General features: G+C 59.2%; 85 protein-coding genes and 4 pseudogenes (1 of these 89 only partly in view). 47 read left to right on the top strand and 42 right to left on the bottom strand.

Annotated elements, in window-relative coordinates:
• Positions 1–332: phage infection protein (locus tag ACRC4F_RS23750; RefSeq protein ID WP_438661549.1), on the top strand; the 332-nt coding region annotated here is incomplete at its 5' end.
• 74 nt (positions 333–406) lie between these two features.
• On the opposite strand, the gene ACRC4F_RS23745 is transcribed toward ACRC4F_RS23750, so the two are convergent.
• Genes ACRC4F_RS23745 through ACRC4F_RS23725 form a run of 5 tightly spaced genes read right to left on the bottom strand, consistent with a single transcriptional unit; the run spans position 407 to position 4,706 of the window.
• Entirely contained in the window at positions 407–1,333 is a 927-nt protein-coding gene (locus ACRC4F_RS23745) for an amino acid ABC transporter permease (RefSeq protein WP_438661548.1), read from the bottom strand.
• Positions 1,330–1,962, bottom strand: coding sequence for an amino acid ABC transporter permease (locus ACRC4F_RS23740; RefSeq protein WP_438661547.1), 633 nt, complete (start codon positions 1,960–1,962; stop codon positions 1,330–1,332). The genes ACRC4F_RS23745 and ACRC4F_RS23740 overlap by 4 nt, the downstream gene beginning before the upstream one ends.
• Before the next feature lie 23 nt (positions 1,963–1,985).
• Positions 1,986–2,828, bottom strand: coding sequence for a glutamate ABC transporter substrate-binding protein (locus tag ACRC4F_RS23735; protein ID WP_438661546.1), 843 nt, complete (start codon positions 2,826–2,828; stop codon positions 1,986–1,988).
• Positions 2,829–2,867: 39 nt separating this feature from the next.
• Positions 2,868–3,632 (bottom strand): amino acid ABC transporter ATP-binding protein, encoded by a 765-nt coding sequence (locus ACRC4F_RS23730; protein ID WP_438661545.1) that lies wholly within the window; start codon positions 3,630–3,632, stop codon positions 2,868–2,870.
• A 51-nt stretch (positions 3,633–3,683) separates the two neighbouring features.
• Positions 3,684–4,706: an asparaginase gene (locus ACRC4F_RS23725; protein WP_438661544.1), complete on the bottom strand. Its 1,023-nt coding sequence runs from the start codon at positions 4,704–4,706 to the stop codon at positions 3,684–3,686.
• Between the two features lie 184 nt (positions 4,707–4,890).
• On the opposite strand from ACRC4F_RS23725, the gene ACRC4F_RS23720 reads away from it, so the two are divergent.
• The 9 genes and pseudogenes from ACRC4F_RS23720 to ACRC4F_RS23680 all read left to right on the top strand — a co-directional run bounded on the left by ACRC4F_RS23720 (position 4,891) and on the right by ACRC4F_RS23680 (position 16,948).
• Positions 4,891–5,856, top strand: a complete 966-nt coding sequence (locus ACRC4F_RS23720) for a LysR family transcriptional regulator (RefSeq protein WP_438661543.1) — start codon at positions 4,891–4,893, stop codon at positions 5,854–5,856.
• An 87-nt stretch (positions 5,857–5,943) separates the two neighbouring features.
• Positions 5,944–6,399 carry a glycine zipper 2TM domain-containing protein gene (locus ACRC4F_RS23715; RefSeq protein WP_438661542.1) on the top strand — a complete coding sequence of 152 codons (456 nt, stop codon included), beginning with the start codon at positions 5,944–5,946 and terminating at the stop codon, positions 6,397–6,399.
• A 682-nt stretch (positions 6,400–7,081) separates the two neighbouring features.
• Positions 7,082–7,321: pseudogene (locus tag ACRC4F_RS23710) on the top strand (non-hydrolyzing UDP-N-acetylglucosamine 2-epimerase); the annotation flags it as partial.
• 253 nt (positions 7,322–7,574) lie between these two features.
• Complete coding sequence (locus tag ACRC4F_RS23705) at positions 7,575–9,788, top strand: hypothetical protein (RefSeq protein WP_438661541.1); 2,214 nt, start codon at positions 7,575–7,577, stop codon at positions 9,786–9,788.
• 12 nt (positions 9,789–9,800) lie between these two features.
• On the top strand, positions 9,801–11,915 hold the full coding sequence (locus ACRC4F_RS23700) for a glycosyl transferase family protein (protein WP_438661540.1): 2,115 nt from the start codon (positions 9,801–9,803) through the stop codon (positions 11,913–11,915).
• Positions 11,912–14,455, top strand: a complete 2,544-nt coding sequence (locus tag ACRC4F_RS23695; RefSeq protein ID WP_438661539.1) for an NfrA family protein — start codon at positions 11,912–11,914, stop codon at positions 14,453–14,455. The genes ACRC4F_RS23700 and ACRC4F_RS23695 overlap by 4 nt, the downstream gene beginning before the upstream one ends.
• 8 nt (positions 14,456–14,463) lie before the next feature.
• The gene (locus ACRC4F_RS23690; RefSeq protein WP_438661538.1) at positions 14,464–15,117 is read left to right on the top strand and encodes an alginate O-acetyltransferase AlgF; all 654 of its coding nucleotides are present in this window, start codon (positions 14,464–14,466) and stop codon (positions 15,115–15,117) included.
• A complete protein-coding gene (locus ACRC4F_RS23685) occupies positions 15,114–16,088 on the top strand; it encodes an alginate O-acetyltransferase AlgX-related protein (RefSeq protein WP_438661537.1) in 975 nt (324 codons plus the stop codon). Before ACRC4F_RS23690 ends, ACRC4F_RS23685 begins: the two co-directional genes overlap by 4 nt.
• On the top strand, positions 16,085–16,948 hold the full coding sequence (locus ACRC4F_RS23680; protein WP_438661536.1) for a hypothetical protein: 864 nt from the start codon (positions 16,085–16,087) through the stop codon (positions 16,946–16,948). Before ACRC4F_RS23685 ends, ACRC4F_RS23680 begins: the two co-directional genes overlap by 4 nt.
• A 23-nt stretch (positions 16,949–16,971) precedes the next feature.
• On the opposite strand, the gene ACRC4F_RS23675 is transcribed toward ACRC4F_RS23680, so the two are convergent.
• Positions 16,972–17,661: a TetR/AcrR family transcriptional regulator gene (locus ACRC4F_RS23675; protein ID WP_438661535.1), complete on the bottom strand. Its 690-nt coding sequence runs from the start codon at positions 17,659–17,661 to the stop codon at positions 16,972–16,974.
• A gap of 143 nt (positions 17,662–17,804) precedes the next feature.
• On the opposite strand from ACRC4F_RS23675, the gene ACRC4F_RS23670 reads away from it, so the two are divergent.
• Positions 17,805–18,230 carry a hypothetical protein gene (locus ACRC4F_RS23670; protein WP_438661534.1) on the top strand — a complete coding sequence of 142 codons (426 nt, stop codon included), beginning with the start codon at positions 17,805–17,807 and terminating at the stop codon, positions 18,228–18,230.
• A 96-nt stretch (positions 18,231–18,326) separates the two neighbouring features.
• On the opposite strand, the gene ACRC4F_RS23665 is transcribed toward ACRC4F_RS23670, so the two are convergent.
• Positions 18,327–19,754 (bottom strand): sensor domain-containing diguanylate cyclase, encoded by a 1,428-nt coding sequence (locus tag ACRC4F_RS23665; protein ID WP_438661533.1) that lies wholly within the window; start codon positions 19,752–19,754, stop codon positions 18,327–18,329.
• A 189-nt stretch (positions 19,755–19,943) separates the two neighbouring features.
• A complete protein-coding gene (locus ACRC4F_RS23660; RefSeq protein WP_438661532.1) occupies positions 19,944–20,402 on the bottom strand; it encodes a winged helix-turn-helix transcriptional regulator in 459 nt (152 codons plus the stop codon).
• Positions 20,403–20,527: 125 nt separating this feature from the next.
• Here ACRC4F_RS23660 and ACRC4F_RS23655 point away from each other — a divergent pair, with 125 nt between their 5' ends.
• The 3 genes from ACRC4F_RS23655 (at position 20,528) to ACRC4F_RS23645 (ending at position 22,838) form a co-directional block, all read left to right on the top strand.
• Complete coding sequence (locus tag ACRC4F_RS23655; RefSeq protein ID WP_438661531.1) at positions 20,528–21,814, top strand: MFS transporter; 1,287 nt, start codon at positions 20,528–20,530, stop codon at positions 21,812–21,814.
• A gap of 63 nt (positions 21,815–21,877) precedes the next feature.
• On the top strand, positions 21,878–22,039 hold the full coding sequence (locus ACRC4F_RS23650) for a DUF2986 domain-containing protein (RefSeq protein ID WP_438661530.1): 162 nt from the start codon (positions 21,878–21,880) through the stop codon (positions 22,037–22,039).
• Between the two features lie 127 nt (positions 22,040–22,166).
• Entirely contained in the window at positions 22,167–22,838 is a 672-nt protein-coding gene (locus ACRC4F_RS23645; RefSeq protein WP_438661529.1) for a class I SAM-dependent methyltransferase, read from the top strand.
• A 10-nt stretch (positions 22,839–22,848) separates the two neighbouring features.
• On the opposite strand, the gene ACRC4F_RS23640 is transcribed toward ACRC4F_RS23645, so the two are convergent.
• From ACRC4F_RS23640 to ACRC4F_RS23630, 3 genes are read right to left on the bottom strand one after another with little or no spacing between them, the layout of a single operon-like run.
• Positions 22,849–24,081: a nucleoside permease gene (locus tag ACRC4F_RS23640; protein ID WP_438661528.1), complete on the bottom strand. Its 1,233-nt coding sequence runs from the start codon at positions 24,079–24,081 to the stop codon at positions 22,849–22,851.
• Positions 24,082–24,137: 56 nt separating this feature from the next.
• Positions 24,138–25,235, bottom strand: a complete 1,098-nt coding sequence (locus ACRC4F_RS23635) for a sugar phosphate isomerase/epimerase family protein (protein WP_438661555.1) — start codon at positions 25,233–25,235, stop codon at positions 24,138–24,140.
• On the bottom strand, positions 25,232–26,398 hold the full coding sequence (locus ACRC4F_RS23630; protein ID WP_438661527.1) for a Gfo/Idh/MocA family protein: 1,167 nt from the start codon (positions 26,396–26,398) through the stop codon (positions 25,232–25,234). The genes ACRC4F_RS23635 and ACRC4F_RS23630 overlap by 4 nt, the downstream gene beginning before the upstream one ends.
• A 199-nt stretch (positions 26,399–26,597) precedes the next feature.
• On the opposite strand from ACRC4F_RS23630, the gene ACRC4F_RS23625 reads away from it, so the two are divergent.
• Together ACRC4F_RS23625 and ACRC4F_RS23620 are read left to right on the top strand one after the other, a co-directional pair.
• Entirely contained in the window at positions 26,598–27,602 is a 1,005-nt protein-coding gene (locus ACRC4F_RS23625) for a LacI family DNA-binding transcriptional regulator (RefSeq protein WP_438661554.1), read from the top strand.
• 120 nt (positions 27,603–27,722) lie between these two features.
• Positions 27,723–29,894 (top strand): ATP-binding protein, encoded by a 2,172-nt coding sequence (locus ACRC4F_RS23620; RefSeq protein ID WP_438661526.1) that lies wholly within the window; start codon positions 27,723–27,725, stop codon positions 29,892–29,894.
• Positions 29,895–29,896: 2 nt separating this feature from the next.
• Here the strand turns inward: ACRC4F_RS23620 and ACRC4F_RS23615 are convergent, their stop codons facing one another.
• From ACRC4F_RS23615 to ACRC4F_RS23600, 4 genes are all read right to left on the bottom strand, one after another.
• On the bottom strand, positions 29,897–31,492 hold the full coding sequence (locus ACRC4F_RS23615; RefSeq protein ID WP_438661525.1) for a DHA2 family efflux MFS transporter permease subunit: 1,596 nt from the start codon (positions 31,490–31,492) through the stop codon (positions 29,897–29,899).
• On the bottom strand, positions 31,489–32,586 hold the full coding sequence (locus tag ACRC4F_RS23610) for an HlyD family secretion protein (RefSeq protein ID WP_438661524.1): 1,098 nt from the start codon (positions 32,584–32,586) through the stop codon (positions 31,489–31,491). The genes ACRC4F_RS23615 and ACRC4F_RS23610 overlap by 4 nt, the downstream gene beginning before the upstream one ends.
• A 93-nt stretch (positions 32,587–32,679) precedes the next feature.
• Positions 32,680–33,090 (bottom strand): cupin domain-containing protein, encoded by a 411-nt coding sequence (locus tag ACRC4F_RS23605; RefSeq protein WP_438661523.1) that lies wholly within the window; start codon positions 33,088–33,090, stop codon positions 32,680–32,682.
• Positions 33,091–33,158: 68 nt separating this feature from the next.
• Positions 33,159–33,920 (bottom strand): SDR family oxidoreductase, encoded by a 762-nt coding sequence (locus ACRC4F_RS23600; protein WP_438661522.1) that lies wholly within the window; start codon positions 33,918–33,920, stop codon positions 33,159–33,161.
• A gap of 257 nt (positions 33,921–34,177) precedes the next feature.
• Here ACRC4F_RS23600 and ACRC4F_RS23595 point away from each other — a divergent pair, with 257 nt between their 5' ends.
• Positions 34,178–35,758 (top strand): winged helix-turn-helix domain-containing tetratricopeptide repeat protein, encoded by a 1,581-nt coding sequence (locus tag ACRC4F_RS23595; RefSeq protein WP_438661521.1) that lies wholly within the window; start codon positions 34,178–34,180, stop codon positions 35,756–35,758.
• 64 nt (positions 35,759–35,822) lie between these two features.
• Positions 35,823–36,317, top strand: a complete 495-nt coding sequence (locus tag ACRC4F_RS23590) for a PaaI family thioesterase (protein ID WP_438661520.1) — start codon at positions 35,823–35,825, stop codon at positions 36,315–36,317.
• 76 nt (positions 36,318–36,393) lie between these two features.
• Here the strand turns inward: ACRC4F_RS23590 and ACRC4F_RS23585 are convergent, their stop codons facing one another.
• A complete protein-coding gene (locus tag ACRC4F_RS23585) occupies positions 36,394–37,059 on the bottom strand; it encodes a TIGR02466 family protein (RefSeq protein ID WP_438661519.1) in 666 nt (221 codons plus the stop codon).
• Positions 37,060–37,185: 126 nt separating this feature from the next.
• Between ACRC4F_RS23585 and ACRC4F_RS23580 the strand changes: the two are divergent.
• The 3 genes and pseudogenes from ACRC4F_RS23580 to ACRC4F_RS23570 all read left to right on the top strand — a co-directional run.
• Positions 37,186–37,346 (top strand): annotated as a pseudogene (locus ACRC4F_RS23580) (dienelactone hydrolase); the annotation flags it as partial.
• A 169-nt stretch (positions 37,347–37,515) separates the two neighbouring features.
• A complete protein-coding gene (locus ACRC4F_RS23575; RefSeq protein ID WP_438661518.1) occupies positions 37,516–38,970 on the top strand; it encodes a DUF3300 domain-containing protein in 1,455 nt (484 codons plus the stop codon).
• Positions 38,971–38,996: 26 nt separating this feature from the next.
• A complete protein-coding gene (locus tag ACRC4F_RS23570) occupies positions 38,997–39,884 on the top strand; it encodes a DUF2950 domain-containing protein (protein WP_438661517.1) in 888 nt (295 codons plus the stop codon).
• Between the two features lie 43 nt (positions 39,885–39,927).
• Here the strand turns inward: ACRC4F_RS23570 and ACRC4F_RS23565 are convergent, their stop codons facing one another.
• Both ACRC4F_RS23565 and gabP read right to left on the bottom strand, forming a co-directional pair.
• Positions 39,928–41,019 (bottom strand): GlxA family transcriptional regulator, encoded by a 1,092-nt coding sequence (locus tag ACRC4F_RS23565; protein ID WP_438661553.1) that lies wholly within the window; start codon positions 41,017–41,019, stop codon positions 39,928–39,930.
• 112 nt (positions 41,020–41,131) lie between these two features.
• Positions 41,132–42,538, bottom strand: a complete 1,407-nt coding sequence (gene gabP, locus ACRC4F_RS23560) for a GABA permease (protein WP_438661516.1) — start codon at positions 42,536–42,538, stop codon at positions 41,132–41,134.
• Between the two features lie 554 nt (positions 42,539–43,092).
• Between gabP and ACRC4F_RS23555 the strand changes: the two genes are divergently transcribed.
• The 6 genes from ACRC4F_RS23555 (at position 43,093) to ACRC4F_RS23530 (ending at position 49,070) form a co-directional block, all read left to right on the top strand.
• Complete coding sequence (locus ACRC4F_RS23555; RefSeq protein WP_438661515.1) at positions 43,093–45,678, top strand: bifunctional diguanylate cyclase/phosphodiesterase; 2,586 nt, start codon at positions 43,093–43,095, stop codon at positions 45,676–45,678.
• A gap of 135 nt (positions 45,679–45,813) precedes the next feature.
• Positions 45,814–46,122, top strand: coding sequence for a hypothetical protein (locus ACRC4F_RS23550; RefSeq protein ID WP_438661514.1), 309 nt, complete (start codon positions 45,814–45,816; stop codon positions 46,120–46,122).
• A gap of 232 nt (positions 46,123–46,354) precedes the next feature.
• Complete coding sequence (locus ACRC4F_RS23545) at positions 46,355–47,488, top strand: alanine--glyoxylate aminotransferase family protein (RefSeq protein ID WP_438661513.1); 1,134 nt, start codon at positions 46,355–46,357, stop codon at positions 47,486–47,488.
• Positions 47,489–47,570: 82 nt separating this feature from the next.
• Positions 47,571–48,125, top strand: coding sequence for a YdeI/OmpD-associated family protein (locus tag ACRC4F_RS23540; protein ID WP_438661512.1), 555 nt, complete (start codon positions 47,571–47,573; stop codon positions 48,123–48,125).
• A gap of 118 nt (positions 48,126–48,243) precedes the next feature.
• The gene (locus ACRC4F_RS23535; RefSeq protein ID WP_438661511.1) at positions 48,244–48,504 is read left to right on the top strand and encodes a hypothetical protein; all 261 of its coding nucleotides are present in this window, start codon (positions 48,244–48,246) and stop codon (positions 48,502–48,504) included.
• Positions 48,505–48,539: 35 nt separating this feature from the next.
• Positions 48,540–49,070 (top strand): cupin, encoded by a 531-nt coding sequence (locus ACRC4F_RS23530; RefSeq protein ID WP_438661510.1) that lies wholly within the window; start codon positions 48,540–48,542, stop codon positions 49,068–49,070.
• Between the two features lie 10 nt (positions 49,071–49,080).
• Here the strand turns inward: ACRC4F_RS23530 and cydB are convergent, their stop codons facing one another.
• Positions 49,081–50,082, bottom strand: a complete 1,002-nt coding sequence (gene cydB / locus ACRC4F_RS23525; protein ID WP_438661509.1) for a cytochrome d ubiquinol oxidase subunit II — start codon at positions 50,080–50,082, stop codon at positions 49,081–49,083.
• 12 nt (positions 50,083–50,094) lie between these two features.
• Positions 50,095–51,471 carry a cytochrome ubiquinol oxidase subunit I gene (locus tag ACRC4F_RS23520; RefSeq protein WP_438661508.1) on the bottom strand — a complete coding sequence of 459 codons (1,377 nt, stop codon included), beginning with the start codon at positions 51,469–51,471 and terminating at the stop codon, positions 50,095–50,097.
• Between the two features lie 273 nt (positions 51,472–51,744).
• Between ACRC4F_RS23520 and ACRC4F_RS23515 the strand changes: the two genes are divergently transcribed.
• The 3 genes from ACRC4F_RS23515 to gfa all read left to right on the top strand — a co-directional run bounded on the left by ACRC4F_RS23515 (position 51,745) and on the right by gfa (position 53,722).
• Entirely contained in the window at positions 51,745–52,419 is a 675-nt protein-coding gene (locus ACRC4F_RS23515) for an NADPH-dependent F420 reductase (RefSeq protein WP_438661507.1), read from the top strand.
• 121 nt (positions 52,420–52,540) lie between these two features.
• A complete protein-coding gene (locus tag ACRC4F_RS23510) occupies positions 52,541–52,840 on the top strand; it encodes a hypothetical protein (RefSeq protein WP_438661506.1) in 300 nt (99 codons plus the stop codon).
• Between the two features lie 303 nt (positions 52,841–53,143).
• Entirely contained in the window at positions 53,144–53,722 is a 579-nt protein-coding gene (gene gfa, locus ACRC4F_RS23505; RefSeq protein WP_438661505.1) for an S-(hydroxymethyl)glutathione synthase, read from the top strand.
• A 64-nt stretch (positions 53,723–53,786) separates the two neighbouring features.
• Here the strand turns inward: gfa and ACRC4F_RS23500 are convergent, their stop codons facing one another.
• The gene (locus ACRC4F_RS23500) at positions 53,787–54,743 is read right to left on the bottom strand and encodes an AraC family transcriptional regulator (protein WP_438661504.1); all 957 of its coding nucleotides are present in this window, start codon (positions 54,741–54,743) and stop codon (positions 53,787–53,789) included.
• Positions 54,744–54,943: 200 nt separating this feature from the next.
• On the opposite strand from ACRC4F_RS23500, the gene ACRC4F_RS23495 reads away from it, so the two are divergent.
• Entirely contained in the window at positions 54,944–55,897 is a 954-nt protein-coding gene (locus ACRC4F_RS23495; protein WP_438661503.1) for a diiron oxygenase, read from the top strand.
• A gap of 82 nt (positions 55,898–55,979) precedes the next feature.
• Positions 55,980–56,414: an MAPEG family protein gene (locus ACRC4F_RS23490; RefSeq protein ID WP_438661502.1), complete on the top strand. Its 435-nt coding sequence runs from the start codon at positions 55,980–55,982 to the stop codon at positions 56,412–56,414.
• Between the two features lie 13 nt (positions 56,415–56,427).
• On the opposite strand, the gene ACRC4F_RS23485 is transcribed toward ACRC4F_RS23490, so the two are convergent.
• A complete protein-coding gene (locus tag ACRC4F_RS23485) occupies positions 56,428–57,354 on the bottom strand; it encodes a Gfo/Idh/MocA family protein (RefSeq protein WP_438661501.1) in 927 nt (308 codons plus the stop codon).
• A gap of 248 nt (positions 57,355–57,602) precedes the next feature.
• Here ACRC4F_RS23485 and ACRC4F_RS23480 point away from each other — a divergent pair, with 248 nt between their 5' ends.
• Positions 57,603–58,112, top strand: coding sequence for a YkgB family protein (locus ACRC4F_RS23480; RefSeq protein WP_438661500.1), 510 nt, complete (start codon positions 57,603–57,605; stop codon positions 58,110–58,112).
• Positions 58,113–58,158: 46 nt separating this feature from the next.
• Here ACRC4F_RS23480 and ACRC4F_RS23475 read toward each other — a convergent pair whose 3' ends face one another.
• The 4 genes from ACRC4F_RS23475 to ACRC4F_RS23460 all read right to left on the bottom strand — a co-directional run bounded on the left by ACRC4F_RS23475 (position 58,159) and on the right by ACRC4F_RS23460 (position 63,477).
• Positions 58,159–59,004, bottom strand: coding sequence for an AraC family transcriptional regulator (locus tag ACRC4F_RS23475; RefSeq protein WP_438661499.1), 846 nt, complete (start codon positions 59,002–59,004; stop codon positions 58,159–58,161).
• A gap of 279 nt (positions 59,005–59,283) precedes the next feature.
• Positions 59,284–60,957: a tetratricopeptide repeat protein gene (locus tag ACRC4F_RS23470; RefSeq protein WP_438661498.1), complete on the bottom strand. Its 1,674-nt coding sequence runs from the start codon at positions 60,955–60,957 to the stop codon at positions 59,284–59,286.
• A 319-nt stretch (positions 60,958–61,276) separates the two neighbouring features.
• Entirely contained in the window at positions 61,277–61,927 is a 651-nt protein-coding gene (locus ACRC4F_RS23465) for a DUF2931 family protein (protein WP_438661497.1), read from the bottom strand.
• The gene (locus ACRC4F_RS23460; protein WP_438661552.1) at positions 61,927–63,477 is read right to left on the bottom strand and encodes a DUF2235 domain-containing protein; all 1,551 of its coding nucleotides are present in this window, start codon (positions 63,475–63,477) and stop codon (positions 61,927–61,929) included. Before ACRC4F_RS23460 ends, ACRC4F_RS23465 begins: the two co-directional genes overlap by 1 nt.
• A gap of 218 nt (positions 63,478–63,695) precedes the next feature.
• Between ACRC4F_RS23460 and ACRC4F_RS23455 the strand changes: the two genes are divergently transcribed.
• Both ACRC4F_RS23455 and ACRC4F_RS23450 read left to right on the top strand, forming a co-directional pair.
• Positions 63,696–64,058, top strand: coding sequence for a hypothetical protein (locus ACRC4F_RS23455; RefSeq protein WP_438661496.1), 363 nt, complete (start codon positions 63,696–63,698; stop codon positions 64,056–64,058).
• A 199-nt stretch (positions 64,059–64,257) separates the two neighbouring features.
• Positions 64,258–64,659, top strand: coding sequence for a RidA family protein (locus tag ACRC4F_RS23450; RefSeq protein WP_438661495.1), 402 nt, complete (start codon positions 64,258–64,260; stop codon positions 64,657–64,659).
• 3 nt (positions 64,660–64,662) lie between these two features.
• Here ACRC4F_RS23450 and ACRC4F_RS23445 read toward each other — a convergent pair whose 3' ends face one another.
• A complete protein-coding gene (locus ACRC4F_RS23445) occupies positions 64,663–65,568 on the bottom strand; it encodes a LysR substrate-binding domain-containing protein (RefSeq protein WP_438661494.1) in 906 nt (301 codons plus the stop codon).
• A gap of 192 nt (positions 65,569–65,760) precedes the next feature.
• Between ACRC4F_RS23445 and ACRC4F_RS23440 the strand changes: the two genes are divergently transcribed.
• From ACRC4F_RS23440 to ACRC4F_RS23430, 3 genes and pseudogenes are all read left to right on the top strand, one after another.
• Positions 65,761–66,333, top strand: coding sequence for a chorismate mutase (locus ACRC4F_RS23440; RefSeq protein WP_438661493.1), 573 nt, complete (start codon positions 65,761–65,763; stop codon positions 66,331–66,333).
• 127 nt (positions 66,334–66,460) lie between these two features.
• A pseudogene (locus ACRC4F_RS23435) lies at positions 66,461–66,703 on the top strand (phage infection protein); the annotation flags it as partial.
• 201 nt (positions 66,704–66,904) lie between these two features.
• Entirely contained in the window at positions 66,905–67,333 is a 429-nt protein-coding gene (locus ACRC4F_RS23430) for a nuclear transport factor 2 family protein (protein WP_438661492.1), read from the top strand.
• Positions 67,334–67,409: 76 nt separating this feature from the next.
• On the opposite strand, the gene ACRC4F_RS23425 is transcribed toward ACRC4F_RS23430, so the two are convergent.
• Positions 67,410–67,862, bottom strand: coding sequence for an Lrp/AsnC family transcriptional regulator (locus ACRC4F_RS23425; RefSeq protein WP_438661491.1), 453 nt, complete (start codon positions 67,860–67,862; stop codon positions 67,410–67,412).
• A 171-nt stretch (positions 67,863–68,033) separates the two neighbouring features.
• Here ACRC4F_RS23425 and ahr point away from each other — a divergent pair, with 171 nt between their 5' ends.
• Together ahr and ACRC4F_RS23415 are read left to right on the top strand one after the other, a co-directional pair.
• Complete coding sequence (ahr, locus tag ACRC4F_RS23420; RefSeq protein ID WP_438661490.1) at positions 68,034–69,065, top strand: NADPH-dependent aldehyde reductase Ahr; 1,032 nt, start codon at positions 68,034–68,036, stop codon at positions 69,063–69,065.
• Positions 69,066–69,212: 147 nt separating this feature from the next.
• Positions 69,213–69,665 carry a hypothetical protein gene (locus tag ACRC4F_RS23415; RefSeq protein ID WP_438661489.1) on the top strand — a complete coding sequence of 151 codons (453 nt, stop codon included), beginning with the start codon at positions 69,213–69,215 and terminating at the stop codon, positions 69,663–69,665.
• Positions 69,666–69,813: 148 nt separating this feature from the next.
• Here ACRC4F_RS23415 and ACRC4F_RS23410 read toward each other — a convergent pair whose 3' ends face one another.
• Together ACRC4F_RS23410 and ACRC4F_RS23405 are read right to left on the bottom strand one after the other, a co-directional pair.
• Positions 69,814–71,019: an epoxide hydrolase family protein gene (locus ACRC4F_RS23410; RefSeq protein ID WP_438661488.1), complete on the bottom strand. Its 1,206-nt coding sequence runs from the start codon at positions 71,017–71,019 to the stop codon at positions 69,814–69,816.
• Positions 71,020–71,123: 104 nt separating this feature from the next.
• A complete protein-coding gene (locus tag ACRC4F_RS23405) occupies positions 71,124–71,576 on the bottom strand; it encodes an Ohr family peroxiredoxin (RefSeq protein WP_438661551.1) in 453 nt (150 codons plus the stop codon).
• Between the two features lie 343 nt (positions 71,577–71,919).
• Between ACRC4F_RS23405 and ACRC4F_RS23400 the strand changes: the two genes are divergently transcribed.
• Positions 71,920–72,837 carry a LysR substrate-binding domain-containing protein gene (locus ACRC4F_RS23400; protein ID WP_438661487.1) on the top strand — a complete coding sequence of 306 codons (918 nt, stop codon included), beginning with the start codon at positions 71,920–71,922 and terminating at the stop codon, positions 72,835–72,837.
• Positions 72,838–72,849: 12 nt separating this feature from the next.
• Here the strand turns inward: ACRC4F_RS23400 and ACRC4F_RS23395 are convergent, their stop codons facing one another.
• On the bottom strand, positions 72,850–73,344 hold the full coding sequence (locus ACRC4F_RS23395; RefSeq protein ID WP_438661486.1) for a cupin domain-containing protein: 495 nt from the start codon (positions 73,342–73,344) through the stop codon (positions 72,850–72,852).
• Positions 73,345–73,471: 127 nt separating this feature from the next.
• The gene (locus ACRC4F_RS23390; RefSeq protein WP_438661485.1) at positions 73,472–74,692 is read right to left on the bottom strand and encodes an alkene reductase; all 1,221 of its coding nucleotides are present in this window, start codon (positions 74,690–74,692) and stop codon (positions 73,472–73,474) included.
• A gap of 28 nt (positions 74,693–74,720) precedes the next feature.
• Here ACRC4F_RS23390 and ACRC4F_RS23385 point away from each other — a divergent pair, with 28 nt between their 5' ends.
• Positions 74,721–75,098, top strand: coding sequence for a winged helix-turn-helix transcriptional regulator (locus ACRC4F_RS23385; protein ID WP_438661484.1), 378 nt, complete (start codon positions 74,721–74,723; stop codon positions 75,096–75,098).
• Positions 75,099–75,154: 56 nt separating this feature from the next.
• Here the strand turns inward: ACRC4F_RS23385 and ACRC4F_RS23380 are convergent, their stop codons facing one another.
• The 5 genes from ACRC4F_RS23380 to ACRC4F_RS23360 form a co-directional block, all read right to left on the bottom strand.
• Positions 75,155–75,751: an eCIS core domain-containing protein gene (locus ACRC4F_RS23380; RefSeq protein ID WP_438661483.1), complete on the bottom strand. Its 597-nt coding sequence runs from the start codon at positions 75,749–75,751 to the stop codon at positions 75,155–75,157.
• Between the two features lie 280 nt (positions 75,752–76,031).
• Complete coding sequence (locus tag ACRC4F_RS23375) at positions 76,032–77,150, bottom strand: agmatine deiminase family protein (protein WP_438661482.1); 1,119 nt, start codon at positions 77,148–77,150, stop codon at positions 76,032–76,034.
• Between the two features lie 23 nt (positions 77,151–77,173).
• Positions 77,174–78,271 (bottom strand): extracellular solute-binding protein, encoded by a 1,098-nt coding sequence (locus tag ACRC4F_RS23370; RefSeq protein WP_438661481.1) that lies wholly within the window; start codon positions 78,269–78,271, stop codon positions 77,174–77,176.
• A gap of 1 nt (position 78,272) precedes the next feature.
• Positions 78,273–79,181, bottom strand: coding sequence for an N-carbamoylputrescine amidase (gene aguB / locus ACRC4F_RS23365; protein WP_438661480.1), 909 nt, complete (start codon positions 79,179–79,181; stop codon positions 78,273–78,275).
• 4 nt (positions 79,182–79,185) lie between these two features.
• Complete coding sequence (locus ACRC4F_RS23360) at positions 79,186–80,238, bottom strand: agmatine deiminase family protein (RefSeq protein ID WP_438661479.1); 1,053 nt, start codon at positions 80,236–80,238, stop codon at positions 79,186–79,188.
• 134 nt (positions 80,239–80,372) lie between these two features.
• Between ACRC4F_RS23360 and ACRC4F_RS23355 the strand changes: the two genes are divergently transcribed.
• Positions 80,373–81,239, top strand: a complete 867-nt coding sequence (locus tag ACRC4F_RS23355; protein WP_438661478.1) for a LysR substrate-binding domain-containing protein — start codon at positions 80,373–80,375, stop codon at positions 81,237–81,239.
• 73 nt (positions 81,240–81,312) lie between these two features.
• On the opposite strand, the gene ACRC4F_RS23350 is transcribed toward ACRC4F_RS23355, so the two are convergent.
• Positions 81,313–81,774 (bottom strand): HvfA family oxazolone/thioamide-modified RiPP metallophore, encoded by a 462-nt coding sequence (locus tag ACRC4F_RS23350; protein WP_438661477.1) that lies wholly within the window; start codon positions 81,772–81,774, stop codon positions 81,313–81,315.
• A gap of 210 nt (positions 81,775–81,984) precedes the next feature.
• On the opposite strand from ACRC4F_RS23350, the pseudogene ACRC4F_RS23345 reads away from it, so the two are divergent.
• Positions 81,985–82,116 (top strand): annotated as a pseudogene (locus ACRC4F_RS23345) (TetR/AcrR family transcriptional regulator); the annotation flags it as partial.
• Here ACRC4F_RS23345 and ACRC4F_RS23340 read toward each other — a convergent pair.
• Both ACRC4F_RS23340 and ACRC4F_RS23335 read right to left on the bottom strand, forming a co-directional pair.
• Complete coding sequence (locus ACRC4F_RS23340; RefSeq protein WP_438661550.1) at positions 82,117–83,325, bottom strand: MFS transporter; 1,209 nt, start codon at positions 83,323–83,325, stop codon at positions 82,117–82,119. It lies immediately after the preceding pseudogene.
• Between the two features lie 275 nt (positions 83,326–83,600).
• Complete coding sequence (locus ACRC4F_RS23335; RefSeq protein WP_438661476.1) at positions 83,601–83,987, bottom strand: c-type cytochrome; 387 nt, start codon at positions 83,985–83,987, stop codon at positions 83,601–83,603.
• Between the two features lie 204 nt (positions 83,988–84,191).
• On the opposite strand from ACRC4F_RS23335, the gene ACRC4F_RS23330 reads away from it, so the two are divergent.
• Entirely contained in the window at positions 84,192–84,494 is a 303-nt protein-coding gene (locus ACRC4F_RS23330; protein WP_438661475.1) for a DUF7693 family protein, read from the top strand.
• Here ACRC4F_RS23330 and ACRC4F_RS23325 read toward each other — a convergent pair.
• Both ACRC4F_RS23325 and ACRC4F_RS23320 read right to left on the bottom strand, forming a co-directional pair.
• The gene (locus ACRC4F_RS23325) at positions 84,478–85,752 is read right to left on the bottom strand and encodes a glucarate dehydratase family protein (protein ID WP_438661474.1); all 1,275 of its coding nucleotides are present in this window, start codon (positions 85,750–85,752) and stop codon (positions 84,478–84,480) included. The two genes, ACRC4F_RS23330 and ACRC4F_RS23325, sit on opposite strands and share 17 nt — an antisense overlap.
• Positions 85,749–87,128, bottom strand: coding sequence for an MFS transporter (locus ACRC4F_RS23320; RefSeq protein WP_438661473.1), 1,380 nt, complete (start codon positions 87,126–87,128; stop codon positions 85,749–85,751). The genes ACRC4F_RS23325 and ACRC4F_RS23320 overlap by 4 nt, the downstream gene beginning before the upstream one ends.
• 106 nt (positions 87,129–87,234) lie before the next feature.
• Between ACRC4F_RS23320 and ACRC4F_RS23315 the strand changes: the two genes are divergently transcribed.
• Both ACRC4F_RS23315 and ACRC4F_RS23310 read left to right on the top strand, forming a co-directional pair.
• Complete coding sequence (locus ACRC4F_RS23315) at positions 87,235–88,137, top strand: LysR substrate-binding domain-containing protein (RefSeq protein WP_438661472.1); 903 nt, start codon at positions 87,235–87,237, stop codon at positions 88,135–88,137.
• Between the two features lie 113 nt (positions 88,138–88,250).
• On the top strand, positions 88,251–88,563 hold the start of the coding sequence (locus ACRC4F_RS23310; RefSeq protein WP_438661471.1) for a sensor domain-containing diguanylate cyclase. Its footprint extends 1,373 nt past the window's final position; the window shows 313 of its 1,686 coding nt (coding positions 1–313); it begins with the start codon at positions 88,251–88,253; its stop codon lies off the right edge, out of view.

The raw sequence follows: 88,563 nt of genomic DNA, 5'->3' as shown, positions 1-88,563 counted from the left end.
TCTCGGTTTTTGCAGTTAACGCTTTCGCCGCTTCTTCTGCTCACCCGGTTGTCGCTGAAGGCGGCTCGGATCGTCTGATTGAAAGCCGTGTGGCTGAGGGTGGTTCGGATCGTCTGATCGAAAACCGCGTTGCCGAAGGTGGCTCCGACCGTCTGATCGAAAACCGCGTCGCCGAAGGTGGTTCCGACCGTCTGATCGAAAACCGCGTTGCCGAAGGTGGCTCCGACCGTCTGATCGAAAACCGCGTCGCCGAAGGTGGTTCCGACCGTCTGATTGAAAACCGCGTTGCCGAAGGTGGTTCCGACCGTCTGATCGAAAGCCGCGCCGCATAAATGAATGGTTTCACCGCAGTACTCAACGAAAAGCCCGGCCTGATCAGCCGGGCTTTTTTACGCCCTCCATTTACTCAATGATCACGTCTCGGCAGCTGATCCGATGCATGCCCCAGCCCGGTTTGCATGCCTGGAACATTCCCCAGCGGCCCGACCAGGTTCTCTGTCATATCGACCTCCTTGGGGACGACTGCGCGAGAGGTATAGGCCTGCCGCCGTTCGATCCAGCGACGCAATGCCAACAGCAGCGCGCTGACAAAGCCGTACATGACCGTGACGATAAACGCCGATTGCAGCAGTGATTGCGGGGCGAAGCTGGATATTTGCTGTGATCGACGCAACAGTTCTTCATAGGGAATGATGTACCCCAGTGAAGTGTCCTGAACGATGGCCAGCACCGCACTGATCAACGCTGGCAGCATGAGTTTCAGCGCCTGTGGCAATACGATCCATATCATCGCCTGGTGTTCGCGCATGCCAATCGATAGCGCCGCTTCTTTCTGCCCGCGCCCTAACGAGAGAATGCCCGCGCGGACGATCTCCGCCGTCATCGCGCTGTGGTGCAGCACCATCCCGAAAATCAGGTAACCCAGGGCTGACCAGTTCAACCCTAGCGAAGGCAGCAGAATGACGGTGAACAAAATCAACAACAGCAGCGGTACCGCACGGAAACACCCGATGTAGGCCGCCGCCAACGTGCGCAACCAGAGTTTGTCCGATAAGCGCGCAAGCGCCAGCGGCAATGCCAGGCTGAAGGCCAACACCACGCTGATCGTCGCCGCCAGCAAGGTTGCCATCAGGCCGTCAAACAGGAAGCGCAGCGTTCCCGGATGCATGAAGATTGCCCACCGATTGGCATCGAACTGACCACTTGCGTCGAGCCGGTGACCCACCGCAAACAGACACCAAAACAGCAGCACTACGCCAATCGCCGAGATGATCTTGTTGCGCCTTCTGGCAATCGGCCCCGGCGGTTCGTACAGCAGGTTCATTTCGCTCATCGCAACACCGCCATTTTTTGCTCCAGGAAGCGAAAGAACAGACCCGCTGGAAGGGTCAGCAGCATGTAGGCGGCCATGGCGCCGAGGAAGGTCGGTACGGCCAAGGCTGTGTCGAAGTTGATCTTCTGTGCCGTGTAGGTGATGTCCGCGACACCGATTGCAGCGCCGATGGCCGACGCCTTGATCTGAATGATGAACAGATTGCCCAGCGGCGCGATCACCGACTGCACCGCTTGTGGCAGCACAATTTCACCCAGAATCTGATCGAAGCGCATGCCGATACTGCGGGCGGCTTCGATCTGCCCGATCGACACGGTGTTGATGCCGGCCCGCACGACTTCACAGATCCAGGCAGCGCTATAGAGCCCCAACACCAGGACCGTGGAAGTGAACAGCGAGTAGATGAAGCCCAGTTTCGGCAATCCGAAAGTGAACAGCAGCAACAGCGCCAATAGCGGCATCATCCGCATGAGTTCAACGTAACCACTGGCAAACCAGCGAAAGGGTGGCCAGGGGCTCACCCTCATGATTGCCAAAAGCAGTCCGAGAACGATCGCGATGGCAAAGGACAGCAGGGTAAGCTCGACGCTGACCGCGATGCCCCCCAGAAAGCGTTCGATATAAGACATCACAGTCGCCCCTTCCGGCTCTCTTACTGTTCGATCACTGGCACCTGCGGTGCGCCCAGGCCGGACTCAAGATCTTTGCCATACAGTTTTTGCCATTGGCCGCTCTGGATCGACTTGCTCAACTGACCGTTGATCCAGTTGCGCCACGCCTCATCTTCCTTGACCACGGCGATTCCGTAGGGCTCTTCGGTGAATGGGGTACCGACCACGCGCATCTTGCCGGGTTGGCGCATCGACTCACCGACCAACGTCGCACCGTCGTCGACATAGGCGTCGAAACGTTTGTCGATCAGCCCCTCGACGCAGGCCGAGGCATCGCTGAAGGTCACGATTTTGGCATTGGGTGCCAACGGTTTGAGGTTGCGTTCAACGGTCGTTCCGTTCAGCACGCAGACCGTCTTGCTGTCCAGGTCGGCGGTTTTGTTGATCGAATGATCGTCTGCTCTGACCAGGGAATCTTGCCCGGCGAGGTAATACGGACCGGCAAAGCCGATGACCTTCTTGCGTTCGTCAGTCACCGTCATGGTGGAAATGACCATGTCCACCCGCTTGTTCTCGACCAGAGGGATACGGTTCTCCGGCGTGGTGCTGATCCACTCGATGTTGTCCTCGGAACCGGTGAGTTGCTTGGCCAGCATCCTCGCCAGATCAGCCTCGAAACCTTCCACTTGTCCAGTCATGGGGTTGCGGGAGGAGAACATCAGCGTATTGAGCGAGGTACCAACGACCAGTTTGCCGCGTTGCTGGATTTTGGCCATGGTCGAGTCGGCCGGGAACTGCTCGGCTGTCGAGGCCGATGCAAACCCGGCGAACAGGCAGGAAGCCAAAATGGAGACGCTGAATGAGACGAATCGATTTGAGCGCATAGTTGATCTCTCTTGTTATTGTGTTTTCAGTTGAGTGAATTAATGGGCAAGAACCTTGGACAGAAACTCGCGGGCGCGCTCCGAGCGGGGGGCGCTGAAGAAAGTTTCCGGGGGTGCACTTTCGACGATTCGCCCCGCGTCCATAAAGATGATCCTGTCGGCGGCGGAGCGAGCGAATCCCATTTCATGGGTGACCACCACCATGGTCATCCCGGAGCGGGCCAGATCGACCATGACCTTGAGCACTTCATTGACCATTTCCGGATCAAGCGCCGAGGTCGGTTCATCGAACAACATGACGCTGGGCTTCATCGCCAGCGAACGAGCCAGCGCAACGCGTTGTTGCTGGCCGCCCGACAGTTCTGCGGGATAAGCCTTGTCCTTGTGCGCCAGCCCGACCTGGTCGAGCAGCTGCAACGCCCACGCATCGGCATCCTGACGCCGCATACCGAGCACCTTGCGAGGCCCCATGGCGACATTCTGCAAAGCAGTCCTATGCGAAAACAGATTGAAACTCTGGAAAACCATACCGACCTTCGCCCGCATCTTCGCCAGTGCCCCACCCTCTTCAGGCAGGCGTTCGCCGTGCAAAAAAATCTCGCCACTGGTGATGGTTTCCAATCGGTTGATGCATCGGCACAGAGTCGACTTGCCGGAGCCGGACGGTCCGATAATCACCACCACTTCGCCGGGCTGAACCTCCAGGTCGACATCAAACAGGACTTGCTGACTGGCGAAGAACTTATTGACCCCTCGCAGTGAAAGGGCCGGGGTTGACTGGGTTTGAGCGTGAGTCGATTGCATGGTCTGTGATCTGCGTTAGAGGTCTGACGTGTGCCCGGCAGGCACCCCGGACTAGACGAATTTCAATTGCACCGTGGCTTTCAACTGGCCCACCGGAGCGCCGGTACAACTCATCAAGGCAGGGTCTGCCCAAGACGCCAATAGCGCGCTGTCGCCTCCTTCCTCCAGCACGCCCAGTTGTTTGAGCACAGAAAGGGTCACGGCAAACACACTGGGGAAATCACCGTCACTGACCTTGACCGCCACCCCTAGCCCCCGGCTACGGATACCGACCGTCTGCACACCATCGGCGCCGGTTTTCGCGACCCAGTCGCCCTTGGAGGCAATCGTGATCCCCAGGTCGGCCCGACCGGTGCCGGAGACCATTTCGGGGTGACGGCGCATGGCGTTGAACAGACGTTGCAAGACAGGGCTGAGACTGGCGTCGGAACCGGCATCACCGCTGGCCAGCCGCGCCCATAATAGGGCGAGCCGTGAGAGCGGCATGCCCAGGTTGGGGGCGTTGCAGCCATCGGTTCCCGTCCAGAGCTGTTTTTCCGGAACACGCGTCAGCGCCGCGACGACCCGCTGGATGTCACGTTGCAAGGCGTGTTCCGGTGCGAGATAGGAATGACTGGGCAATCCATGAAGTCGGCAATAAGCAAGAAAACCGGTGTGTTTGCCGGAACAGTTGTGATGGCGTTGATCGAAGTGAAAGCCGGCGGGAGGCAGATTGTCCGCGCTGTAGAAGTCCGGTAAATGGCAGCCACACCCCAGGTCAGTCGCGACATGCTCGATCTTGGTCAGCATGTTGCTCACGGCATTCACGTGCGAAGCTTCTCCCGAGTGACTGGCGCACATCAAGGCGACCTGATCCTCGGAGAATCCGAAGTGCTCGATGCCGCCGTCCCGTACAAAAGGAATGGCCTGGAATGGCTTGAGCGTAGAACGGGAAAACATCATCGCGGCAGGATCGCCGGCATACGCCAACAACGCCCCTTCGCTATCAACCACAGCCACTGATCCCCAGTGGATACGCTCGACGTGTTCGTTGCGGGTAGCTATGGCCAATGGAACATGTGCAGGAAAATCCATGATGATCTCGATACTCCAATGAGCACCCCGCAGATCTCTGAATCCCAGGGGTGATGACGTGGTCGGAAAGACATGAACGACGTGCGCACTTCGAACGAATTCAGTCTATATTCCGACAAAATCTGATGGAATATCGCGTTACAGAATTCGGTTTTGCACCCCACGCAAAGGCACTCTCTCTGATATGACTACCGACACTGGACGAATTGATCACCTGGGGGTCATGCGGGCATTGGTCAAAGTGGTGGAACTGGGCACCTTTTCAGCGGCGGCCCGAGAGATGCACGTCTCTCCCTCGACCCTGACCCGCATGATATCGGCGCTGGAAAAGTCGCTGAACACCACCCTTCTCCATCGCACCACCCACATCGTCGCGCTCACGGAGGCGGGTCAGATCTATCACGCGCGGGCGCTGTCGATGATTGCGGACCTGGACGACACCTTGCGCGTCGTCAGCGACCTCAACCTCGCACCGAGCGGCCCGCTGAAACTGACGTCTCCAGTGGCTTTCGGCAGGCGCTTCCTCGCTCCGCTGATCGCACCGTTCCTGCAGATGTACCCCGGCATCCAGATGGATTTGCGGCTGACCGACAACCACAACGACATGATCGTGGGCGGTTTTGATCTCGATATTCATGAGGGCGAAAACCACCTGGAAAACCTGATCGCCTATCCGATCTCCCGCAACGATTCGCTGCTCTGCGCCACCCCCGGCTACCTTGCGCGCTGCGGCCATCCTGCAACACCGGCTGAACTCAGTGTGCACAACTGCCTGATCTACGTTCATCCGGACAGCGACCCCCATTGGTATTTCACCAAAGACGACGTGAAGCATTCGATTTTCCCGAAGGGCAACCTTCAATCGGACAATTCGGAGCTATTGCTGGAAGCGGTCTGTGGCGGCCTGGGCATTGCCGAGTTTGAAATCTGGCTGGTGCGTGATCTGCTCTTGAGTGGCGAGCTGCAGATTGTCCTGCCTGACTATCGGTTTGTTAACTCACTGACCGGAAGTCAGATTTACATGGCTTACCTGCCCAATCGGCGCTTTTCCACGAAGGTACGGGTGTTGCGCGAGTTTCTTGAAGCCCGCCTGAAAGGCATCGGTGAACTCCCTCCTGAGCTCTACCCACATGCTGTGAAACAGCGATGAATTTAAAGGCACCCTCCAGACTTTTTCGTCTAACGTGAATTGATGCGTTTGCAAGTTCAACTTCCTCGAACACGCTGGAGTTTGACCATGAAAACTATCGCTTGCTGGTTGACGACTACGCTATTGAGTCTGGCGCTGTGCTCCTGTGTCGCGGTCGACGCCGGAAGCGGCGGCGCGGGTGAGATGGAAATTCGCTCGGGGAAAATCGAGCAGATTACCCAGACGCAGATGCAGACCAACCACGACAGTGGCGTGGGCGCCATATTAGGCGGCCTCGGCGGTGTGGGCCTCGGGAGTCTGATCGGTCGTGGCACCGGTCGGGATGTGGCGATGATCGCTGGTGCGCTGGCAGGTGCGGCGGGCGGTAACTACGCGGAGAAGAAACAATATGATCAACCGAAGGCTGCCCAGCAGATCATCGTGCGCACCAACAGCGGCGTATTGGTTTCGGTGACCCAGCCCATTAATCCGGCACTGACCAAAGGCATGAATGTTTATGTCGAAGGCGCCGGTAGCGAAGCGCGTGTGGTGCCACAAAGCTAGTCCAAGTCAGCAACCTGATTCGGACTTTGCCTGCGATGGCTGTTACTGCTAGACGGCATCAGGGTGGAGTGCCCGCGTCGGTTACCCGTTAATAAAGGTGATCGACGCTAGCGAAATTCTCCGCCCGCCGTTAATCACCCCCACACTACAAGTATTCAGATTGCTACTTGCCAGAAGTCTATTAGTTCAATCAGAATAACTTAATTCGCAACGACAATATAAAGGCGTCATTTAAGTGACTTCCACAACTGCCGCCGCCTCACGCGACTACCTACACCGCAGATCGCGACCCCGACAAACAATCATTAATTCATACGGACCGACGAATGGGCGGAAAACATTCATACCCTTTTAAAAACAACAGCTTAAACAGTATTAATTGGCCGACAAAAGACTTTTGGAAATTAATGAAAACTAGAAAAGACCGACGACAAATATAAAAGTTTCAAACTAATAAATTAAATTTAAAACCTCATATAAGACTTTTAAATACTTCCCTTCAATGCTAATAATCCGGTCGCTTCCGGGTATTCAAGACACTGCGCCACCTCACATGAAGTGAACATCAGATCTCACGCTGATCCCCCGGCCTCTATTCAATTCAAATAACACCAGCTGCTCAAGTTTCAAGAAGACTTGGACCGCTGTTGTGCTGCGCATGAAACTGCGCAAGGAAGACATCATCGCTCGCCATCATTCAAGGATTAAAATCCTTTCGATCTTCGGTACCCGTCCAGAAGCCATCAAGATGGCGCCTTTAGTCAAAGCCCTCGCTGCGGAACCAGGCATTCATTCGCAGATATGCATCACCGGTCAACATCAAAGCATGCTTAAACAGGTGCTGGATCTGTTCGACCTCAAGGCCGATTACACCCTCGATGTCATGACACCGCATCAGACGCTCAACTCGCTGACGGCGGCGCGCTGTTCGATGACGACTTGCTGTGGCGACGTTGCTCTCAGGCGGCCAACCCTTACGGCGACGGCAAGGCCAGTGCGCGCATCGTCGATGCCCTGATGGGCCGCCCGGTGAATGATTTCATCGTGGCAGGCCAGCCTTTGCCCAAGTTCCTGCAAGCCCCGTCAGCAAAGCCTGCGCCCGAGAAAAATCACCCGGCTTTTACCTCTCGATAAACCAAACCGTTCCTCCCCTTAACAGCTCGAGATCTACCTGAATGAAGTCTTCCGTTGCCATCCATACGGGTGCGCTCAGCGCCCTTGCCTGTGGCGTGAGCCTGCTCGCGCTCATGCCGACCTTTGCCTTGGCCGCGGACAGCCCGCTCACCCAGGCGATCAACCGGCTCAACGCCGACACCCGGCAAGAGCGTGAAATCCGCTTGAGCGATCTGGGGATCGATGCACCGATCATCCTCGGCTCCACCGATGCCCGCCGCGAGCTGTATCTGCCAGTGCCGGCGGGCGTGGCGCTGACGGACGCCACGTTGAATTTCGACGCCAGCTACCTCAATGGCGAAGGCGGCCGCAACACCTTGCTGCTGTCCCTGGACGGTTATCCGGTGCGCGCCCAAGGGCTCAGCGAAGCCCAAGGTGACGCCAGTGCCACGCTGGGCGTGGACAAGAAAGCGCGGGACAGCGGCTCGGTGCGCCTGGGCATCGCCTGGTCATCGATCGTGTCCCGTGTGTTGTGCGAAGACGAACGCGCCATCGGCAATGTACTGCGTATCGAGCCGGACACCCGCCTTACTTACAGCTACGACGCCAGCCAGTTGCAGGACGTCGGTGCTGCATGGACGGCCTTGCCTGGCAAACCGGGAATCATGGTCGCGCCGGGCACTGTGTCCGCCGAAAGCTACGATGCAGCCTGGCGCCTGGGCGTGGCACTGGAGCGGATCGGCAAGCACAGCCGCATCCTGCCCTTCCCCGCCGTACAAGACAGCGTTGACCTGACCGCCCTGCGCATCCCGGCCGAACTGCAAGGTATTCCAGCATTTGCCAGCCTCAACGGCAAAGGTCCGCACACGCTCGCGAACCCGGCGGAAATCGGTGCTTTGCTGATGCTGGGCCAGACGCCGAATGTCCAGGCGGATCTGGCGGTCAACGACCCGCAACTGCTCAGGGCGGTCAATGAATCCCTCGACGCGCTGCAGAGCCAGATCCAGGGCCTCGACGCCACGGCGGCCAACGCTTTCACGCAATGGCGTGAGCGGCATATCAATGCAGGCCTGGCCGCCACCGGTACCGACAACGTGCGCCTGGCGCTGCTTGGCACACGCCCGGTCCTGATGATCGCGCCGCAAGCGACCGGCAAGGCGCTGGCCTTGTTCAGCACAGCCTGGAACACCTTGGCACGCAGCCGCCAATTGACGGTCAGCGAAGCCCAGATGCCTTTGAGCGCCGACGGCCGTGTGGCCTTGTCGCGCCTGGGTGGCAATTCCGGTGCTATCGACGTGTTGGCCAAATCCGACTGGAGCACTTCGTTCCCTCTGGGCAGCGTGGCTTACGACGGTCGCTTGCCGGTGAAGGCCGTGATCGATGTGTCTGCCGCGCCAGGCGCTTCGGACACCGCGCCGGTGGCCTCGCTGTTCCTCAATGATTATCTGATTGGTGCGCAGCAGCTTGTGGCCAACGGTGAAAAGCAGCGCATCGAAGCACGAATCCCGCGTTATGCCGTGGGTGCGACCAACGTGCTGCGCGTGTCGTTCCAGCGTCAGCCAGTGAGTGATCGCTGCCTGGAAACGCCACAAGCCTTCCCGGTCTCGGTGCTGCCGACCAGCCACATCGTGCTGGAAAAAACTGCGCTGGGTAATGACTTCTCCGGCATGGCCGCGCGCTTTGCCGTGGACGCGCAACTCCTGGTTCCGCAGGCCTACCTCGAGCATCCGGCGAGCAGCCTGCCGCAGGTGATTTCGGTCGCAGACGCCGCCGGTGTCTCGCCGCTGCGAACGCAATTGAAGGTCGTCACTGACCCTAAAGTCTCGGTCACGCTGGATAAAGGCTTCCTCGCCTTCGAGCTGCCGATCAAGGACAGCAAGGAGTCGGTACAGGTCGATGAGAAGGGGCGCCTGCGCATCAATCACAAGGACCAGGTGATGCTGGACGTGCATCCGCTGAACCACCTGGCCTCGTTGCAAGTGGTCGAGTCCGGCGGTCAACACGGCCTGGTCTATCGCGCGTTGGGCAATGACGCGCCACGTTTCGCCAAACAGATTCTGCTGACCCGCGGCGACGTGGCGATCCTCGGCGACAACGGTGCCCTGACCACCTTCGACACTCAAGATCCAAGCGGCAGCCAATTGATCGACAACGAAGAACCCAAGGGCCTTGATGCCTGGCGGACGCCGTCGCTGTTGTGGCTGATTCCGGGTGGCATCCTGTTGGTTCTCATCCTGTTGCTGGCTGGCCGTAACGCCCGTCGCAATCGCCAGTAACGGAAACTCTCGATGACGTCGCTTTATTGGCCCTATTGGCTGGCTCACTACTACAGCTTCCTGGAAGCTTCGACGATCGTGATCGCCGTGCTGATCCTGATCTCCAGCCTGGACGACCTGTTCATAGACTTGTGGTACTGGTCTCGCCGCCTGTTTCGCAAATTCACCGCGGACCGAAAATACCGGCCGCTGACCGCCGAGCAGTTGATGTCCAGGGATGAGCAGCCGCTGGCGATCATGGTTCCGGCCTGGCTGGAATACGACGTCATCGCGCCGATGATCGAAAACATGGTGTCGACCCTGGATTACCAGAACTATGTGGTCTTCGTCGGCACCTACATCAACGACCAGCGCACCATCGATGAAGTCGAACGCATGCGTCGGCGCTACAAGCAGCTGCATCGCGTGGAAGTCCCGCATGCCGGGCCGACCTGCAAGGCCGATTGCCTGAACTGGGTGATCCAGGCGATCTTCCTGCACGAGAAAACCCACGGCATGACCTTCGCCGGCGTTGTGTTGCATGACAGCGAAGACGTGCTGCACCCGATGGAATTGCGCCTGTTCAATTACTTGCTGCCACGCAAGGACATGATCCAGTTGCCCGTGGTGTCACTGGAGCGCAACTGGTACGAATGGGTGGCCGGCACCTACATGGATGAATTCGCCGAATGGCACGGCAAGGACCTGGTGGTGCGTGAAAGCATGACCGACACGGTGCCATCCGCTGGCGTCGGCACCTGTTTTTCCCATCGTGCCTTGCGTGTGCTGGCCGGGGAAACCCAGAATCAGCCGTTCAACACCGACAGCCTCACCGAGGACTACGACGTCGGCGCGCGGCTGGCCAAGGTCGGCATGAACGCGATCTTCGTGCGCTTCCCGGTGCAGTTTCGCGTGCTGCGCAAATCCTGGTTTCGCAAGCCTTACGAATCGACCCTGAAGATGCCGTTGTGCGTTCGCGAATTCTTCCCCGATACCTTCCGCACAGCGTTTCGCCAGAAGGCTCGCTGGACACTGGGCATCGGTCTGCAAGGCTGGGAGCAAATGGGCTGGAACGGCTCGCTGGCCAACCGCTATTTGCTGTTCCGTGATCGCAAAGGCGTGGTGACGGCGTTCGTCAGCATCATCGCCTATGTGATTCTGGTGCAGCTGCTGGGGCTGATCATCCTGCGCCAAAGTGGCTTGTGGGACGTGAACTTTCCGACGCCGTTTGAAACCAACGGCTTCATCAACTACCTGCTGCTGGCCAACGGTATCGCGCTGGCGTGGCGCATCGCTCACCGCTGTTATTTCACCACCGTGCTGTACGGCTGGCAGCATGGTTTGCTGTCGATCCCGCGCATGGTCGTGGGCAACTTCGTCAACTTCATGGCCGCGTCACGGGCCTGGCGAATGTTCCTGGTCGGCAAGGTGATGAACCGCAAACTGGTGTGGGACAAGACCATGCACGACTTCCCGTCCACCGACCTGGTCGCTGCGGCACCGCGCAAGCTGGGCAGCGTGTTGGTGTCGTGGCAGGCGATCAACGAAACCGACCTGCAAAGCGCCCTCGCCGAACAGAAAACCCGGCACATGCCCTTGGGGCGGATCTTGCTCAGCAATGGCTGGCTGGACGACGAGACGCTGGCCGAAGCCATCGCTTTCCAGAATGACCTGCCGCGAGTATTCGATGTGGCCCACAAGGCGCAAACGTCAACCCTGGCACTGGACGATGAATTCGCCCTGCGCTGGCGGGTGGTGCCGGTAGGCCTGAATGCCGAAGGCCGAGCCCAACTGGCCGTGGCCAGTCCGTTGCCGGCCGAAGGTCTGCAACAAGTCAGCGAGGTAATGGGCAGCGAGCCGGTGCAACTGATTGCCCGGGAAAGCGAAATTGTCGCGCAGTTGCGCCTGCTGAACGTGCGTGATGGCCAAGCCGTACCGGATGCCCGTGCGCCGCTGCTGGGCGACCTGCTGATTGAAATGGGCCTGCTGGATCGTTACGTGTTCAACCGCACCATGTTGCAGTACCGCCCGCAGCGTCACGGACGCATCGGCGACTATCTGGTCGACAGCGGCGTGTTGCCCCGCGCCACCATCGAAAAGGCCGTGGCACGTCAACACAGCCACTACCCTGAGGAGCTCCCGGCATGAATCGCCCCTTGCTGACGCTCATGGCCACGGGGCTGAGTCTGATACCCGCGCTGGCGCATGCCGAAACGCTCCCATTGCCACTGACCGGCCCGGCCTATGTCACCGCCAACGAGGCGTACAGTGCCTACGAGCGCAAAGACTACGACCTGGCCATCGCCAAGGCCCGCGAAGCGTTGCGTCAGCGCGCCGACATCAGCCGTTTGAATACGCTGATTGTGCTGGCTCAACGCGACAAGGACCTGCGCGATCACCCCAAACGTTACCCGCCGTCACGTCAGGCGCCGGGTTTCGGCGCCGCGGCCCAGGCCTTCAAGGCCTATGATCGCGATGATTTCGGCGCGGCGGCACTGGCGTCACGCAAAGCCATCGCTCAGGCACCCAAGCGCATGGATTATCGACTGCTGCTGATCGAGTCGTTGCAGCGTCAACAGCATTTGCAGGAAGCGGATCAGGCCACCACCCAGGCCCTCGCCGTGTTCCCGGACGACGATACGTTGCTGATGCGCCGCGAAGCGATACGTCGGCAACTGGCCGCGCCGCTGGCAGTCGAGGGTTATCGCGCCCTGGAGCTAGGCCAAGTGCCGTTGGCCGTGGATCAGGCCAGGAAAGCCGTCGCTTGGGCGCCGGAGATCGGCGCCAACCAGCAACTGCTGATCAGCGCCCTGCTTGCTGGCAAGGATTACCGAGGTGCCGAGCTGGCCGCGTCCGGCGCATTGGCCCAGGACGACGGGGAAATCGCACCGTGGATTCTGCGCAGCTACGCCCTGGATCGTCAGGGAAAAACAGCGGCGGCCCAGGCTGACCTGAACCACGCCCTGGCCATCGATGGCCTGCTGGAAACGGAAATCCGCGACATTCGCTTCTTCGCCGCCGATGCCGCGCTGGCCCATGGCGAGCCTCAGCGGGCACTCGATCAGCTGCAGCCTTTGGTCGACGACGAAGGCGGCGAAGTGGCCCGCCGACGTACCGCCGCCCGAATGGCGCTCAGGCAAAAAAACAATGGGTTGAACGCTGTCGCCCAGTTCCCGGCACCGGCCTTGAACTGTCAGGAAACCGCCTTCGGCCTGGTCTGCGATATCTGGCCGGGCAATCAGCGTGACGGCGGCACCGACAAGGCCGGTCAGGCCTACGCGGCCCTCGCCAGCAAGGACCCCGCCTCGGCGGTCGTCCTGGCCAACGAAGCCATTGTTCGTGCACCGCAGAATCCGGCGTACCGACGGTTGCTCGTCAGCGCCCTGAGTGACCAGAAACGTGTGCCCGAAGCCATCGCGGCGGCCAGCGAAGGTATCAAGATAACGGGCGATGACGCCCGGCTGCTGGCCCAACGTGGCCGTCTGCGCCAGCAATCGGGTGACGATGCAGGGGCTCGCCAGGACTTTACCCAAGCCCTGGCGCTGGGCAGTCTGCCCGCTTATGAAGAAGCCAGTTTGTACAGCGCCATCGGCCAGCGCCGTACCGCGCGCGAACGACTGCAACAAGCGCGGGACACCGGCGAACTGGAATCGATGAGCGACCTGCAAATTGCCTACTTGTCGGTCCAGGCCGGCGACGATGACGGCGCCCACACATCGTTCCGCAAGGCCGATGGCGACACCCGACTCACGCCGACAGCCACTCAGGATGCGGCCTACAACGCCATGCGAGTCAATGACGACGAGCAAGCCGTCAGCTACTTCAAGCGCGTCATCGACGCCACCCATGCCGGTGAACTGGACCTGGCCCCGCAGCAGCTGTTCGACACCCGTCGCGCTGTGGCCGATGTGTCGCGCACCTGGGGCTTGACCAACACCACCAGTTATCGCGGCAACAGCACCAGCAGCGGCCTGAGCTCAGCGCCGAGCGGCGGCAATAGCAGCAATGACAGCCTGCAAAACAGCACCGAACTGTCCTGGCGCCCCTTGGGCTACCGCAACGCACGTTTTGTCGAACTCTACGGCCGCGTCACCGACACGCTGTGGAGCAAGAACAGCGATTCGGACACCGGTTTCGATGCGCTGCAAGGCGCGGTGGGTGTGCGGGTCAAACCCTTCACGTCGCTGAACGTGATGGCCGCCGTCGAGCGCACATTCCCCTTGGGATCGTCGGACGTCGACGGTGACTGGCTGCTGCGCCTGGGCTATGGCGCAAGCGTCGGGACCGATTTACGGGTCGATGCCGCCAGTTGGTGGACCTCGCAGTTGTTCGCTGAAGCCGGACATTACGTCAACGACTCGCGGGACTATTTCAACAGCGAATGGCAGGTCGGCCGCAGCTATGCCATCGGTGGCGCAGGCTCGCGCTGGGTGACGTTCCCTCATGTGGTGGCCGCGTTCGATTACGACTCGAAGATGAACAGCGGGACCGACTCCGACGGCAAGTCGGACTCATCGTCCGGCAAGGCCGGTGGCATCGGTGTCGGCAACAACGTCCGCTACTGGTTCCGCGAGGACGCCTACAACGCGCCCCGCTCCTATGTCGACTTCTCCCTGCAGTACCGCGTCAAGGTACTGGGCGATGATCGCGCTCAAGGTGTCTTCGGTCGCCTGACTTATTCCTATTGAGGACTCGTATGAACATTCGATTCTGTCTGTGGCTGGGACTTGGCCTGAGCCCGATGTGGGCAAATGCCGCCCCTGAAATTGCCCAACTGTACGCGCCAAAACTGCCCGAAGGTTCGGCCTGGGTGCGGGTGGTCAACCCCTCCGACACCGCCATGCAGGTCCAGGTGGGTCAGGGTGCGAGTTTCGCTCTTTCTGCCCAAGCCACGGTGGCCAGTCCGTTTCAGGTCGTGGACTCGCGACAGCCGCTGCAGGTGACCGTCAACGGTCGCGAGATCAAAGACCTGAGCGCACCGAAAAGTGCGTGGGTCACGCTGATTCTCGACAGCGATCCGACACGGGCGCCACGTCTGGTCATCGACCCGCCGCTGCGCGGCAAAGACCTGCGCGCCGAACTCAATGTCTACAACCTGGCCAACGGCTGCGAAAAGGCCGGGGTCAAACTGGCTAACCATGCCCCGGTTTTCAATCAGGTGCCGTTCAACGGCCAGGCCCAGCGTACGATCAACCCTGTGCAAGCGACGCTGGTTGCCAGTTGCGAGCAGAACAACAGCCTGCCGTTCAAGCTGGCGCCCTTCAAGGCCGGCGATCGTTACAGCCTGTTCCTGGTGGGCTCCCGGCAAGCTCCACGCCTGATCGGTCTTGTCGACCAGACCGCGCCATGACCCTTCAATTGAAAGCTCGCTTGCCGGTTCCGGCCATGATCGCCGGTTTGTTGTTAAGCCTTTCGGGCTCCGGCGTTCAAGCGGCCTCGGCAGTCATTACCGGTGAAGGTGGCTGGCTATTCCCGGCCTGGGAAAGTCTGAACAAAGTCGACAATCAAGGGGCGACCCGCAACATTGCGCGGGTCAAGGAACTCCAGCAGCACCTTGCACGGGAACACATCGGGCTGGTCGTATTGGTGGTGCCAATGAAGGCGCCGTTTTATGCGGCGCGCCTGCCCGCCGATCAGCCCTTGAGCCCGGCGGTGATGCAGCGCTACGAGCACTTGCAGAGCGAACTGAATCAGGCTGGCCTGACCACGCTGAACATCAAGCCCGTCCTGCAACGCACCGAACACGGCAAGCAGACCGCGTTTTACCGCGCCGATTACCACTGGACAGCCTGGAGCGCAGAAAACACTGCCGACGCCACGGCGCAACTGATCAACGAGCGCTACCGTTTGCAGGGCGAGCCCGGTGGTGGCGCGGCGCTGGGCCAGTGGTTCGACCGACGTGCGTTCGGTGACCTGGCGAGCAATTTCCTGCCGGCGATCAAGCGCAAGGCGATCGGTCGCGACATCTACACCGTCCGCCACCAGGCAGAGAACGACTTGCTGATCGACGACGCACCGGCACCGGTTCAAGTGATCGGCAACAGCTTTGTCCAGCCTTACCTGGGCTTTACCCAGAAGCTTTCCAATGCCCTGGACCGTCCCGTCGCGCTGACCTGGAACCCCGGCGACGTCGGCCCATGGGCTACCCTGCTGCAATACCTGGAGTCGGCGGATTTCACCCAACACAAACCGCAAGTGATCGTCTGGCAATTCAATGAGGGCCAGTTCCACCTCGGCCCCGATGCGGCGGCCAACTGGAACGCCAAAGGCGTCGTCTCGCTGGGTCAATGGCATCAGCGCATCAACAAGGTACTTCCGTGAACATTCCTGGCTACACCGCAACGCGCGCAACCCTTGCCGGTCTGTTGTTTGCCGTCATCCTCGCTACCGGGACCGGCACACTTTACGTGACCAACAAAAAGGCCTCGGCCCCGGAAATCGTCGGCATCGTCTGGCAGCCAGACAACAAGACCGTCGGCATCAACGGCCACTGGGAAAAACTCGGGGCGCGTGAGTTGCTGGTGCAATGGACCGTCGTCGACGATCAGGCATTCATACCCGGTACCGGCCTGCCCAGCGTGCCGGTCCTGCCCGATTGGGCCCGCATCGCCAAGGCTCCTTGGGCGCAAGATGTCATCCTCGGACTGGCCGGTTACTTCAGTGAGAACCGCTCACGGGACAACATCGAGCAACTGGCCGCAGTCTCGGAACGCATCGCCAAATTGCCTACCCCCTTGCACGTTACCGGCTGGTATTTCCCCGCCGAAGTCGACCCCAGCTGGACCCGCGCCAAAGAACTGCCCGCCTTGCTGGCGAAATTACCGCGACCGTTGTGGATCAGCGTGTATGACGGCGCCAATATCGGCCCCGCCGCCACGGCCGAATGGCTCAAGCAGTGGCTGCCGAATGACATTGGCGTGTTCTTCCAGGACGGCGTCGGTGTCTACGCCCGCACCGCTCCGGTCGCCCGAACCTACGCCGATGCCCTGCGCCAGCGCCTGGGTAAAGACCGGGTGCGCATCATCGTCGAAGCCTTCCGGCCCAACTTCGGTGGCGGATTCCGCTCCGCGACTGCGGCAGAACTCAAGACACAACTGGCGGCCTATGGCGGATATCCGCTCTACCTGTTCGACGGACCGCACTACGTGACGCCCGAGTTGGTGGAGCAACTGGGGCAATAACGTGGATCGAACAGCGTGGCGATTCAGTCGGGCGAACGAACAGCCCGCGAACTCGCAGGCGCCGGGTTGCGCTTTCGTCGCGCCTCTTCATCCTCCGCCAGTGCCTGACGAACGAGCGCCCGAGCGGCCCAGGCGGCGGCGTCGAGTGATTCTTCGACGCTCGCGCGGCTGATATCGCGCACGGCGATCAACGCCTCGGTGCCCATCACGATCGACAACGCCTGCTTCAACCGTTTGCGCGCCCGGGGTGAGAGTACATCCTTCAGTGAATCGACAATCGGCTCGATGTAACTCATGCGCCGGCCCGGGCGCAGGGGCGTCTCATGGGACTCGTTTTCGAGCCACACCGTCATGAACGAACGCTCCATCACGTGCAGCCCGACCTCGTCGTCGATCAAGAGTTTGTTCAATGCGTTCGCCGCCAGCCCCATGCCTTTTACCGGATCGTCTCCCGGCTGCCAGATGGATTCCAGCGGCGGCAAGTCACGATCGGCCGCCGTCTCGCTGATCAACGCTTCAGTCGAGGGAAAGTAGCGATACGCCGTGGCGCGCGACACCATTGCGCGCTCGGCGACTTGCGCAACCGTCGGGTTATGGCCTTCATCGCGCAAGGCGATGGCGGCGTCGATCAGCGCCTGGCGCGTGCGGCGCTTCTGGTTGTCGCGGCCCTGATCGCCGTCACCGCTGGACGGGCTTGACTTCGAAATTGGCATGGAGTAAATGAGATCCTGTCTTGTCGTGAGACGCGAGTCTCATATTAGACACATGACCAGCACGGCACAACCGCCGCGCATGACGACTTCACATCGATTGTTTCAGCAACTGAGGGCGCCTCAGGGCGCATGAGGTGAATGCCATGAATCACAACCCCCGTTCACGGACCTGGTTTCGGCTTGCGGCCCTTTACTTTGCCATTGGCGTGGCGCTGGGTGTGGTGATGGGCGCTTCCGGCGACCACTCACTCTTCGCGGTACATGCCCATATCAATCTGTTGGGGTGGGTGTCGATGGCCTTGTTTGGCATCATCGGCACAGCACACCCGTCCATCACCGAAGGACGCGTTGCCGCTGCACAGTTCTGGACGTACAACGTTGGCGTTCCGGTGATGCTTGGTGCACTGACGCTGCGGCTCAAGGGCTTGCCGTCAGTCGAACCGTTGATTGGCGTCGCCTCCATCCTCATCGGCTGCAGTGTGCTGCTTTTCGCGTGGCTGGTGTTCTCGCGCATCGGCGAAACGGCAGAGCGCTTGAGCAGCGCAACAGGCGAATCGCGTTTGTCATAACGCACGAAGAACGAGTGACGGTTTCAGGGCAGCGTATCGATGCGAGGCGAAAGCCGCCCCGGATCGAGCACTGCCCTTCACAACGGGCAGCCAGGCTCAGGGCGAAGGCTGGAGGCTGGTTTCGATGGTCGTGACCACACGGTTACGGCCTTCGTGCTTAGCGTGATACAGGCGTTGATCGGCTGTGCGCAAGATGGCCTCGATGGTGTCGCCGTCGCGGCCTGATTGCGATACGCCGATGCTCACGGTGACCGCGGTCAGCCGCTGCAGGCCATGAAAAGAATTGTTCGCAACGGAATTGCGCAGACGTTCCGCGATTTCGTGCGCACCTTCAAGCAAAGTCTGAGGCAGCAGAATCATGAATTCTTCCCCGCCCACTCGGGCCACGCCGTCATACGGCCGGATCGAATCGAGGCACTTCTCTACGAAACCCTTCAGGATGTCATCGCCAACCTGATGCCCGAAGCGATCGTTGATGGACTTGAAATTATCCAGGTCGAGTGCCAACACGGAGAACGGCGCACCGCCGCGTCTGGTCCGGCCAATTTCGACTTCGACCCGCTCCATGAATCGACGCCGATTGTCAGCGCCTGTCAGCGGGTCAGTCGCCGCCAGGTGCCCGAGTTCCTGATTGGTGCGCTGGAGTTCCAGCAGCGCGCCCTCGGTGTATGCCATCGCTTCGGCGAGGCGCACCATCAACTCTTCCTGGCTGTAGATCTTCGAAAACGACCGCGTGGTGAGGAATGCTTGCACAACCCCATAGCTCAACATGAAGAATCCGCCGGCGAAGATCGCATGAGCGAGCCACCACATGTGGTTCCACGGACGCGCGAGGATGAAGGCAAGGGAGGACAGTGCGAACGCAGTGACCGAGATGACAAAAATCATCATCAGCGGCGAACGGATACGGCGCAGCAGAAGCAATATCACGGTCAATGTGGAAAGAACGAGCGCCCCCCCTTCCATCGACAGACGCACCACGAGATTGCCGGCGATGGGCGAATTCGCAACGTACGCCACTGCCACGTCAATCAGCAGGAACAGCGCTATCCAGGTCAGCCATGGGCGAACCTTGGTTCGTTGGTCTGGGGTATCAGGTGGGCGGTGGTACGACAGCATGCCGACTAACAACAATATCGACATGACCAGTCGGGAGGCCGGCCCATAAAGCAGGAAGAGCCAGATATTGTGGTGCGCTTGGCCCGTAAACGCGCCATGCAACGCGTAGATCAGTACAAAACCGAGGAAACCAAGCGTCATCCATCGCAGCAGCGGATCTCCGGATGACTGATAGCAGCGCCATGTGACATAAGTCACGAACAAGCCTGCCAGGGTGGCTGCCGTGATCGCAATTTTATGGAACAGGTGATGCTCGAAGAAAAGCGTGGGGTCCTGAAAAAGGTATAAGTAGCCAATCAGATAGCCCGGAACCAACGCAAATCCTGCGAGCAGCACGTACGCGTAAACCTTCACCATGAGACGAACGGCCTCAGGTGGCTCGTCGGTGGCGATGAGATTGCTCATGGTTCCCTCCAGTTCAAATCCATTTAGCCAACACCGGTCCGGTGCTGGATCCGCCTGCATGCCAACGGTCCCACGCATCATTACGCGAATATGCAATGGACCGATCTATGGCATCTGAATATTAGTCTCCCTAGCGGTTTCTGCCGCACAAGCAGGTAAAAAATGTTCATCCAGCCTGGCAGCGTCGATTCAAGATCCGCCGGCAACCACCCTCACTCTGTGGCAGTCGGACGGTCCGAGTTTTTGACCGTTTGAAGATCGCACCTCAATTGGCATCAGAGGTCGTCCGGCCGCGTTGTCCAGGAGCACCGAATGCGTCTCTTGCGGCTTGAACAGGAAACGTTCGCCCCACTGCCGCATGCTGACCACAACCGGAAAGATCTCCCGTCCTTTGTCCGTAAGGACATATTCCTTGTAGGCACTTCCATCGGACGCCGGTCGAACGTCGAACACACCGACCTCAACCAGCGTTTTCAAGCGCGATGCCAGAATGTTTTTGGCCACGCCCAAGCTCTTTTGAAACTCGCTGAACCGGCGAATATCGTCAAACGCGTCGCGAATGATCATGAGTGACCAGCGATCCCCAATAGCTTCCAGTGTTCTTGCTACGGGGCATTCGCTGCCTTGCGGTGAAGTGCCTTCGACCATCGTATTTACCTCTTGGAAACGGAGTGCCAAGCCTGTCGAGCTAACTGGTTGCAATTTGAAACTCGATTCAGCAATAATCGAAACCAGTTTTTATTTGAAACCAGCTTAACGCCATGGAGGCGTGCATGACAGCAGATGCCGACTCAGCCATCAAACGTTTCTCCGCGCAGCCTTCGGGGTTGCCGCAGGCGGATACGGGGGAAAACTACGGGATCGACCGCCCTTCAGGGCTTACTCCGTCGCTCACATTATTGTTTTCCGTCACCTGCGCTCTAGCCGTAGCCAACGTCTACTTCGCCCAACCCCTGCTCGCCTCAATGGCGCAAAGCCTGGGCGTCACCTCGGGATTGATCGGGGTCGTGGTGACGGCCACTCAGGCTGGATACGCGCTGGGGTTGTTGTTCATCGTGCCGTTGGGCGACAGGGTCAACCGTAAACGGCTGGTTTTGACTCAAGTGATGCTGTCAGCCATTGCGCTGGCGGCAGTCGGTGCAGCGCAACAATGGCTGGCCCTGCTGGGCGCCATGATCGTGATGGGCTTGCTGGCCGTGGTGGTTCAGGTGCTTGTGGCCTATGCCGCCGTGCTGGCAACGCCATCACAACGCGGGCAGGCAGTGGGGACGGTCACCAGTGGAATTGTCCTGGGCATTCTTCTGGCGCGGTTTACCTCTGGGCTGATCGCAGATCTGGCGGGCTGGCGCGCTGTTTATTTCGTGTCTTCAGGATTGATGCTGACCCTCGCGGCGGTGTTCTGGAAAGTGGTTCCTGACGCAGCGCCGCCGCGGCATCAAGACACCTATCGGGCGCTCATTCGTTCGCTCTTCAATCTGTTTATCACCGAACGTACCTTACGTGTCAGGGGCCTGCTGGCCTTGCTGATCTTTGCCGCTTTTTCTGTGCTCTGGACCTCCATGGTGCTGCCGCTGAGCGCCCCGCCGCTGTCGCTTTCACACACGGCCATCGGCTTGTTCGGCCTGGCCGGTGTCGCCGGCGCCCTGGCGGCCAGCCGAGCCGGTCGCTGGGCCGACCAAGGTTGGGGACAACGTGTAACCGGCATTTCGCTAGGGCTGCTGACGCTTTCCTGGTTGCCCATCACATTTGCCGAGACGTCCCTGATCTCGCTGGGGTGCGGAGTGGTACTGCTCGACTTCGCGGTGCAAGCCGTACACGTCACCAACCAGAGCCTCATTTTTGCCGCACGCCCCGACGCGCAAAGCCGCATGGTCGGCGCCTACATGTGTTTTTACTCGGTCGGCAGCGCGTTGGGGGCCGCCGCCGCGACCCAGGTTTATGCGCTCTGGGGATGGATGGCAACAAGCCTGTTGGGCGCCTTGATCAGCGCAACAGCTTTGTTGCTGTGGGTTATTACCAGCCGTCTCTCGTTACCGAAGCACCAAGCGCAGCCTGGTTGACTGGGATCTGGTTTGATATTCAAGCTGATATCATTCAAGCATTTACAAACCGGGTAAAACACCATGAATCGTCAGAAGAAAATAAAGCAGTTGTTAAAGGCACATGCCAAAAAGGCCAGTGCCAAACTGGCGCCGCAAAACAAGGCCAAATACATCAGTAAAGCGGACCGACTGAAACTGGCGGCTGAATCCAGCGACGACTCGATCATTTCCTCTGAGGGCTGAATTGCATCGGTGGCCGTCCGACCAATGCCGTGAATCGCTCTGCGAAAACCGGGAGGGACCTGCCCACTTCAAGCTTTCCGGAAACGTGTCCTATCCTTCTAACCAACCCAAAACGTTGGACTTCGACATGCCCACCCCCGAATCCACTCTCCTCGACAGCTGGCACCACAACGCCCATTCCTGGATCGAAGCCATCCGCAGCGGCGCCATCGAAAGCCGCCTCACGGTGACCGACCAGGCCATCCTGCTGGCGGTGCTGGGCCGCCAGCCGGAGCGCGTGCTCGACCTGGGCTGCGGCGAAGGCTGGCTGTTGCGCGCACTGGCGCAACGGGGCATCACGGCAGTCGGTGTGGATGGCGATGCGACGCTGGTCGAAGCGGCGCGGGTGGCGGGCTCTTCGCAGGTGCAGGTGGCGAGCTATGACGAATTGGTGGAAGCGAAGGTGGACATCGGCCGCGACTACGATCTGATCTGCGCCAACTTCGCGTTGTTGCACCAGGACATCATCCCGCTGCTCGCCGCCATGAACGCCCTGCTCGCCCCAGGCGGTGCGCTGGTGATCCAGACGCTGCATCCGTGGGCCGTAGCGGCGGGCGACTATCAGGATGGCTGGCGGGAAGAGACCTTCGCCACGTTCAAGGGCCAGTGGCAACCCATGCCGTGGTATTTCCGCACCTTGTCCAGTTGGCTGAATGCGCTGGACATGGCCGGGTTCCGGCTGGCCGCCCTGCAAGAGCCGCAGCACCCGCAAAGCCAGGTACCGCAGTCGTTGCTGTTGGTGGCCGAGCCGCGACGGTGAACGAGCCTGTTCAGACAGTCGATTGAACAACTGCGGCCTGGCGCCCCTTGAACGCCAGCGCAAAGCAGAAAAATATCGCCAGGGCGAACCCGGCCGGGAACAGCCAGATGCTCTTCCAGTCATGGCTGCCCGTCAGCGCAAAGTGGTCGGTCACCTGCCCTGCGACCCAGAATCCGATCAACATGCCCAGGCCGTAAGTCGCCAAAGTAATCAGGCCTTGAGCCGAGCTTCTGAAGCGTTCCGGTGCTTTGGCGTCGGTGTAGATCTGGCCGGACACGAAGAAGAAGTCGTAGCAGATGCCGTGCAAGGCGATGCCGGTAAACAGCATGAATGCCAGGTCGCCATTGTTGCCGTAGGCGAACAACAAGTAGCGCAAAGCCCACGCCAGCATGCCGACCAAGAGCGCAAGCTTGATCCCGAAGCGGTGAATGAACAGCGGCAGAAGCAGCATGAACAACACTTCGGAAACCTGCCCGATGGCCATCTTCGCCGTCGGGTTGGTCACGCCGATTTCCGCCAGAAACGGGTTGGCATTCTGGTAATAAAACGCCAGCGGAATGCAGATCAAAATCGAGGCGATGAAGAACACCAGGTAACTGCGGTCCTTCAGCAAGCTCAGGGCATCGAGCCCGAGCATTTGCTTGAGGCCGCTGCGGCCCTCCTCGGGTTTCAGGGGCGCGGTGCGCGGCAAGGTGAAGCTGTAGAGGCCGAGGACCAGAGAGGCCATCGCCGACATCAGAAAGGTGTTGCGCAACCCGCCTGACGAAATCATCGCCTGGGAATCCCAGGCGAACACAAAACTGATGACCACACCGGCCACGATCCAGCCGATGGTGCCCCACACACGGATGCGCGAGAACTCGAGGGCCGGGTCGCGCATCTGCCGGAACGCCACCGAATTCACCAATGCCAGGGTCGGCATGTAGATCATCATGTACGCCAGCACGTACGGGTAAAACGTGCTGAAGTCCGGCGCGCGATACAGCTGATACAGCAACACCGCGCCCAGCAGGTGCAATACCGCGAGGATGCGCTCGGCATTGAAGAAGCGGTCGGCGATCAAGCCGATCACAAAGGGCGCGATGATCGCGCCCCAGGACTGTGTCGAGAACGCCATGCCGATCTGCCCGCCACTGGCGCCCAGGTTGCTGGCGAGGAACGTGCCGAGGGTGACGAACCAGCCACCCCAGATAAAGAATTGCAGGAACATCATCGCGCTCAGGCGCGCGGTCATCGTGGTCATAACAGTCACCGTCTTATTGTTTTTCTTGTTGGAGAGAGGAGCGAACAACGTTGTGGTCAGGCGTCGGGCAAGCCCAGCAACCGTCGATTGAAACCTTCATCCGACTGCACGCTGGCGAAATCGTCGAACGCCTTCTGTGTCTTGGTGATCATGTGCTGCTCGATGAACGCCGCCCCTTGCGCGGCGCCCTGGGCGGAGTCCTTGAGGCAACACTCCCACTCAAGCACCGCCCAACCGCTGAAGTCGTATTGGGTCAATTTGCTGAAGATTGATTTGAAGTCGATCTGCCCATCGCCCAGCGAACGGAAACGCCCCGGCCGCTCGACCCAGCCCTGATAACCGCCGTAGACGCCCGAGCGGGCATCGGGTCGGAACTCGGCGTCTTTGACGTGGAACATGCGGATGCGCGCGTGATAGCGATCGATGAAACCGAGGTAGTCCATCTGCTGCAGCAGCAGGTGGCTGGGGTCATACAGAATCGCAGCCCGTGGATGGTGATCCACCGCCTCCAGAAAACGCTCGAACGAGGCGCCGTCGTGCAAGTCTTCGCCGGGGTGGATTTCGTAGCACAGGTCGACACCGGCCTCCTCGAAGCAATCGAGAATCGGCAACCAGCGCTTGGCCAGTTCGGCAAAGCCTTGTTCGACCAACCCGCTCGGGCGCTGCGGCCATGGGTAGACATATGGCCATAGCAGCGCACCGGAAAAGGTCGCGTGGGCCTTCAACCCAAGGCGCTGACTGGCGCGGGCGGCGAGCTTCAACTGCTCGATCGCCCACTCGGTGCGCGCCTGCGGCTGGCCGCGCAAATGCGTCGGGGCAAAGTCGTCGAACAAGGCGTCGAACGCCGGATGCACCGCCACCAGTTGGCCTTGCAGGTGCGTCGACAACTCGCTGATCTCGACGCCCGCTTGAGCGCAGACGGCTTTCAATTCGTCGCAATAATCCTGGCTTTCGGCCGCGCGCGCGAGGTCGATGTATTGCGTGCCCAAGGTCGGCAATTGAATGGCCTTGTAGCCCTGGGATGCCGCCCACTGGGCAATATTGGCCAGGGTGTCGAAGGGCGCTTCGGCGGACATGAACTGCGCGAGAAAAATCCCCGGGCCGCGCAGGCCTGCTTGAGAGGAAGGGTTCATGGGTGAGTGCTCCGGGTTCATTGAGGGCAGACCAGTTCGGTCCATTTCGTGTCGCCACGATGGTTGGCAATCACCGTTTCGATGAAGGCCATGCCGCGCAGCCCGACGTCAATGCCCGGTACGCCGGGGGCTGCGTTGCCTTCGACGTTGCTGCGAATCGCGTTGGCGAAATCGCCGTAGAGGTTGGCCATGGCTTCCAGATAACCCTCGGGATGTCCGGCCGGCAGACGCATGCGCCGGGTCGCGGCGTCGCACAACCACGGTTGGCCGATACCGGAACGCAGCACGCGCATGGGTTGATCGAGGGAACGATGGATCAGGCTCGACGGTTCTTCCTGACGCCATTCCAGGCCGCCCTTGTCGCCGTAGACGCGGAGCTTCAACGGGTTCTCTTCACCCGCGCAGACCTGGCTGGCAATCAACACGCCCGTGGCGCCGTCGGACATCTTGAACAGCATCGACGCGTCATCGTCCAGTTGCCGGGTAGCAATGTGGGTATTCAACATCGCGCACAGGTGCTGGATGGGTTGGTCCGCGACAAATTCGGCCAATGAAAAGGCATGGGTGCCGATATCGCCGATGCAACCGCCCAATCCGGACTGCTCAGGCAGATCGCGCCACCCGGCCTGCTTGTTGCCCTGCCCCGCTACATCCTCGCTCAGCCAGCCCTGGGGATACTCGACGATCACCTTGCGCACGGTGCCGATCACGCCGTCGCGAACCATCTGCCGCGCCTGCCAGACCATCGGATAACCCAGGTACGTGTGGGCCAGGCCATAGAGGCGATCGCTGCGTTCAAGGACGGCCTTGAGCGGCAGCAACTCGGACAGATTCAACGCCGCCGGTTTCTCGCTGAACACATGAAACCCCGCGCTCAACGCCTGGCTGGCAATCGGCGCGTGCAAGTGATTCGGCGTGACGATGATCAGCAACTCCATGCGCTGCTCGGCGGGCAGCGCGCGCTCGGCCTCCAGCATCTGCCGCCAGTCGCTGTAGCAACGCGAAGCGGGCAATCCCAATGTGGCACCGGTTTGCTGATTGTTGCGGGCGTCGCGACTGAACGCGCCACACACCAGTTCAAAACGTCCATCGAGCCCGGCGGCCTGGCGGTGGGCCTGACCGATAAAGGCACCCTCCCCGCCACCGACAAAGCCCATTCTTATTTTTGGCACTGGCACATTCATCGCAATTCTTCTCTGTTTGAGGCGGATTCAAGCGGCTTTGAGGAACCTATCCTCAAGCCGATGTAACCGGTTACATCGTTGCGGAAATTTAGACCCGGTTTTGCGAGGTGTCAAACCCCGGATGAATATCCAGGAAAATTTCAGGGTCGGGCCGAGCTGCGCTAAGCTCGCCGCTGCACAGTTCGATAACGAGGTGGTCTTGTCCAATATCCGCGAAGTAGCCAGGCTGGCCGGCGTCTCCGTCGCCACGGTGTCCCGAACGCTGAAGTCGCCTGAGCGTGTGCTCCCCGACACGCGTGACAAGGTCAACGCCGCCGTGGAAAAAGCCGGTTATCGACCGAACCTGATGGCGGTGCAATTTCGCTCGCGCCGAACCGGCAACCTCGTGATTCTGGTGCCGACCATCGCCAACACCTTTTTCGCCAGGGTGATCAGCGGCGCGCAACAAGCCGCCCAGCTCGCCGGCTATCGGCTGCTGTTGTGCGACACCCAGGGCCGCGAGGAAATCGAACGGGAATTTGCCGAATTGGTGTACGCCCATCAGGCCGATGGGGTGATCCAGTTGCGCGCCTATGACCCTTTCGAAGCGCCCTTCCCCAGCGCCGAATTACCGCCAATCGTCAACGCTTGCGAAGTGATTCAGGGCGGGCGTCATCCCACTATCAGCCTCGACAACCGCGCCGCCGCCAAGGCCATGACCGAGCATTTGATCGAACTGGGCCATCGCCGGATCGGCCTGATCAAAGGCCCGAAAAGCAGCCCGCTGACCCGCGATCGCGTGGCGGGGTATCAGGACGCCCTGCATCAGGCAGGGATCGCGTCGGATCCCGCGCTGATCTGTCATGGCGATTTCAGTCTGAAGGCCGGTCATGACGGCGCCGCCGAGATGTTGGAATTGCCCGACCGCCCCACTGCACTGTTTTGCGAAAACGATGAAATGGCCATCGGTGCATTGAAGCGCATCAAGCAACAGGGCCTGCGAGTCCCCGAGGACATTTCATTGGTAGGCTTCGACGACATTCCGTTCGCGGCGTACTGCGATCCGCCCCTGACGACCATCTCGCAACCCGCCGAAACTTTCGGCCAGCAAGCCGTGGAAATGTTGATTGCGCTGATCGAGAAGAAACCGATCGCTCAACGGCATGTGGTGTTGCCGTTCAAATTGACCTTGCGCAACAGCACGGCGGTGGTCAAAAAGCGCTGACACCCGGCCGGTCAAAAGCCGCTGCACGTCCAAAACAAAAGAAACCCAAGCCTTCGATCACACCGGTGGAACCTAGTCGGAGAGGCAGCCTCGGATATATAAATCCACGTGGGTGAACACATGGCTATCGAGGCGACGTTACTGCGCCAGCGCAAGGTGCTTGCCGAGTTTGGCGAGCTGGCGTTGGTGTCAGACGATATTGAGCACATCCTGGACGAAGCCTGTCGCCTGGTCGGGGACGCGCTAGAGACTCATCTGGCCAAGTTCATGCTGTTGCAAGAAGACGGCGCCACGTTCGTGGTGCGGAACGGCATCGGCTGGACCCCGAATGTAGTCGGGAAAGTCTGGGTTCAAGCCTGCGAAGGAAGCCCCGAGCGGTTTTCACTGGACAACGACGCCCCGGTGATTTCGGCGGATATTTCGACAGAAACACGCTTCTGCTATCACGACTTCCAAAAGGAAAACGGGGTAAAAGCCTTCGTAAACGTCCTCGTGTACGGGGCCACGGAGAATCGCCCTTTCGGCATCTTCGAGGTCGACAGTCGAAGCCCTCGCCAGTTTACGGACAGCGATATCGATTTTCTTCGCGTCTACAGCAACCTGCTGGGAGCCGTTTTAAAGCGCTCCAATACCTTGCAGGCCATGCGTTCGACGGAAGAACGATTGCGTGAAAGCGAAAGGCACTACCGAATTGCGGCGGAACTCAATCCGCTGTGGCCCTGGACGGCAGACCAGATTGGCACGCTGACTTCCATTGATCAGCGCTGGTATGAATACACCGGTCTGACCTCTGCAGAGACATTAGGACGGCAGTGGACCAAAGCGGCTCACACAGAGGATCGAGAATCGATGGAAAACCTCTGGAGTCGATCCCTGGCCACACTGGAGCCGTTCGACACGCAGGTGCGACTGCAAAAAAACACCGGAGAATATCGCTGGTTCAGAGCCCGGGCCCTGCGCAGTTTCGACACTGCCGGACACAGCGAGCAATGGTACGGAACCCTTGAGGATGTCGATACGCGCGTGCAATTGGAGGCCGCGCTACGAGACTGGAACGATCGGCTTGAGGATCGTATTGCCCAGCGCACGGTTCAGCTTGAGGCCGAACAGCATGAACGCGCCATGGCGGAATCCAAGCTTCGGCAAAGTCAGAAAATGGAAGCGGTTGGCCAACTGACTGGCGGCATTGCCCATGACTTCAATAACTTGCTGGCGGGCATCATCGGCAGCCTGGAGCTGCTGCAACGGCGTATCGACGCGGGTCGTTTTGATGAGCTGACGCGCTATGCGTGCGTGGCAATGACCTCGGCATCAAGGGCCGCTGCGTTAACCCAACGTTTATTGGCGTTTTCGAGGCAGCAATCGCTTCAACCGGAACTGCTCGAACCCCGGACAGTGGTGGCGGGACTCGACGAAATGATCCGGCGCTCGGTCGGCCCCAGCATCATCGTCGAAAGCTCATTTCGAACAAGCGATCGCATCCGGTGTGACCTCAACCAGCTGGAAAACGCGCTGCTCAACCTCGCGATCAATGCTCGGGATGCCATGCCCAATGGCGGCACCCTGAGCCTGGGGGTCGATCGATGCGTCATTGATCAGGCCTCGTCATCCGAGAAAATGATGCCGTCAGGCTCATACGTAACGATAGCGGTGACGGATTCAGGTACGGGAATCAGCGCGGAGAATTTATCGCGCATATTTGACCCGTTCTTCACCACCAAGAAGATTGGTGAAGGCACTGGCCTGGGCCTCTCGATGATCTACGGTTTCACCCAGCAATCCGGTGGGCAGGTCAGAGTTCACAGCAGCGTGGGTGTGGGCACGACAGTGACGATGTTTTTTCCAGTGGATCATGCCCAGCCTGACCAGCACGCAGCCAATCCGGATGAGACTCAAGCAACGGAGGCGTTCGGCCATAACGAAACCATTCTGCTGGTGGACGATGAAACGGCCATTCGGCAGATGGCCTCGGAGTTCTTGTCCGACATGGGCTATCGAGTCATTGAAGCCGTAGACAGCGTCTCTGCCCGAAAGCAAGCGCAAAAGCTGGAGCACATCGATCTGCTGCTGACGGATATCGGATTGCCCGGGTTGATGAACGGGGTAGCCCTGGCCGCTGAATTCAGGGGAAAACATCCACAACTCAAGGTGCTGTTCATCACCGGTTTTGCGGGTGGTACGAGTCTGGTCTCCGTCGATTCGACTACGCGGGTATTGACCAAGCCGTTCAGTCTGAACGACCTCGGCCAGCGAGTGCGCTCGCTGATCAGCGCAGGTGCGTCGGCGCCCTAGTTTTATCGGACGGTTCCCCCGGCATGCCCTTTCGCGTGCCGCGCAAAGGCAATCTTGATGCCTACCAGCACCGGCGCGGCAACGGCAAAAAGCAAGGTCACGGCGAGGAACGCGGTGTCGAAGGCAATTACGGTGGATTGACCTGATACGACCCGGCCCAGCAAGCTCGCCGCTGCACGTCCAGCGGCCACTGCATCCATCCCTTTCGCCATCAACACGGCCGTAGTGGCGGTCAGCCGTTCGATGACCGCAACGCTTCCCGGAGTGACACTGGCGCCGAGGACTACCGCATTGTTGACGACGTGATGTTCGATCAGGGTCTGAAGCCCTGCGACACCGATCAGTCCCCCTAATTGCCGCCCCGTATTAAAGAGGCCTATGCCGCAGGCGAGATTGCGACGGTTGAGGTCGCTGAAAGCGATCAGCGTGATCGACAGAAACAAGAAGCCAAGGCCCAGGCCACGCAGAAGAATTGCGTTCATCATGTCGTCGGCGCCGCTTTCGCTGGTCGAACCGGACAGCATCCACATCGCAACCATGATCATCAGGATGCCAAAGGGCACGGTGGCGAACGGCGCAACCTGGCGGGCCTGCATGAGCCAGGCGGCAATGAGCAACGCGCCGATAAAAAACCCGCCACTGGGCAACAGCAGCAGGCCGGCATCGGTCGGCGTGAACCCGAGTACCGACAAGGCGAACGCCGGAATCAGAAACGCACTCCCGAACAAGGCCGCGCCGGCGACAAAACTGACGATAAAGGCAAAGGAAAAATCGCTCGATTTGAATAGCGTGAAGTCGAGCAGCCCTCGGCCTTTTATCAACAGTTGCTGACCGAGAAAGGCCAGCAGAGCGGCAACGCCAATCACGCTCAACCACAGGATGCGCGGTTCCTCGAACCAGTCCCAGCGGCTGCCCTGACTGAGTACGTAGGTGAAACAGAACAGCGTGACAGAGATCAGGGCAAAGCCGATCCAGTCAAACGGACGGTGGCGGATTCTGGCCGGCATCGGATTATCGGCGATCAGCAACAGTCCGATCGCCGCCAGGGCCAGCGGAACAACGCTGAAGAAGATCCAGATCCACGATTGGCTGTCGATCAACCAACCTTGAAGGGCTGGGGCAATCGTCGCGGGCGCAACCACGGCGCCCATGGCAAACACAGCTTGAAGGATGGGTTGGTGGGCGCTTCGATAGGCACGAAAGATGATCGCCTGGCCGCCGACCAGCAGCGTGCCGCCGGCGAAGCCTTGAATCATCCGCAGCACCACCAGCACGTCCAGTTGAGCGGTGATGGCGGCAATCGCGCACGCCAGGCCCATGGCCGTGATTGCGCCAATCATCACCTGACGCGGATCGAAGCGGCTCAGCAGCCAGGGCGAGGTCATGAAGCCAATCAGTTTGAGCGCGGTGTAGCCAACGTCCAGCCGGGCAAATTCATCAGGCGTTGCATAGGTGTCGCCGATGATGTCGCTGCGTCCGAGCGACAACACAGTGCTGGCGATTGCTTCGGTCAGCGCGGCAAACACAATACCCAGCATGAGCAGGACGCCGGTCGTCGTGCCGGTGTTGCTCGGCGCGGCGGTGGCTACCGAGCTCATGACCCGCTCCCGCTCTCAACCTCGACCCGTGCCGACAGACCCGGCACGATGCGGCCTGGCAAAGGGTTATGCGCGAGGCGGATCTTGACGGGAACGCGCTGCACCACGCGCACAAAGTTACCGGTCGCGTTGTCGGCAGGCAGCAAGCTGAACGCCGATCCGCTCCCCGGAGCAAAGCTGTCGACCACGCCTTCCAGGGCCCCGTCGGGGTAGCCGTCGACCGTGATGCGCACGCGCTGACCGGGGCGAATATGTTCGAGCTGGGTTTCCTTGAAGTTCGCCACCACCCACACTTCATGCACCGGCACGATATCGAGCAAGGCCACGCCCGGCGTGACGAAACGGCCGACGCGCACCTGACGGTTGCCGACCACGCCATCTACCGGCGCATGCACCATGGTGCTGTCGAGATCGATCTGGGCGAGGTCGCGTGCAGCCTGCGCCTGGGTCACTGCCGCAACAGCCGCTTCGCGCTGGGCCACAAGCACGGCAATGCGTTGCTGTTGCGCCTCCACGGTTGCCGACGCGGCGGATACCGACGCCTCGGTCTTGGAACGTGCCGCACCGGTTTCATCGACCAGGGCCTGGCTGACCGCGTTGCTGATGATCAGTTTACGGCTGCGGTCGTGGGTCTTGTTCGCCAGGTTCATCTCGGCAGTGGCCGAGCGTCGCTGGGCTTCAGCCTGCCGTATCAGGGAACGCTGCAAATGGGTTTCCGCATCGACATGGCTCAGGCGCGCCTGGGCGGCGCTGACGTTGGCCTCGGCTTGCGCCAGCCGTGCGCGGTAGTCCCGATCGTCGATACGGAACAACACATCACCCGCCTTGACCGCCTGATTGTCCTCGACCTCGACCGCTGTGACATAGCCGGCCACCTTGGCGGCGAGCGAGGTCACGTCACCCCGGACATACGCGTTGTCGGTCGAGGTCAAGCCGCTCGAAACCGCCATCGCCCATCCGGCTGCCACGACCACCACAGCGCCGATGCACAGCAGGATGCCAATCCGCTTTTTCTTGCTTTTACGCGCCGCGACCACAGGGATCCCGGTGCTTTCGCCGGCAGTCGCGGCGGCCTTGTCCTGGAGCGAGTTCATGTTCACATTTCCTGTTTTATTGCCAAGGACCTACAGCCGGGCAACAGTTGCCTGCCGCCCGGCTTTCAAGCGTCGATGAGCGGTTTGACGGGCTCACTTCCCGGTGGGTATGACGAGGTCCTTTTCACTGGTATCGAGGACGAACACGGCCAGCAGACGTGCAGGTTGGGTGTCGCTGGCGTTGGCGCTGACCTGGTGGCGGGAACCAGGTTCCTCGACAAAGTTTTCGCCGGCGTTATAGACCTTCGCCGGCGCGTCGTTGACCTGGCTACGGATCGCGCCCTCAAGGACCGTTGCGTAGATGAAGGCGGATTTTGGGTGCAGGTGGGCTGGCGACCCGGCACCGGGTCCGTACTCGACCAGCACGCCCCTCATGCTTTTGCCAGGAATGTTGGGAATGGGTTGGTCGAACACCACCGTCACCTTGCCTGCGGGCTTGTCGGCGGCCGACGCGGTGAGCGAGAACGCGGCGAAGGCTGCGGCCAGGATAATTCGGCTGAACATGGCAATTCTCCTGCTGTACGGGTTTCATGAGGGCGTGACCCGATGTCGGGTCGACGCTTTCCGGAGCCTTAGCGCCCCGCCTGGGTCTTCGCCTGAGTGATCCAGTCCTCGAAACGGATCGTGCCCAGGCGCGGGTTCTTGCCGGGGGTCAGCGATTGATCGTCGAGAACGGAGCCGAAATAGCGCGCGTGCACATCCGGTACGACCTTGCGGTTGTCCTGGGTTGCGCGCAGAAAGCGCCTGATCAGTTCGTCAAGTGGCATGGCCTCGGGACCGGCGACTTCGACCGTGCCGTTGACTGGTGCTGCCAGCACGACATCGACAAGCGCTGCTGCCACGTCGTCGGACGCCATCGGCTGGATCAGCGCCGGGGACAGGCTAATCTGCTCGTCGACGGCGGCCGCCTGCGCGATACCGCCGACAAATTCGAAGAACTGCGTGGCACGCACAATGGTGTAAGGAACGCTGGATGCCTTGATCAGGTTTTCCTGGGCAATCTTGGCGACGAAATAGCCGCTGTCGGGGAGTCGTTCACTGCCGACGACCGACAGGGCAACATGATGGCGAACGCCCGCGGCTGCTTCGGCGGCCAGCAGGTTGCGGCTCGACGTTTCGAAGAATTCGAGGACGGCCTGGTCTTCCCACGACGGTGCGTTGGCCACGTCGACCACCACTTCGGTGCCATCCATCGCGGCGGCCAGGCCTTCGCGGGTGACGGCATTCACCCCCGTGCTGGGCGACGCGGCGAGCACGTCATGGCCGCGCTCGCGGAGGCTCTTCACAAGTTTCGATCCGATGAGGCCGGTGCCTCCGATGACGACAATCTTCATGGGCTCTCTCCCTCCGCTTCGACGACAACCATTGGCGTCGATGGAGAGAAAGAGTGGCCCCGCGTGCGAGGGAAGTCCTTCTGCCGACCTTGAGTTTATCTTTGGACACCCTTGGTTTTTCGTCCAAAAGCGCACCTGCGCCACGGGCTCCCCTGCTGGACGGTGCAGCGGGCCAAGCGCTGCCGTATGATCGACACCACGTACCAATCACCAGCCCGGACACGGAGTCGAGGGCGCTCGACCAGGGGAAATTCACCTTGCCATTCGTGTTTGAAGACTACGTGCTCGACCAGGAGCGCCGGGAACTGACCCAGCGTGGGCAAGTCGTGGCCGTCGGGCCCCAGGTCTTCGATCTTTTGCTGCAGCTCGTCGTCAACCGCGATCGCGTCGTCAGCAAGGACGATCTGCTGAATGCGGTCTGGAGCGGTCGGATCGTCTCGGAGTCGACGATCACCAGCCACATCAATGCCGTGCGCAAGGCCATCGGCGATACCGGCGAGGAGCAGCGGCTGGTGCGCACGGTTGCCCGCAAGGGCTACCGCTTCGTCGGTGAAATCAAGGTCACCGAGACCGACGAAGCAGGCATCGACGAACGTGCGCCGGTTGATCCGCTTTCATCGCCCGCCGCCCCGCTCGTCCTCCCGGAAAAACCCTCCATCACCGTCCTGCCCTTCCACAATTTGAGCGGTGATCCAGAGCAGGACTATTTCGCCGACGGCATGGTGGAAGACATCATCGCCGCCCTCTCGCGAATCCGCTGGCTGTTCGTCATCGCGCGCAACTCGAGCTTTACCTACAAAGGCCGGGCGGTGGACGTCAAGGGTGTCGGCCAGGAACTCGGCGTGCGTTACGTGCTGGAAGGCAGCGTGCGCAAGTCCGGGAACAAGGTACGCATCACCGGGCAGCTCATCGATGTGACGAGCGGGACGCATATCTGGGCGGAACGCTTCGAAGGCCTGCTCGACGACATTTTCGAGCTGCAGGATCAAATCGCCGAAAGCGTCGTCGGCGCCATCGCGCCGCAACTCGAACGGGCGGAAATCGAGCGCGCGAAGCGCAAACCGACGGAAAGTCTCGACGCCTACGATTACTACTTGCGCGGCATGGCGAAACTGCACAGCGGCACCCGGGAAGCCATTGAGGACGCGCTGCCATTGTTCTACAAGGCCATCGAGCTCGATGCGGAATTCGCATCGGCCTACGGCATGGCCGCCTGGTGTCATTTCTGGCGCAAGTTGAACGGCTGGATGACTGACCGCACGCAAGAGATCGCCGAAGGTGTGCGGCTCGCGCGACTGGCCGTGGCGCTCGGCCGGGATGATGCGGTGGCGCTGACGCGAGGCGGACATGCACTGGCCCATCTCGCCGGCGATGTCGATGGCGGCATCGCGCTGCTCGACAGGGCGCGGCTGCTCAACCCCAACCTCGCCCCCGCGTGGTACCTGGGCGGAATTTTACGCGCGCTGCACGGCGAAACAGATGAAGCGATCGAGCATCTGACCCATGCCGTGCGCTTGAGCCCGCTGGATCCGGAAATGTTCAGGATGCAGGTGGGCATGGCACTCGCGCATTTCTTCGCCGGGCGCTTCGACATCGCATCGGCCTGGGCGGAAAAGGCGCTGGGCAACCTGCCAAGCCTCCTGCCGTCGGTCGCCCTGTTGGCGGCCAGCCATGCACTCAGCGGACGCATGGACAAAGCGAAACTGGCGATGCAGCGCTTGCACGAGCTCGACCCGACCTTGCGCGTCTCCAGGCTGAAGGAATGGCTACCCATCCAGCGCCCCGAAGATCACGCGCGGTTTACGGACGGACTGCGACTGGCCGGATTGCCCGAGTGACCGCGGCCCGATTGCAGCGTTAAAATCCGCCAGGTTTGGTTCCCCTATTGAGGAAAACCCCGTTATGTCCAGTCTCGACACCTCCCTGCAAGACAGCGCCGCGCCTGAAGGCGTTTGTTATGGCTGCGGCAGCAGCAATCCGCACGGGCTTCACATCAAGAGCTTCTGGGATGAGGACGGCGTGCATGTGTTGGCCGAGCACAGGCCTGATCCCATGTATTGCGGCTGGCCGGACCTGGTGTACGGCGGGTTGATCGCAATGCTGGTCGACTGCCATTCGAACTGGACAGCGATGGCCTACCACTACCGTGCGGAAAACCGTGAAGCCGCCAGCCTCCCCCGCATCAATTGCGTCACCGGCAACCTCGGCATCAAGTTCATCAAGCCGACCCCGATGGGTGTACCGCTGACCTTGCGGGCGAAAGTCGAAGGTGAGGTCGGGCGCAAAACCCGTGTGATCTGCGAGGTTTACGCCGGGGACGTGCTTACAGCGGTTGGCGACTCGGTTTTTGTGCGCGTGGATACCGAGCAATTGGCGGCGGCAGCGCATAGTCGGTAGTGAGTTTCTACGCACTAAAGACAGTCAGTTGGCGCGTTCTTTATTCCTCCAGGCGATTCAAGTAAATCAAATCGCCCTAAACACCGAAGTTGAACGCTATGGAAATTCGCGGTCTCGTTCCCTCGAAACGTCGCACTGAATGCATCAGCCACGACGGAAACAGGATGAAAGTTCCACTTCTGGCGGCATACGTACAACTAAAGCCGGCCGTCAGGCAATCTTCTACTCTCATTCGCAGGGCGGGATTGTAGGTCGATGCCACCATACCGCGCGGGTCTACAAACTCCAGATCACCGCCGACTGCGGGATCATCCTCTCGGCCGCCGGCGTCGACCCAGTACACCCCAGACCAGAACGCCCCTGGGTGCCCATGGAGTGAATTGCTGTGGCCTGCCTCATTCACATTTGCCCACGCGTTGAGTTTCCATTCGAAACCGGGCTCGGTTAATCCATATTGTTCGCTATGAACCGCCGTCAGTTGAATGGCGAATTCTGTGGCGAACTTCACTAACGCATCGCAGGCCTCCCCTCCCCATTCGGGGAAATCGTTCGCGGACTGCCAGCCGCCGTCGTTGCTATGCTGCGCACCGCTGCGATCTTGCGCCATACGATGCGCGACGATGGTTTTCAATTCAGCATTGAGTCTTTCTGCGTCGGGGTACTGGATACTGGCGAGGGGGGTTGCGAACAGCCGTCGAATCTTTATCAGTTCAGGATCTATTAGCGTGTTGCTCGACTGCATTGCGTTTTTTCCAGGTTGCGCGAGTTGCAAAAAACTATACCGATCCAAATAAATGGCTGATGTAAACCTTTGTGAAAAATCTTGTAGTTATTCATCAGCGTAAAGCCGGGCGATGCTAGAGGGTGACTGTCAGCCGTCACCACTCAGCCTGAAAAATTCGGCTTGGTCGCCAATGACCGAATTGCAGTAGCGGCTATTCACTCGGCGGCTGGACTGCTCTGGAGATCGCCGGTGCTCGCTTCGATCCCGACCGCTTCGCCCAAGACTGCAAAGCCCACCCGCAGTTGCCATTTACACCGAGGTCACGAACTTCAAAATCAAGCGCTAATGTGACGGACAAGCAGAGGCCGGCGAATGCATGGGGGTCTGCTAACCTTGGTAGGGTCATCGAGATCGGCCGGTGCGCTCCCTGACATAAGGTCTCTTCAAGCCTGCGTGACCACATGAGGTGGGGCGATGCGTACTTCATTGCTTTACGCGGTATCCGCTGTATTGGTCCTGAGTGGAGCTTCTTGTCTGGCGCAGACGCCGGAGGCGCCCGCGAACGCCGCGGTTACAGCGCCCCTGGCGGCACCGGCCAAAGATGTAGTGTTTACCCAGGAGCAGCTGGATCAAATGCTGGCTCCCATTGCGCTGTACCCCGACCCACTGTTGGCCCAGGTATTGATGGCCAGCACCTACCCCGGGGAAATCGCCGAGGCGGTCACCTGGTCCAAAGCGAATCCGGATGCCAAGGGCGATGATGCGGTCAAACAAGTGTCGAACCAGACCTGGGATCCGAGCGTACAGGCGCTGGTTGCCTTCCCACAGGTGCTGGCGACGCTGGGACAGGACCCCGTCTGGGTACAGCGTCTGGGCGATGCCTTTCTGGCGCAATCCGACGATGTCATGGACGGCGTGCAACGCTTGCGTCGTCAGGCGCAGACAGCAGGCAACCTGCAGAGTAACCAATATCAGAACGTGACGGTCCAGGCGGCGCCGGCACCGGCAACTCAGGCCCCTGCCCCTGCCAGCAGCTCCACGACCATCGTCATCGAACCTGCCGATCCGCAGGTGGTGTACGTCCCCACGTACAATCCGACCACCACCTATGGCACCTGGGCCTACCCTGCTTCGCCACCGGTCTACTATCCACCACCCCCCGCTTATTACCCCGGATCAGCCTTGGTGGCCGGGCTCGCGTTCGGTACCGGCGTGGCGATCGTCGCCTCGCTGTGGGGCGACTGTGACTGGAATAACAACGACATCGACATCGACGTCGACCGCTACAACAACATCAATCGCAACACCCAGATCAACAGAAACCAGAACAAGTGGCAGCACAACTCCGTGCATCGCGATGGCGTTCCTTATCGGGACAACAGGAGCCGTGAACAGTACGGTCGACAACTCGACGGTGCCAATCAGCGCGATGCCTTTCGAGGGGATACTGCCCAACGTGCCCAGGCGCGTGAAAAAGCCCGCAGTTCAATGGACAGGCACGGTATCGAGCGACCGGCCACCACTAATCGCCAGGCCCGTGATCAAGCGCGCAAGGCGCAATCCGCCCCCTCGGTCGAAAATCGCATGCAAGCCGGGGCAGACAGAGCGAGGGCCTCTGACAGGAGCCAAGGCACTGGCAGAAATGTCCGTGAAAATCAGCAGCCCAGGCAACAAGGCGCTCAGACGGGTCAGCGGCGCCAGGAATTATCCCAGACGCGCCAGGGCACTCGCCCGGCCGCCAGCCCCGGCAGCGCACGCAATAACGCTTTCGCGGGTGCACGAACCCCGTCTCAATCGAACGCCCAGGCCCTCCGTGGTCGAGCCAGCCAGGCATCCGCCATGCGCCCCAGTGCTGCGCGATCCGCTGGTCATCAGATCAGCAGGCCGTCCAGTTCTCCGACGCGCCAAAGAGGGGGGGGCCGGCGTTGAACAAACATCCTCGAGAAAATACATTCATGGGCTTGCTCCCACGTTTCCTGATGATCAGCAGCCTGGCATGGTCATGCATGGCGACAGCGCAGCAAGTATTTCCAACCCCGGAAAAGGCCGCCCAGGCGTTTGTCGAAGCACTGGGAACGGAGCACGCCGATCAGGCACGCTTGACGCAGCTGCTGGGTGAAGACTGGCGCAGCTTCATCCCGCGAGGGGGTGTGCAGCGCAGTGATGTGGATGCGTTTTTGAAACTTTACCGCGAGCAGCATGCCATCGAAAAAACCAGTGAGCGCAACGCTGTTCTGTCAGTCGGCAGTGCTCACTGGACACTGCCGATCCCCCTGATAAAAGCCGAAAAGGGTTGGCGCTTCGACATCAAGTCCGCAAGCGCTGAAATACGCAGGCGACGAATCGGCAGCAACGAACTGGCCGCGGTGCAATCGGTGCTGACTTATCACGACGCCCAGATGGACTATGCGTCGGTGGATCGTGACGGCGACGGCGCCCTCGAATATGCACAGAAAATCTTCAGCACGCCCGGCGAACACGATGGACTCTACTGGGCGGACGACGACAGCGATCAAATCAGCCCGTTGGGCCCGCTGTTTGGCAGCGCCATCGCCGGTGAAGGCTGGCACGGTTACCACTTTCGAATCCTCAACGGACAAGGGCCCTCGGCACCTGGCGGCGCCTACAGCTACCTCATCGGCGACAAGATGAGCCGTGGCTTTGCCCTCATCGCCTGGCCAGTAAAATACGATGACACCGGGGTGATGAGTTTCATGATCAGCCATGAGGGCCAAGTCTTCGAGAAAGACCTGGGCCCCGAAGGTTACAAATTGGCGGAGTCGATGAAGCGGTTTGATCCGGACGACAGTTGGCAGGAGGTTGCCGTGGATCAGAAGCCGTAACATTTGCCTCGCTACAACCGCCCGCTATCAGGGCCTGGCGTGTTCAGGATTTCAACATTCTGAAACTTGCGAATGTCGACTCGTCACGAGCCTGATCCAGCGAACTCATTGGCCTTGCCGATGGCAAAGCTTGCGCAACTGGTTTAACTGTCACTTGCCGCTGCGCTTGCGTCACCAAGCGCTCGTCGCTGGGAGGAATGCCAAAACACTCGCGATAGCATTTTGAAAAATGGGGAGTGGAGACAAAGCCACACACCACCGACAACTCAACGATGGAAATCGGCGTTTGCTTGAGCAACTGACGTGCGCGGATGAGGCGCAGTTTGAGGTAGTACCGCGAGGGCGAGGAATGCAAGTATTTCTGAAACAACCGCTCCAGCTGTCGACGGGACAAGCCGACATAACTTGCCAGTTCATCCAGCTCGATCGGTTCTTCCAGATTGGCCTCCATCAGGGCGACAATTTCCTGCAACTTCGGTTGATGGGTACCGAGCATATGCTTGAGGGGCACTCGCTGGTGATCCTGCTCGTTGCGGATGCGCTCGTAGACAAACATTTCGGAGATGGCCGCTGACAGTTCATGACCATGATCGCGACTGATCAGGTGCAGCATCATGTCCATGGGGGCAGTTCCACCAGAGCAGGTAAAGCGGTCGCGGTCGAGGGTGAATAAACTGGAACTGAGGTTCACGCGTGGAAAAGCCTCCTGCATGGCAGCCAGAAATTCCCAGTGCACGCTGCAGTCGAAACCATCGAGCAACCCTGCCTGGGCCAAGGCCCAGCTCCCTGTGCACACACCCCCGATCCGTTTCGAGCGTCGCGCCTGGGATCGCAACCAGGCAACGTGCTCGCGGGTCACAGCGCTTTGAATGCCAATGCCGCCGCAGACGATCACCGTATCAAACATCGATGCGTCATGAGCCGATGAATCCGGTGTGATCGGCATGCCGTCGCTTGCCCACACCCGCTCGCCTCCCAGGCTGAACGTGTGCCAGCGATACAGTTCTTGGCCGGCCAGCTGATTGGCCATTCGCAATGGCTCAACGGCAGACGCCAGAGAGATCAAAGTGAATTGGTCCAGCAGCAAAAAACCAATGGTTTGGGGAGGAGCGGGCCTGGAGGTGTCGTATGCCATCGAAGTTACTCTCGCAGCGAACGGAAAGGACCCGTGGCGCAGGCGGTTGTAACCGCCCCGCCGCTGCTCGCGCACTGAAGAGTCGCAAGCAGGTTTGCGCTGAACAGGGCTACTACGCGCGTTGCGCCGACACCGCCCTCTGCGGTCGCCCATGGTGACGCGTGGTCACAAGGCCGATAAAGGAAATCACCAGCGCCAGGCCGATGGTTGATGAAACCTCCATGCGGTGCTCCGGCGTCACCATCATCACCGCCAACGCTGTGCAGATGAAGACGATGACCAACCAGGTGAGCCACGGGAACAACCACATCTGGAAGGTCAGCGTGACGTTCTGCCGACGCAGGATCTTGCGCATGCGCAATTGCGACACGGCGATAACCAGGTACACCAGCAACGCAATAGCGCCGGAACTGGCGAGCAGAAACTGAAATAACCCGGCGGGCATAAAGTAGCTGAACAAGGTCACTCCGGCGCCCAGTACCGTACTGGCAATCACCGCCGCCCTTGGCACGCCCGCCGACGACGTTACCCTCAGCAACTTCGGAGCGTCGCCACGCTTGCCCAAGGAAAACAACATGCGCGAGGAAATATAGATCGACGAGTTCATGCAGCTGGCCACGGCAATCAACACCACCACATCCACCAGCAACTTGGCATGCGGGATGTTCATCAACTCCAGCGCGCGCTGGTAAGAGCCGACAGACGCCAGCAACGGATCGTTCCAGGGCACCACGGAAATGACCACGAAAATGGACAGCAGGTAGAAGACGCCAATGCGCCAGATCACCGAGCGTGTGGCTTTGGCGATGTTCTGCGCAGGGTTGCTGGATTCGGCGGCTGCAATGGTCACCGCTTCTGTCCCGATGAAGCTGAACATGATAGTGATGAATGCCCCTACGACCGCTGACAAGCCGTTGGGCGCAAACCCGCCATGCTCCTCCATGAGTCGACTCAACCCGCTGGCCTCCCGCTCGGGAACCCAACCCATCAACACCGCAAAACCAAGGCCGATAAATCCGATGATTGCCACGACCTTGGCCATCGCAAACCAGAACTCGAACTCGCCATATTTGGACACGCTGAACAGGTTGGTCACGACCAACAGAATGATCGACAGTAAAGCAAACAACCAGGTATCGATCTGTGGGAACCATTGGTTCAATACATGCCCCGCCGCGAGTGCCTCGATGGGGATCACCAGCACCCAGAACCACCAATAGAGCCAGCCGATGGTGAAGCCCGCCCAACGCCCGATCGCCTGATCGGCATAGGTCGAGAAAGAACCGGTGTCCGGGTTGGCCACCGCCATTTCACCCAGCATGCGCATGACCAATACGACCAGAAGACCGGAGAACAGATAAGCCAGCAATACCGCTGGACCGGCGGCAGCGATGGCATGGCCGGAGCCGACAAATAAACCCGCGCCAATAATCCCCGCGATAGAAAGCATAGTGACGTGGCGCGGCTTGAAACCCTGCGCCAGCTGACCGTTCGAATCTTTGGAGTTCAGGCTATCCATTGTTTTTTTTTGTTCTCTGGTGATCGACGTTAGCGCGTGCTGACTGAGGGTCAGGCGATCATCATTCCTTCCTGTTGCCCCTTGTCGAAAGCGGCGAACCTCAGCGCTTTGGAGCATTCCCCGTCAGCCGTTCGCAACGGCTCACTGACATGGAATGACGCGCCACCTTACGCGTCTCACCTTCAACGCAAGTAGCCTGAGCGCGCCACCTTCGAGTCTGATTTCGACATGCACCCATGCATGGAGGCTTTGTTGGATGAAGGTATGCCAGCCACGCCAGGTGTTCGCGCGAGGGCCATCAAGACTGCACTTGCGCGACAACCTTACGTGCTGAAAAGGAAGATTGAACGACTGGTTTGGGTCGGCTGCTACCTTTCGCCAAAGGCAGTAATCGGCCTGAAGCGGACCTGTAGGAAAGGCAGGAAACGACCCGAAGCTGCCAGTCAGGTCTAACTGACCTACTTGAGGGTGATCCATTCAATCCCCTCAAACTTGTCACCGCGCGGCCGATAGCCTGATACCCCTTCTGCGTCAATGCCTAGCGATGTCCCCCCATGCCTGAACACCCACCTTCTGTCCTTGGCTCAGCGCACCGTCGCTCAAGTGTGAGCATCATTCGTGTTTCACTGTTCAAATTCGTTGGTTTGCTGACGGGGGTGTTTTTCCTCGCCGGTTATTTGATTCTCTACCTGGCGCACGACCTGGATCGCAACGAAGAAACCGAAAGCGCGTTCTATACCGAAAAAGCCGTGCGAGCCCTAGAGAAGTCCATAAGCGCCACGGTCAAGGATTACGCGTTCTGGGGCGATGCCTATAAGCATCTGCACGCGAGGGTCGACACCGATTGGGCCTACGTACGGCAGAATGTCGGGACCACGCTTTATACCGACTATGGATTCCAAGGCATATTTGTCGTCAACGCCACCGATCAGACGGCGTATTCCGTAGTCGATGGGCAACTGGCGTCGGACGATGCTTCCGGTTGGCTCAAGCAAGCGCTCCCCGACATAGTGTTTAAAGCCCGGGCGGGTGCCGAAGCGGAAACGCCGACGACCCATTTCATCAATATCGGTGGTCGACCCGCGCTGGTGGGCGCGGCCGCGATTACCCCCGGCACAGATCCGACGGTGACACCCGATGACAAGCCGCCTTCGGTTTTGATCTTCGTTGACATCCTCGAAGACGACAGGCTGGAAACACTGGGCAAAGACTACGGGGTGGATGAACTACGCATCGCTACGGCCGCCGAACTTCAGGGGCGTTCAGTCTTCGCGCTCGGCGAAAACGGCGTTGCCGGGAGCTTGCACTGGGAGCCGCCAAAACCGGGCGAACGCCTGCTTGGCCTGGGCTTGCCCTTGATCGGCATTGCCGCGTTGCTGGTGTGCCTTATGGCCTGGGCGATATTGCGCCGCACAACTGCCAGTGCTCAGGCGCTCGATGCCAGTTACGACTCATTGCAGCTCAGTCAGTCTGCGCTGGCCATCAGCGAGGCGCGCTTTCGAGACGTAGCAGAGGCCAGTTCCGATTGGATCTGGGAGATTGACAGGCAGGGGCGCTTTACCTATTTGTCCGAGCGATTTGAATGTGTCTCGGGCCTGTCCAGACATGACTGGCTGGGCGCACCCATGGATCAACTGCTGTGCACTGAACTTGGCACGGTGACCCAGTGGCTTTGCATCCCGAATCGTCGCCCGGATATCAGCGTCCAGTGCCGCTATGTCGATCCCAAGGGCCAGCACCGCATTACCCGTCTGTCGGCCAGAGCGATGGCTGACAAGGGATTTCGGGGCACTGCGACAGATGTCACTGAAGAAGTCGAGTCGCGTCGACGCATTGAATTTCTCTCCCAACATGATTCGCTTACGGGGCTGCCGAACAGAACCCGGCTCAGAGAGTTTCTCGATGGCAAACTCAAGACACAGCCCACAGCCGAGCGGCCGTTGGTTATGCTCAGCCTCGACCTTGATCGATTCAAGCCGGTCAATGACCTGCTGGGCCACGCGGCGGGCGATGCGGTGCTGAACGAAATCTCTCGCCGTCTTGCCAACCGCGTTCGCCATGGGGATCTGGTAGCGCGTATCGGCGGCGATGAGTTCGTGCTGATTTTGACGGATCTCAAAAGTCAGGACGAAGTAGAAGCGTTGTGCCAGCGCCTGATCGAATCGATCGAAAGTCCGATTCAGGTCGGCGAGCAGGAGGTGTTCGTGAGCGCGAGCATCGGTATCGCGATGGCGCCCACTGATGCCACCGAAGCCACCGAGTTGCTTCGCTACGCGGATATCGCGTTGTATGAGGCTAAGTCGGGCGGGCGCAATACCTGGCGATTCTATGCCGGCGACATGAACTCGAAGATCGTCGAACGCCGCCGCCTGGAGAGCGACCTGCGTTTCGCCATCAAGCACGGCGAGCTGCGTTTGCACTTCCAGCCGCGCTTTCGTATTGCGGATGGCAAAATGGTGGGCGCTGAAGCGCTGGTGCGCTGGCAACACCCGGAACGTGGCTTGATTCCCCCTGATACGTTCATTCCGATTGCTGAAGAAACAGGGTTGATTCTGGCCTTGAGCAACTGGGTCATGGAGACCGCTTTGCGGTACGCCTCCAGCTGGCCTGATCAGCTGTTTGTTTCTGTCAACCTTTCTCCCACCGAGTTCAAGCGCGGCAGTCTGGTTGAGCGCGTGCAGCGGGCATTGCACCAATCGGGAATCGAGCCTGGGCGGGTGGAGATTGAGATTACTGAAAGCGTTATGCTGGAAGATGCGCCGGGTGCTCTGGAGATCATGCGAACGCTGAAACGCCTGGGCATCCGCATCGCCATGGATGACTTTGGCACGGGGTATTCATCGCTAAGCTACCTGCGCACGTTCCCGTTCGACGGACTGAAGATTGACCGAAGCTTTTTATCTCGATTGGGAGCTACCGACGACGACAGGTCCGTTATCGAAGCGATCGTAGGCCTGGGTCACGCTCTTTCGCTAACCGTGACCGCCGAGGGGATCGAGACCCAGGAACATCTGTCATTGTTGAGGTCTGTGCTATGCGATGAGGGCCAAGGCTATTTTCTTAGCCGCCCTTTGGATACTGATGGCTTCAGCGCTCTGGTTCGGGTGACCGAGGACGCTGCGGTGACCGGTAAGCCCTGAGCGGAGATAGGAGAGAAAGCCCTGCCAGTGGACCGGGTTTTGCTTCTCCGTTCGTCCACTGCGCTGCACTTGTAACGCTTTGCCGTTTCTCATGTTCAAGCACGGACATCCCGCGCATCAGTATGGAGGTTCAACATGGACATTGACGAAAACGCACCTGGCAACAAATCACAGCAACCCGAGACGCGCACGACGGACAACGAAACCGGCCATGACCCCAAGAAGGACGAGCCCGAAGTTCCGCTACCTCCAGACGACGAGGCTCCTGTCGACGAAGACATGACTGACCTGGATGCAAATAACTCGGTGTCGAGTGAGCATCCAGAAGCTGGACAGAGTGGTCGAGTCGATAACCTTGACGCCGACCCACAGATGGACGATCAGGACAAAAACGATAAGGAAGCTCGCGGTATGCCTGCAAGTGACCCTGAGTCAGGTGCCTGAATGAGTTCGGATTACTTCCGATTCCCGCTCCACGCGGTCTTTTTTACGCCTCGAATTTACCTGTAGCCAGGGCCGCCGTTGGGAAGGCCTGACGTCGATAGCAGGATAGTGCGAGATCCGATGGTGCCAGCCGCTCGACAGAAGTTGCCATTCAATCCCGAGCAATCTTGTCATTTGCCAAGGCTTAGGGCAGGGTCGATACCACTGACATCTCTGCCAAAGGAGTCACTCCATGTCAAAGCTCTATCCCAGTATCGATCCCGAGGGGCTGGTCGAGTACTCGGTGGTCTACACCGACCGCTCGCTCAACCATATGTCGCAGACATTTCAAGGCGTGATGAAGAACATTTCCAGGACCCTGAAACAGGTCTACAACGCCCAGGCTGTTGCGGTGGTGCCCGGCAGCGGCACATTCGGCATGGAAGCGGTGGCGCGGCAGTTTGCCACCGACCAGCAATGTCTGGTGATACGCAACGGCTGGTTCAGTTATCGCTGGAGCCAGATCCTTGAGATGGGCAAGATCCCGGCGGGCACCACGGTGCTGAAAGCCCGACCGGTCGACACGGGTCGCCAGGCTGCCTACGCCCCACCCCCTCTGGACGAAGTGCTGGCAGCCATCGCGGAACAGAAGCCGCAGATGGTCTTCGCCCCCCACGTCGAAACCTCATCAGGGATTATCCTGCCCGACGAGTACCTGCGGGCCGTCGGTGACGCCGTGCATGCGGTGGGTGGCCTGTTCGTGCTGGACTGCATCGCCTCGGGCACGCTTTGGGTTGATATGCACAAATGCTCAGTCGACCTGCTGATCAGCGCACCACAAAAAGGCTGGAGCGCCTCTCCTTGCTGCGCCCTGGTGATGCTCAGTTCTTTGGCCCTCGAGCGCATCGAACAGACGCAGAGCAGCAGCTTCGCCTGCGACCTGAAAAAGTGGCTTCAGATCATGCAGGCCTACGAACAGGGCGGACATGCCTACCATGCGACCATGCCCAGCGATTCCCTCGCGCGGTTTAACGAGGTGATGAAAGAGACGCAAGCGTACGGTTTCGACAAGGTCCGCGACGAACAACAGGCGCTGGGCGATCGGGTGCGTGCAATGTTGACCGGCAAAGGCATCAAAAGCGTGGCCGCCGTCGGCTTTCAGGCCCCTGGCGTAGTGGTGAGCTATACCGATGATGCCGACATCAAGAGCGGCAAGAAATTTGCCAGCCACGGCTTGCAGATCGCCGCCGGAGTGCCGTTGCAATGCGACGAGCCGGCCGACTTCCAGACCTTCCGCATTGGTCTGTTCGGACTTGAAAAGCTGCACAATATCGAGCGTACGGTCAGCACCCTGGAGCAGGCACTGGACGAGGTGATGGGTAAATAAACGCTCATCTCGGCGTCATCACTTTCGCATTTAAACGCGATGGTGATGGCGCCAGTCATGCGTATCAGTTGGAGGCGTTGCAATGACAACAATCGATGTGAAATCCCGATTCGAAGCAAAGCTTCTTCGTCCGGCAAAGCCCGGCAATGACTCGTCGTGGGCGTTCGCAGTACTGCCAAGAGACGCGAGTGAACCGCTTCCGAGACGAGGAAGGACGACCGTTGAAGGCACAATCAATGGGCACCCTTTCCAGGCAACCCTTGAGCCCGATGGTCAGCTGAGCCATTGGCTGAAGGTCTGTAGCGAATTACTCGACGCCGCAGGTTTGGCCGTTGGGGATATCGTCACACTCGAGCTGACCCCTGTGAAGAAGGAACCCGAGCCTGATATCCCGGCAGATTTCGAGGAAGCACTGGCAGCCAATCCTGAGGCTCGCAAAGTCTGGAGTAACACAACGACTCTCGCACGAGTGGACTGGATCCACTGGATGACTTCAGCCAAGCAACTCAAGACGCGCGAAAAGCGGATTGCTGATGCCTGCGATATGCTTGCAACCGGCAAGAAGCAGGTGTGCTGTTTCGACCAGTCCGGCTATTACAGCAAGGCCTTCCGTGCGCCCGAGGCAGAAAACTTTTAAAGGCACATTCTGATGCTCCGTTGGCCCGCGACTTTGAACTCCCCCGTCATTCGCATCGTCTAGCGCATAGAGAGGGCTAAAACGTCGCCCCTCACCTGTTCGTTTCAAGGACACTGCCATGACTGTTACCTCTGCGCGCCTGGACTACCTGCACGACACCCTGCTGGGGCCTATCCCAAAAAGCGTGTTCTGCGAAATCGACCTCACGCCGATCACCCCGGGTGCGTTTCAGGTGCGGGTGTTGGCTCCCGTGCCGGTTGACTTGCACAAGGCACATTCCGTGACCATTCATCTTTCATCAAAGCACCACATGACGGGGTCGGTGCTTCACACGCACAAGTCAGATAACGGCGATCTTGAATTGCAGATCGATGTCTGAAAATCCATGGCGCAGCCAGGAGTCGGAGAGCCTTCATGAACAACTCGCTAGCTGTGACAGGTACCGTGCAAACCCTGATGTTTGAACGCAATGATTGGGTTCCCAACAATCCGCGCCTGCCGGTCATCCTCTACCCCGGCGCGATTGCAGTTCAGGGCGATGACCCGGCTGCGCTGTTCGAGCAAACCTTCAGCGCCAATGGCTGGCCACCTCAATGGCGATACGGGGTTTACACCTATCACCACTACCATACCGAAGGTCATGAAGTGCTTGGCATCGCAAGCGGCCACGCACGGTTGATGCTGGGCGGCCCCGGTGGACATGTACTTGAAGTCAGCTCAGGCGACGTGTTGCTACTCCCGGCTGGTACCGGTCACTGCAGTCTGGGCTCCAGTGACGACTTTCTGGTGGTCGGTGCCTATCCGCCGGGTCAGCAGGCTGATATCTGCCGCGAGGCGCCTACCAAGGCTCAACTGGCGAGCATCGACACGCTGCTATTTCCCGACCAGGACCCGGTGCAAGGCCCGCAGGGCGCCGTGTACCAGTACTGGACTGGCCAGCGTTGAGAGGCCGCGGTCAATCACGAACGGCGCGGACCTTTCCGCTGAAGACTTTGAAGCCGTAGGTGTTGTAGATGAGCGTCACCGGGATCAACACGGCGAAACCGACCAGCATGAACATCTGACTGTTGCGACTTGAGGCGGCCGCTTGCAAGGTCAGGTGCGGCGGGACAATCAACGGATACAGCGCGGCGATCATCAAGGCGAACGCCAGAATGAAGATCCCCAATGCGGCAAACAGCGGCAGACAGTGCCAGCGGCTTCGAAACCCCAAGGTGAAGCCGATCAGCAGTGCAACGGTCAATGTTGCGGCTGGCAACCAGATAAGGTGATTGGAAAGCCTCTGCGCGTATCGAGCGTCCAGTGTCGCGGTCCAGACTACCAACACGGCCAACAGCACCAGGGTGATGATGGCCAGCGCCCTCGCCTGTCGAGCTGATCGCTGTTGCAAGTCTTCGACCGTGCGCCAATACAGCCAGCAGGCGCCCAACCATGTGTAGCCCACGACAAGCACCGCGCCGCAAAACAGCGGAAACAGACCCGACCACTCCCAGCCGTCCCCGCTGTACTGCCCATCCTGACTCGGCACGCCTTGAACAAGCGTTCCCAAGACAATCCCCTGAGTTGCCCCGGCCAGCAATGAACCGACCAGCAGCAAGCCATCGACCCCGCGCTTGATACGGTCGGTTGGCGAGTAGTCGCGAAATTCCAGCGCCACCACGCGCAGAATCAACGCCAGAAACATCGTGATAAACGGCAGGTAAAGCGCCGGCAGCAGAATGGCGTAAGCCAGCGGAAACAGCGCCAGCAGACCACCGCCTCCCAGCACCAGCCAGGTTTCATTGGCGTCCCAGATCGGCAGGATCGTCACGGCCATGGACCGACGATGCCGGCTGCACCGGGTAAGGCCGAGCAGTACGCCCACCCCCAGATCCGTGCCATCCAGCAGCACGTAGTTCAATACCGAGAATCCCAGGGCCGCAGCGGACAGCAGGGTTATCCAGTCATTCTCCAGCATGGATGCAGGCCCTCACGGTTTACCCGTCTCGTCAGCCAACGTAGGTTGCGGCCCGGGCTCGTTCTCGTGAGGTGGATCACGCAGCAGTCGCAGCAGTACCCATAGACCCACGCCGAAAATCACCAGATAAAACGCCAGGATCGTCCACGTCGCCCCCACCACCTGCTGGCGAGACACCGAAGACAGGCTGTCAGCCGTGCGCAGCAATCCATAGACGGTGAAGGGTTGGCGTCCGACCTCGGTGACCACCCAGCCGCTCAACATCGCCAGAAATCCGGCCGGGGCCATCAACACGCACCCTCGGAGCATCCAGCGCGTTGTGTACAACCTACGTCGCCAGCGCAACACCAGGCTCGCCAGGCCTTGCCCCAGTATCAACAGGCCCAGGCCGACCATCAATCGAAAAGCGAAGAACACTGCCGGCACCGGCGGGATGTCCTGCGGCGGGAATTCATCCAGTGCGGCGATGGTGCCACTCAGGTCGTGCCGCAGGTACAGCGACCCTATGCGCGGAATCGCCACTTCCCAATGGTTGCGTCGCTCCGTCATGTCGGGGACGGCGAACAAGCGCAAGGGTTCGCCCGCGCCTTCAGGCGGACGCGTCCAGGAGCCTTCGATGGCGGCGACCTTCAGCGGCTGAACGTCGAGGCTGTGTTGACCATGAAGATCACCGACCACGATCTGCACCGGCATGAGCAAGGCAATCGTCCACAGCGCCATGGACCAGGCGAGCCGTGCCCGCGGATTCTCAGGCGCACGCAACAGTTGCCAGGCGCTGACGCCGGCCACCAGCGTGGCGCTGCCGAGCAACGCTGCCAGGGTCATGTGCGCAAACCGATACGGAAACGATGGATTGAAAATGATCGCCCACCAATCCTCGGCCATAAAGCGACCATCGGCGCCTATGGAGTAACCGGCGGGTGTCTGCATCCAGGAATTGGCTGACAGGATCCAGAACGCGCTGATCAGCGATCCGAGGGCAACTGCGCAAGTGGCGAAGAAATGAATCCGTGGGCCGACCTTCTTCAAGCCGAAGAGCATGATGCCGAGAAAACCCGCTTCCAGGAAAAAGGCCGCGAGCACTTCGTAAAACATCAAGGGGCCAAGGATGTCACCCGCCCGGGTCGAAAGCCGCGACCAGTTGAGTCCGAACTGATACTCCAGAATCAAGCCAGAAGCGGTGCCCACCGCCACCGTGAGGGCAAAAACCTTTAGCCAGTAACGATAGACGTCGAGGTAAATCTGTCGTCCACGCCACAGCCACTGTGCTTCGAGCACCATTAAAAAGTTGGCCAAGCCAATGGTGAGTGCGGCCAGCACAATGTGAAAGCTGATGGTGATCGCAAACTGAACGCGCGCCGCCATCAGCGCCGAATCAATCGCTTCCATGGCGCCCACTCACCGAAAGCCCGGTCGTGCGCAAGTGCGCTGTCGGCAGCAACAAACAATCAAAAGAAAAGTCCACCTCGCCATTCGCTTCAGGGACGAGCTGATCAGATTGCAAATGGCGAGGCGAACACATAGACAATAGCTCCCCCTGCTGAATGTGCCTCCCTGCGCTCATCAAATATCCAGACGGGTGCGCTGCCCACTGCCTTTCGTTTATGCGCAGCCTCTACTACGGTAATGACACGACCGCTTTCCAACCGAGGAGCGCAGCGCATGTCCAGAATCGTTTTTCTGATGATCGCCGGCCTGATCCTGTGCACCAGCCAGGCAATGGCCGATACCCTCAAGATCGGCGTGATCGGCGCCGGCAAGGTCGGCGGCACGCTGGGCACGCTGTGGGTTAAGGCTGGGCACTCGGTGATGTTTTCGTCACGCCACCCCGAGGAACTGAAGGGCCTGGTCAAGGCTGCCGGCCCCAACGCACAAGCGGGATCGGTCAGCGATGCCGCGGCCTGGGGCGATGTGATCGTGTTGAGTGTTCCCTACGGCGCAATGCCGGAGCTGTCCGAACAGCTGAAAGGCAAGCTGGACGGCAAAGTGCTGTTCAGCACCAGCAACCCCTTCAGCGGCCGCGATGGAGACATCGGACGCAAGGCGCTAGATCTGGGCGTCGCCTCGGCAGACCGGCAATATCTGCCCGGCGTGCACCTGGCGCGGGCGTTCAACGCCATTGGTTACGCGTCCATGAAAGACCTGTCTGGCAACGACAAGGCGATTCCCGTTTTCGCCGACGATGCGCAGGCCCGAGACCTCGGTGCCCGGCTGGTGCGCGACGCCGGATTCATACCGGTGCTGTTCCCGCTGGCGCGGGCCAATGAAGGTTTGCCGGGTGGCCCGCTCAGCGGCGTCTGGAGTGAGGCAGATCTCAAGCAAAGGCTGGGACGTTAGCGCGCAACACCGGAATACTGAAGCTCGCTGCATGTTGAAACCGACACAGCTCCGTGCCCCAACACCGTCTAATCTGAATAGAGCACGACCCAGAAACGCCTCCTGATACAGGGGAAACCGGATGACCGTTAAAACAGCACGCCAATGTCCGTCATGGCTCATCCCTTCCCTGCTCGCCATCAGCCTGGCGCCGATCGTGGGATGTTCTGGCAAAACGTCGACCACTCGCTATGCAACCGCAAGCACAGGCTCGGCCTGCTACGCAAAAGCGCTCCCTACCGCTGGCGAAGGCGGCCTGGCCTGGGGCAATACCTTGAGCATGGCGCGCAAAAAATCACTGGATAATTGCATCCGCTACGCCGGCCGGTCCGGCGGCACGCCGAACACCTGCCAGGTGGTGTTGGCGGAGTGCAGGAATTGAAACCTATGCAAATCCGAGGAACGACAGGATCACCACGACGACCACGACTAAACCGACGATGTAGATGATGTTGTTCATGAAACCCACCTCTCAACCAGAATTGGACTGCGGCACGAGGGCTTACACCTACACGGTAGTGCAGCTTTGCCTGCAATGCCATTGTGCAGGAGGCGATTGATCCCGACCGTTTCGCTTGCGCGCGGACTAGAGCCGAAAGTGTTGCTGCAAGGGATGGAGGGCCAAATTACACGTCGAATGGCGCGCTATTCTTACCTGGGGACACTCTGAAAAGGAGACGCCAGCTTGGCCACCTTGAAACTTCACCCTGCACTGGACAACGGTATCCAACCCGCCGCCGCGAATTTCACGGGTGGCACCCTGCAATGCCTGTGTGCGACCGACAAGGTCGAGGTCAGGATCGACGCACAGACCCTGCATAACCACGCATGCGGCTGCAGCAAATGCTGGAAACCGCAAGGTGCGACGTTCGCCGTCATCGCCGTGGTGCCTCGGGATAAGGTCAGCGTCACAGCCCACGGCGAAAAACTGGCGATTGTCGACGAAACCGCCACCATCCAGCGCCACGCCTGCAAGCAATGTCACGCCCATCTCTTCGGGCGCATCGAGAACAAGGACCATGCGTTTTATGGTCTGGACTTCGTCCACACCGAGCTCTCACCCCAAAGTGGATGGGCGGCGCCGGGTTTCGCGGCGTTCGTGTCCTCCATCATCGAAACCGGCACCCCGCCCGCGCAAATGAAGGCGATCCGTGAGCGCCTGCGCGAGATCGGCCTGGAACCCTACGACTGCCTGTCCCCGGACCTTATGGACGCCATGGCGACACATGTCGCCAAGCAGAAAGGCCTGCTCGCCGCCACCTGATTGACCGGCCGCCGCGGTTTCCTCGCCGGGCCGCGGCCCCGGTTCTGGCCTGGCACACTCCGATTCATGCCGATTGTCTGCGCCAGGTCCCAGGGGATGTGCCGAACTGACGTTTGAATGCACGACTGAACGCAGCTTCGGATTCGTAGCCAACCGCAAAGCCGATTTGCGCCACATTACCGCGACCTTCGCGCAGCTGTTGCGCCGCCACGTGCATGCGCCAGAGCGTCAGGTATTGCATCGGTGGCTGTCCGACCAATGCCGTGAATCGCTCTGCGAAAACCGAGCGCGACATGCTCACTTCCAGCGCCAGGGCCTCTGCCGTCCAGTCCCCGGCTGGTCGCGCATGGAGCAGCGCCAATGCACGGCCGATTTGCGGATCTCGCAAGCCCGCCAGCCACCCGCGCCGCTCAGCGGGAAGGCTCGCGACATACTGGCTGACGGCTTCGACGAACAGCAATTCGGACAGCTTGGCGATGATCGTTGCCGAGCCGACTCGCCCCGCTGCGATCTCACTCACTGCGAATCGGAATGAGCTTTCAATCCAGGCTCCCGAAGCCGTCGCGCGCACGTCCAGTTTCAATAGGGATGGCAGCGACGAAAGCAACGGACTGAAGGGCGTTTCAGAACCGAGGAATCCGCACAACAGTTGCGTGACCTCACCGCCCCCGCCGTACTTGATGCGTGAAAGGCTGCCCACTTCCGGCGGCTGGATAACTTCACGCGCAAACATGGGCGCAATGCTTAAGTCACTGCCAAACGTATGAATATCATTGTGAGGCAGCAGAATGAGTTCGCCTGCCCGCACATCGAGGGTGGCACCACCTTCGATACGTAACTGCATGGTTCCGGCGGCGACAAAATGCGACGCAATGACATGCCGAGGTGCCGCCAGAAACGGTTTGCAATCGTCTGCCGAGATTCTTCCGCTGACACACCAGGGCGCTGTGAACTCTGCCTCGAGGAAGACCCCTCCAGACAGCCGAATCACCCGCAAGACATCAGAAAGCGCATCCAGCAATTGCCAGCCCTCCTATCTCGGAGTCCGGAGCATGTAATCAGGCGCACTGGTCATTCTTCGCCTGAACGGCGAGGCCTAGATTAACACCAACGTGGACTCAGTGATCGAGACGTCCCCCAGACGCTACCCCAATAGTCATTGGCTCTGAGGTCCACCGTAATGGTCTATTCCGACTCGACAGCGCGAAGCAGGAGATCACTATGAATACCGTCGTCAACGTACCCGGCTCAGAGACGCGCAACGCCGCCCGTTATGCCCAACTTGTCAGATCATCGAAGAAAGCGGAATGGCAGATCGATCGCGATTTGCTACAGGACCGCCACTTCGACTTCTCGCGCAAATTCTTGCCCGACGGCCTGTCGAAGATCGACCGCCTGCCCTTTCTTGCCGCGCACGAGGCGCGCCTGCTCAGCCAGATTCAGGGCCGAACCTATGCGTATCTCTTTGGCCTGGTCGAGCGTTTCATCAGTGCCAAAATGCTCGATCAAGGTCGGGCCCATGTCTTTGACGATCAGCTCGCGCTCGAAGCGCTGGTGCGCTTTTCCAACGACGAGATCAAGCATCAGGAGCTGTTCCGGCGCATCGAGACAATGATGGGGACGCAATTGCCAGCGGGCTATCGTCAAGTCGCCGATCCAAACGAGGTGGCGCGCGCGGTATTGGCGGCCAGCACCTGGTCGGTGCTGGCGCTGACCTGTCATATCGAGCTGTTTGTGCAGACGCACTACGTGCAAAGCATCGCCCCGCGCGAGGAGTTGTGCCCACTGTTCAAGGATGTCTTCAAATTCCACTGGAAGGATGAAAGCCGCCACGTCGTACTCGATGAACTGGAGTGGGAAGCCGAGCACGCGAAACTCTCGCCTGCCGAGCGCGACCAGGCAGTGAACGATCTGATAGCGCTGGTGGGCGCCGTCGACGCCATCCTGCAGGCACAATCGGCAGCCGATGCCGATTACTTCATCCGAAATGTTTCACCTGGGTTCGGAGTCGATGAGACCGCGCAAATCAAAGCCTGCGTGCTGGGCGCGTACCGCTGGCAATACATTGTCTCGGGCGTGCAGCACCCGCACTTTGGCCGGTTGCTCGAGCGCATGACTACACCCGCACAGATGAACAGGATTCAGACCGCACTGGCACCCATCATGAGCCAATGATCGACAGGGACCGGCCGACCGCGCGTCGCGCCGGGCGGCTGTGGAATCACGTGTTCAAAATGATTTATCGAGGATGGCAGCCATGACGACGCCGATGTGGATGTTGCTTGGATTTGCGGCCTGGACATTGCTGCTGTTGATGGCAACCGTCGGGGTGTATCGCTGGGTCAGAATCCTGTTCTTGAATGTTCCGATTGCCTCTTTCCGAAGCGATCAGCCCGAAGGCGAGGACTGGTACCGACGCGCAACACGAGCGCACGCAAACTGTGTGGAAAACCTGCCTGTCTTTGGCGCCATCGTGGTCGTGATTTCGGTGCTTGGTGTCGATAGCCCGGCAGTGGGCTACTTGTCGACAGGCGTCCTGATCGCTCGTGTGTGCCAATCTCTGGTTCACGTAGGCCATGTGCAAACCGACGCTTTCGTGGCGGTCCGGTTTGCCTTCTTCAGCGTTCAGTTGGTGTGCTTTCTGACGCTTATTGTTATCGCCGCTTGTTACGGCGTAGAACATCTTGAATAGGGTGATCTGCGCCCTAATCGTAGAACGGCTCGACCGACACGCGACTGCCGACAAAAAAGCTGTCGGCAACCAGTCGCAGCGGCTGCAGGTCCAGCTCGCTGGTTTTGTCGCCAATCAGCTGTTGGAAATGTCGATACACCGCCGCGTACTCGCCCTCCGCCGATACGGCTTGGCGCACGCCGTCGATACTCAACAGTGCGCCCCCGTTGTCCAGGCGCAGGATGCCTTCGGTGCAGCGAATCTCGATGCTCCAGAGTTCATCGTGACCATGGTCGAAATCGAACTCCGCACGGACATCGAGCTGGCGTGCGTCGGACATTTTAATGGAAGCGGCAATAGGCGACTGGCAGTTGCTCGGGACTCGCAGTTCGGCAGACTCGACAAACAGCGGCAGCGCCAGCAGATGGGTTGCAATCGACAAGGCATTGATGCCGGGATCGAAGACACCCAGGCCGCCCGGTTGCCAGATCCACGCCTGGCCGGGGTGCCACTTGCGCACGTCTTCCTTCCAGTCGATCTGTACGCTTTGCAAGGTGCGGGTGGCCAGCCAGTCACGGGCGGCTTCGATGCCGGGCGCGTAGCGTGAATGCCAGGCGAACAAACCGCTGACGCCTTGCTCTCCCGCCAGGCTCACCAATGCCATCGCTTCACCCAGTGTGGCGCACGGCGGCTTTTCGACCAGCACGTGTTTGCCAGCGGCGAGCGCCTGTTGCACCAGAGCGAACCGTCCTTGCGGCGGCGTGCAAAACGCAATCGCATCGACGTGCGGGCCGTGTTCGAGCAGCTCGCCCAGGGACCGGAAGTTCTCGACCCCGGCGCAGGGCTGGCCTTGCGTGGCGACAGACACCAACTGGAACGCGGGGTTGGCGTTGATAGCGGGAACGTGTTGATCCTGGGCAATTTTGCCGTAGCCCACCAGACCGAGACGGATCGGTTGCATCAATGACTCCTGATTTTTTGTTTTATCTTGATACGCGAACCGGCAAGATTACGTCTGTGTAGCGGGGAAGTCATTGATGACGTGCTCGCGGCAGTCTGATCCAGATAGCCCGGCAGTGAGTCAAGACGATCTGCACCGTTCTCAATACGTTCAGAAGCCACGAGTGTGGGCTCACAGGCAACACTGTGTTCACTCCCAACGCATACAGCGCAGGGTTTCGAGTCCACACACTATTGGAAGCCTGAATCATGAATACCTTGAACACTGAGAACTACACAACGAACGGCGTCTCTGAAAAAATCTCGCTCGGGAGTAGAACCACGGCGATTGGCATCTACGGCGCTTACTTTGCTCTGGCGGTCATTTACTTCTGGTTCGGCGGCATGAAGTTTACGCACTATGAAGCCGAGGGCCTGGTTCCGCTGGTGAGCAACAGCCCTTTCCTGGGCTGGGTCTACAACATTTTCAGCGTCGATACGTTCTCCAGCCTGCTCGGCATCCTGGAAGTCTCGATCGGTGTTCTTATTGCCGGCCGCCTGCTGTCGCCGAAGCTGTCATTGATCGGTGGTGCGTTGTCCGCCGGATTGTTTTTCACCACCTTGAGCTTTATGTTTTCGACACCCGGCGTGATTGAGCCCGGCCTCGGCTTCCCGGCCATTTCGGTCGCGCCAGGACAGTTTCTCTTGAAAGACATCGGGTTGCTGGCTGTTTCCATCTTCGTGGCCGGCCATTCGCTGACTGCGCTGGAATCCCGTTAAAACGATTCTGAGTCCTCCAGGACTGGCCTGAAACAGTTCGATGTTTTCAGGCCATTTCCCCAGCACCCTCTCCTGCCGAATCCTTCATCCAGTCCCGGGGGCTGTAGCCCGTCTTGCGACGAAACGCGCGGGCAAGCGCCGAAGGGCTTTCATAACCGACCTCGGCGGCGATGAGTGTAATCGGCCGCCCTTCACGCAGACGCTTCTGCGCCAGGCTGATACGCCAACTCAATAGATAATCTGCCGGTGTCTGCCCTATTACGGTCCGAAAATGCACGGCATAGGCAGCGCGTGACATGTTCGACTCGCTGGCAAGCTCGGCAATCGACCAGGGACGATGAGGTGCGTTGTGTATCTGTACCAGCGAGCGCGCCAGTCGCGAATCGGCCAGCCCGGCCATCATCCCGGTACGCAATTGGTGGTGGTCGAGCAGATGCCGGAACAACAAGATGATCAGCAGTTCGAACAGGCGATCCAGCGCGGCTTCCCTGCCACAATGTCCGCCTGCCGCCTCAACGAACATCCATCTCAGCGTATCGGCCAGCAGCGGCAGTTCATCCAGGGACAGCACCAGCAAGTCGGGTAACGACGCCGACAACGGGTTATCGATACCGCCCTCAAACTCCATCGACGCACACAGCAGTTGAGCCCCTTCGGGTTCACCGGCGAACAGTTGATGGCGCCGTGGACGCGGCAAAAAAATCAGACTGGGCCGGGTCAGCAGCAAATCCTTGCGATCAAGCCCAAGCACCGTGACGGCACCTGCCTGGAGCAGGTGAATATGACCGCGCTGGTCAGCACCGTCGTAGGCCGCCATGCCGCAAAGCTTGCCATTGTAGAAAAGGTTGGCGCGCACCCCGAACTGTGACAACAAGGTAGACAGGCGATCCATGGCAGTCTCTCGGCGAGATGTAGGTACGCTGCAGCATATCACCGACGATTGGCGGCCCGATCGGGCTTGCTGATTTTGCGTTCACCCAACTGTTGTAGCAGCTGGCGAAGGCTCGGGCTGCGTTCGGACGTTCGGCTGCGTAGCAGTCGTGAAACCTGAGTTCGGGGTCTTCCTGACACACCTCATCGCCTGATTTCACGACTGCTGCGCAGCCGAACGCAGGCTCCGCCAGCTGCTACAGGTCGTGTTACGGCTTAACTCATCAGTATCTTTTGAGCTTCACTGGCAGCACCGCTCCCCAACCCGGCAAAAACACGATGCCGTGATTTCCACATCAGCCCGGGCCGTTGCCAGGTCAAGCCGAGTCCTGGCAGCCGCAGCTTCAGTGTCCCGCCCCAAGCGTTTCAGGCATTCCACATATCCGTGGAGGCTCCACACATTGTCCAGATGCCAGGACGCTCGGCTCAATGTGTTATCCAGTCCGAGATCCGCTTGATAGGCCTGCAAGGCTTCTTCCACCCGGCCCTGCTCCAGAAGCAGCGCGCCCAGTGCATGCCTGACCGGTTGCATCCAGCCCCAAGGCTCGTCATAGGGCAGGTTGTCGTCCAGTGACAACGCCTCGCGCAAGTGCGCAAACGCGCTGGCGTGGTTGCCTTTGCGGTACTCGATTTCCCCGCGCAGCATGGCGCCGGCGACCGCCAGTATGTCGAGGCAGGTGTTGTTGAAGATATAACGTGTTGGCGGCACTCGGCTCAGGGCATTGATGAAAAGTCCTTCCTCGGTTTCCGCGGCGGCGACATGCCCACAGGCCGCATGCGCCACGCCTCTGGCGTAATGCAGCATCGCGGTGGTCACGCAGTACAGTGCCTGGTCATTGGGCAGCGGTGTGGCGAGTATGTCCTGCCATTTGCCGAAGCGGATCTGCACATGGACCTTCATCGACACAAAGCCTTCCAGCCAGTCGGCCATGGGCGGCTGCTCCACGCGCAGCAGTTCTTCCTTGATGGTCGAGATCAGTTGATCAGCGGCCTCCAACGCTGGTTGGTACTGACCGAGGAACATCGCCGAATAGAGTTTGAAGTGGTAGTTGTGGCTTCGGTACAGGGTGTAGAAATTGATCGGGCCTTCCTGTTCCAGGTATTTGCTGTCGGCCTGGATCGCGCGGCTGTTGGTGACCATGGCCCCACGGTAATCGCCGCACAGCACGTCGATGTGCGACGGCATATGGCGCAAATGCCCGGCGTCCGGCACCAGGTCGCGCAGCACATCGCCGGCACGCAACGCCCGTTCTGGATAAGGCGACATTTCCATGGTGTGCACGTACATGTGCAACACACCCGGGTGCGGTGCATCGCCGTGTTGCTCCATGCGCCGCAACGCCTTTTCCAGCACGTCCACCGCCTCCAGTGTGTCGGCGCCCGGTGCCGGTGTTCCGGTTTTCAGGTCCCACAATTGCCAGGGCGTGCGGTCGATCAGCGCTTCGGCAAACAGCGCAACGACATCGGGATCATCAGGGAAGGTTTTGTAGACATCGCGCATCGACGCCGCGTAGTCGTCGTTCCAGGCGAAGAGTTGCTCAAGGCTGGCCGCTTCGTCGGCCTGATAGCGTGTGTCCAGCGCCCGGATCAACGCCTGCTCCACCGGCCTGGCGCCGTCGATATGCGCCAGCGCGGTGTGCGTCGCCAGCCGGGCGCGGGCTACGGCCTCTTTCAACTCCTGTTCGATGAAGGCATCCCAACGCTTGTTGTAGTTGGGACCGGAAGCGTAGGCGATGCCCCAGTAAGCCATCGCGCAACCGCTGTCATGTTCGATTGCCCTGTGGAAACAACGTATGGATTCGTCGTGGTTGTAGCCGTAGCACCAGATCAAACCGCGATCGAACCAGAGTTGAGTTTGGGGAGAATGGGTCGTTATCGGGCGGCTGTAGGAGCCCAGATCGTAATAGTCGTTCATCGGTTTATCCTCTCGATCAGAGCAATGAACTTCGCAGGAAATGCTTCCAGACGGAGATGGATGAAGCGGTCTTATTTCCTGGAGATCGTTGATAGCTGAGGAGTTAAAGCATAGCCCTGCGCTCCTGGTTGAGTGGTGCAGCCGACGACAGGTTTGTGCCGTCCAGACTTCTAGGGAACTGCATCAGGCATCCGGGAGTTGCTCACGCAGGAGCTCGATAAAGCGCTGAGTCTTCGCCGGCTACAGTCGCGTCTCGCTTAGGTCGTAAACCGGGATCGGCATTAGGCCTTGGAGGCGTCTTTTTTTTTGTGGGTTGGGTTTACCAACTACCGTAAGGAATGCCGTATTTTTCGATGTAGCGTTTGGAGTTCTCAGATTGCGGGTAGTAGTTACCGCCAGATTTACCAAGATGCGGCCCCAATGGCTCAATCTCTGCTTGGGCGCGAGCGACTTTGACTGCTTTCATGCATTTGTCCGAGACCCACACCTGAGCGATTCCGCCTGGAGCAAGACCGACATAAACCAGCGCGATAGTTCCGGCTGGTTCGTTGGACTCTGCTGGGCAAGGGGTATTTACCGCTGCACGCATGATTTCCCGAGCCTCCTCAGGCATATCGATCCAGACCCGGTAGGTTTTTGATTCGACAACTGACTGCCAGCGAACGTAAATACGTTTTGGCAAATCGGCGCCAACGACTTCTCGAATGCCCCCGGTTATTTGGCCCCATCCCCGAGCCGACTCCGTTCCGTCCTCTGGCTCGTTACCCGCAGCCGTCCCGCCGCCTGTGCGGCGGATTAATTTGCCGTTGATATCTTCGACCTGACTGTCCTCGACCCAAACCTTCATGTAATTTGGCTGGTTGAAGCTAAGGCTCCACCATTTTCTAGTGAGTTCGTTACTTGAGAGAGCATCTGAAGCTTGACACCCGGTTACCAACCACATGCCGAGTAATACAATCAGCGCACGCATCAAAACACTCTCCAGCTAGAATCCGGCACATGAGGGTGGTGCACACGTACACCACTTTCAGTTGGCGCGTTGGTGTAGCGTATGTTTACACCTCGCTCTCGACTTGCACCAACTGGATTGCTCCAGTTGGCAGACATGTGGATGTATTTAAGTCTCAACATCTTTTCTTCTTCAGCCGCTGGTTCGTAGTTTCCGGCAAGAACCCTATCGCAAAAAGGCTGTAGCTCAGAAGGAACGCTATAAGCAGGATCGTTTTCGTCGATCACATCAAACTGCACACCCTTCTCCTTCGCCAATTTATGCATCAAGTGCAGATACACCACCGACAGCTTGCCACTGACTGGACGCTTTAGTTGCAAACCTGCATACGCCCGTACCTGCTTGAAGCCCGGAATAATCTGCTCTGCCTTGGGCAAGAGGCTCGGTTTCGGCGTCACGATTTCCAACATCGCCTCTGGCCAACCGTTGGCGATCCACTTGGCTTTTTGCTGTTGGGCGTCACGATAAATGGAAGTGGTTCGAATGTCCGTTCCCTCTCGAATCGTGAGGGCTTGCATAGGGCTGACCAATACGCACTCCTCCACTTCCTCCCGATAACCTCCACCAATATCCGAATGCACGCCTGGAACGGATATTTCGGTGTGCGCAGGAATGACCGTACTTAAAGCGAAGTTGGCTCGAACTTCATCTCGTGCGGTCAGCTGGACGACATCGGTAAAGTACTTTCGATCAAGGTAGAGCTTGATCCCCGGCGCTACCGGGCTCTGGATGTTACCAATGTTCGTGACCCCCGCGACTGAAGGAACGGTATCGAACAAGCCGATAAACCCCATGACGATTTCACTGTTGTACTGGCCACCAAAGCTGGAGCTGAAGCTATTAGGTGCACTACGAAGCACTTCCCCCAATGGCCCTTGTTGACAACGCACGATTTCATTGGCGAAGTGACGGGCAGCGGCTGCACCTCGACTGAATCCAAAGGTGTCGAAAGTAAGCGATGTAATCTCACTGTCGGGGTTACGATCTGTTGCCTCCTTGATCAGTGTTTTCATGGCGATAAACGCTTTTTGTACCTTCCCCGCTACACCGGCATCACCTCGCCCGGTGGCCGCGGCCCCCATGCTGTCTTCAGCGCCTGCATCGGTTCCGATGCCATCGACATACAGACTGCGAAGTACGAGTTTGGCTGAGCCATCGCTGCCGGCTACTTCCGATGTCGGATAAAGCTCATAGAGTTTGAAGACATTACTGACATCATTCCCATAACTCCCTTCAGGATCCGCCATATAAGACTTACAACTCGCATCAACATCCGCTGGCTGAATTGGATGATGGGCGCCGCAAAGCAGCCCGGAAGCCGAGTTGCCGGCATTGTTCAGCGTGCCGTCAAAGAACACCCCAATGCGTAGCGCGACCCTGACTTTCTCTTTTGCAGGCGTCGGTGCCTTTCCGTGCTTTTCATATTCCGCCCAGCGTCGGGCATGGATGTCGACGGGTTTGGCTTCGTCATATCGGTAGTTTTTCGGGGGGTTGGGGACGTATCCACTCATTCCTTGATCACCTTGCTCCTTGGTACAGCGGGCGCTGAGGGTGACACCGTGGATCCAATCAAGCAACGCGTAGCAAGGTGCCATCACCCTGCGGAATTGAGCTTCGTCCATTCATTGCCGACGTCGATAGTCACCATCAACTCAATGAAGTTCTCATAAAAAATCCGCGGCGTAAGATCGGCTCCATACCAAACAACTACACCCCGGAGCACACAATCATGAAACGCCAAGTCCTTCTCAGCATCGCTTTCTCGGTTTTTGCAGTTAACGCTTTCGCCGCTTCTTCTGCTCACCCGGTTGTCGCTGAAGGCGGCTCGGATCGTCTGATTGAAAGCCGCGTCGCCGAGGGTGGTTCGGATCGATTGATTGAAAACCGAGTGGCTGAAGGTGGCTCCGACCGTCTGATTGAAAACCGCGTCGCCGAAGGTGGCTCTGACCGCCTGATCGAAAACCGCGTCGCTGAAGGTGGTTCCGACCGTCTGATTGAAAACCGCGTTGCCGAAGGTGGTTCCGACCGTCTGATTGAAAACCGCGTTGCCGAAGGTGGCTCTGACCGCCTGATCGAAAGCCGCGCTGCATAAATGAATGGTTTCATCGCAGCACTCAACGAAAAGCCCGGCCTTATCAGCCGGGCTTTTTCGTACACACCGTCTAATTCGACTATCCATGCACATGGACAGTCATGTCAGCTTTAACGGCTATTGATCCTCTATTCAGTCTATTAGCATCGTCAGCAGGTAGACGCTTTCCAACGAACATCGAACTGAACAGAGGTACACAATGAACAAGCCCGAATTTTTTGTTACGCCCGGTTATGGCGAAACCCTGCTCAATGCTTTGCACTACTCGCAAGCGGTAAGAATTGGCGATCGTGTGGAGACTTCAGGCCAGGGCGGCTGGGATAACGATCTGCAGATTCCCGACTCGATCGAGGACGAAATTGCTCAGGCGTTCAAAAATCTGGAACGAACCCTGGCGACGGCGGGTGCCAATTGGGAGCACGTCGTCCATGTGAACTCTTACCATGTCGGAGGTTTTCCTCCGATAGTCAACGAGACGATGGCCAGGCTCTATCGCCATTACATGCCCAACCACGCGCCCATCTGGACTCAACTCGGGGTCGCGGCGCTTGGTCTTCCAACGATGCGAATTGAAATCCGCGTTACCGCCGTTGTTCATTGAGTTTCAAGGAGCAGGCGACTCTTCCCGGAATGTCTGAATCACCCAATCGATAAAAACCTTCAGCCGGGCATTTTGATGTCGATTGGGTGGGTAGAGGATATGAAACTGCATCGCGGGTCGAGACCAGTCGTCCAATACAGCAACTAATTCGCCAGCATCCAGATAAGGCTGAACGATGCGCCTGAAGTGCTGCCCGATGCCCAGGCCCGCGAGCATCATTTCCTTTAGGCCATTGCCATCATTGGTCGAAAACTCGCAGTCGCCTATTTCGTGGCGATGAATGCCGCGCTCGAAAATCAAGGGTTCCGGTTTTCCTGTCGCGGCAAAAAAATAGCCTGCCTGAACATGGTTGGCCTGGAGATCGATGGGCGAAGAAGGCATACCCATGCGTTCGAGATAAGCGGGCGTTGCGCAGGTCACGTATTGAAGGTCGACGATCTTGCGACCGATCATCGTCATGTCATCCAGGTCGCCAGCGCGAATGACGCAATCCACGCCTTCGCCAACAATGTTGACAGGGCGGTCGCTGATGCCCAAAGCGATGGTGATCTCGGGATACTCGCGATGAAAACCAGGCAACGCGGGAATCAGCAGGCAATTGGCAAATGAGGCGGGTACATCGATCCTCAAGTGTCCGCCGGGCTTGAGCTTTTTGCCACGCGCGGCGTTGTCCACCGAGTCCAGTTCGGCGATCAGACGCATTGCATGGCTGTAGTATTCCAGCCCGTCCGAAGTGGCGGCGACCGCACGGGTGGTCCGGTGCATCAGCTTGATACCCAGGTGCTTTTCGAGGTCGGTTATCAACTTGCTGACCGTCGAACGTGGAAGCGCCAGTTGATCTGCAGCCCGACTGAAAGAGCCTGTTTCCACAACGCGTACAAATGCGCGCATCGCTAAAAGTTGATTCACTGTGGTCTACCCGCTTCATGATGAACCCGCAGCCTGACTGTCCATGAAGCTGCACAGTGATGACTGAAATCGGTATGTTTGTTCTGCATTTCAGTCTAACTCACCGTGCACTTCAGGCGCTGTATGCCTGGTGTCGATCTGTGATACACAACACCTGAGTATGTATGTCCTGAGTCTGATGAGGTTTTGTTTATGCCCCGCTTCCCACGCATCCCGCAGCTGATGACTTGCGCCCTGGTCGGTTTACTCGCTGGCGGCGTACAGGCGAGCACGCCCGCACCGGTGCCCGACAGTTTGCAGCCGCTGCTGGTGACGATGAACGAACGCCTGAACATTGCTGATCTCGTGGCGTTGACCAAGTGGGACAGTGGCAAATCGATCCAGGACAGTGCCCGTGAAGCGCAGGTCATCGCCAATGCCAGGAAGGTGGCCGTTGACCGCAAACTGGACCCGGAACCGGTCGCCGAGTTGATCGCCGCTCAGATTGAAGCCAACAAACTGGTGCAGTACGGGCTCCTCGCGCAATGGCGAGCGGCCGGCAAGGCGCCAGACACGCAGCGCCCGGATCTCGCCAGGCAGATCCGCCCGCAACTGGATGAGCTGCAAAACCGGCTGTTGCAGCAATACGCTGATTTCGCGCCCTATCGCAAGGACCCGAGCTGTCCGGACTGGCTGGGCGAGGCGCGCGCCGGCCTGATCAAGGATCAACTGCACGGTCAGGCATTGATACGCGCGACAGGGGAGCTATGTATCACTGAGCAGTAGCAGGGCAACTCGTTGCGTGCAGCCATTGACTGCGTCAATAGTCACCATTAACTCAATGAAGTTCTCTTAAAAACTCCGCGGCGTAAGATCGGCTCCATACCAAACAACTACACCCCGGAGCACAATCATGAAACGCCAAATCCTTCTCAGCATCGCTTTCTCGGTTTTTGCAGTTAACGCTTTCGCCGCTTCTTCTGCTCACCCGGTTGTCGCTGAAGGCGGCTCGGATCGTCTGATTGAAAGCCGCGTGGCTGAGGGTGGTTCGGATCGCCTGATCGAAAACCGCGTTGCCGAAGGTGGCTCCGACCGTCTGATCGAGAACCGTGTTGCCGAAGGTGGTTCCGACCGCTTGATCGAAAGCCGCGCTGCATGAATGAATGGTTTTACAGCGGTACCCAACAAGAAGCCCGGCCTGAACAGCCGGGCTTTTTCGTGAGCTACTTTTAGTTCATTCGTATAGCCGCCGTTCGATCCTGGCGGCACTATTGAAGACTTGCGGCACGCCTTCGCGCGACACTGCATGTGCAACACTGAAGCGTTCTACAGAACAACAAAAATACAGGAGTTGAATATGTCTGAACTGAACCTGCACCCCAACGCCGCACAATCCCTGAAGCAATGGCACGACTTGATCCGCAAAGGTGACTTGAGCGCCCTGCCGGAATTATTGGACCCGCAAGCGGTGTTTCGCTCGCCGATGGCCCACAAGCCTTACCCGGGAGCACCCGTGGTCTCGATGATTCTCAACACGGTCGTCAAGGTGTTTGAGGATTTTACCTACCACCGCGAACTGTCGACCGCCGACGGCTTGAGCGTCGTCCTGGAGTTCAGTGCCAAAGTCAGCGGTAAAGAGCTGAAGGGCATCGACATGATCCGCTTCGATGAACAAGGAAAAATCGTCGAGTTCGAGGTGATGGTCCGCCCATTCAGTGCCTTGCAGGCCTTGGGCGAGCAAATGGGACAACGGCTCGGCGCGTATCTGGCGGCCAGCAAAGGCTGATTGCGTCGGATCGTATTGGGCGAGGTGTCTTAGGGGCTCTAACGGAAACTGCGGACACGTCGCTCGACCCACACCCTCACAACGGCAGTGGCCTGTCCTGGATGACCCGCTTCATGACGAGTGTCGAGGTCAGCCGCTGCACATTGGGTAACGTTGAAAGGCTTTCATCGTAAAGTCTTTGGAATGCCGGCAGGTCCTGGGCAACGACGTGCAGCAAATAATCCGGCTCCCCGAACAACCTCTGGGCATCGACCACCTGGGGTATTTCAATGAGCGCCGTCTCGAAAGCCTCCACAGCTTTCCTGTCGCCCTCTCGAAGAGTGGCAAAGACCATGGCGGAGAAGTTAAGGCCAAGTGCGCCAGGATCCAGCTGCGCGCGATAGCCCAGCAACACCCCCGAGTCTTCCAGCGCCCGCACCCGTCGATGACAAGGAGAAAGGCTAAGCCCGACGCGATCAGCGAGTTCGGTCACCGAAAGACGACCGTCTTTTTGAAGCTCAGAAAGAATCTTGCGATCAATCCTGTCCATTTAGAAGAACCTCCCACTTCGAAGTGGGCCGACGATCTTTGAAACAAGAATCGCCCCGCCTGCATCCGGTCATCGGCAACCGTAATGCCAGCAGGCAACCCGCTACACTCTTCTAGCGCCGTTGCGACACCCGAGCAGCCAAACCCTTGTCTCCTGACCTGGAGGTATCCCATGAGCGATAGCACTGAAGTCACGTCCTTCACCGGCTGGGCCGCAATGGCCGCCGGCGCGCCATTGGAGCGTTACAGCTACGACCCCGGTCCGTTGGGGGATGAGGAGGTGGAAGTCGCGGTGGAATATTGCGGCGTCTGCCACTCCGACCAGTCGCTGATCGATAACGAATGGGGCGTCAGCAGCTACCCTTTTATCCCTGGCCACGAAGTGGTCGGCCGAATCGTGCGAGTAGGCGCGCAGGTACGCGGGCTTGAAGTGGGACAACGGGTCGGTATTGGCTGGTACAAGGGCAGTTGCATGCATTGCTCCTCGTGCATCGGCGGCGCCCACCATCTGTGCGGCACCGCCAAACCCACCATTATCGGCAGCAACGGCGGTTTCGCCGATCGCCTGCGTTCGCACTGGGCCTGGGCGCTGGCGATTCCCGGCGAACTCGACCCGTCGATGGCGGGGCCGCTGTTCTGCGCTGGCTCGACCGTGTTCAACCCGCTGGTGGAGTTCGGCGTCAAACCCACTGACCGGGTCGGCGTGGTGGGCATCGGCGGCCTCGGTCATCTGGCGCTGCGCTTCCTGAATGCCTGGGGCTGCGAGGTCACGGCGTTTACCTCATCGTTGAACAAGACGGACGAAGCCCGACGCCTGGGCGCGCACAACGTCGTCGCCTCGACCGACAGCGACGCACTGAAAACCATTGCCGGCACCCTGGATTTCCTGCTGGTGACCGCCAACGCCAACCTCGACTGGACGGCCATGCTTGCCACCCTGCGCGGCAAGGGTCGCCTGCATTTTGTCGGCATCGTGCCCGACGCCATTCCAGTGCATGTGTTCAACCTGATCCCCCAACAAAAGACCCTGTCCGCCTCCCCCGTCGGCTCGCCGAGTACCACGGCAACCATGCTGGAATTCTGCGCACGTCATCAGATCCTGCCGCAGGTCGAGCTCTTCCCCATGAGCCGGGTCAATGAAGCCATCGATCACCTGCGCAGCGGCAAGGCACGTTACCGCGTGGTGCTCGATGCGAGTCAATGATGGGGCGACGTCGACAGAGATCATCTTCAACACGGCGGTGATTGAGGGCTGCCCGAGCGGGAAAAGGAATTCGCACGCAACGCCGGGAGGCGATTAATGAGCTATACCCGCTAATCACCCATTGCAGTTCTCAAGCAGGAGTTGGCAATGAACTTCAGACACTCACTTGCAACCCTAATGATCGCCGCCAGCCTCTTTGGCTGCACCACTTCATCAGACCATGGCGTGTCTGTCCCGTTGGTTGCCACCCGGCAGAACACCGGGCAGATCGGCAACGTAACGCTGACAAACTGGGACAAACAAACCGGGCTCAGCTTCTTCATCAGTGGTGCTCCAAGCGGAGCGACGCTGCCCTTGCGTCTCTACAGTTTCATCAACAAAGGCAGCTGCCAGCAACCCGGGCCAGTCGCCTTTGCAATGAATGACAAGGTCAACACCAAGCGCGAAGCCGTGCGCGGCTGGTCGTTCTCAAGAAGCGCACCGGTCGCACTGCAAGATCTGCTGACCGGCGACTATTCCATCGTCGTGCGAACAGCTCCGGAGAGTGGCAATGTCGATATTTTTTGCGGCGATATCCCGCAAGGAGGTGCAGTGAAATAGCCAGTAAAGACTGGCGTTCGCCTGCATGATCATGTCCAGGCCGATGGTTGCGCGGCACGGATCGCTTACACGCATGACGATCAACGATCCGAACCGAGCCACCCTGATCATTACAACATCAGGTCTTCGATGCCTGCAGGCTAGTCACCTACCTCAGCGACTTGAATCCGGCCCGGACTTCCTGGGAGAAAAGCGCCGGCTGCTCCCACGCAGCAAAGTGCCCGCCTTTGGGCAGCTTGTTGTAATGCACAAGTTTGGGATAGGCCTGCTCCGACCAACTTTTCGGAGCCGCGTACAGCTCATCAGGAAACACGCTGACCGCGACCGGGATGTTGACGCCCTTGACGGCGAAGAAGGTCGACTTGTTCTCCCAATAGAGCCGCCCCGAAGAAACGGCCGTTTTGGTCAGCCAGAACAACGTGATGTTGTCGAGGACGTCATCGGGTGTGAGGCCTTCCGGTTGTCCGTCAATGGAACGCGCGATCATCTCGTAGCTTTTAGGGTCGTGATCCAGCATGAAGGCTGCCAGGCCAACGGGTGAATCATTGAGACCTGTCAATGACTGAGGCCTGTCACCCATCATGATGGCGTAGCCGATGTGCTTGTAGGTGTTGGCGAGTTGATCAGCCGCTTGCTTCTCTTCTGCTGAAAGACCGCTGGGGACCGGGTCGCCGCGGAACAACGCCGCATCCAGTCCAGGCGGGATGACGCCTGGCATGTTCGAATGAATACCGATCAAGCCAGGTGGCGCCTTTACCGCCATCAGATCGACAACGATAGAGCCCCAATCGCCACCTTGCGCGCCGTAACGGGTGTATCCGAGACGCTTCATCAACTCGATGTAGGCATCGGCGATACGCTCGGGATTCCAGCCGGCCACGGTCGGTTTCTCCGAGAAGCCGTAACCCGGCATCGATGGAATCACCAGGCTGAACGCATCGGAAGCACTGCCACCGTGTGCAACAGGATCGGTGAGTGGGCCGATGACTTTCATCAACTCGATGATCGACCCAGGCCAGCCGTGCGCCATCAGTAGCGGCAGCGCGTTCTCGTGTTTTGAGCGGATATGAAGGAAATGGATGTCCAGGCTATCAATGTTTGTGATGAAGTTTGGAACTGCGTTTATTTTTGATTCGATTACTCGCCAGTCATATTGGGTCGCCCAGTGTCTGGCCAGTTTCTGGATCGTCGCCAATTGCACACCTTGCGAGGAGTCAGTGACTGTTTCCTTGTCCGGCCATCTTGTTGCTTCTATGCGTCGGCGCAACTCTGTAAGTTCTGAATCCTGGGCTCTGAAATGGAAGGGGCGTATTTCAGCAGAAACACTCTTTGTATCTGATGGATTAATAGTCATTGCATCAGTCCTGATTGATAAACCGAGTAACCCTAACGGTGCAGCCGCACAGGTCACTGCCGCAGCGCCGCAAAACTTACGTCTGGTTAGAGAACGTTGTTTGATCACGACGTCAGAACATTAAACGCAACGTCGATGTTGCCGCGCGTCGCCTTCGAGTAGGGGCACATCTGATCCGCAGCATGGGCGACAGCACAAGCGACCTCATGCGACAAACCTGGCAGGCGTACATCGAACCGGGCCTGCAGAAGGTAAGCGTTTGCGGTTTGACCCAGATCGATCTCGATATCGACGGACACATCGGCCGCAAGTGTCACCTTCAACTCTTTGGCCGCGAGCCCAACGGCTGCGATGTAGCAGGCCGACCATGCTCCGGCAAACAACTGCTCGGCCGTCGGGTGCGGTTGGGTGGCAGCGAATACGTGGGCGGTTTTCGCGCTCCCGGGCGTTGAAAGTTCGATGTCGAGGTTGCCGTTGTGCCCGCGTGACGTGTTGCCGGAGCTGCTCAGGGTGGTGTGCGTTTTGCCGGTCACCAGGACTTTATCGATTTTGCTCATCGGTGATTCCTTGAAATTCTTATAGGATTCAAATAGCACAAAAGTCACGTAACTATCTGACGGCATTGATTTTATAGGCACTGACAAGGGGTCGAGAAGAACGGAAAAACCGATCACCTTCGACTTTTCCGTCCGCCACCGCTCGTCGCCAAGGTGCAGGGTCAGCTTTGACATCACTGGGTATTTGGGCGAATATTTATATATCGCATGCGATCTTATCGATCGCGACCATAAACCTTGTCGTTGGAGACTCAGCCATGAACACCGCAAGCAGCTACCTACTGTCTGTCACTGCCGATCACGCTTCCCATGGCCACAACGGCAACAACTGGATCACTGCTTCATGAAGCTGATCCAGCTTCGGGCCTTTTGCTCAGTGGTGGACAGGGGCAGCTTTCGTTCGGCGGCACGGGAACTGGACGCGGCCCAAAGCACGTTGACCGAGTCGGTTCAAAGTCTGGAAAGAGAACTGGGGGTCACCTTGCTGGTGCGCTCCAATCAAGGCATCAGCCTGACCCTGGCCGGCAAGGTGTTCCTGACCCGGGCCCGCTCGATCATTCTGGATTGCGATCGCGCGGTACAAGACGTCCGGCAATGGAATGGAACGCCCGAAGGTCAGATTGCATTGGGTGTCACCGCGGAACCATTGGCGGCGTGTTTGATGCCGGTCTTCAGCAGCTTTACCCGCCGATTTCCAAACGTGCAGTTACACGTCGCCGGCGGAAAGTCGAAGATGCTGATCGAGATGATTCGCGCTGGCCGGCTCGACTTTGTGATGTGTCCACTGAATCCCGACGTCTGCGATATCGACCTGCACATCGAGCGGCTTTACAGCTCGAAAGCCAGTGTCATTGCGCGCAAGGGGCACCCCTTGGCGGAGGCTCGATCAGTGCGCGACCTGGCCGATTGCCAGTGGATCAGCGTCCGGCCGGCCGGGATCGTCGGTAGCGCGGAAAAGTATCTGATTGAGCTGTTCAGGACCCTAGGCTTACCACCACCGAAGATCGTGATCACCACCGAATCGCTGCTGGAAATCCTGCACGTCATTTCCGAGACGGATTACCTGACCATAGAGCCGAGCATGCTTCCCGGCATGAAGCTGTTTTCCGCGTCACTTATCAGCATTTCGGTTCAGGAGCCGTTGGAGTCAGGTGAGGTGTGCTTGATCAGCCGCCGAGTGTCGCCCTTCACCCAAGTCACACAGGAACTGACCAGCATGCTGATTTCTTACTCGCGCTTGCGTCATCGAGCCAAGGGGTGAATACCGCAGCGATTACTTTGAAGAATGACGAGGGTCGTCATTGCTATCAATGTACTCAAGGCCTAGCGGACCTGTTCCATAAACCTGAGAAATATACTCTCCTGATCTGGCCCAATGAAAATGCGGAGTATTAGCCGGTAGCACTATTACACTCCCCGGGCCATAAGCAACCAGTTTGTCCGGATCGAACAAAGTCCCAAAACCAATATAAAACACGCCGGACATGACGGTGTATATACGATCTTCAGGATGCGTATGGGGCATTAATTTCGTGCCACCCGGCACTTTAACTCGCACAACGTAGGGGCCTGGTTTAGCAGGATCACCGACTAGAACAGCCAGCTTTACTTCTTTCGGGAACGCTGGAAAGTTTTGCCACTCCACATCTTCATTGTACAAAGCACCGGTTTTACCGAGCGGCAGTGGTTGTGCTTGAACGACCGGCATTGCCGCACATACGACAAGAAGCGTTGTCAGGCATACGGTTTTCATAATGTTCTGAATCATGAGAGGCACCTGAGAAAGATAGCCTCTCCAATGTAGTGGCAGACCTCTGTTGTGATAATGCCGCCGACGCGCATTTCAGTTGATACGCAATGTAATCAAAGCAATGCCTGGCATTGCACCGCCGTTCTCAACCTGCGCTGCACGCAGCACCCCAGAGGGCATACGCAGGGAAGTCCGTGTAACCCACTTCGCCGCGTCGGGTGTAATACGTTGACCGGTCCGCTTCGGCTAGCGGCCAGCCGTGCTTGAGGCGCTCAGCCAGATCCGGGTTTGAGATATAGGGCCTGCCGAAGGCGATCAAGTCCACTAACCCTGTGTCGAGCGCAACCTGTGCGCCTTGGCGATCAGTGAATCCGCCGCACCAGATGATTGCGCCGGGAAACACTGCCCGAACCCTGGCCAGCAAAGCGTGGTCGAGGTGGTGCGATTGGAACTCGGCCACCTCCATGTTCTCCGCAGGCATCAGCTCGTAGACCAGATGAAGATAGGCGACGCCAAGACGTCCCAATTTCTCGGCAACGTACAACAAGGTTTCCTCGGTAAGCGGGTCCGCTGGAATGCCGTTGAACCTGCCGAACGGCGACAGGCGCACACCCACGCGCCCCGGCCCCAATTCACGGACCGCCGCTTCAACGACTTCCAACAGGAACCGTGTGCGGTTTTCGACGCTGGCGCCTCCATAGCAATCGGTGCGTTTATTAAGCACCGAGTTCATGAATTGCTCGAACAGATAACCGTTGGCTCCGTGGATTTCGACACCGTCAAATCCAGCCTCCCGAGCCTGGACGCAGCCCTGGGTAAAGGTGCCGACCAACGCCATCACTTCCTCCGGCCTCAGGCGCCGAGGCGTACCTGCCGGAATATGGGCCAACTTGCCGTCCGGACCGTGGGCAAACACCTGCGACTCGGCCCTTTCCTCGGTCACCCCCCAAGGCGCCTCGCCGTTCGGCATGAGCGAGGGATGGGCCATCCTGCCGACGTGCCACAGTTGCAGAAATATCGTGCCGCCATTGCGGTGAACCCGGTCGGTCACCAGACGCCAGCCCTGCCGTTGAGCGGACGTGTAGATGCCGGGTGTCATGGCGTAGCCGTTGCTGGAGGGCGCAACGTCCGTCGCCTCGGCGACGATCAGGCCGGCACTGGCTCGCTGCCCGTAGTAGGTCGCCATCAACTCATTCGGGACGTCGCCCTCGGACGTCCGTGTGCGGGTCATGGGGGCCATGACAATACGGTTCTTCAGCAGTACGCTGCCGCCAAGCAATCGAGATTCAAACAGGTCTATCATGGGGTCTTCCTTCGGGTCGGTATTGATCGGAAGGAAAGCGTACTTTTCGTCAGTCACGCCCATCTACACACCGTTTAGTCAGTGGTGGCAAATGAAGACAATCAATAGACTGCCGGGCTTGCCGATCGAGCGCACGCTGGCTGTCCTCTCTGGCCGCTGGAAAGCGGTCATCCTGCATGTGCTGCTGGACGGCCCGCACCGTACCTGTGATCTGGAGAAGCGCATTGCGGGCGTCTCACAGAAGGTCTTGATCGAGCAACTGCGAGCGCTTGAGGAACACGGGATGGTGAGCCGGCAGCCCAGTGCCCTGGATCGCCAGGGCATCGAATACCTGCTCACCCCGCTCGGCGAAAGCCTGCGCTCCATCCTGGAATCCCTGATCGAATGGGGCATCCATCACGCCAGGGAACTCGACGAGGTCCACAGACTGCTGCCATGCGAGGCTGTCGTTCGAGAGCGCACCAATTGACGCGTACTGTCCGAGGCGTTCAGGCAGTGAAGGTGTGAGCGCAGCTTCGCGCCCCTTCAGTCAGCGCCTTCTCTCAACGACCTTCTGACCTCAGCCTGAATGGCATAGGCTGGTGCCTCCACGGCATTGAAATCCTGGGTGTATCGCTGGGCAAATCCTTCTACCCCCCATTCCTGAAACTGCTGCACATGTTTGAGTTCGTGGGCCCAGAGCGTGATGTTCTGCTCTGCGGTTTGAGCGTCACGGAAGAGGATGATGTCGATCAGCGTCACGGCACCGACATCGGGGTTTTGCAGCATGGCAGTGGCCGCGCTGAATTGGCCGTTGTCGCTGATTTTGTAGCGCGCTGCATCGAGGACGCCGGGGTCGTACCAGCGCAGCAGTTGCTCACGGATGTGCGGTGGAATCGGTTGGAGGCCGGTGTTGGCGGCTTCAGCGCGGGCCTGGGTCAGCCACAGGGCCAGGGCCGGTGCCGCGATCTGGTAGAGGTCTTCCGGCAGCGGGCCGAGCACCTGTCCCAGGTCTGGCAGACAGATGCAGCCGTCCAGGCACACTTGTTTCTCGCCAGCCGGGCACGCGCTGCCCTGGGCTGGCACTTCAAGTGTCAGGCAAAGAACAAACAGCACCATCAGGCGCGTTGTGATGGACGGCATTGGGCCCTCCAGGCCTCTGAGCGGCAGGCTTCGCCCCTTAAAAAAGCCAGACATCGGTACAAAACGCAAAAAAACTCAATTCGACCACCTTGAAAATGGTGTCCGAATTGCACCTGTTTGTTCGCATTGACGTTAATGCCCCTAAGCGAGTGCAACCGCACAACGCTGGTCGTCAACTTCGACTCTAGTTTAAGGGAGCCGTCAATATGACCCACATTCGCAAAAGGCTACCGAAGCTCGCCAGCGTCGGCGAAGGCATTGCGCCTTCGCTCATTCCCGATCAAGCCACCGGCTGGTGACTGGTCACACAGTGAATCCCCCCGCCACCCGCCGCGATAGCGTCAATGTTCAGCTGCACCACTTCCCGGTCCGGGTACAGCTGCGACAACAGGTCAAACGCTTTCGCATCGGCTGCGTTGTCACCAAATTGAGGCGCAATGACCGCGCCATTCACCAGGAAGTAGTTGATGTAACCCGCAGCAAAATCCGGGTTGTCACGGTTGAACTGACTCTTGCGTGGCTTGAGCGGCGGCGACAGGGTGTGCACTTGCAGCTTGCGGCCGTCGGCATCGGTGGCGTTCTTGAGGATCACCAAATGCGCCAAGGTCACTTTCCGGTCGTATGAATCGGGATCGTTGTCGAGGTTGGCGATCACCACACCCGGCTTGACGAAACGCGCGTAAAAATCGACATGCGCGTCGGTGATGTCTTTGCCTTTGATGCCCGGCAGCCAGATGATTTTGCGCAAGCCCAAACGGTCTTTCAGTTCCTGCTCGACTTCGGCCTTGCTCCAGTCGGGATTGCGGTTGCGGTTGATCCAGCTGCTTTCGGTCATGATTCCCGTGCCGTGGCCATCCACTTCAATGCCACCGCCCTCGCCCACCAGTTCGCTGCGCAGGTAACGGGCATCCACAGTATCGGCCACCAGAGCGGCCAGTTGCGCATCCTTGTCATGCTGCTGTTTGTCGCCCCAGCCGTTGAAGTTGAAATCCACGGCGCCGAGACCGCCTTCGCCGTCGATGACGAAATTGGCGCCGATATCGCGCATCCAGATGTCGTCCAATTCGGTGGTGACGAAGGTGATGTTGGTGGTGCCGCACTGCTGTTCCGCCAGGCTCCGCTCACGCTGGCGGCAGAACACGGTGACCGGTTCATAACGAGCGATGGTGCGGGCGATCAGGCCGATGGCCGCTTGCACGTGGGGAGTGAAATCCTCCCAGATAGCTTTCTGTGCACCAAACGCAATGAAGGCGCGTTCGTGTCGGTCGCCCTCGTCCGGCATGCGCCAGCGACCTTGGGTCGCTGCGTGCACGGGCGTAAGGCTGAAACCCATGGAGGCAGCGGCGCCGAGACCGGCAATGAGCGAAACCTGTTTGATGAAACCCCGACGCGTCGGCATGTGTGGGTCCTTGTGTGAAGCACTCATTTTGCGGTGGCCGTCTTGAACTTGGTCCAGGTGCGCATCCGCGCGCGCATGTCGGACTGGGGAATGTCCTTGCCCGGAATCAGCCGCGCATAGGTGGCCTCATCGAGGTAGATATCCGGGTTGTTGCGCATCGTCGCATCGACGTCCGGTCGGGCCTTGGCATTGGAAGTCGGGTAACCGGTGAAGTTACTGATGGCGGCCATGTTCTGTGGGCGCATGACAAAGTTGATGAACGCATAGGCGTACTCCGGGTGTTTGGCGTCGACTGGAATCGCCATGGTGTCCATCCACACGGTGGTGCCTTCACGGGGAACGCGGTATTCGAAGCGGGTGTGCTTGCCGGCGCTGTCCGACGTGCGTTGTGCCTGAGTCATATCGCCGCTGTAACCGAGGGACAGGCACAGGTTGCCGTTCACAAGGTCGGTCACCGGTTGCGACTGGAACTTGCGAATGTACGGTCGCAGTTTCATCAGCAACTCACTCGCTGCGGCCAGGTCTTCAGGCTTGGCACTGCGCGGCTCACGCCCCAGATAATTGAGCACGACAGCCAACACCTCGTCCGGCGAATCGATCATCGAGATGCCGCAATCGGCAAATTTTCCGGCCAGCTCCGGTTTGAACAGCATGTCGAGGCTGTTGACCGGGGCGTCCGGCGAACGCTGTTTGATCTGCTCGTCATTGTAGGTCACACCGATGGTGCCCCAGGTGTAGGGGACGGTGGCCTTGCTCGACGTTTCATACTGCCTGCGCAGCTTCTGCAAACCGGGTTCGATGTCATCCACAGCGGTGAGTTTCGAGCGGTCCAGCGGCATCAGGCTGCCAGCGCGCATCAAGCGTTCGGCAACGGTGTCGCCGGGGAAAATCAGGTCATAACCACTGTTGCCGGCCAGCATTTTGGCTTCCAGTGTTTCGCTGCCATCCATAACATCGTAGATCACCTTGATCCCGGTCTCGGCGGTGAATTTGGCCAACGTGTCTTCGGCAAAGTAATCGGCCCAGTTGTACAGCCTCAAGGTTTTTTCTTCGGCATGCAGCGACGACGAGGCGAGTGCCAATCCCAAGGCGCCGAGCATCAGCTTGCGGGGAATATGCATATCAAACTCCTTGAGAGTTCCAGCGTGCATGAAGGTGACGACCGTCCTGACTCAACAACGCCCCGTACATGTCTGGGCGACGGTCGCGGTAGATGCCCCAGCTCAGGCGTTCTTCGCGCATGGCGGCCAGGTCGAGGCTATGGACCAGCACGCCGCTGCTGTCACGGTCGGCCTCGGCGAGCAACTTGCCCTTGTGGTTGCAGATAAACGACGAACCGTAAAAGCTCATCTGCAAATCCGGGTCGGTGGTTGCCACTTCCCGGCCGACGCGATTGGACGCCACCACCGGCAAGATGTTGGCAGCGGCATGGCCACGCATGGTCATCTGCCAGTGGTCTCGGGAGTCCAGCGCTGCGCAGCCTGGCTCAGAGCCGATGGCGGTGGGAAACAGCAAGACTTCGGCGCCCATCAAGGCCAGGCAACGAGCCGTTTCAGGGAACCACTGGTCCCAGCAGATCCCCACGCCGATGCGCCCGAACGCGGTGTCCCAGACGCGGAAACCGGTGTCGCCGGGGCTGAAGTATTCCTTCTCCTGGTAACCGATGGCATTGGGGATGTGGGTCTTGCGGTACACCCCCAGCAAACGTCCGTCGGCATCGGCCACGCTCAAGGAATTGAAGTAGGCATTGCCGGCCTTTTCGAACCAGCTCAGTGGCAGCACCACGCCCAATTCCTTGGCCAGCGCGGCAAAGCGTTTGAGTACACCGCTGTATCGATATTCTTCGGCCAACGCCAAATGTTTATGGCTTTGTTCGATGCAGAAGTACGGCGTGGCAAACAGCTCCTGCAACAGGATGACCTGGGCGCCCTTCGCAGCCGCCTCACGAACCAATTGCTCGGCCCGATCAAGGTTGTGCGGCAAGTCCCAGGTGCACGGCATCTGGGTGGTGGCAATCGTCAACAGGGTCATGGCATTACCCCTGCACCGGCCAGGCCGGCTGTTGCTGGGTAATGCAATGCACCCCGCCGCCGCCATGGGCCAGGTGATTGATCCGCACCGGCACCACTTCGCGGCCCGGGAACGCCTGAGCCAATACTTCGGCCGCCGCGTTGTCGGCATCGATGCCATAGGCCGGCATGATGATCGCGTTGTTGGCGATGTAGAAATTGGTGTACGAGGCACAGAACACTTCGGCTTCGGTGTCCACGGCATCGGTGGCTTCAAAGAGTTCGATCAGCTCGAACGTGCGCCCTTGGGCATCGGTGGCCAGTTCCAGCGCGCGACGGTTTTCCCGTGCAACTTCGGCATACACCGACTGTTTGTCGTGAGTGGCGTCAACCAGCAACACACCGGGACGCGCAAAGGCGCAGACGCCATCGACGTGGCCATCGGTCATATCGCCGGTCACGTAGTCCGGATCACCCGGCAGCCAGATGGTTTTTTTCACCCCCAACAGACGCGTGAAGATCTCCTCGATCTCGGCCTTGGTCATCCCCGGGTTGCGATTGGGGTTGAGCAACACCGACTCGGTGGTGATCAGCGTGCCTTCGCCGTCGACATGAATCGCGCCGCCTTCGTTACTCAGCGGGGTGCCGAAACACGGCACGCCGAGACGATTGAGTGCGCGACGCGCCAGGCTTTCATCCAGGTTATGCAGCGACTTGCCACCCCAGGCATTGAAGCGCCAGCTCACACCGGCCAGACCGTGTTGCGGATGGCAGACGAAGCTCGGGCCAGAGTCCCGGCACCAACTGTCGTTGACCGCCAGCGGGATCAGTTCGATGTTGGGCCCGCACAGCGCCTCGGCACTCGCGACAGCCGACGGGTCGACCACCAGTTTCACCGGTTCGAACCGGGCAATGGCGTTGGCGACACGGGCGAAATCCTCTTGCACCAGCGGCAAGGTGACGCCCCAACCCGATTCCCAAAGCGCCTGGTTGTGCGGCCAGACCATCCAGGTCGCGGCGTGCTTGACCCACTCTGCCGGCATCCGCCAGCCACTGTTCTGAAGTTCGTTCTGCTGCATGACAAGTACCTTTGAGTTAAGTCATTGTGTTCAATGAAAACTGCCTTCGCGGTCTTGGCATGCATGCTACGGCTGTGAAATAAGGCGAACAAACGATGGATTTTGTAGAAAAGTGATTAGAGGAACTTATCAATATGCTCAAGCACTGGCCTCCGCTCAGCACCCTTCGCGGCTTTGAAGCCGCCGCGCGGCTGGGCAGTTTTCACAAGGCTGCGGACGAGTTGCACCTGACCCAGTCGGCCATCAGCCAACAGATCCGCACGCTTGAGGCCTACCTTGAGCAACCGTTGTTTTTTCGCAGTGGACGCAGTGTCAGCCTGACCGATGCCGGTCACGATTTGCTCAGCACCACGCAAGCGTTATTGCAGCAACTGGCGGTCGGCATTCGTCGTCTCGGGCAATACCAGAAACCCAACCAACTGGTGCTCAACACCACACCGACGTTCGCCCGGCACTGGCTGCTTCCACGCCTGGAAGATTTTCGCCGTCAGCATCCGGAGGTCGACCTGTGGATTTTCAGCACCGATGAAGTCCCGGACATGGCCACCCAGACCATCGACCTCGCGGTGCGCGATGACATCAGCTCCCAGGCCGAGTGCAGCTTCAAGGTGCTGCACGCAGACCGCCTCTATCCGGCCTGCCACCCGGACCTGTTGGCGGTGCCCGTCGAGCAGCGCACCACGCTTCACGGCGAGCGGGAAATGGACTGGAGTCATTGGGCCGTGGAGGCTGGCATTGATGTCGGCCAGAAGGATCAGGGGTTGAATTTCTCCGATCCCGGCCTGTTACTGGACGCGGCGTGCGCGGGGCTCGGCATCGCACTGGTCAGCCAGTTGCTGAGTCGGCCAGCGCGTGCAAACGGGTTGTTGCAACCCTTGGTCGAGGGCACCATTCGCGGCCCGAACTGGGCCTTGCTGACTCATCGCGACAGTGAAAACAATCCGCTGGCGCGGACCTTCGTCGAATGGCTGTTGAGCAACCTGGAAGCGAGTCACGAATAAACACCAGTGCTGGCGAGACAGAGAAAACCCCGTCTCGCCATACCGGTGTTGCAGGAGTCGGCAGCAGCGCCTATCAGCCTTGTGCTTTGCTCATTTTGGTGAACAGCTCGGTCGGCACTTTCTTGCCGTTGGAGGTGAACTGGTTGGTGCGGAATTTGTAGACCTCGCCTTCGGAGAGGAAACCGTCGTTGTTGGTGTCCATCGCCTTGAACTCCTCACCGCCCTGCGGGGCCACGGTCAGCAATTCTTTCAGGGAAACTCGGCCGTCGTGATCGGTGTCGGTACGGGCGAAGGACGCGTCGCCGCATTTGCCTTCACCGCACTTGCCTTCACCGGCCTTGGTCACCTTGGCGCCGGTTTCGCTGGCGCCGCACTTGCCTTCGCCACACTTGCCTTCGCTGGTCTTCTCCGCCGCGGCGAGTTGGTAACCTTGAGGCAGTGCGTCGGCGGCGAAGGCAGACGAAGCGAGGTTCATGCAGCCAACCAGCGAAACAGCGATCAAGCCAATACGGGATTTGTTCGAGAGACGGGACATGGTTATTTCTCCGGATACTGTGTGCGGCGAGGCCGCTCAGGGTCAGCCACTTGGGCGATAAGCCGTGGTGCGAGGGACGTTTGCTTTCTCGCTAAGGCCAGGCCATTTGACTGCATCCGTGTATCCCGGATGTATCCGCTTCTAGGGGATTTGTACACCAGCGTCGTCGCAGCGGGTCTGGATACACGACGATACACAGGCCCCGCGCTTATTCTCGCATCGATAGCGGGGGCGATGCTGATTGCCAGAGCGCTGGACAACCCTGAGTTATCCGAGCAGTTCCTGCAATCGCTCATCAGTGCCTGGCCCGCCGCGCCGGAACAGGAAAGTGAAAAGTGCTGATCACTGGAAGCTCGGCTCGGCGCAAGTCGCTGACGTAGCACGAAGTGTAGGCAGCCCCAGCAGCACGATCACCACCATCACCAGCCCAGCAACAATGGCGACGCCGAGCCCTGCCCGCGCGCCATAGCGGTCGATGACCAGGCCGGCCAGTACGCCACCGAGCGCAACGCCGATGCTGATGCCTGTCGTCATCCATGTCAGTCCTTCGGTGATCCTGGACGGTGGAACAATGATCGTACCGAGATTCATGACGACGACCATCGTGGGCGCAAACGACACACCCGCCACAAACAGCATCCCCGAAAGGACGTAGACGTCCGGTGAGAAAATGGGCAGCACGGCAGTGACGGCCGTTACCAGCACCCCAACAAAGAACTGCTTTTCAATCGATAAGGAAACCCTAATTGCACCGAAGGTCAGGCCCGCGATCATTGAGCCGAGCGCATAGGCTGCAAGGATGAAGCTGGCGGACGCTGGCCAGTCTTGTGCATTGGCGAAGGCAACCACCGCCACATCGATTGACCCGCCAATCACACCCATTGCCAGGAGCGCCAGAACGATGGTCCGAACGCCGGGAATAAGCAGGGTCGAGCTTGTGCTACGGCTATTGCTCACGACCACCTTCGGTTCTGTCTGCCGCTGCAGAAGAAAAGCCGTCACGCCGATGACCAGCAGCACGACGGCGACCAGAGGTCCGGCTTCGGCGAAGAAGCTGACGCTCAAACCAATGGCAAGTGGCGGGCCGATAATAAAGGCGAGTTCAGTCAGAACCGTGTCCAGGGAGAAAGCCGTGTGCAACTGCGGCTTGCCACGGAAAAGCTGTGTCCAGCGTGCTCTGATCATGGCGGGCATGCTGGGCATCGTGCCCGCCAATGCCGCAAGAATAAAAAGCAGTGTGGCCGGAGCCCTCATATATACGGCGAATATCAGCGCCAGCAACATGCCAATGCTGAAGGCAGTCACAAAGGGCAGAACCCGACTCTGCCCCCGCTGATCAACGAGTTTCGACACCTGCGGGCCGATCAGCGCATTCGCCAGGGTAAAGGTACCGGCGACCGAGCCAGCCAGCCAATAAAGACCCCTCTGCTGCACCAACATGGTAATGATGCCGATGCCGATCATTGCCTGCGGCAGACGGGCAATGGAACTCGCAATCACCAACCCCATGACGCCGGGGGTGGTGAGAAGTTCGCGGTAGGGATTTGCCATGAAATATCTAAAAATAATCAAGTTGCGCATCCTTGCCTCCAAGAAGTCATTAACATCACTTCTGTTGATTCACCACACTTACATCATGTAAGCGCAAGCCCAGGAACCATTATTCCGGGTTGATTCAGAAACAAAACGCCGGGGAACATCAAAGCCAAGACTCTGCCCATGACACATCGAAGTCAACGGCGGTCGAAAAACGCCCCGGCCACCCTCGCCCGGAGTGCACGCCCATAAGCTGCAACCACTCCAGTAAACCAGACTCGGCAGAAGCCCTACTGCGGCTGAAAAGTTTGAAGATACGCCAACAGGTTTTCGATCTTATCCGGATCGCTGAGTCCCCAGAAAATCATGCGGGTACCGGGAACCACTTTCTTTGGCGCTTCAAGGTACGCCGTGAGGGTTTCGCGGGTCCAGACGATGCCGGCTGATTTCATCGCGTCGGAATATTGATAGTCCCTGGTACTGCCCGAAGAGCGTCCGAAAATGCCATTGAGTTGCGGCCCGAACGAACCCCGCGCCGACTCCCCGACTTGATGGCAGCCGCCGCATATGCGTTTGAACAAAGTAGCGCCCGCTTCAGCATCGCCGGCCGCTTGTGTATGCGCGCTGAGCAACCCGGCATTGAGCAACAACGCCAAGGTGAGTGCGGCTTTCTTCATGTGCTGCTCCCAATCATCTGCGGCTTATCGCTTGTGAATCGACTCGCACCCGATTGGAGTTTGTTCCTGTAAGCCGCTGGCGGGAAAGTCTACGGAATAAATGAGCATCTTCGTAGCCCACTGCGAAGGTGATGTTGTCCAGCAACAAGCGCAGACTCTATCCTGTGCACCCGAATGCCTGCCACGACTTCACCGGAGACCTCTGTGCCACCCCTGACCGCCCGAGAGGTTTACCAGCAATTGCGCGACGCCGCGCTGGAAGTTCGGCCACTGAAATACCTGGCCGAACAACCCGAGCCCGGCCACATGCACGTCGATATCGAAGGCTGGCGCCTGAGCCTCGGTTTCGACGGCAGTCACCTTCTGCATTGCCACCGTTGCCAGAGCCCGGACGGCCGCGAGGGTGAACTCGACCGCTGGCAACGCACCGACCCGGTCAGTTTGCTCAGCACCTGGGAACTGGCGCAGATCGAGCGGTTGCTGACGGAATTCAAAAACGTGGTTTGACCGCTTTCCAGTCCGGCTTGTAACGCTGCATCTGTTTCACGTCATCGCGCTGGCGAATTCCGCAGGTCAGGTATTGATCATGCAGTTTGCCGAGCTGATCGTGATCCAGTTCCAGACCCAAACCCGGTGCACGGGTGATCTTCACGCAGCCGTCGACAATCGGAATCTTGCCGCCCTTGATCACCTCTTCATCCGGTTCCTGCCACGGGTAATGCGTGTCGCAGGCGTAATCCAGATTGGGCACGGCGGCAGCCACATGCGCCATCGCCATCAGGCTGATGCCCAAGTGCGAGTTGGAATGCATCGACACACCGAGACCGAAGGTGTCGCACATTTTCGCCAGAGCCTGGGTATCGCGCAGACCACCCCAGTAATGGTGATCGGCCAGGACAATCTGCACGCTGTTCAACGCCACGCTGCGACGGAACTCGTCGAAATCGGTAACCACCATGTTGGTCGCCAGCGGCAGGCCGGTGCGTTTGTGCAGCTCGGCCATGCCGTCGAGGCCTGGCGTCGGGTCTTCATAATATTGCAGGTCATCGCCGAGCAATTCGGCCATGCGGATCGAGGTTTCCAGTGACCAGTTGCCGTTCGGATCGATGCGCAACGGGTAACCGGGGAAAGCCTTTTTCAGCGCCTTGATGCACGACACTTCGTGCTCCGGCGGCAGTGTGCCGGCCTTGAGCTTGATGCTTTTGAAACCATTGGCCTCGATCATGCGCCGCGCCTGGGCGACGATCTGCTCTTCGTTCAGGGCTTCGCCCCAATTGTCCGGCTTGTAGGGTGAATCGACATGCTGCGCGTACTTGAAAAACAGGTAGGCACTGAACGGAATTTCATCGCGGATCGCCCCGCCGAGCAAGTCCACCAGCGGCACATTCAACGAGTGCGCCTGCAGATCAAGGAACGCCACCTCGAACGCCGAATACGCGTTGCTCACCGCTTTGCTGGCATGGGAACCGGGCGCCAGTTCCGCACCGGCAATGCTCGCCGGTTTGTTCGCCGCCACAGTGGCTTGGACGATGCGGCGCAGCTGATTGAGGTTGAACGGGTCGAGGCCGATCAGTTGCTGTTGCAACTGCTGCTGGATCAGCAGCGCAGGGGTATCGCCGTAGCTTTCACCGAGGCCAATGTAGCCGTTGTCGCTTTCGATCTCGATGATCGAGCGCAGTGCGAAAGGCTCGTGAATCCCGCTGGCATTGAGCAACGGCGGATCACGGAAGGCGATTGGGGTGACGGTGACTCGGGTGATTTTCAAGAGGCTGCTCCCTTTGGCTCAGGTTTCAATGCGGGGTGACTTGGAGATTGTTGAGGGGTGGCGGTCAGCACACTGCGTGCATCGCCACGAGGTGCCGTGCGAGCGAAAAAGATCACCACCGCCGCCACCAGCGAAGTAGCCGCCAACCCGTAGAGGCCGCCTTCGATGGAGCCGGTTTTCTGCTCCAGGAAACCGAACGCCGTCGGCGCCACGAAACCGCCGAGGTTGCCGATGGAGTTGATCAAGGCGATCACCGCGGCTGCGATGCGGGCATCGAGGTAACCTTGCGGAATCGGCCAGAACAATGCCGAGGCCGCTTTGAAACCAATCGCGGCAAAGCAGATAGCGACGAAGGCGAAGACCGGCCCGCCGGTGGTAGACATGAACATGCCGAACGCGGCGATCACCAGCGTCAGCGCAACCCAGGCCTGCTGGTGTTTCCACTTGCTGGCCATGGCGGCGAAGCCGTACATCGCGATGATCGAAATGATCCAGGGAATCGAGTTGAACAGGCCGACCTGGAAGTCGCCAAGGTTGCCCATTTTCTTGATCATGCTCGGCAGCCAGAACGTGGCGCCGTAGATGGTCAGGGCGATGGAAAAATAGATGAAGCAGAACAGCGCGATTTGCTTGTCGGCGAGCAATTTGAACATCGATGGCTTGACCGTCTGCGTGGCTTCGCGGGCCTGCTGCTCCAGCGCGATGGCGCCTACCAGTGCATCTTTCTCTTCTGCGCTCAACCACTTCGCTTCACGTGGATGGGACTGCAACCAGAACCAGACAAATCCGCAGAGCACGATCGAGGCAAAGCCTTCAATCAGGAACATCCACTGCCAGCCATGCAGACTGAAACCGCTGACGTTCAATAGCGCGCCGGACACCGGTCCGGAAATCACCGAAGCAATCGCCGAACCGCTGAGGAAAATCGCCATGGCCTTGCCCCGTTCGGTCGACGGTAGCCATTGAGTGAAGTAGTAAATGATGCCGGGAAAGAAGCCTGCTTCGGCCGCCCCGAGAATAAAACGCAGGACGTAGAAACTGGTTTCGCCACGCACGAACGCCATCGCCATCGCCGCCGCGCCCCAGGTGAACATGATGCGCGTCAGCCAGGCGCGAGCGCCGTAGCGTTGCAGCAACATATTGGACGGCACTTCGAAGATTGCGTAACCGATGAAGAACAACCCGGCACCCAGGCCATAGGCGGCAGCGCCAATGCCGAGATCGGTTTCCAAGTGGCTGCGCACAAAGCCGATGTTGACCCGGTCGATGTAGTTGACGATGAACATCACCACGAACAGCGGCAACACGTGACGCTTCACCTTGGCCGCGGCGCGGGCGATCACATTCGGGTCCGGCGGACTCTGGAGGGTATTCAAGGGGTGACTCCCGATCATTGTTTTTTTAGGGACAGGCCGATCATGGACGCCGGTATTGATCCCGTCTAATCTAACTTGGCATTCGATTGATACCTGGATTAGATCAATGTTCGAACTGACTCAACTGCGTTGCTTCACCACGGTGGCGACCGAACTCAACTTTCGTCGCGCCGCTGAACGACTGAACATGACCCAACCGCCGCTTAGTCGACAGATTCAACTGTTGGAGCACCACTTGGGCGTCGAGTTGTTTACCCGCACCACCCGCAGCGTCGCCCTGACCGCCGCCGGCCGCGCGTTCTTTATCGAAGCGCAAAACCTGCTGGAGCGCGCCCAGCAAGCGGCGGTGACCGCACGGCGTTTCGCCGAAGGCGACATCGGCTCGGTCAACATCAGCTTCGTCGGCAGCGCGGTGTACGAGTTTCTGCCCAAGGTCATCGCCGAAGCGCGACTCAAACAGCCGCACGTGAAAATCGATCTGTCGGAGATGAACACCTACCAACAGCATGAAGCCCTGCGTGCCCGTCGTATCGATTTGGGTATCGTCCGCGCGCCATTGCTGGAGCCGGGCTACGCCACCGAGTGCCTGGTGCGTGAACCTTTTGTGCTGGCCGTGCCCAGTCACCACCGGCTCGCGAGCACGCAAACCGTGTCGGTCAAAGACCTCGATGCGCAACCGTTCCTAATGTACTCCCATGCCGCCTACCCGCCGTTCAACGAACTGCTGACCGGTATGCTGCGCTCTGCCCGCGTGGCCCCGGAATACGTGCAATGGCTCGGTTCGTCGCTGACCATCCTGGCCCTGGTCAACGCTGGAATGGGCCTGGCCCTGGTGCCCCGCTGCGCCACCAGCGTGGTATTCAAGAACGTGGCGTTTCGCGACATCGACCTGGGCGAAGGGGTGCAGAGCGAATTGCATTTGATCTGGCGCGAGAACAACGACAACCCGGCATTTGCGATGTTGCTCGAGGGGATCCGACGGGCTGTGAGGGAAGGATGGGGCGTATGAAAGTGCTCCGAAAAAAGGTCGTTCCACCCAGGCCATGAAAGCGCCGCCACTGGCAGCGCCCCCTCCATTGCGCATACCATGCCGCGACTCCAAAAAACTTCAGCCAGGCCCTCATGATCAAAGCCAGTCTGCGAAGCCACCTGACTCTCTGGTTTGCCGGATTGTCGTTGCTCACGTTAGTGAGCGTGGGCTTCTACGTAGGCCATATCGCCACCGAGCAGATGAAGCAGGCGAGCGGCAATGCGTTGTTGAGCACGGCAAGGTCTGCGGCCGAGCTGTTGGGTGCGCAGCTGCATGAACGCCAGCTTGAAGTGTCCCTGCTCAGTCGAGCCCCGCTTTTCAAACATGGCGATCTGGACGATCCGGATATCTTGAGTTCAATCGAGCTGCGTTCGCAGTCCCGCGCCGAGTACGCCTGGATGGGCG

It is taken from the genome of Pseudomonas sp. (genome assembly GCF_051660785.1).
In the GTDB taxonomy this organism is placed as follows: domain Bacteria; phylum Pseudomonadota; class Gammaproteobacteria; order Pseudomonadales; family Pseudomonadaceae; genus Aquipseudomonas.
Note: the sequence above shows the minus strand (reverse complement) of the source record. Positions and strands in the feature narration are given on the sequence as shown.

Bases quoted from the DNA above. Each gene is read 5' to 3' on its own strand.
- ACRC4F_RS23630 (WP_438661527.1), bottom strand. From the start codon at position 26,398: ATGAATGTGCCAGTGCCAAAAATAAGAATGGGCTTTGTCGGTGGCGGG.
- ACRC4F_RS23700 (WP_438661540.1), top strand. From the start codon at position 9,801: ATGACGTCGCTTTATTGGCCCTATTGGCTGGCTCACTACTACAGCTTC.
- ACRC4F_RS23670 (WP_438661534.1), top strand. From the start codon at position 17,805: ATGAATCACAACCCCCGTTCACGGACCTGGTTTCGGCTTGCGGCCCTT.
- ACRC4F_RS23480 (WP_438661500.1), top strand. From the start codon at position 57,603: ATGAATACCTTGAACACTGAGAACTACACAACGAACGGCGTCTCTGAA.
- ACRC4F_RS23530 (WP_438661510.1), top strand. From the start codon at position 48,540: ATGAACAACTCGCTAGCTGTGACAGGTACCGTGCAAACCCTGATGTTT.
- ACRC4F_RS23705 (WP_438661541.1), top strand. From the start codon at position 7,575: ATGAAGTCTTCCGTTGCCATCCATACGGGTGCGCTCAGCGCCCTTGCC.
- ACRC4F_RS23335 (WP_438661476.1), bottom strand. From the start codon at position 83,987: ATGAAGAAAGCCGCACTCACCTTGGCGTTGTTGCTCAATGCCGGGTTG.
- ACRC4F_RS23575 (WP_438661518.1), top strand. From the start codon at position 37,516: ATGCGTACTTCATTGCTTTACGCGGTATCCGCTGTATTGGTCCTGAGT.
- ACRC4F_RS23555 (WP_438661515.1), top strand. From the start codon at position 43,093: ATGCCTGAACACCCACCTTCTGTCCTTGGCTCAGCGCACCGTCGCTCA.
- ACRC4F_RS23340 (WP_438661550.1), bottom strand. From the start codon at position 83,325: ATGGCAAATCCCTACCGCGAACTTCTCACCACCCCCGGCGTCATGGGG.
- ACRC4F_RS23640 (WP_438661528.1), bottom strand. From the start codon at position 24,081: ATGACCACGATGACCGCGCGCCTGAGCGCGATGATGTTCCTGCAATTC.
- gabP (WP_438661516.1), bottom strand. From the start codon at position 42,538: ATGGATAGCCTGAACTCCAAAGATTCGAACGGTCAGCTGGCGCAGGGT.
- ACRC4F_RS23565 (WP_438661553.1), bottom strand. From the start codon at position 41,019: ATGGCATACGACACCTCCAGGCCCGCTCCTCCCCAAACCATTGGTTTT.
- ACRC4F_RS23720 (WP_438661543.1), top strand. From the start codon at position 4,891: ATGACTACCGACACTGGACGAATTGATCACCTGGGGGTCATGCGGGCA.
- ACRC4F_RS23425 (WP_438661491.1), bottom strand. From the start codon at position 67,862: ATGGACAGGATTGATCGCAAGATTCTTTCTGAGCTTCAAAAAGACGGT.
- cydB (WP_438661509.1), bottom strand. From the start codon at position 50,082: ATGCTGGAGAATGACTGGATAACCCTGCTGTCCGCTGCGGCCCTGGGA.
- ACRC4F_RS23550 (WP_438661514.1), top strand. From the start codon at position 45,814: ATGGACATTGACGAAAACGCACCTGGCAACAAATCACAGCAACCCGAG.
- ACRC4F_RS23370 (WP_438661481.1), bottom strand. From the start codon at position 78,271: ATGCATATTCCCCGCAAGCTGATGCTCGGCGCCTTGGGATTGGCACTC.
- ACRC4F_RS23635 (WP_438661555.1), bottom strand. From the start codon at position 25,235: ATGAACCCGGAGCACTCACCCATGAACCCTTCCTCTCAAGCAGGCCTG.
- ACRC4F_RS23415 (WP_438661489.1), top strand. From the start codon at position 69,213: ATGAACTTCAGACACTCACTTGCAACCCTAATGATCGCCGCCAGCCTC.
- ACRC4F_RS23605 (WP_438661523.1), bottom strand. From the start codon at position 33,090: ATGTTCAGCCGAATTATCCTGGCCGCAGCCTTCGCCGCGTTCTCGCTC.
- ACRC4F_RS23655 (WP_438661531.1), top strand. From the start codon at position 20,528: ATGACAGCAGATGCCGACTCAGCCATCAAACGTTTCTCCGCGCAGCCT.
- ACRC4F_RS23430 (WP_438661492.1), top strand. From the start codon at position 66,905: ATGTCTGAACTGAACCTGCACCCCAACGCCGCACAATCCCTGAAGCAA.
- ACRC4F_RS23315 (WP_438661472.1), top strand. From the start codon at position 87,235: ATGTTCGAACTGACTCAACTGCGTTGCTTCACCACGGTGGCGACCGAA.
- aguB (WP_438661480.1), bottom strand. From the start codon at position 79,181: ATGACCCTGTTGACGATTGCCACCACCCAGATGCCGTGCACCTGGGAC.
- ACRC4F_RS23590 (WP_438661520.1), top strand. From the start codon at position 35,823: ATGTCCAGTCTCGACACCTCCCTGCAAGACAGCGCCGCGCCTGAAGGC.
- ACRC4F_RS23515 (WP_438661507.1), top strand. From the start codon at position 51,745: ATGTCCAGAATCGTTTTTCTGATGATCGCCGGCCTGATCCTGTGCACC.
- ACRC4F_RS23400 (WP_438661487.1), top strand. From the start codon at position 71,920: ATGAAGCTGATCCAGCTTCGGGCCTTTTGCTCAGTGGTGGACAGGGGC.
- ACRC4F_RS23645 (WP_438661529.1), top strand. From the start codon at position 22,167: ATGCCCACCCCCGAATCCACTCTCCTCGACAGCTGGCACCACAACGCC.
- ACRC4F_RS23665 (WP_438661533.1), bottom strand. From the start codon at position 19,754: ATGAGCAATCTCATCGCCACCGACGAGCCACCTGAGGCCGTTCGTCTC.
- ACRC4F_RS23535 (WP_438661511.1), top strand. From the start codon at position 48,244: ATGACTGTTACCTCTGCGCGCCTGGACTACCTGCACGACACCCTGCTG.
- ACRC4F_RS23600 (WP_438661522.1), bottom strand. From the start codon at position 33,920: ATGAAGATTGTCGTCATCGGAGGCACCGGCCTCATCGGATCGAAACTT.
- ACRC4F_RS23685 (WP_438661537.1), top strand. From the start codon at position 15,114: ATGACCCTTCAATTGAAAGCTCGCTTGCCGGTTCCGGCCATGATCGCC.
- ACRC4F_RS23495 (WP_438661503.1), top strand. From the start codon at position 54,944: ATGAATACCGTCGTCAACGTACCCGGCTCAGAGACGCGCAACGCCGCC.
- ACRC4F_RS23690 (WP_438661538.1), top strand. From the start codon at position 14,464: ATGAACATTCGATTCTGTCTGTGGCTGGGACTTGGCCTGAGCCCGATG.
- ACRC4F_RS23380 (WP_438661483.1), bottom strand. From the start codon at position 75,751: ATGCCGTCCATCACAACGCGCCTGATGGTGCTGTTTGTTCTTTGCCTG.
- ACRC4F_RS23615 (WP_438661525.1), bottom strand. From the start codon at position 31,492: ATGAGCTCGGTAGCCACCGCCGCGCCGAGCAACACCGGCACGACGACC.
- ACRC4F_RS23465 (WP_438661497.1), bottom strand. From the start codon at position 61,927: ATGCGTGCGCTGATTGTATTACTCGGCATGTGGTTGGTAACCGGGTGT.
- ACRC4F_RS23740 (WP_438661547.1), bottom strand. From the start codon at position 1,962: ATGTCTTATATCGAACGCTTTCTGGGGGGCATCGCGGTCAGCGTCGAG.
- ACRC4F_RS23675 (WP_438661535.1), bottom strand. From the start codon at position 17,661: ATGCCAATTTCGAAGTCAAGCCCGTCCAGCGGTGACGGCGATCAGGGC.
- ACRC4F_RS23475 (WP_438661499.1), bottom strand. From the start codon at position 59,004: ATGGATCGCCTGTCTACCTTGTTGTCACAGTTCGGGGTGCGCGCCAAC.
- ACRC4F_RS23395 (WP_438661486.1), bottom strand. From the start codon at position 73,344: ATGATTCAGAACATTATGAAAACCGTATGCCTGACAACGCTTCTTGTC.
- ACRC4F_RS23375 (WP_438661482.1), bottom strand. From the start codon at position 77,150: ATGCCGACGCGTCGGGGTTTCATCAAACAGGTTTCGCTCATTGCCGGT.
- ACRC4F_RS23650 (WP_438661530.1), top strand. From the start codon at position 21,878: ATGAATCGTCAGAAGAAAATAAAGCAGTTGTTAAAGGCACATGCCAAA.
- ACRC4F_RS23485 (WP_438661501.1), bottom strand. From the start codon at position 57,354: ATGCAACCGATCCGTCTCGGTCTGGTGGGCTACGGCAAAATTGCCCAG.
- ACRC4F_RS23540 (WP_438661512.1), top strand. From the start codon at position 47,571: ATGACAACAATCGATGTGAAATCCCGATTCGAAGCAAAGCTTCTTCGT.
- ACRC4F_RS23360 (WP_438661479.1), bottom strand. From the start codon at position 80,238: ATGCAGCAGAACGAACTTCAGAACAGTGGCTGGCGGATGCCGGCAGAG.
- ACRC4F_RS23350 (WP_438661477.1), bottom strand. From the start codon at position 81,774: ATGTCCCGTCTCTCGAACAAATCCCGTATTGGCTTGATCGCTGTTTCG.
- ACRC4F_RS23440 (WP_438661493.1), top strand. From the start codon at position 65,761: ATGCCCCGCTTCCCACGCATCCCGCAGCTGATGACTTGCGCCCTGGTC.
- ACRC4F_RS23405 (WP_438661551.1), bottom strand. From the start codon at position 71,576: ATGAGCAAAATCGATAAAGTCCTGGTGACCGGCAAAACGCACACCACC.
- ACRC4F_RS23715 (WP_438661542.1), top strand. From the start codon at position 5,944: ATGAAAACTATCGCTTGCTGGTTGACGACTACGCTATTGAGTCTGGCG.
- ACRC4F_RS23355 (WP_438661478.1), top strand. From the start codon at position 80,373: ATGCTCAAGCACTGGCCTCCGCTCAGCACCCTTCGCGGCTTTGAAGCC.
- ahr (WP_438661490.1), top strand. From the start codon at position 68,034: ATGAGCGATAGCACTGAAGTCACGTCCTTCACCGGCTGGGCCGCAATG.
- ACRC4F_RS23610 (WP_438661524.1), bottom strand. From the start codon at position 32,586: ATGAACTCGCTCCAGGACAAGGCCGCCGCGACTGCCGGCGAAAGCACC.
- ACRC4F_RS23385 (WP_438661484.1), top strand. From the start codon at position 74,721: ATGAAGACAATCAATAGACTGCCGGGCTTGCCGATCGAGCGCACGCTG.
- ACRC4F_RS23725 (WP_438661544.1), bottom strand. From the start codon at position 4,706: ATGGATTTTCCTGCACATGTTCCATTGGCCATAGCTACCCGCAACGAA.
- ACRC4F_RS23660 (WP_438661532.1), bottom strand. From the start codon at position 20,402: ATGGTCGAAGGCACTTCACCGCAAGGCAGCGAATGCCCCGTAGCAAGA.
- ACRC4F_RS23520 (WP_438661508.1), bottom strand. From the start codon at position 51,471: ATGGAAGCGATTGATTCGGCGCTGATGGCGGCGCGCGTTCAGTTTGCG.
- ACRC4F_RS23735 (WP_438661546.1), bottom strand. From the start codon at position 2,828: ATGCGCTCAAATCGATTCGTCTCATTCAGCGTCTCCATTTTGGCTTCC.
- ACRC4F_RS23570 (WP_438661517.1), top strand. From the start codon at position 38,997: ATGGGCTTGCTCCCACGTTTCCTGATGATCAGCAGCCTGGCATGGTCA.
- ACRC4F_RS23460 (WP_438661552.1), bottom strand. From the start codon at position 63,477: ATGAGTGGATACGTCCCCAACCCCCCGAAAAACTACCGATATGACGAA.
- ACRC4F_RS23470 (WP_438661498.1), bottom strand. From the start codon at position 60,957: ATGAACGACTATTACGATCTGGGCTCCTACAGCCGCCCGATAACGACC.
- ACRC4F_RS23450 (WP_438661495.1), top strand. From the start codon at position 64,258: ATGAACAAGCCCGAATTTTTTGTTACGCCCGGTTATGGCGAAACCCTG.
- ACRC4F_RS23745 (WP_438661548.1), bottom strand. From the start codon at position 1,333: ATGAGCGAAATGAACCTGCTGTACGAACCGCCGGGGCCGATTGCCAGA.
- ACRC4F_RS23545 (WP_438661513.1), top strand. From the start codon at position 46,355: ATGTCAAAGCTCTATCCCAGTATCGATCCCGAGGGGCTGGTCGAGTAC.
- ACRC4F_RS23455 (WP_438661496.1), top strand. From the start codon at position 63,696: ATGAAACGCCAAGTCCTTCTCAGCATCGCTTTCTCGGTTTTTGCAGTT.
- ACRC4F_RS23410 (WP_438661488.1), bottom strand. From the start codon at position 71,019: ATGACTATTAATCCATCAGATACAAAGAGTGTTTCTGCTGAAATACGC.
- ACRC4F_RS23620 (WP_438661526.1), top strand. From the start codon at position 27,723: ATGGCTATCGAGGCGACGTTACTGCGCCAGCGCAAGGTGCTTGCCGAG.
- ACRC4F_RS23730 (WP_438661545.1), bottom strand. From the start codon at position 3,632: ATGCAATCGACTCACGCTCAAACCCAGTCAACCCCGGCCCTTTCACTG.
- ACRC4F_RS23585 (WP_438661519.1), bottom strand. From the start codon at position 37,059: ATGCAGTCGAGCAACACGCTAATAGATCCTGAACTGATAAAGATTCGA.
- ACRC4F_RS23490 (WP_438661502.1), top strand. From the start codon at position 55,980: ATGACGACGCCGATGTGGATGTTGCTTGGATTTGCGGCCTGGACATTG.
- ACRC4F_RS23695 (WP_438661539.1), top strand. From the start codon at position 11,912: ATGAATCGCCCCTTGCTGACGCTCATGGCCACGGGGCTGAGTCTGATA.
- ACRC4F_RS23510 (WP_438661506.1), top strand. From the start codon at position 52,541: ATGACCGTTAAAACAGCACGCCAATGTCCGTCATGGCTCATCCCTTCC.
- ACRC4F_RS23390 (WP_438661485.1), bottom strand. From the start codon at position 74,692: ATGGGCGTGACTGACGAAAAGTACGCTTTCCTTCCGATCAATACCGAC.